102 protein-coding genes and 11 pseudogenes are annotated in these 111,275 nt (G+C 73.3%); 49 read left to right on the top strand and 64 right to left on the bottom strand.

The annotated features are described in order from the left end of the window. The first annotated feature begins 54 nt into the window (after window positions 1-54). The 10 genes from ACE7GA_RS03070 (at window position 55) to terL (ending at window position 11,225) form a co-directional block, all read left to right on the top strand. Complete coding sequence (locus tag ACE7GA_RS03070; RefSeq protein WP_376095446.1) at window positions 55-336, top strand: hypothetical protein; 282 nt, start codon at window positions 55-57, stop codon at window positions 334-336. Between the two features lie 203 nt (window positions 337-539). Then, a complete protein-coding gene (locus tag ACE7GA_RS03065) occupies window positions 540-1,937 on the top strand; it encodes a portal protein (protein ID WP_376095443.1) in 1,398 nt (465 codons plus the stop codon). Further along, on the top strand, window positions 1,934-2,698 hold the full coding sequence (locus ACE7GA_RS03060; RefSeq protein ID WP_376095440.1) for a hypothetical protein: 765 nt from the start codon (window positions 1,934-1,936) through the stop codon (window positions 2,696-2,698). Before ACE7GA_RS03065 ends, ACE7GA_RS03060 begins: the two co-directional genes overlap by 4 nt. A 456-nt stretch (window positions 2,699-3,154) precedes the next feature. Then, on the top strand, window positions 3,155-3,988 hold the full coding sequence (locus tag ACE7GA_RS03055; protein ID WP_376095437.1) for a phage capsid protein: 834 nt from the start codon (window positions 3,155-3,157) through the stop codon (window positions 3,986-3,988). 239 nt (window positions 3,989-4,227) lie between these two features. Continuing rightward, a complete protein-coding gene (locus ACE7GA_RS03050) occupies window positions 4,228-4,782 on the top strand; it encodes a hypothetical protein (RefSeq protein WP_376095435.1) in 555 nt (184 codons plus the stop codon). A 3-nt stretch (window positions 4,783-4,785) separates the two neighbouring features. Continuing rightward, complete coding sequence (locus ACE7GA_RS03045) at window positions 4,786-6,669, top strand: hypothetical protein (protein ID WP_376095432.1); 1,884 nt, start codon at window positions 4,786-4,788, stop codon at window positions 6,667-6,669. After that, the gene (locus ACE7GA_RS03040) at window positions 6,669-7,157 is read left to right on the top strand and encodes a hypothetical protein (protein ID WP_376095429.1); all 489 of its coding nucleotides are present in this window, start codon (window positions 6,669-6,671) and stop codon (window positions 7,155-7,157) included. The genes ACE7GA_RS03045 and ACE7GA_RS03040 overlap by 1 nt, the downstream gene beginning before the upstream one ends. A gap of 69 nt (window positions 7,158-7,226) precedes the next feature. Continuing rightward, a complete protein-coding gene (locus tag ACE7GA_RS03035; RefSeq protein ID WP_376095426.1) occupies window positions 7,227-9,509 on the top strand; it encodes a phage tail fiber protein in 2,283 nt (760 codons plus the stop codon). A gap of 56 nt (window positions 9,510-9,565) precedes the next feature. Continuing rightward, window positions 9,566-9,814 carry a hypothetical protein gene (locus tag ACE7GA_RS03030; protein WP_376095423.1) on the top strand — a complete coding sequence of 83 codons (249 nt, stop codon included), beginning with the start codon at window positions 9,566-9,568 and terminating at the stop codon, window positions 9,812-9,814. Then, entirely contained in the window at window positions 9,795-11,225 is a 1,431-nt protein-coding gene (gene terL, locus ACE7GA_RS03025; RefSeq protein WP_376095420.1) for a phage terminase large subunit, read from the top strand. The genes ACE7GA_RS03030 and terL overlap by 20 nt, the downstream gene beginning before the upstream one ends. 4 nt (window positions 11,226-11,229) lie before the next feature. Here the strand turns inward: terL and ACE7GA_RS03020 are convergent, their stop codons facing one another. After that, the gene (locus ACE7GA_RS03020) at window positions 11,230-11,448 is read right to left on the bottom strand and encodes a hypothetical protein (protein ID WP_376095417.1); all 219 of its coding nucleotides are present in this window, start codon (window positions 11,446-11,448) and stop codon (window positions 11,230-11,232) included. Window positions 11,449-11,717: 269 nt separating this feature from the next. On the opposite strand from ACE7GA_RS03020, the gene ACE7GA_RS03015 reads away from it, so the two are divergent. The 4 genes from ACE7GA_RS03015 (at window position 11,718) to ACE7GA_RS03000 (ending at window position 16,137) form a co-directional block, all read left to right on the top strand. Beyond that, a complete protein-coding gene (locus ACE7GA_RS03015) occupies window positions 11,718-11,870 on the top strand; it encodes a hypothetical protein (protein WP_376095414.1) in 153 nt (50 codons plus the stop codon). A gap of 3 nt (window positions 11,871-11,873) precedes the next feature. Further along, entirely contained in the window at window positions 11,874-12,380 is a 507-nt protein-coding gene (locus tag ACE7GA_RS03010; RefSeq protein WP_376095411.1) for a cell wall hydrolase, read from the top strand. Window positions 12,381-12,443: 63 nt separating this feature from the next. Next, window positions 12,444-15,722, top strand: coding sequence for a PAS domain-containing protein (locus ACE7GA_RS03005; RefSeq protein WP_376095408.1), 3,279 nt, complete (start codon window positions 12,444-12,446; stop codon window positions 15,720-15,722). Continuing rightward, complete coding sequence (locus tag ACE7GA_RS03000; protein ID WP_376095405.1) at window positions 15,715-16,137, top strand: DUF952 domain-containing protein; 423 nt, start codon at window positions 15,715-15,717, stop codon at window positions 16,135-16,137. The genes ACE7GA_RS03005 and ACE7GA_RS03000 overlap by 8 nt, the downstream gene beginning before the upstream one ends. A gap of 29 nt (window positions 16,138-16,166) precedes the next feature. Here the strand turns inward: ACE7GA_RS03000 and ACE7GA_RS02995 are convergent, their stop codons facing one another. Next, on the bottom strand, window positions 16,167-16,985 hold the full coding sequence (locus tag ACE7GA_RS02995; protein ID WP_376095403.1) for a DMT family transporter: 819 nt from the start codon (window positions 16,983-16,985) through the stop codon (window positions 16,167-16,169). 123 nt (window positions 16,986-17,108) lie between these two features. On the opposite strand from ACE7GA_RS02995, the gene clpS reads away from it, so the two are divergent. The 5 genes and pseudogenes from clpS to ACE7GA_RS02970 all read left to right on the top strand — a co-directional run bounded on the left by clpS (window position 17,109) and on the right by ACE7GA_RS02970 (window position 25,488). Beyond that, window positions 17,109-17,414, top strand: coding sequence for an ATP-dependent Clp protease adapter ClpS (gene clpS / locus ACE7GA_RS02990; RefSeq protein ID WP_376095400.1), 306 nt, complete (start codon window positions 17,109-17,111; stop codon window positions 17,412-17,414). 78 nt (window positions 17,415-17,492) lie between these two features. Next, window positions 17,493-18,523 (top strand): annotated as a pseudogene (locus tag ACE7GA_RS02985) (quinone-dependent dihydroorotate dehydrogenase). Between the two features lie 25 nt (window positions 18,524-18,548). Further along, entirely contained in the window at window positions 18,549-18,734 is a 186-nt protein-coding gene (locus tag ACE7GA_RS02980; RefSeq protein WP_376095397.1) for a hypothetical protein, read from the top strand. After that, window positions 18,731-19,408, top strand: coding sequence for an HAD hydrolase-like protein (locus tag ACE7GA_RS02975; protein ID WP_376095394.1), 678 nt, complete (start codon window positions 18,731-18,733; stop codon window positions 19,406-19,408). The genes ACE7GA_RS02980 and ACE7GA_RS02975 overlap by 4 nt, the downstream gene beginning before the upstream one ends. A gap of 116 nt (window positions 19,409-19,524) precedes the next feature. Next, window positions 19,525-25,488 carry a Calx-beta domain-containing protein gene (locus tag ACE7GA_RS02970; RefSeq protein WP_376095391.1) on the top strand — a complete coding sequence of 1,988 codons (5,964 nt, stop codon included), beginning with the start codon at window positions 19,525-19,527 and terminating at the stop codon, window positions 25,486-25,488. A 136-nt stretch (window positions 25,489-25,624) separates the two neighbouring features. Here the strand turns inward: ACE7GA_RS02970 and ACE7GA_RS02965 are convergent, their stop codons facing one another. After that, complete coding sequence (locus ACE7GA_RS02965) at window positions 25,625-26,389, bottom strand: short-chain dehydrogenase/reductase (protein WP_376095388.1); 765 nt, start codon at window positions 26,387-26,389, stop codon at window positions 25,625-25,627. Between the two features lie 4 nt (window positions 26,390-26,393). Then, the gene (locus ACE7GA_RS02960) at window positions 26,394-27,374 is read right to left on the bottom strand and encodes a Bug family tripartite tricarboxylate transporter substrate binding protein (protein ID WP_376095385.1); all 981 of its coding nucleotides are present in this window, start codon (window positions 27,372-27,374) and stop codon (window positions 26,394-26,396) included. 149 nt (window positions 27,375-27,523) lie between these two features. Between ACE7GA_RS02960 and ACE7GA_RS02955 the strand changes: the two genes are divergently transcribed. Further along, the gene (locus ACE7GA_RS02955) at window positions 27,524-28,924 is read left to right on the top strand and encodes a hypothetical protein (RefSeq protein WP_376095382.1); all 1,401 of its coding nucleotides are present in this window, start codon (window positions 27,524-27,526) and stop codon (window positions 28,922-28,924) included. A 10-nt stretch (window positions 28,925-28,934) separates the two neighbouring features. On the opposite strand, the gene ACE7GA_RS02950 is transcribed toward ACE7GA_RS02955, so the two are convergent. Beyond that, window positions 28,935-30,254, bottom strand: a complete 1,320-nt coding sequence (locus ACE7GA_RS02950) for a glycosyl hydrolase 108 family protein (protein ID WP_376095379.1) — start codon at window positions 30,252-30,254, stop codon at window positions 28,935-28,937. 175 nt (window positions 30,255-30,429) lie between these two features. On the opposite strand from ACE7GA_RS02950, the gene ACE7GA_RS02945 reads away from it, so the two are divergent. From ACE7GA_RS02945 to ACE7GA_RS02935, 3 genes are all read left to right on the top strand, one after another. Continuing rightward, window positions 30,430-30,678 (top strand): hypothetical protein, encoded by a 249-nt coding sequence (locus ACE7GA_RS02945; RefSeq protein WP_376095376.1) that lies wholly within the window; start codon window positions 30,430-30,432, stop codon window positions 30,676-30,678. A gap of 137 nt (window positions 30,679-30,815) precedes the next feature. Next, window positions 30,816-31,031, top strand: coding sequence for a hypothetical protein (locus ACE7GA_RS02940; protein ID WP_376095373.1), 216 nt, complete (start codon window positions 30,816-30,818; stop codon window positions 31,029-31,031). Window positions 31,032-31,096: 65 nt separating this feature from the next. Then, entirely contained in the window at window positions 31,097-32,101 is a 1,005-nt protein-coding gene (locus tag ACE7GA_RS02935) for a tripartite tricarboxylate transporter substrate binding protein (protein ID WP_376095370.1), read from the top strand. A 16-nt stretch (window positions 32,102-32,117) separates the two neighbouring features. Here ACE7GA_RS02935 and ACE7GA_RS02930 read toward each other — a convergent pair whose 3' ends face one another. The 3 genes and pseudogenes from ACE7GA_RS02930 to hemF form a co-directional block, all read right to left on the bottom strand. Then, on the bottom strand, window positions 32,118-33,470 hold the full coding sequence (locus ACE7GA_RS02930; RefSeq protein WP_376095367.1) for a S8 family serine peptidase: 1,353 nt from the start codon (window positions 33,468-33,470) through the stop codon (window positions 32,118-32,120). Window positions 33,471-33,472: 2 nt separating this feature from the next. After that, window positions 33,473-34,237: a hypothetical protein gene (locus tag ACE7GA_RS02925; RefSeq protein WP_376095364.1), complete on the bottom strand. Its 765-nt coding sequence runs from the start codon at window positions 34,235-34,237 to the stop codon at window positions 33,473-33,475. Between the two features lie 76 nt (window positions 34,238-34,313). Further along, window positions 34,314-35,239: pseudogene (gene hemF / locus ACE7GA_RS02920) on the bottom strand (oxygen-dependent coproporphyrinogen oxidase). Between the two features lie 215 nt (window positions 35,240-35,454). On the opposite strand from hemF, the gene petA reads away from it, so the two are divergent. From petA to ACE7GA_RS02905, 3 genes are read left to right on the top strand one after another with little or no spacing between them, the layout of a single operon-like run. Beyond that, the gene (gene petA, locus ACE7GA_RS02915; RefSeq protein WP_376095361.1) at window positions 35,455-36,063 is read left to right on the top strand and encodes a ubiquinol-cytochrome c reductase iron-sulfur subunit; all 609 of its coding nucleotides are present in this window, start codon (window positions 35,455-35,457) and stop codon (window positions 36,061-36,063) included. A 10-nt stretch (window positions 36,064-36,073) separates the two neighbouring features. Further along, complete coding sequence (locus tag ACE7GA_RS02910; RefSeq protein ID WP_376095358.1) at window positions 36,074-37,354, top strand: cytochrome bc complex cytochrome b subunit; 1,281 nt, start codon at window positions 36,074-36,076, stop codon at window positions 37,352-37,354. After that, on the top strand, window positions 37,351-38,163 hold the full coding sequence (locus ACE7GA_RS02905; protein ID WP_376095355.1) for a cytochrome c1: 813 nt from the start codon (window positions 37,351-37,353) through the stop codon (window positions 38,161-38,163). Before ACE7GA_RS02910 ends, ACE7GA_RS02905 begins: the two co-directional genes overlap by 4 nt. Before the next feature lie 69 nt (window positions 38,164-38,232). Here the strand turns inward: ACE7GA_RS02905 and ACE7GA_RS02900 are convergent, their stop codons facing one another. Both ACE7GA_RS02900 and ACE7GA_RS02895 read right to left on the bottom strand, forming a co-directional pair. After that, window positions 38,233-40,062: a putative bifunctional diguanylate cyclase/phosphodiesterase gene (locus tag ACE7GA_RS02900; protein WP_376095352.1), complete on the bottom strand. Its 1,830-nt coding sequence runs from the start codon at window positions 40,060-40,062 to the stop codon at window positions 38,233-38,235. A gap of 71 nt (window positions 40,063-40,133) precedes the next feature. Then, window positions 40,134-41,948, bottom strand: coding sequence for a putative bifunctional diguanylate cyclase/phosphodiesterase (locus tag ACE7GA_RS02895; protein WP_376095349.1), 1,815 nt, complete (start codon window positions 41,946-41,948; stop codon window positions 40,134-40,136). 245 nt (window positions 41,949-42,193) lie between these two features. Here ACE7GA_RS02895 and ACE7GA_RS02890 point away from each other — a divergent pair, with 245 nt between their 5' ends. Next, a complete protein-coding gene (locus tag ACE7GA_RS02890) occupies window positions 42,194-43,072 on the top strand; it encodes an S-methyl-5'-thioadenosine phosphorylase (RefSeq protein ID WP_376100073.1) in 879 nt (292 codons plus the stop codon). 16 nt (window positions 43,073-43,088) lie between these two features. Here the strand turns inward: ACE7GA_RS02890 and ACE7GA_RS02885 are convergent, their stop codons facing one another. Both ACE7GA_RS02885 and ACE7GA_RS02880 read right to left on the bottom strand, forming a co-directional pair. Further along, window positions 43,089-43,289: a hypothetical protein gene (locus ACE7GA_RS02885; RefSeq protein ID WP_376095346.1), complete on the bottom strand. Its 201-nt coding sequence runs from the start codon at window positions 43,287-43,289 to the stop codon at window positions 43,089-43,091. 60 nt (window positions 43,290-43,349) lie between these two features. Then, a complete protein-coding gene (locus tag ACE7GA_RS02880; protein WP_376095343.1) occupies window positions 43,350-44,012 on the bottom strand; it encodes a dienelactone hydrolase family protein in 663 nt (220 codons plus the stop codon). A 104-nt stretch (window positions 44,013-44,116) separates the two neighbouring features. Between ACE7GA_RS02880 and ACE7GA_RS02875 the strand changes: the two genes are divergently transcribed. Next, on the top strand, window positions 44,117-44,368 hold the full coding sequence (locus tag ACE7GA_RS02875) for a DUF4169 family protein (RefSeq protein ID WP_376095340.1): 252 nt from the start codon (window positions 44,117-44,119) through the stop codon (window positions 44,366-44,368). Here the strand turns inward: ACE7GA_RS02875 and ACE7GA_RS02870 are convergent. The 3 genes from ACE7GA_RS02870 to ACE7GA_RS02860 all read right to left on the bottom strand — a co-directional run bounded on the left by ACE7GA_RS02870 (window position 44,319) and on the right by ACE7GA_RS02860 (window position 46,189). Beyond that, the gene (locus tag ACE7GA_RS02870) at window positions 44,319-44,738 is read right to left on the bottom strand and encodes a phasin family protein (RefSeq protein WP_376095337.1); all 420 of its coding nucleotides are present in this window, start codon (window positions 44,736-44,738) and stop codon (window positions 44,319-44,321) included. The two genes, ACE7GA_RS02875 and ACE7GA_RS02870, sit on opposite strands and share 50 nt — an antisense overlap. Before the next feature lie 111 nt (window positions 44,739-44,849). Continuing rightward, on the bottom strand, window positions 44,850-45,359 hold the full coding sequence (locus ACE7GA_RS02865) for a hypothetical protein (protein ID WP_376095334.1): 510 nt from the start codon (window positions 45,357-45,359) through the stop codon (window positions 44,850-44,852). Between the two features lie 89 nt (window positions 45,360-45,448). Continuing rightward, entirely contained in the window at window positions 45,449-46,189 is a 741-nt protein-coding gene (locus tag ACE7GA_RS02860; RefSeq protein WP_376095331.1) for a TetR family transcriptional regulator, read from the bottom strand. 290 nt (window positions 46,190-46,479) lie between these two features. Between ACE7GA_RS02860 and ACE7GA_RS02855 the strand changes: the two genes are divergently transcribed. Together ACE7GA_RS02855 and ACE7GA_RS02850 are read left to right on the top strand one after the other, a co-directional pair. Beyond that, window positions 46,480-47,451 (top strand): Bug family tripartite tricarboxylate transporter substrate binding protein, encoded by a 972-nt coding sequence (locus tag ACE7GA_RS02855; protein ID WP_376095328.1) that lies wholly within the window; start codon window positions 46,480-46,482, stop codon window positions 47,449-47,451. A gap of 285 nt (window positions 47,452-47,736) precedes the next feature. Beyond that, a complete protein-coding gene (locus tag ACE7GA_RS02850; RefSeq protein ID WP_376095325.1) occupies window positions 47,737-49,992 on the top strand; it encodes a M48 family metalloprotease in 2,256 nt (751 codons plus the stop codon). A 114-nt stretch (window positions 49,993-50,106) separates the two neighbouring features. Here the strand turns inward: ACE7GA_RS02850 and proC are convergent, their stop codons facing one another. The 7 genes and pseudogenes from proC to ACE7GA_RS02815 all read right to left on the bottom strand — a co-directional run bounded on the left by proC (window position 50,107) and on the right by ACE7GA_RS02815 (window position 55,572). Then, window positions 50,107-50,883, bottom strand: a complete 777-nt coding sequence (gene proC / locus ACE7GA_RS02845) for a pyrroline-5-carboxylate reductase (protein ID WP_376095322.1) — start codon at window positions 50,881-50,883, stop codon at window positions 50,107-50,109. A gap of 40 nt (window positions 50,884-50,923) precedes the next feature. Next, the gene (kdsA, locus tag ACE7GA_RS02840) at window positions 50,924-51,790 is read right to left on the bottom strand and encodes a 3-deoxy-8-phosphooctulonate synthase (protein ID WP_376095319.1); all 867 of its coding nucleotides are present in this window, start codon (window positions 51,788-51,790) and stop codon (window positions 50,924-50,926) included. Then, window positions 51,790-52,800 (bottom strand): SIS domain-containing protein, encoded by a 1,011-nt coding sequence (locus tag ACE7GA_RS02835; RefSeq protein ID WP_376095316.1) that lies wholly within the window; start codon window positions 52,798-52,800, stop codon window positions 51,790-51,792. The genes kdsA and ACE7GA_RS02835 overlap by 1 nt, the downstream gene beginning before the upstream one ends. Beyond that, window positions 52,797-53,438 (bottom strand): histidine phosphatase family protein, encoded by a 642-nt coding sequence (locus ACE7GA_RS02830; protein ID WP_376095313.1) that lies wholly within the window; start codon window positions 53,436-53,438, stop codon window positions 52,797-52,799. Before ACE7GA_RS02830 ends, ACE7GA_RS02835 begins: the two co-directional genes overlap by 4 nt. Continuing rightward, window positions 53,435-54,211 (bottom strand): annotated as a pseudogene (locus tag ACE7GA_RS02825) (3-deoxy-manno-octulosonate cytidylyltransferase); the annotation flags it as partial. The pseudogene ACE7GA_RS02825 and the gene ACE7GA_RS02830, both read right to left, overlap by 4 nt. A 117-nt stretch (window positions 54,212-54,328) precedes the next feature. Continuing rightward, complete coding sequence (locus ACE7GA_RS02820) at window positions 54,329-54,964, bottom strand: DUF4142 domain-containing protein (RefSeq protein WP_376095311.1); 636 nt, start codon at window positions 54,962-54,964, stop codon at window positions 54,329-54,331. Window positions 54,965-55,083: 119 nt separating this feature from the next. Further along, entirely contained in the window at window positions 55,084-55,572 is a 489-nt protein-coding gene (locus tag ACE7GA_RS02815; protein ID WP_376095308.1) for an MmcB family DNA repair protein, read from the bottom strand. 96 nt (window positions 55,573-55,668) lie between these two features. On the opposite strand from ACE7GA_RS02815, the gene ACE7GA_RS02810 reads away from it, so the two are divergent. The 4 genes from ACE7GA_RS02810 (at window position 55,669) to ACE7GA_RS02795 (ending at window position 58,812) form a co-directional block, all read left to right on the top strand. Next, a complete protein-coding gene (locus ACE7GA_RS02810; RefSeq protein WP_376095305.1) occupies window positions 55,669-56,142 on the top strand; it encodes a YcgN family cysteine cluster protein in 474 nt (157 codons plus the stop codon). A 495-nt stretch (window positions 56,143-56,637) separates the two neighbouring features. Continuing rightward, window positions 56,638-57,573: a dihydrodipicolinate synthase family protein gene (locus ACE7GA_RS02805; RefSeq protein WP_376100071.1), complete on the top strand. Its 936-nt coding sequence runs from the start codon at window positions 56,638-56,640 to the stop codon at window positions 57,571-57,573. A gap of 13 nt (window positions 57,574-57,586) precedes the next feature. Further along, entirely contained in the window at window positions 57,587-57,901 is a 315-nt protein-coding gene (locus ACE7GA_RS02800) for a cupin domain-containing protein (protein WP_376095302.1), read from the top strand. 191 nt (window positions 57,902-58,092) lie between these two features. Continuing rightward, a complete protein-coding gene (locus tag ACE7GA_RS02795) occupies window positions 58,093-58,812 on the top strand; it encodes a M48 family metallopeptidase (RefSeq protein WP_376095299.1) in 720 nt (239 codons plus the stop codon). Window position 58,813: 1 nt separating this feature from the next. On the opposite strand, the gene ACE7GA_RS02790 is transcribed toward ACE7GA_RS02795, so the two are convergent. Next, on the bottom strand, window positions 58,814-59,311 hold the full coding sequence (locus ACE7GA_RS02790) for a cupin domain-containing protein (protein WP_376095296.1): 498 nt from the start codon (window positions 59,309-59,311) through the stop codon (window positions 58,814-58,816). 260 nt (window positions 59,312-59,571) lie between these two features. Between ACE7GA_RS02790 and ACE7GA_RS02785 the strand changes: the two genes are divergently transcribed. Continuing rightward, window positions 59,572-60,348, top strand: coding sequence for a hypothetical protein (locus ACE7GA_RS02785; protein WP_376095293.1), 777 nt, complete (start codon window positions 59,572-59,574; stop codon window positions 60,346-60,348). A gap of 24 nt (window positions 60,349-60,372) precedes the next feature. Here the strand turns inward: ACE7GA_RS02785 and ACE7GA_RS02780 are convergent, their stop codons facing one another. The 3 genes from ACE7GA_RS02780 to ACE7GA_RS02770 are packed head-to-tail and all read right to left on the bottom strand — an operon-like array spanning window position 60,373 to window position 63,414. Next, window positions 60,373-61,341 carry a Bug family tripartite tricarboxylate transporter substrate binding protein gene (locus tag ACE7GA_RS02780; RefSeq protein WP_376095290.1) on the bottom strand — a complete coding sequence of 323 codons (969 nt, stop codon included), beginning with the start codon at window positions 61,339-61,341 and terminating at the stop codon, window positions 60,373-60,375. 49 nt (window positions 61,342-61,390) lie between these two features. Next, complete coding sequence (locus ACE7GA_RS02775) at window positions 61,391-62,200, bottom strand: enoyl-CoA hydratase (RefSeq protein ID WP_376095287.1); 810 nt, start codon at window positions 62,198-62,200, stop codon at window positions 61,391-61,393. Further along, window positions 62,200-63,414 carry a CaiB/BaiF CoA transferase family protein gene (locus ACE7GA_RS02770; RefSeq protein ID WP_376095284.1) on the bottom strand — a complete coding sequence of 405 codons (1,215 nt, stop codon included), beginning with the start codon at window positions 63,412-63,414 and terminating at the stop codon, window positions 62,200-62,202. The genes ACE7GA_RS02775 and ACE7GA_RS02770 overlap by 1 nt, the downstream gene beginning before the upstream one ends. 98 nt (window positions 63,415-63,512) lie before the next feature. On the opposite strand from ACE7GA_RS02770, the gene ACE7GA_RS02765 reads away from it, so the two are divergent. After that, complete coding sequence (locus tag ACE7GA_RS02765) at window positions 63,513-64,154, top strand: GntR family transcriptional regulator (RefSeq protein WP_376095281.1); 642 nt, start codon at window positions 63,513-63,515, stop codon at window positions 64,152-64,154. Between the two features lie 286 nt (window positions 64,155-64,440). On the opposite strand, the gene ACE7GA_RS02760 is transcribed toward ACE7GA_RS02765, so the two are convergent. After that, window positions 64,441-65,298 carry a substrate-binding periplasmic protein gene (locus ACE7GA_RS02760; protein WP_376095278.1) on the bottom strand — a complete coding sequence of 286 codons (858 nt, stop codon included), beginning with the start codon at window positions 65,296-65,298 and terminating at the stop codon, window positions 64,441-64,443. Between ACE7GA_RS02760 and ACE7GA_RS02755 the strand changes: the two genes are divergently transcribed. Continuing rightward, window positions 65,285-67,924: a response regulator gene (locus ACE7GA_RS02755; protein ID WP_376095275.1), complete on the top strand. Its 2,640-nt coding sequence runs from the start codon at window positions 65,285-65,287 to the stop codon at window positions 67,922-67,924. The genes ACE7GA_RS02760 and ACE7GA_RS02755 overlap by 14 nt on opposite strands. A 115-nt stretch (window positions 67,925-68,039) precedes the next feature. On the opposite strand, the gene ACE7GA_RS02750 is transcribed toward ACE7GA_RS02755, so the two are convergent. Then, window positions 68,040-68,369 (bottom strand): Hpt domain-containing protein, encoded by a 330-nt coding sequence (locus ACE7GA_RS02750; RefSeq protein ID WP_376095272.1) that lies wholly within the window; start codon window positions 68,367-68,369, stop codon window positions 68,040-68,042. Between the two features lie 122 nt (window positions 68,370-68,491). Here ACE7GA_RS02750 and ACE7GA_RS02745 point away from each other — a divergent pair, with 122 nt between their 5' ends. Then, the gene (locus ACE7GA_RS02745; protein ID WP_376095269.1) at window positions 68,492-68,695 is read left to right on the top strand and encodes a hypothetical protein; all 204 of its coding nucleotides are present in this window, start codon (window positions 68,492-68,494) and stop codon (window positions 68,693-68,695) included. Between the two features lie 19 nt (window positions 68,696-68,714). Here the strand turns inward: ACE7GA_RS02745 and ACE7GA_RS02740 are convergent, their stop codons facing one another. The 6 genes from ACE7GA_RS02740 to ACE7GA_RS02715 form a co-directional block, all read right to left on the bottom strand. After that, the gene (locus tag ACE7GA_RS02740) at window positions 68,715-69,530 is read right to left on the bottom strand and encodes a class I SAM-dependent methyltransferase (protein WP_376095266.1); all 816 of its coding nucleotides are present in this window, start codon (window positions 69,528-69,530) and stop codon (window positions 68,715-68,717) included. Between the two features lie 4 nt (window positions 69,531-69,534). Further along, a complete protein-coding gene (locus ACE7GA_RS02735; RefSeq protein WP_376095263.1) occupies window positions 69,535-70,716 on the bottom strand; it encodes a multidrug effflux MFS transporter in 1,182 nt (393 codons plus the stop codon). Between the two features lie 233 nt (window positions 70,717-70,949). After that, window positions 70,950-71,549, bottom strand: coding sequence for a histidine phosphatase family protein (locus ACE7GA_RS02730; protein ID WP_376095260.1), 600 nt, complete (start codon window positions 71,547-71,549; stop codon window positions 70,950-70,952). Then, window positions 71,546-72,169: a glutathione S-transferase family protein gene (locus ACE7GA_RS02725; RefSeq protein ID WP_376095257.1), complete on the bottom strand. Its 624-nt coding sequence runs from the start codon at window positions 72,167-72,169 to the stop codon at window positions 71,546-71,548. Before ACE7GA_RS02725 ends, ACE7GA_RS02730 begins: the two co-directional genes overlap by 4 nt. Window positions 72,170-72,246: 77 nt before the next feature. After that, window positions 72,247-72,873 (bottom strand): glutathione S-transferase family protein, encoded by a 627-nt coding sequence (locus ACE7GA_RS02720; RefSeq protein ID WP_376095254.1) that lies wholly within the window; start codon window positions 72,871-72,873, stop codon window positions 72,247-72,249. A 115-nt stretch (window positions 72,874-72,988) separates the two neighbouring features. Then, on the bottom strand, window positions 72,989-73,381 hold the full coding sequence (locus tag ACE7GA_RS02715; RefSeq protein ID WP_376095252.1) for a hypothetical protein: 393 nt from the start codon (window positions 73,379-73,381) through the stop codon (window positions 72,989-72,991). Between the two features lie 130 nt (window positions 73,382-73,511). Between ACE7GA_RS02715 and ACE7GA_RS02710 the strand changes: the two genes are divergently transcribed. Beyond that, a complete protein-coding gene (locus ACE7GA_RS02710) occupies window positions 73,512-74,291 on the top strand; it encodes a helix-turn-helix domain-containing protein (protein WP_376095249.1) in 780 nt (259 codons plus the stop codon). 33 nt (window positions 74,292-74,324) lie between these two features. Here ACE7GA_RS02710 and ACE7GA_RS02705 read toward each other — a convergent pair whose 3' ends face one another. The 5 genes from ACE7GA_RS02705 to ACE7GA_RS02685 form a co-directional block, all read right to left on the bottom strand. Continuing rightward, entirely contained in the window at window positions 74,325-74,693 is a 369-nt protein-coding gene (locus ACE7GA_RS02705) for a hypothetical protein (RefSeq protein WP_376095246.1), read from the bottom strand. A gap of 10 nt (window positions 74,694-74,703) precedes the next feature. Further along, complete coding sequence (locus tag ACE7GA_RS02700) at window positions 74,704-75,636, bottom strand: ribose-phosphate pyrophosphokinase (RefSeq protein WP_376095243.1); 933 nt, start codon at window positions 75,634-75,636, stop codon at window positions 74,704-74,706. An 81-nt stretch (window positions 75,637-75,717) separates the two neighbouring features. After that, a complete protein-coding gene (locus tag ACE7GA_RS02695) occupies window positions 75,718-76,308 on the bottom strand; it encodes a Uma2 family endonuclease (RefSeq protein WP_376095240.1) in 591 nt (196 codons plus the stop codon). 56 nt (window positions 76,309-76,364) lie between these two features. Then, entirely contained in the window at window positions 76,365-76,799 is a 435-nt protein-coding gene (locus ACE7GA_RS02690; RefSeq protein WP_376095237.1) for a hypothetical protein, read from the bottom strand. Window positions 76,800-76,803: 4 nt separating this feature from the next. Further along, on the bottom strand, window positions 76,804-77,736 hold the full coding sequence (locus ACE7GA_RS02685; RefSeq protein ID WP_376095234.1) for a hypothetical protein: 933 nt from the start codon (window positions 77,734-77,736) through the stop codon (window positions 76,804-76,806). Between the two features lie 222 nt (window positions 77,737-77,958). On the opposite strand from ACE7GA_RS02685, the gene ACE7GA_RS02680 reads away from it, so the two are divergent. Next, window positions 77,959-78,480, top strand: a complete 522-nt coding sequence (locus ACE7GA_RS02680; RefSeq protein WP_376095231.1) for a phosphonopyruvate decarboxylase — start codon at window positions 77,959-77,961, stop codon at window positions 78,478-78,480. Beyond that, entirely contained in the window at window positions 78,477-79,070 is a 594-nt protein-coding gene (locus ACE7GA_RS02675) for a thiamine pyrophosphate-dependent enzyme (RefSeq protein ID WP_376095228.1), read from the top strand. Before ACE7GA_RS02680 ends, ACE7GA_RS02675 begins: the two co-directional genes overlap by 4 nt. Window positions 79,071-79,215: 145 nt before the next feature. On the opposite strand, the pseudogene ACE7GA_RS02670 reads toward ACE7GA_RS02675, so the two are convergent. From ACE7GA_RS02670 to rfaD, 6 genes and pseudogenes are all read right to left on the bottom strand, one after another. Next, a pseudogene (locus ACE7GA_RS02670) lies at window positions 79,216-79,980 on the bottom strand (polyphenol oxidase family protein). Continuing rightward, window positions 79,977-80,189 (bottom strand): hypothetical protein, encoded by a 213-nt coding sequence (locus ACE7GA_RS02665; RefSeq protein WP_376100594.1) that lies wholly within the window; start codon window positions 80,187-80,189, stop codon window positions 79,977-79,979. Before ACE7GA_RS02665 ends, ACE7GA_RS02670 begins: the two are co-directional and overlap by 4 nt. 48 nt (window positions 80,190-80,237) lie before the next feature. Next, window positions 80,238-80,432, bottom strand: a pseudogene (locus ACE7GA_RS02660) (SAM-dependent methyltransferase); the annotation flags it as partial. 125 nt (window positions 80,433-80,557) lie between these two features. After that, window positions 80,558-80,806: pseudogene (locus ACE7GA_RS02655) on the bottom strand (SAM-dependent methyltransferase); the annotation flags it as partial. 171 nt (window positions 80,807-80,977) lie between these two features. Further along, a complete protein-coding gene (gene lgt, locus ACE7GA_RS02650; protein WP_376095225.1) occupies window positions 80,978-81,781 on the bottom strand; it encodes a prolipoprotein diacylglyceryl transferase in 804 nt (267 codons plus the stop codon). Continuing rightward, a pseudogene (rfaD, locus tag ACE7GA_RS02645) lies at window positions 81,778-82,754 on the bottom strand (ADP-glyceromanno-heptose 6-epimerase). Before rfaD ends, lgt begins: the two are co-directional and overlap by 4 nt. Before the next feature lie 100 nt (window positions 82,755-82,854). On the opposite strand from rfaD, the gene ACE7GA_RS02640 reads away from it, so the two are divergent. The 3 genes from ACE7GA_RS02640 (at window position 82,855) to ACE7GA_RS02630 (ending at window position 85,222) form a co-directional block, all read left to right on the top strand. After that, window positions 82,855-83,298 (top strand): accessory factor UbiK family protein, encoded by a 444-nt coding sequence (locus ACE7GA_RS02640; RefSeq protein WP_376095222.1) that lies wholly within the window; start codon window positions 82,855-82,857, stop codon window positions 83,296-83,298. A gap of 250 nt (window positions 83,299-83,548) precedes the next feature. Beyond that, window positions 83,549-84,052: a YbjN domain-containing protein gene (locus ACE7GA_RS02635; RefSeq protein ID WP_376095219.1), complete on the top strand. Its 504-nt coding sequence runs from the start codon at window positions 83,549-83,551 to the stop codon at window positions 84,050-84,052. Window positions 84,053-84,220: 168 nt separating this feature from the next. After that, window positions 84,221-85,222 (top strand): SDR family NAD(P)-dependent oxidoreductase, encoded by a 1,002-nt coding sequence (locus tag ACE7GA_RS02630; protein WP_376095216.1) that lies wholly within the window; start codon window positions 84,221-84,223, stop codon window positions 85,220-85,222. Between the two features lie 12 nt (window positions 85,223-85,234). Here ACE7GA_RS02630 and ACE7GA_RS02625 read toward each other — a convergent pair. From ACE7GA_RS02625 to ACE7GA_RS02600, 6 genes and pseudogenes are all read right to left on the bottom strand, one after another. Further along, window positions 85,235-86,238 (bottom strand): annotated as a pseudogene (locus tag ACE7GA_RS02625) (capsular biosynthesis protein). Window positions 86,239-86,490: 252 nt separating this feature from the next. Further along, entirely contained in the window at window positions 86,491-87,597 is a 1,107-nt protein-coding gene (locus tag ACE7GA_RS02620) for a hypothetical protein (protein WP_376095213.1), read from the bottom strand. Between the two features lie 133 nt (window positions 87,598-87,730). Next, window positions 87,731-88,855 carry a hypothetical protein gene (locus ACE7GA_RS02615; RefSeq protein WP_376095210.1) on the bottom strand — a complete coding sequence of 375 codons (1,125 nt, stop codon included), beginning with the start codon at window positions 88,853-88,855 and terminating at the stop codon, window positions 87,731-87,733. 124 nt (window positions 88,856-88,979) lie between these two features. Next, window positions 88,980-90,290, bottom strand: a complete 1,311-nt coding sequence (locus ACE7GA_RS02610; protein WP_376095207.1) for an aminotransferase class I/II-fold pyridoxal phosphate-dependent enzyme — start codon at window positions 90,288-90,290, stop codon at window positions 88,980-88,982. Between the two features lie 226 nt (window positions 90,291-90,516). Then, window positions 90,517-91,467: pseudogene (locus ACE7GA_RS02605) on the bottom strand (beta-ketoacyl reductase); the annotation flags it as partial. Then, window positions 91,404-91,676 (bottom strand): hypothetical protein, encoded by a 273-nt coding sequence (locus ACE7GA_RS02600; RefSeq protein ID WP_376100592.1) that lies wholly within the window; start codon window positions 91,674-91,676, stop codon window positions 91,404-91,406. The pseudogene ACE7GA_RS02605 and the gene ACE7GA_RS02600, both read right to left, overlap by 64 nt. Here ACE7GA_RS02600 and ACE7GA_RS02595 point away from each other — a divergent pair. Then, window positions 91,638-91,811: a hypothetical protein gene (locus tag ACE7GA_RS02595; protein WP_376095204.1), complete on the top strand. Its 174-nt coding sequence runs from the start codon at window positions 91,638-91,640 to the stop codon at window positions 91,809-91,811. The genes ACE7GA_RS02600 and ACE7GA_RS02595 overlap by 39 nt on opposite strands. Here the strand turns inward: ACE7GA_RS02595 and ACE7GA_RS02590 are convergent. From ACE7GA_RS02590 to ACE7GA_RS02555, 8 genes and pseudogenes are all read right to left on the bottom strand, one after another. Then, window positions 91,787-92,155, bottom strand: a pseudogene (locus ACE7GA_RS02590) (zinc-binding dehydrogenase); the annotation flags it as partial. The gene ACE7GA_RS02595 and the pseudogene ACE7GA_RS02590 overlap by 25 nt on opposite strands. Further along, complete coding sequence (locus ACE7GA_RS02585; protein WP_376095201.1) at window positions 92,149-93,774, bottom strand: alcohol dehydrogenase catalytic domain-containing protein; 1,626 nt, start codon at window positions 93,772-93,774, stop codon at window positions 92,149-92,151. The gene ACE7GA_RS02585 and the pseudogene ACE7GA_RS02590, both read right to left, overlap by 7 nt. Further along, complete coding sequence (locus ACE7GA_RS02580; protein WP_376095198.1) at window positions 93,696-97,727, bottom strand: beta-ketoacyl synthase N-terminal-like domain-containing protein; 4,032 nt, start codon at window positions 97,725-97,727, stop codon at window positions 93,696-93,698. Before ACE7GA_RS02580 ends, ACE7GA_RS02585 begins: the two co-directional genes overlap by 79 nt. A 5-nt stretch (window positions 97,728-97,732) precedes the next feature. Next, entirely contained in the window at window positions 97,733-98,614 is an 882-nt protein-coding gene (locus ACE7GA_RS02575; RefSeq protein WP_376095195.1) for a glycosyltransferase family 4 protein, read from the bottom strand. Beyond that, a complete protein-coding gene (locus ACE7GA_RS02570; RefSeq protein ID WP_376095192.1) occupies window positions 98,605-99,105 on the bottom strand; it encodes a hypothetical protein in 501 nt (166 codons plus the stop codon). Before ACE7GA_RS02570 ends, ACE7GA_RS02575 begins: the two co-directional genes overlap by 10 nt. Before the next feature lie 151 nt (window positions 99,106-99,256). Next, a complete protein-coding gene (locus ACE7GA_RS02565) occupies window positions 99,257-100,294 on the bottom strand; it encodes a C-terminal binding protein (RefSeq protein ID WP_376095189.1) in 1,038 nt (345 codons plus the stop codon). Window positions 100,295-100,454: 160 nt separating this feature from the next. After that, a complete protein-coding gene (locus ACE7GA_RS02560) occupies window positions 100,455-100,988 on the bottom strand; it encodes a calcium-binding protein (RefSeq protein ID WP_376095186.1) in 534 nt (177 codons plus the stop codon). A 292-nt stretch (window positions 100,989-101,280) separates the two neighbouring features. Next, complete coding sequence (locus tag ACE7GA_RS02555) at window positions 101,281-102,468, bottom strand: 4-hydroxybenzoate 3-monooxygenase (RefSeq protein WP_376095183.1); 1,188 nt, start codon at window positions 102,466-102,468, stop codon at window positions 101,281-101,283. Between the two features lie 92 nt (window positions 102,469-102,560). Here ACE7GA_RS02555 and ACE7GA_RS02550 point away from each other — a divergent pair, with 92 nt between their 5' ends. Continuing rightward, window positions 102,561-103,397 carry a helix-turn-helix domain-containing protein gene (locus ACE7GA_RS02550; protein WP_376095180.1) on the top strand — a complete coding sequence of 279 codons (837 nt, stop codon included), beginning with the start codon at window positions 102,561-102,563 and terminating at the stop codon, window positions 103,395-103,397. A 7-nt stretch (window positions 103,398-103,404) separates the two neighbouring features. On the opposite strand, the gene ACE7GA_RS02545 is transcribed toward ACE7GA_RS02550, so the two are convergent. The 3 genes and pseudogenes from ACE7GA_RS02545 to ACE7GA_RS02535 form a co-directional block, all read right to left on the bottom strand. Beyond that, window positions 103,405-103,923, bottom strand: coding sequence for an RES family NAD+ phosphorylase (locus ACE7GA_RS02545; protein ID WP_376095177.1), 519 nt, complete (start codon window positions 103,921-103,923; stop codon window positions 103,405-103,407). A gap of 10 nt (window positions 103,924-103,933) precedes the next feature. Further along, a complete protein-coding gene (locus ACE7GA_RS02540) occupies window positions 103,934-104,302 on the bottom strand; it encodes an XRE family transcriptional regulator (RefSeq protein WP_376095174.1) in 369 nt (122 codons plus the stop codon). 235 nt (window positions 104,303-104,537) lie between these two features. Next, window positions 104,538-104,726, bottom strand: a pseudogene (locus ACE7GA_RS02535) (MarR family transcriptional regulator); the annotation flags it as partial. 250 nt (window positions 104,727-104,976) lie between these two features. On the opposite strand from ACE7GA_RS02535, the gene ACE7GA_RS02530 reads away from it, so the two are divergent. The 3 genes from ACE7GA_RS02530 to ACE7GA_RS02520 all read left to right on the top strand — a co-directional run bounded on the left by ACE7GA_RS02530 (window position 104,977) and on the right by ACE7GA_RS02520 (window position 107,141). Then, complete coding sequence (locus tag ACE7GA_RS02530; protein WP_376095171.1) at window positions 104,977-105,930, top strand: hydroxymethylglutaryl-CoA lyase; 954 nt, start codon at window positions 104,977-104,979, stop codon at window positions 105,928-105,930. Further along, window positions 105,927-106,721: an enoyl-CoA hydratase/isomerase family protein gene (locus ACE7GA_RS02525; RefSeq protein ID WP_376095168.1), complete on the top strand. Its 795-nt coding sequence runs from the start codon at window positions 105,927-105,929 to the stop codon at window positions 106,719-106,721. Before ACE7GA_RS02530 ends, ACE7GA_RS02525 begins: the two co-directional genes overlap by 4 nt. Window positions 106,722-106,886: 165 nt before the next feature. Then, on the top strand, window positions 106,887-107,141 hold the full coding sequence (locus tag ACE7GA_RS02520) for a GlsB/YeaQ/YmgE family stress response membrane protein (RefSeq protein WP_376095165.1): 255 nt from the start codon (window positions 106,887-106,889) through the stop codon (window positions 107,139-107,141). Window positions 107,142-107,291: 150 nt separating this feature from the next. Here the strand turns inward: ACE7GA_RS02520 and ACE7GA_RS02515 are convergent, their stop codons facing one another. Then, entirely contained in the window at window positions 107,292-109,841 is a 2,550-nt protein-coding gene (locus tag ACE7GA_RS02515) for a DUF2339 domain-containing protein (RefSeq protein ID WP_376095162.1), read from the bottom strand. 493 nt (window positions 109,842-110,334) lie between these two features. Continuing rightward, window positions 110,335-111,177 carry a nitroreductase family protein gene (locus ACE7GA_RS02510; protein WP_376095159.1) on the bottom strand — a complete coding sequence of 281 codons (843 nt, stop codon included), beginning with the start codon at window positions 111,175-111,177 and terminating at the stop codon, window positions 110,335-110,337. Between the last annotated feature and the right edge of the window lie 98 nt (window positions 111,178-111,275).

Here is a 111,275-nt window from a genome sequence, read left to right as displayed (position 1 = left end):
CGCCCGGGCTTTCGCCACTGCTTCGCCGCGCTGCGCGACCCCGGCGGCTGGACGGTGCTGGAACCGCTCTCCGGCCGGCTGATGGTCGCGCGTCTCGATGACGCGAAGCGCGACCTGCCCGGCGCGTGGCGGCGGGCGGGATGCCGCGTCCTCGGCCCCTTCGCGCCGGGGGCGCCGCGTCCTTCCCTTCCCTGGATCACGCCCTTCTCCTGCGTCGCGCTGTGCCGGGCCCTGTTGGGGCCCGACGCGCCCTTCGCAGTGACCCCCTTCGGCCTGTACCGCCATCTCATTCTTGATAAGACAAAGTTCTTGACAAGCGGTAAATATTCATCGTAAGGCTTTCCTCGCCAACGGGCGAATTGCGCCCGGAGGCATCTCCCTTCGCTCCCCCAACTCACGGGCCCGGCGCACCACGCCGGGCCCGTTCCTTTTGGGGCGCCCGTACGGGCCGCGGGGGACCACGCACCGCTTCATCCAAGAGGAGGCCGTCACCGCATGGGTCACGCCCCCATCCCGCGGAACGCAGGGGAACGCCGCGCATGACGCCCGAAGACCTCCTCGCCCGCGTCGAGCGCGCCCTCGACCGGCGCCGCCCCTGGGAATCCGTCTGGCGCGACTGCTACGACCACGCCCTCGCCGCCACGCCCGGCGGCGCCACGCTGCACGACTCCACCGCGGCCGATGCCGCCGAGGGTCTGGCGGCCTCGCTCCTCGCGGAACTCACGCCGCCCTGGTCCCGCTGGTTCGGCCTTGCGCCGGTCGAGGCGGACGCCGATCCGGACCTCGCCGCCTCGCTCGATCGCGCGGCGGACACGCTGCAGGGGCATTTCGACCGGTCCAACCTGTCGCTGGAACTGCATCAGGCCTTCCTCGACCTCGTCATCGCCGGCACGGGCATCCTGCTGGTCGAGGAGGCGCCGCCCGGCGAGACCTCGGCGCTGCGCTTCACCGCGGTCCCGCTGCGCGACGCCGTGCTGGAGGAAGGGCCGTCCGGCCGGCTTGATACCGTGTTCCGCCTGGCGCGGCTGACGCACGCCACGCTCGCCGCGCGATACCCCCGCGCGGACCTGCCTTCCCCACTTGAGAACCCCGACGCGACGTTCCGCGTCGTGGAGGCAACCTGGCCCGACCGTACGGGCACGCGCTTCCTCGCCGTGCTGGACCATGACGGGCGGATGACGATGCTGGCCGAGGGACGCTTCCACGAATCGCCCTTCGTCGCCTTCCGCTGGATGAAGGCACCGGGCGAGACCTATGGCCGCAGCCCCGTCATGAAGGCGCTGCCGGACATCAAGACGGCCAACAAGGTCGTGGAACTCGTCCTGAAGAACGCGTCCATCGCGGCGACGGGCATCTGGCAGGCCGACGACGACGGCGTGCTGAACCCCGCGACGGTCCGGCTGGAACCAGGTGCCATCATCCCGAAGGCCGTCGGCTCCTCCGGCCTCGTGCCGCTGAAGGCGCCGGGGTCCTTCGACGTGTCGCAGCTCGTGCTCTCCGACATGCGTGCGCGCATCCGGTCCGCGCTGCTGGCCGACCGGCTGTCGCTGCCGCGCGACCCGCGGATGACCGCAACGGAAGTGCTGGAACGCAGCGCCGAGACGGCGCGCCTGCTCGGTGCCACATACGGACGCTTGCAGACGGAGCTGCTGACGCCGCTGATCGCGCGGTCCCTCTCCATCCTGCGGCGCCGCGGGGAGGTGCCGGCGATCGAGACGGACGCGCACGCCGCGCGAATCGCCTACCAATCGCCGCTCGCCCGCGTGCAGGGCCGCGCGGATGCCGCGAACACGCTGCTGTTCCTCCAGGCCATCGCCGCGCTCGGCCCGCAGGCCGCAGGGGTCGTGGACCTGCCTGCGGCGGCGCGACATCTCGCCCGCACCCTCGCCGCGCCTGCCGCGATCCTGACCTCGGAAGCCCCAAGGGAGACCGCATGACCGAGAACCTTCTGGAACCCGTATCGGGCGACGCCGGCGCGAACGCACGGCCCGAGGCCACGCCGACCGGCCCAGTCGCACGCCCGGACAGCGTCCCCGAGAAGTTCTGGGACGCCGAGCGCGGCGAGGTCCGGTTGGACGCGTTGCTGAAGTCCTACCGCGAACTGGAGCGCCGGCTTTCCGCCCGCTTCGCGCCGCCCGGCAACGATGCGCCGGAAGAGGACCGCCTCCGCTTCCGCCGCGCCCTCGGCGTACCCGAGGCGCCGGAGGGCTACGCCATCACATGCCGCCATCCCCTCTGCGACGCGGACGGTGAGGTGAACGCGCGCCTGCATGCGGCGGGATTCACGCCGTCGCAGGCGCAGTTGGTCTACGACCTCGCGGCCGAACGCCTCGTCCCGCTCATCGCCGAAACCGCCGCGCATCTCGAGACGGAGCGTGGCCGTGACCGGCTCCGGTCCCAGTTCGGGGGCGAAGAGCGCTTCGCCCGCATCGCGCGGCAGATCGCGGCCTGGGGACGCGCCAACCTGGCCGAGGAAGTCTTCGAGGCGCTTGCCTCCACCCCGGACGGCGTCCTGGCGCTGTACCGCATGATGGAGAAGTCCGAACCCGGCCTGGCCCGCGACGCGGCCCCGCCCGAGGCGCTGGACGAGGCCGCCCTGAGAAAGATGGTCCGCGACCCCCGTTACTGGCGGACCCGCGAGCCCGAATTCATCCGCAGGGTGACGGAGGGGTTCCGCCGCCTCACGGGGACCGCCTGAACCGGTCCTTAAGAATTCGACGCTAACTCACTGAAACCTGACTCGCGAAGACGCGTTCTTCGCACGACCTCCTATGCGACGGGGCGACCGCACTGCATCCCCCCTAGGTCTCCCCGTCGTAGCCGGACCGCATCCCCCCTCATGCGGCCGGCCACGGGGGCGGGTGACGGCTCTACTTCCCCCTGCCGTCGCCCGCCCCCGTCACTTTTTCAGCCCCGCTCGCCCCCGCGAGCGGGGCGTTTTCGTGTCCGGCGCCACGGCGCGCGCCCAGCCCAGAGTTCCGCCGCGACCAACCCGCCCGTGCCACCTCGTCGAGAGGGGGCCGCGGCGGGCGCACGGCGTTCCCCCGCGCCGCCCCCGGCCCTGCCCCGTCCCCGCGACGGGCGCAGGCGAACCGTGCGCGGCGCCCCCCGACCCCCGAGCGAGGCCGCCCCCAGGGCAGGCCGAGGACCCCGCATGTCCAGCAACATCGACGACGCCTTCATCAAGCAGTTCCAGGAGGAGGTGCACGCCGCCTACCAGCGCCAGGGCTCCAAGCTGCGTGCCACCGTGCGGACGAAGACCGGCGTGCGCGGCGCCTCCACCGTCTTCCCCCGCGTCGGGAAGGGCACCGCGGCTGCGAAGGCGCGCAACGGCGCCGTGCCCGTCATGAATCTCGACTACTCAAACGTCGAATGCTTCCTGCAGGACTACTACGCCGGCGAATGGGTGGACCGCCTCGACGAGGTGAAGACGAACGTGGACGAGCGCAACGTCGTCGCCAATGCCGGCGCCTACGCGCTGGGCCGCAAGACGGACGAGCTGATCATCGCCGCCCTCGACACCGGCACGAAGGAGGCGATCGGTACGGCCGCCGGCACGACCGACACGGACGGGCTGACGAAGGGGAAGGTCCTGCTGGCCTTCGAGATGCTCGGCGCCGCCGACGTCCCGGACGACAACGGACGCTTCGCCGTCGTCGGCTGGAAGCAGTGGTCGCAGCTGATGGCCATCCCGGAATTCGCGTCCTCCGACTACGTCGGCACGGACGAATTGCCCTGGAAGGGCACGCAGGCCAAGCGCTGGCTCGGCGCGACGTGGATGCCGCATTCCGGCCTGACGAAGTCGGGCGCGCTGCGCTTCTGCTACTTCTACCACAAGACCGCCGTCGGCCACGCCGTGGCGCAGGAGGTCACGACCGACGTGACCTGGCACGGCGACCGGGCGGCCCACTTCGTCTCGAACATGATGAGCCAGGGCGCGTCGCTGATCGACGATGGCGGCGTCGTGCGCATGCGCGCGGCGGAGTAGCGGCGCGCTGACCCGGGAGGAGGGCTCTGCCCTCCTCCCGGACCCCCTACCCGCTAGGGGACAAGTCCCCTGGCGGATGGAGGTCCGGAGGAAGGCAGAGCCTTCCTCCGGGACAACCCCCGCTATCCCGCGCGGGGGCTGGCGACTGCGTCGCCGCGCCTGTCCGGACGAAGCCCGACGTTCGCGCGTGTCGGCCGCGCCGGTCCCCGCGCCACCATCCCTTCCTGGAGACACCGCCGATGGCGCTGACCGCCCTCGCCCTGTGCACGCGCGCGCTGCTGAAGATCGGCGCCGCGCCCATCACCTCGCTGGAGGACGGCACGGCCGAGGCCGAGGTCGCCGCCAGCCTGTATGCGGGCGCGCGCGACGCGCTGCTGTCCTGCCATCCCTGGTCCTTCGCGACGGGGCAGATGGCGCTGGGGCGGCTGGAAGCCGTACCGCTGTCTGGCTTCGCGAACGCCTTCCAACTGCCGGCGGACCTGCTTCGCGCGGTGTCGGTGGCTCCGCGCGCGGCCTTCCGGATCCAGGAAGGCCGGCTGCTGACCGACGCGTCCGAGGCGACGCTGACCTACGTGTTCCGCCCGGCGGAGGCGGAATGGCCGCCCTCCTTCGCCACCGCCCTCGTCGCGCGGCTGTCGGCGGAGTTCTGCATGCCGCTGACGGAGAGTGCGTCGCGCGCGGAGGCGCTGTACCAGCTTGCGGAGGCGGAGCTGCGCGGCGCCAAGCTGGCGGACGGACAGGGCCAGACGCCGCGCGCGATCACGCATTTCCCGCTCCTCGACGTGCGGGGCTGACGCATGGCAACGATCAAGCGCGCGAAGACCGTCTTCACGGCGGGCGAACTGGCGCCGGAACTGCTGGGCCGCGGCGACGTGGCGGCCTGGGCGGCGGGCGCGCGGCGCCTGCGCAACGTCTTCATCCTGCCGACGGGCGGCGTGCGGCGGCGGCCCGGCCTGCGCCACGTCGCGCCCGTGGAGGCACCGGCCCGGCTGGTTCCCTTCGAGCCGGCCGTCGGCCAGGACATCCTGCTGGTACTGCTGCCCGGCGCGGTGCGCATCTTCCGCGGCGACGTCCCGATCGCGACGCTTCCCGCGCCCTGGACCGCGGCGATGCTGCCGCAGGTCGCGTACACGCAGACCGCCTGGTCCATCCTGCTGCTGCACCCCGCGATGCCGCCGCAACGACTGGTCTGGAGCGGCGGCGATTCCTTCACCATCACGCCCTACGTCTTCACCCGCCGTCCCTACCGCAACTTCGGCGACGGCAACATCGCGATGCAGGCGAGCGCGGCGACCGGCCTCGTCGTCCTCAACACGACCGCGCCCTTCTTCACCATGGCGCACGAGAACGGTCGCATCCGCATCCGCGGCAAGCGCCTGCGGATCGTCAACGTCAACGGCCCGGCGACCGCGACGGCGGAGGTCGAGGACGGACCCGTGCCGACCGATCTCACGACCGACTGGGACGAATGGGCCTTCGGCGACGCCCGGGGTTGGCCGGGCTGCGCCTGCCACCACCAGAACCGCCTCGTGCTGGGCGGCGTGCGGGACTGCCCGCAATTCATCTGGCTGTCGCGCAGCGGGGACCCGCATGACTTCGACTTCGGGGAGGGCCTGGACGACCAGGGGATCAGCTTTCCCGTGGCCGGCGACCGCCTGGACGCAGTGCGAGCGGTCTTCGCGGGTAGGCACCTCCAGGTCTTCACCTCGACCGGGGAATGGATGGTCACGGGCGATCCGCTGACGCCGTCCTCCATCCAGGTCGCGCGCCAGACGCGCGTCGGGTCCATCGCGGACCGGATGGTGCCGCCGCTCGACGTGGACGGAGCGACGATCTTCGCCGCGCGATCGGGACGCGCGGTGCACGAATTCTCCTATACCGACGTCTCCGGCGCCTACCAGGCGGAGGATCTCGGCCTCGTCGCGCGGCACCTCATCAACGCGCCCGCGGCCATGGCCTACGACGCGGCGGGCCGGCTGCTGCACGTCGTCACCGGCGACGGCGCGCTCGCGACGCTCACGCTCTATCGCGCGGAGAACGTGACGGGCTGGACGCGGCAGGAGACGGATGGCGCCTTCCGGGACGTCGTGGAATGCGGCGGCGCGATCTACGCGCTGGTCGAGCGCAACGGCGCCTTCTGGCTCGAGCGCTTCGACGAAACGCTGGCGCTGGATGCGGGAATGTCATCGGTCGCCACGGCCCCGTCGGTCGTCTTCGGCGGCCTGCTGCACCTGGAAAGCCGGGACGTCGCGGTACTGGCCGACGGCGCGCCACGCGGGCTGGCGGCGGTCACGGGCGGGGCGGTGTTGCTGGACGAGCCGGCGACGGTGGTCCAGGCCGGCCTGCCTTTCGCACACCTGGTCGAACCGCTGCCGCCCGACACGCTGCTGCCCGGCGGTACGGCGCGGACGGGGCCGATCCGGCTGGTCGCCGCGACCTTCCGCTTGCTAGCGACGTCGTCCCTCTCGGTGGACCTTGGCCGCGGCGGGCGTCCCGTGCCGCTGCGGCGCCTCGACGCGCCGATGCTGGATGCGCCGCCGCCGTCCTTCACCGGCGACGTGACGCTCCGCGGCCTGGGATGGCGGCGCGACAGCCTCGATCCGCTCTGGCGAGTCGAGGGCGACGCGCCGCTGCCCTTCACCCTGCTTTCCGTGACCACCGAGACGAGGACGACCGACTGATGGCGCAGCTCGCACCCATCGTGACCCTCGCGGCGACGGGCGCCTCGCTCTACGCCGCGAACCAGCAGGCCTCAAAGCAGAAGAAGGTCGCGGCCGAACGCGCCCGCGTACAGGACGCGAACGCCGTCATCCAGGCGGACAACCAGGCGGCGCAGGTAGCGCAGCAGAACGCGGTGCTCGCGGCGCAGCAGAACGCCGAGAACGCGGGGCGCCAGCGCAACCTGGCCCGCACCATCGCCGCCGCCCGGGCGCGGCTCGGCGCCTCGGGAATCGACCCGGACGAGGGATCGGCGGCCGCCGTCGCGAAGGGCCTCCGGGCCGCTACGGCCGAGGCGCAGTCGCTGGACGACACGACCTACGCCGCGCGGGTCTCGCGCGGGCGGCAGTCGCTGCTCTCGCCCGACCTGTCGCTACAGCCCTCGATGATCCGCGCCTACGCGGATGCGGGACGCAGCGTCGCTTCCGGGCTTCGATCGCTCCTCGACTGACATCCCCCTGCGCGCCTTCGCGCAGCTCTCCCTACGCGCCCTCGCGCGACCCCATCACAGGAGAACCCGATGGCCGAGCACATCCGCATCGGCGACGTCGCGCCGCGCGTGCACTACGTCGCGAATGGCGCGCAGGCCGCCTTCACCTACCCGTTCCCCGTCTTCACGCCCGCGGACATCGAAGTCCGGGTGGATGGCCTGTTCCAGGCCTCCGGCTACGCCGTCTCGGGCGCCGGTTCCTCGGATGGTGGCTTGGTCACCTTCGCCGCGCCGCCGGCCAGCGGCGCGAAAGTGGTCATCCGTCGTCGCCTGAGGATCGAGCGGACGACGGACTACCAGCCCAACGGCGTCCTGCGCGCGAACACCCTGAACGATGAACTGGACCGCCACGTCGCCGCCTTGCAGGAACTGCGGGAGGAGGGCGCCGCCGCGCTGCGGCAGGACCCCGGCGAGACCGGCGGCAGCCTGACGATCCCGCTGCGTCCCGCGCGCGCCAACCGCCTGCTCGGCTTCGACTCGAACGGCGACGTCACGACCTTCGGGCGCGGGGAGGCGACGCTGTCCGCGCCGTTCCCCGGCGGCGTGCCGCGCACGGTGGAGGACAAGCTGTCCGAACGGCTGTCGGCGCGCGACTTCGGCGCGACGGGCAACGGCGTGGCGGATGACGGCCCGGCGCTGCAGGCCGCGATGAACGCGGCGGCCTCCGCCGGCAAGCACCTTGAGATCGGGGAGGGCAGCTTCCGGACGACGGTCGCGCTCACGCTGCCGGGCGGCGCGGCGGGGCTGACGATGCGCGGCGCGATCCTCTACGCCGGACCGGCGGGTCAGGCGGCACTGACGATCGGCGACGGTGGCGCCACCCGGAATGCCGCGAAGCTATACCAGGGTCTCCGCATCCTTCGCGCCACGATCTCCGACTGGAGCAATGAGGCGGATATCGGCCTCGTTCTGCGAAACCTCGACTCTTCGATCGCCGAGATCCGTCAGGTCGAGGGCTTCACGATCGGCATCCGCACCCTCGGCGTGGAGCGGGGCTTCGAGGACAGCGTGCTGCATCTCGGCCGCATCGTGAACAACCGGATCGGGCTGGACGTGCGGACGCAGACCGCAGCGGCCTGGAACACCTCCGTCCGCTACTACGGCGGGCATTTCGCGAACGCCTCCTCGCTCCACCCGACGCTCGACCGCTACGGCATCCGCTTCTCGGCCGAACCGGGTGCCTACGTCGCGCATAACCGCCACGTCTTCGACGGCCCGGCCTTCGAGCTGCAGTCCCGCGACCGCCCGATCCTCGGCATTCCCTTCCTCATCGAGGTCAATTCCCGCTCGGTCATCGCGCGCAACCTGCGGATGGAAGGCTGCGACCCCTTCGTCGCGCACCACACCGCTGGTGCGCAGGACCACGTCTACGAGGTTGCCTGGGCGAGCCAGGGCTACGGCGTCTCGATCTCCTACGCGGCGACCGCGACGCGGGTGGGCGGCGTCGTCCGGGCGCTGCACCAGGCCGCGGCGCACCGGGAGGCCACGCGGACGCTCGTGGAGATCCCGAACCTCCGAGCCGCGGCGATCCGCTGGAACGGGACGGAGACGGGCTTCGAGAAGCTCGCCTGCCTTTCGACCAACGTGTCGGGGACGCCGACGGTCCTGCAGCACTTCACCTTCGCCGCGCTCGACTCCTTCGTCCTGACGGATCGCGGCGTGGTGCTGACCGGCGGGCGGGGCCTCGGCTTCGTCGTGGATACCCGCAGATGCAAGGAGTTCGCGCTTGCGGTGGACGCGGATTCCCCGCGCCTCGTCGTTCAGTGCTTCGGCACGGGCGGCGCGCTGCTGACGGACGCCGCCGGCACCATGGTGCAGGCCTCCGGCATGTCGCTGTCCTACGCGGCGGGGCCGCGCTGGTGGCAGGGCAATGCGGACAGCGACGATACGAACCTGACGCGCTTGCAGGTCGTGCGGGTGGCGCCGGAAGTGCAGACCGCGATCATCGGCGTCGCACGCCTGAGCGAGGACTACGAGGTCCGGGCCATGCGCCTGGCCTGCGACCCGTCGCAGGCGCCGGCGGTGCTCTACGGCACGCCGGAAGTGCCGGTCGGCATGCGCGAACTGAAGGCGGAGGTGGCCTGGGACCCGCCCTCGATCGCGGCAGGCGGCTCGGCGCAGGTGAACGTCGCCTGCCCCGGCGTGCGCCCGGGCGACTTCGTGCAGGCGGCGTTCTCCCTGTCCACGTCGGGCTGCGCCTTTCTGGCGCAGGTCGGGGCGCAGGACGTGGTGACGGTCACCTGCTGGAACCGCAGCGGCGGGGCGGTCGACCTTGGCCCCGGCACGGTCCGCGTGCGGGCGCTCAAGACGTGAGGCGCCCGAAGCAGGTCGGCGGCGCACCTCTGTCGAGGGAGGCGGCGGACGCGGCCATGCGACAGATCATGAAGGGCTACGTCGACTTCCTCGCGGGCGCGCCCGTACAGACCGAGGACCCGAAGGCCTTCGCCGCGCACCACGCGGCAGGCCGCGCCTGCCTCAACCACGTGCAGCAGTTGCGGGACATGATGGCGGGCGGCGACGCGTCGCAGGCCGAGTTCGACGAGACGCTGCGGCGCGCGCAGGACGCCATGAACGCCGACATTCGGGAGGATTCCGACGATGGCGGCGACGACACCTGACTTCCTGCAGTTCGTCTATGCCTGGAACATCCGCGCGAACCTGCCGACGCCCGCGCCGCACCGCCGCATCGCGCGCTGGCTGATGCAGCGGGACGCGGCGGGGGACCGGCGCCTGCTGCTGATGGCCTTCCGCGGCTGCGGCAAGTCCACGCTCGTCGGCCTCTGGTGCGCCTGGCGACTGGCGCGGGTGCCGGAGACGCGGATCCTCGTGCTCGCGGCCGACCACACGCTGGCGTCGCGCATGGTGGCGCAGGTGCGGCGGATCGTCGCCCGGCACCCGTTCTGCCGCCACCTCCTCGGCGGTGACGAGACCTGGGCGGCAGACCGCTTCACCGTCATGCGCGAGGGCGCGATCCGGGAGCCGTCGGTGCTGGGCCAGGGCATCGGCGGCAACGTCACGGGGTCGCGCGCCGAGATGATCGTCTGCGACGACGTCGAGGTCGCGGGCAATTGCGACACGCCGGCGAAGCGGGAAGCGTTGCGCGAGGCGCTGTCGGAATGCGAGTTCATCCTCGTCCCCGGCGGCACCACGCTCTACGTCGGCACGCCGCATTGCGCTGAAAGCCTCTATGCCCCGGCCGACACCCCGGGCGCCTTCCTGCACGGCTACCGGCGCTTCCGGTTGCCGCTGCTGGACGCGGAGGGCAACTCGGCCTGGCCGGACCGCTTCGATGCCGCGCGGATCGCGGAGGTCCGGGATTCCGTGGGCCCGCTGCGCTTTGCCCGGCAGATGATGCTGGAACTGGCGGAGGAGAGCGCCGCGCGGCTCGATCCGTCGCTGCTCATCCGCTACGCGGAGGACACGGAGTACGCCGAGAGCGGCGGGCGTCCCGTCCTGTCGCTCCTCGGCCGGCGCCTGGTCTCGGGCGGCGGCTTCTGGGACCCGGCCTACGGACGGCCGGGGGCCGGCGATTCCTCCGTCCTCGCCTGTACCTACACGGACGCGGAGGGGAACCACTTCCTCCACCGTCTCGCGTACCTGACGCACGAGCCGGGCGGCACGCCGGACCCCGCGACGCAGCAGTGCCGGGAGGTCGCGCGCATCGCCCGCGACCTTCTGCTGCCGGTGGTGCGCGTCGAGACGAACGGGATCGGGCGGTTCCTGCCGGCGCTGCTGCGGCAGGAACTGGCCAGGGCCGGGGTGCCCTGTTCGGTCGTCGAGGTGAACAGCCACCGCGCGAAGGCCGACCGCATCCTCCGCGCGCTGGACCCCGTGCTGAACGCCCGGCGCCTTCACGCGCGGGACGACGTCTTCCGCACGCCCTTCGCGCGGGAGATGGCGGAATGGGTGCCGGGCAAGGCCGGCGCGCGCGACGACGCGCTGGACGCCGTCGCCGGCTGCATCAACGCCGAACCCGTGCGCCTGCCCGGCGCCCCGCCCGCCCCGCGGACAGCGGGCTGGCGGGGATGAGGGCTCAGGCCGCCCGCCTCAGGACCTCCGCCGCATGGCGGGCCGCACCCTCGGACGTGAGGGAGAAGCGGTCCGGCGCGCTCTCGCAGACCCAGCCCATCCCGGCCATGCGCCGCAGACAGGCCTCGTCCGGCAGGCCGGCGGGACGCGTGCCGCCGGCCGTCAGGAACAGGCGGTGCAGCGCCGCACGGCAGCAGGTCTCGAGGTAGGGCTCGTTCCACATCGCTCCCCCAGGGTGGGGGCGCGGCCACCACCGATCAACCCGGAGGACCCCATGCAGTCCATCCCCCTCGACCCCCAGGTGATCGCGGGCCTCGTGCAGGCCCCGATCCTCGCGTTCCTGGCCTGGATGCTCCACAACCTGAAGCGCGGCCTGATCATCTCCCACGCCGATACCTTCGCGCCCGGCGACCGGGGGAGGCCGCGCGCAGCGGCGCCGACCGCGCCGCGCTGGAGCGCACGCGCGAGGACCTGGCGGAGTTCAAGCTGGAGGTGGCGCGGACCTACGTCCCGCTCTCCCTCATCCGCGACGTGGACAGCCGCCTGACGGCGCAGCTGCTGCGCATCGAGCAGAAGCTGGACGAGGCCACCCGCGCCGCCCACTCCACCGCCGCGCAGGTGCGCGTGCTGACCGAGGACCGCTGACCCATGACCGATGTCGAAACGATCGCGCGCACCCTCTATGCGGAGGCCGCGCACCGGCCGGTGCGGGCGATCGAGGCGCTGGCGGCGCTGGCCGTCAACCGCGCCCGGGCGGCGCTGCCCCGTCCCGTGCGGATCGCCGGTGCCGCGCCCTTCGCGCCGGGCGGCCACGCGCGGCTGCCTGAGCCCGGCGCGCGGGAGGTCGCGGCGGCCGCGCGCGATCCCTTCGCCTTTCCCTGCCGCAACCCGCGCCACCCCGCCCATGCGCGTCTGGAGGGGCCGGGCGCCGATCCGGGGATGGCGATCTGCCGGCGGGTCGCGGCGCGTGCGGCCTCCAGCGCGCTCCCCGACCTGACGGGCGGCGCGACCCATTGGCATGACATCGCGACGCTGCCGGCCTGGGCGGTCGGCCAGGCCGCGACGGCGGAGATCGGCGGCCTGGTCTTCTACCGGCCGGACGCCGCCGCCCCGCCCCTCCCCGCCGCCCGTCCCGCGCTGGTCGCGGTCGCGTGAGCGCACGCTGCGTTGGGCGGCGGGCGTTGTCATCGTAACCTGAAGCAGCACCGGAGCCCGACCTTGCCGCGCGACGACGCGACGATCCCGACCGAGCCGCACGGCATGGCCGCGCGCGTCGCCGCCTTCGACTGGGCCGCGACGCCGCTCGGGCCGATGGCGGAATGGCCGGCCTCGCTCCGCATCGCGGCGGACCTGGTGCTCTCTGCCGCCTCCCCGGCGTTGCTCGCCTGGGGGGAGGAGTTCATCGTCCTCCACAACGACCATTACCTGCCGATCCTCGGGACGGAGCGGGAGGCGCTGGGGCGACCGTTCCTGGACGTCTGGTCCGAGGTGCGGGAGGAGGTCGAACCGGTCCTCCGCCGCGCGCGGGAGGGACACGCGGTGCGCTTCGTGGAGGCGCCCTTCATCCTGCGGCGCGGCGCGGCGACGGAAGAGCGCTGGTTCAACTACACCTTTTCCCCGGTCCGCCGGACGGGTGGCCAGGCCGGCGGCGTCCTGCTGCTGATCGTCGAGTCCACCAACGCCGTCCTCGCGGTGCGGCGCCGCGACGCGCTGATCGCGCTCGGCGACGCGTTGCGCGGGCTGGAGGACCCGGCGGAGATCGCCGCCCGCGGCGCGAAGGTGCTGGGCGAGACGCTGCGCGTCCCGCGCGCGGGATACGGCACGCTGGACGAGACAGGGGACCGCCTGACGGTCGCGCGCGACTGGCACGCAGCGGAAATCCCCTCGGCGGCCGGCGTCTGGGACGCTTCCGCGTTCTGGCCCGGCTTCGCGGCGGAGTTGCGGCGGGGAGAGCCCTCGGCCGTCGCCGACGTCGCGACGGACCCGCGCACGGCGGCGCAGCACGGGGCCTTCGCGGCCGTGCAGATCGCTGCCTGCTTCCACGCGCCGGTGCTGCGGGACGGGCGGCTCGCCGCGCTCGTCTTCCTGCACGATACGGGCCCGCGCGCCTGGACGGACTCGGAGATCGTCTTCGCGCGCGACGTGGCGGGCCGCCTGGCCGCGGCGACCGAGCGCGCCGAGGCGCTTGCGGCGTTGCGCGAGAGCGAGGACCATCACCGCCACGCCGTGGAGCTCCAGCCGCAGACGAGCTGGACGGCACGGCCGGACGGGCAGCTCGACCGCGTCAGCCACCGCTGGATGGAATGGACCGGCACGACCGGTCTTGGCAGCACATGGGCCGAAGGGCTGCACCCTGACGACGCCGCGCGCACCTTCGAGGTGTGGTCGCGGTCGGTCGGGACCGGCGAGACCTACGACATCCACCACCGCATGAAGATGCGCGACGGCAGTTTCCGCTGGGCGCATTCCCGCGCCTATCCGCGGCGGGACGCGGCCGGCGCCATCGTGAGGTGGTACGGCGTGACGGAGGACGTGCACGACCGCTTCCTGGCGCAGGAGGCGCTGCGGACGAGCGAGGCGCGGTTCCGCGCGATCGTGACGGGTCCCGAGGCGATCGTCTGGCGGGCCGAGCCGGACGGCGCGATCGCCGAGGCGCCGGGCTGGGAGGTGCTGACCGGGCAGACGCCCGAGCGATACCGCGGCGCGGGCTGGCTCGACGCGGTCCACCCGGACGACGTGCCGCCCACGATCGCCGTCTGGGCCGGGGCGCTCGGGACGGGCGATCCGGTGAACGTGGACTACCGCGTCCGGACCCGCGGCGGCGGCTGGCGCTGGATGCACGCCTACGGCGTCACGGTGCGGGACGATGCGGGTCGCGTCATCGAATGGGTCGGCACCGTGACGGACGTGCAGGACCGCCGGACCGCCGAGGAGGAGCGGGCGGCCAGCGAGGCGCGGCTGCGGGACCTGAACGCGACGCTCGAGGCACGCGTGGCCGAGCGGACGGCGGAGCGCGACCGGCTCTGGCGGATCTCGCGCGACCTGTTCGTCGTGCTCGGCGCGGACGGGGTCGTGCGGGCGGTGAACCCGGCGGTGCGCGCGATCCTCGGCTACGAGCCGGAGGAGTGGATCGGGAAGCACTACTCCACGCTCGTCGTCCAGGACGACCACGCCGCGAGCGAGGCGGCGCGCGAGGCGGCCCTGCGCGGCCCGCTCGACCCCTTCGAGAACCGCTACCGGCACCGCGACGGATCGGTGCGCCGGATCTCCTGGGTGGCCGCGCCGGAGGGCGACCTGATCGTCGCGACGGGCCGCGACGTGACGGCGGAGCGCGCCGTGGATGCCGCCTTGCTGGACGCGCAGGAACAGTTGCGGCAGGCGCAGAAGATGGAGGCGGTGGGCCAGTTGACGGGCGGCATCGCGCACGACTTCAACAACATGCTGGCGGTCGTCATGGGCGGGCTGGCGCTGATGCGGCGCCGGCTGGAGCGCGGCGAGACCGACGTGATGCGCTACGTCGATGCGGCGATGGAGGGGGCGGGTCGCGCGGCGGCGCTGACGCAGCGGCTGCTCGCCTTCTCCCGTCAGCAGTCACTCTCGCCGTCGCCGCTGGAGGTCAACGCACTGGTGGCCGGGATGTCGGAACTGCTGGGGCGCACGCTGGGCGAGCGCATCCGGGTCGAGACGAACCTCGCGCCAGACCTCGCGCCCGTGCACGCGGACCGGGTGCAGCTGGAGAGCACGCTGCTGAACCTCTCGGTCAATGCGCGCGACGCGATGCCGGACGGCGGGACGCTGACGATCGGCACGGCGAACGTGCGGATCACCCCGGCCCAGGCGCGGCGGATCGAGGTCTCGCCGGGCGACTACGTCCGGATCACCGTGGGCGACACGGGCACGGGCATGGCGCCGGAGGTCGCGGCGCGCGCCTTCGACCCGTTCTTCACGACGAAGGGCGTGGGGAAAGGGACGGGGCTCGGGCTGAGCCAGGTCTTCGGCTTCGTGCGGCAATCCGGCGGGCACGTCGCGATCGGCTCGGCGCCGGGGAAGGGGACGACGATCACGATCGTCCTGCCGCGCCACGCGGGCGCGGCCCCCGTTGCGGCGCAATCGGCGCAGGCCGCGGCGGATGGCGCGCGCGGCGAAACCGTCCTGGTGGTCGAGGATGAGGAGCGGGTGCGGGCGCTGGCCGTCGAATCGCTCCGCGACCTCGGCTACCGCGTGCTGGAGGCGGCGAGCGCGGAGGAGGCGCTGCCGATCATCGAGGGGCCGGAGCCCATCGCGCTGCTCTTCACCGACGTCATCATGCCCGGCATGGGCGGGCCGCGCCTGGCCGAGATCGCGGCGGCGCGGCGTCCGGGCCTGAGGGTCCTGTTCGCGACGGGCTTCGCGGAGGGCGGCGTGCCCGCGGGCGCCCCGGTGCTGGTGAAGCCCTTCACGCTGGACGTCCTGGCGGCCCGCCTGCGCGCCGTGCTGGATGCGGGGCGCGATGGCTGACCCGATCGTCCACAAGCTGATGACCGGCGCGGAGTGGCGCGCGATGCGCGACGACGGCCTGCACCGCGGCGGCGAGCACGACCGGCGCGACGGCTACATCCACCTCTCGACGACCGCGCAGGTGCGGGAGAGCGCGGCGAAGCACCGTACCGGGGAGAGCGACCTGTGGCTGGTCTGCCTGGACGCGGCCGCGCTGGGCGCCGCGCTTCGGTGGGAGGCGGCCTCGGGTGGGAAACGGCCGGGGCTGTTCCCCCACCTCTACGGCGACATGCCGCTGGCGGCGGTGCGGGGGCGTTCCCGCTGCCGCTGGACGGGGAAGGGCGGCATCGTTTCCCGGGGTGGGTGCCGTGAGGGTGGCCGACCGGGTCCGATGACCGGCGGTCAGGACCCTGGGCGGTCCGCCACGCGCCGGTGACCCGTGCCGTCACGCCCGGCGCTGCGCCATCACCCCGGCGAAGACCACCACGACCGCTCCCGCCCAGGTCCAGGCGGAGGGCCAGGGCCCCAGACCGCGACGTCCGCCAGCACCGCCCAGACGAGGGCGGAGAACTCCAGCGGCGCCAGTTGCCCCGCCGAGGCGTGGCGGAAGGCGCTGGCGAGCGCGATCGTCGCGGCCCCCGCGAACAGGCCGTTGGCCGCGAGTGCGAGCCAGTCCCACCCCGCCGGATGCACCCATTCCACCGCCGCCCAGGGCGCGAGCACGGCCAGCGCCGGCGCGGAGGACCAGAGGATGAGGCGCCCCATTCCCGGCTCGTCGCGCAGGGCGCGGTTGAGGACGAGGACGAGGGCGTGGGCCAGGGTGCCCATCAGCGCCCAGGCATAGGCACCCCAGGAGCCTCCGCCCGACAGGCCGGGCCAGAGGGCGAGAAGGACGCCCCCGAACCCCACCGTGCACCAGAGCCAGGCGGAGCGCGGCACCGGTTCGTGCAGCAGCACGCGGAACAGCGCCAGCAGCAGGAAGGGCGCGGTGAAGTAGACGAGATAACCCTCGGCCAGTGGCAGGGTTCGGAGCGCGAGGAAGAAACCGGTCCCCGACCCCACCATGCAGGTCGCGCGGGCCAGTTGCAGCCAGGGGTGGCGCGTGCGCATCCCGGCGCCGAGGCCCTGCCGCGCCGCGCTGACGCCCAGCAGCAGCCCGAGCAGCACGGCGTAGCGCAGCGCGAGCACCTGCGACACGTGGTACTGCCCGGCGAGAAGCTTGGAATTGGCGTCGAGCACGGCGAAGAGGCCGAGCGCGGCGATCAGCAGCAGCGGGCCGCGCAACCGGACTTCCCCCAAGGATCCCCGCGGCGGGGATGGCCCGGCGGGCGGTTCGCGTCAACGCGGGGCGAGGGTGGCTGCAAGGTCCGGCCGTCCCGCCCATATGCCGGCGGCGGGGGTGGGCCCATGACGGACATCAAGACGGTTCAGCGCACCGAGGAGGCGGTCAAGACCGCCCGTCCGAAGATGCACAAGGTGATCCTGCTGAACGACGACTACACGCCGCGTCGCTTCGTCGTGCGCGTCCTGAAGGCGGAGTTCCGGATGCCGGAATCGGTGGCGGACCGGGTGATGCTGACGGCGCACCAGCGCGGCGCCTGCGTCGTCGCGGTCTTCACGAAGGAGATCGCGGAGGAGAAGGCGACCCGCGCGACCGACATGGCCCGCGCCGAGGGCTATCCCCTCATGTTCACGACCGAACCTGAGGAGTAGGGGCCGTAGCAGTAGCGGTTCGCCCCGGCCTGAGGCAGAAGGCCGGCCGTGCCGCACCCCGCCATCTCCTCCGCCCTCATGCCGCTTATGCGCGGGCTGGACCCGGAACGGGCGCACGACCTGTCGCTGCGCGCCCTTGGCTGGGGGCTGGCCGGGCGGGACGCCGGCGTCGACGACCCGGTCCTCGCGACGGAGGTGCTGGGGCTGCGCTTCCGCAACCCGGTCGGCCTCGCGGCCGGCTTCGACAAGAGCGCGGTCGCCGTCCTGCCCCTCATGCGGCTGGGCTTCGGCTTCGTGGAGGCGGGCACCGCGACGCCCCGCCCGCAGGAGGGCAACCCCCGTCCCCGCCTGTTCCGGCTCTCCGAGGATCGCGCGGTGATCAACCGCATGGGCATGAACAACGGCGGCCTGGATGCCTTCGCGGCGCGGCTGGCGGCGCTGTCGCGGCCGCTGCCGGCCGTGCTCGGCGCGAATGTCGGCATCAACAAGGACGGCGCGGACCCCGAGCGCGACTACCCCGCGCTGTATGCCGGCGTCGCCGACCATGCCGATTACGTCGCGGTGAACGTGTCGTCCCCGAACACGCCGGGCCTGCGCGACCTGCAGGGGGAGACGCGGCTGGCCGCGATCCTCGACGCGGTCATGGCGGCGCGCGCGGCCCTGACGCGGCAGCCGCCCGTCCTCGTGAAGGTCGCGCCCGACCTGGCGGAGGACGCGGTGGAGATGCTCGTCGAGACCTGCGCCGCGCGCGGCGTCGCCGGTCTCATCGTGTCCAACACCACGGTCGCGCGCCCCGGGACGCTGCGCTCGCGCACCGTGCCGAGACGGGCGGGCTGTCCGGGCCGCCGCTCTTCGCAGCATCCACGGAGATGCTGCGGCGGACGTACCGGATGACGCGCGGCCGGCTCGTCCTGGTCGGCTGCGGCGGGGTGGACTCGGCGGAGACGGCCTATGCCAAGATCAAGGCCGGCGCCTCGCTCGTGCAGTTGTACGCGGCCTTCGCCTATGGCGGGCCCGCCCTGATCCCCCGGATCCGCGACGGGCTGGCGGCGCTGCTGCGGCGGGACGGGGTCGCGCGCCTGTCGGACGCCGTGGGCGTCGAAGCGTGATGGCGCGCGAAGCGCTCCCCGCCTGATGCGCATCCTCGACGACGTGCGGGAACTCGCGGCGCGCTACCGCGGCTTCGTGCTGGACATCTGGGGCGTGGTGCATGACGGCCGCGCCGCCTTCCCCGGCGTGATCGAGGCCCTGACCGAACTCCGCACCCGCGGCGCACGGATCGTCTTCCTGACGAACGCGCCGCGCCGCGCGCGGCGGTGATCGAGGGGCAGCTCGCGGGCTTCGGGATCGGGCGCGACCTCTACGACGCGGTGGTGTCGAGCGGCGAGACGACCTGGACGCTGTTGCGCGACCGCACCCACCCCTTCGTCCGCGACCTCGGTCCGCGCGCGGCGCGGATCGGGCCGGCGCGGGACCTGCTGGGGCTGGAGGAGCTGGGCTTCACCGCCGATGCGACGCCGGAGAAGGCGGACTGGGTCCTGAACATCGGCCCCGACCCCGCGCTGGGCGGGGAGGCGGTCGCACCCTACGAGCCCTTGCTGGAGCGCCTTCTGGCGCGCGACCTGCCCATGGTCTGCGTGAACCCCGACCGCGCGGTGGTCGCGGGCGGGCGGCGGCTGATCTGCGCCGGCGCCCTGTCAGAATGGTACGCGGCCCGGGGCGGGCGGGTGCTGGACGTCGGCAAGCCGCTACCGCTGGCCTACGCGCCGGTCCTGGAGGCGTTGGGCCTGCCGTTGCGGGACGTCGTCGCGATCGGGGACTCGCCCCACACGGATCTGGCGGGCGCGCAGGCCGCGGGGCTCGACGCGGTCTGGGCGCTGGGCGGATTGTCGGCGGAGGAGGGGCTGGACCGGGCGTCGCCCGAGGCGCTGGCGGCGCGGGCGGAGGTGGAGGGGGTCAGGCCGGTGGCGGCGCTGCGGGGCCTGGTATGGTGAAGCGTTGATGACATTTTCGCCTGCGGAACGACATCGGTTGGCTTCAACCGGGAGTTGATGGACGGGCTGCTCACCGTGCTGTGAGGTGGCGCGCATTTTCGATTCCGGAACGACCCATGCCCCTCCTGACTGGCAGCTCCAACAACGACACCCTTACGGGCGGGTCGGACGACGACACGATCCAGGGGCTGGGTGGGGGTGACAGCCTGGTGGGCGGGTTCGGGTCGGACAGCCTGGAGGGGGGCGCCGGGTTCGACACGCTGTACGGGGGCCTGGGCAACGACACGCTGCTCGGGGGCGACGACGCGGACTACCTCTCCGGCGAGGCGGGGAACGACGTGCTGGAGGGGGGCGCGAACGGGTTCGGCTCCGACTTCCTCGACGGCGGGGTGGGCGACGACACGCTGCGGGGCGGGGACGGGGCGGACCAGATCTCGGACAGCCAGGGCCTGAACGTGATGGAGGGGGGCGAGGGGGCGGACACGCTCTCCGGCGTCTTCTCGACGGCCTCGGGCGGCGTGGGCAACGACGTCATCACCTACAGCAGCTTCGTCACCACCACCGCCGCGACGGCGACGATGGACGGGGGCGAGGGGGCGGACACGCTCGTGCCCGGGGCGACGACGGGCGGCTTCGTCGTGACGACGGGGGCGGGGGCGGACACAGTGCGGGCGCCGGGCTCCTTCAGCCCGACCTTCATCTCCGGCCCGTTCGGGGGCAGCTACACCAACCCCGGCGCGATCGTGGTGACGGACTTCACCCCCGGGGCGGGCGGGGACCGGCTGGACTTCACGCAGCTGCTGACGAACGCGATCAGCTCGGGCTACGACGGCACGAACCCGTTCGGCGCGGTCGGCTTCCTGCGCCTGCGCCAGGACGGGGCGGACGCCCTCATCGAGTGGGACAACAACGGCGCGGCCGGTGCCAACAACGCCAACTCCAGCAGCCCGGGCTTCATCCCGCTCTTCCGCCTCAGCGCCGCCGCCGCCGCCTCCCTCACGAGCGAGAACCTCGGCTTCGCGCCGATCATCGCCCTCGGGGGCGGGGGCAGCGGAGCGATCACCGGTACCTCGGGCAACGACACGATCACCCCGTCCCTCGTCTCCTCCGGCGTGACGGGCGGACCGCCTGGCACCGGGGCTGACAGCATCTCCGGCTTCGGCGGCCAAGACAGTCTTGCCGGCGGGGACGGGAACGACACCCTCCTGGGTGGCGACGGGAACGACACGCTGGACGGCGGCCTGGGCAACGACAGCCTGAACGGCGGTCTCGGAGAGGACCGGTTCAGCGGTTCGGCCGGCTTCGACACGATTGTCGGCGGCGACCTGAACGGAAACGTCCTCGACTACACGAACCTCGGTCAGGCGCTGAGCGTCACCTGGACGACGGCGCAGAACGGAACGACGGGCAACACCGTCGTGAAGGGCGGCGGACTCGGGACGGACATCTTCCAGGATGTCCGTGGCATCTCTGGCTCGTCGCTCGCCGACACGCTAACGGTCGCCTTCTCGCAGCAGGTCTTCCCGTTCCTCTTTCTGTACGGCGGCGGTGGCGCCGACACCATCAACGGCAACAACATCACGAACGTTTTTGCCGACTACGCGTCCAGCAACGCCGCTCTCACGGTCAACGCCGACCTTTCCGCGAATACCGCGACGTGGAACGGCTCGACGGACGTCCTGCAGAACGTCCGTTCGATCCGCGGGTCCCTCGGGAACGACACCCTCTCGGGCAACGCGGCCGACAACTACTTCATGCCCTTCGGTGGCAGCGATACCATCTCCGGCCTCGCCGGCTTCGACCAGATCTACCTGCTCGACCGGGGCACCGCCGTCGTCACCCACACTGCCGTCGGCACGGGCACGATGTCGGTCTCCTACTACGACGGGACGACTGGCACGATCAGCTTCTCCGGCATCGAGGGAATCTACACGGGCAACGGCGTGGACAGCCTCACGGGTTCGGACGGCGACGACCGGCTCGGCCCGGCGGGCGGTAACGACCGCGTGGATGGCGGCCTGGGCTTCGACTACGTCAGCTACCGCTACACGACGGGCTCGCAGCCGATCGTCGGCGGCGTGGTGGTGAACCTCCAGACCGGCTTCGCCACGGACAACTACGGCGGCACGGATACGCTGATCTCGATCGAGGGCGCCCTCGGCACCAACCTCAGCGACGACCTCACCGGCACGACCAACAGCGGCACGAGCCGCTCCCTGCTCCGCGGCTATGAGGGCGCGGACACGATACGGGCCGCGACGACCGGAACGCTCATCACGGCCGACTACCAGGACGGCTCGACCGGCGGCATCACCGCGAACCTGACCAACGCCGCCGACCGCTTCGTGATGGACGGGTTCGGTTCGAAGGACATCCTCGTCAACGTCACCTCCGTCCGCGGCTCCGATGGCAACGACACGATGCTCGGCGGCGATGTCGGGGAGCGCTTCGACGGCGACGACGGCAACGACAGCCTTTCCGGCGGCGGCGGCGCCGACCGGCTCCAGGGCCAGGCGGGGAACGACACTCTCCTGGGCGGTTCTGGCAACGACACGCTGGAACCGGGCGCCGGCACCAATCTGGTGGATGGCGGGACCGGCTTCGACACGATGGTCTCGGGCGATATCGGGACCGTGAACGTCGCCTTCTCCGGCCCCGGCGCCGGCACCATGACGGTGAACCTGACGGCCGGCGGCACGGCCGTCACGACCTTCTCGAACATCGAGTATATCGTCGGCAGCAACGGCGCCGACACCTATGTCGGCGGATCCGGCGACGACTACTTCGCCCCCCTCGGCGGCAACGATGTGGGGCTGGATGGCGGCGCCGGGTTCGACTGGCTCACCTACCGCTACGAAACCCCCGTGCCCATCGCGGGCGTCGTCGTGAACTTCGCCACGGGCACGACGAGCGACGGCCTCGGCGGCAGCGATACCTTCATGAACTTCGAGGCCGTGTCAGGCACCCGCCTCAACGACGACCTGACCGGCGCGGTGCTCGGCGGCGTCGGCGTGCGCCTTCGCGGCAATGAGGGGGCGGACACCATTCGCGGCGTGGCGGGCGATGCCACGATCACCGCCGACTACCGCAACGGATCCGAGCCGGGCACGCAGGGGATCGTCGCGGACCTGTCCGATGCCGCGAACCTGACGGTCGTGGACACCTACGGCGACACCGACCGGCTCTTCAACATCCGCAGCATCTCCGGCTCGGACTTCGGCGACTCGATGCGCGGCGGGGCGGAGGGCGAGCGGTTCACGGGCCTGCTCGGCGACGACACGCTCTCCGGCGGCGGCGGGGACGATACCCTGGCCGGCGGCGCCGGGTCCGACAGCCTGACGGGCGGCGCGGGGGCCGACACCTTCGTCATCGACGCGATGTCCGACATCGGGCCGGCCGACGTCATCACCGATTTCGGCGCCGGCGACCGGCTCGACCTTTCGGCGCTGGCCGGCAGTTTCGTCGGGAGCGCGCCCTTCACCGCGGGCAACGGGGCGCAGATCGCGTTCCGCAACGTGACCGTGGGCGACGCCGCCGTGACGCAGGTGCAGTTCGACACGGACGGCAATGGCAGTCCGGACGCGCTGTTCACGCTCGCCGGGACGCTCTTGCTCGCCGAGACGGCGCCGGGCTCGAAGATCCTGCAGGCCCAGGCGGCGTCGGCCGTCCTCTCGATCGCGGCGACCTCCGCCGACAAGGCCGAGGGCCAGTCCGGCAGCGCCGCCTTCACCTTCACGGTCACGCGCACGGGCGACGCTTCCGGCGCCGCGAGCGCCGGCTGGGCGGTGACGGGGGGCGGCGCGAATCCCGCGGCGGCAGCGGACTTCACGGGCGGGGCGCTGCCCTCCGGCACGGTGTCCTTCGCGGCGGGCGAGACGAGCAAGGTCATCACGGTCAACGTGGCAGGCGATGCGGCAGTGGAGGCGAACGAGGGCTTCACCGTCACGCTCTCCGCCCCGACCGGCGGCGCGACGCTCGGCACGGCGGCCGCGACCGGCACCATCCGGAACGATGATGCGACGGTCTCCATCGCCGCGCTCTCGGCGGACAAGAACGAGGGCAATGCGGGAACCACGCCCTTCACCTTCACCGTCACGCGCGCCGGCGATACGCTCGGCGCGGCCACCGTCGGCTGGGCGGTGACGGGATCGGGGGCGACCGCCGCTTCCGGCAGCGACTTCGCGGGCGGCGCACTGCCCACGGGCACGGTGAGTTTCGCGGCGGGCGAGACGACGGCGACGGTGACGGTCAACGTCGCCGGCGACACGACGGGCGAGGCGAATGAGGGCTTCACCGTCACACTGTCCGCGCCCTCGGCCGGCATGACGATTGGCACCGCCACGGCTTCCGGCGTCATCCGCAACGACGACGCGCTCGTCTCCACCGTGCCGACCGGCGGCGCGGACAGCCTGACCGGGACGGAGGGGCCGGACACGATCGACGCCCTGGCCGGCAACGACACGGTGCTCGGCCTGGGCGGCGCGGACAGCCTGTCCGGCGGCAACGGCGACGACAGCGTCGTCGGCGGGGAGGGGGCCGACACGCTCCTCGGCAGCTTCGGCAACGACCGGCTGGAGGGCGGGGCGGGGAACGACAGCCTCGACGGCGGGATCGGCGACGACACGATGGCCGGCGGCACAGGGGATGATACCTACCTCGTCAACGCCGTCGGCGACGTCGTGTCGGAGGAGGGGGGCGACGGCAGCGATACCGTCGTCTCGGCGATCACGTTCACCCTCGGCGCGGGCTTCGAGAACCTCACCTTCCTCGGCAATGCCGGCACGGGCGGGACGGGCAACGCGGCGGCGAACCGCATCAGCGCCACGGCGGCGACGGGCGGCAAGCTGCTCTCGGGCCTGGTGGGGAACGACACCCTCCTCGGGGGCGCGGGCAACGACACGCTCGACGGCGGGACGGGGGTGGACAGCCTCGTCGGCGGCGCCGGGAACGACCTCTACCGGGTGGACGTCGCGGGCGACGTGGTCGTGGAGGCCGCGGGCGGCGGGGTGGACACCATCGAGACGGGGCTGACCACCTCCCTCGCGGCGCTGGCGGAGGTCGAGAACCTGGCGCTGATCGGCACCGCGCGGGTCAACGGCACGGGCAACGGGCTGGCCAACGCGATCACCGGCAACGCGAACGTCAACATCCTCGACGGCGGCGCGGGGGCCGACGTGCTGGACGGCGGGGCCGGGGCCGATCGCCTCACCGGCGGCACGGGCACGGACACCTACTTCGTGGACAATGCCGCGGACCAGGTGGTCGAGCTCGCGACTGACCTCGACATCGACCTCGTCTATGCGTCGGTCTCCTACGCGCTCGGCAACACGGCGGTGGAGCGGCTGATCCTCACGGGGGCGGCGCTCGACGGCACGGGCAGCAACGGCGACAACCGCCTGACCGGCAACGGCCTGGGCAACCGCCTGACGGGGCTGGGGGGCAACGACACGCTCGACGGAGGGCTCGGCGCCGACACGATGGAGGGCGGCACGGGCAACGACCTCTACATCGTGGACGACGCGGGCGACGTAGTGAGCGAGGCCGGCGGCAACGGCGCGACGGACACGATCGTCGCCTCCGTGTCCTACGCCATGGCCGACGGCGTCGAGATCATGACGCTCACCGGCACCCTGGACCTGATCGGTACCGGCAACGGCGGCAACAACCGTATCACCGGGAATGACGGGGACAACCTGCTGGAGGGCCTGTCCGGCGGCGACCAGCTGACGGGGGGCGGCGGGGACGACACCCTCGTCGGCGGCCTCGGGGTGGACCGGCTCAACGGCGGGCTCGGGGCGGACGCCTTCCGCTACGGATCTGTGGCGGAGGGGGCGACGCCATCTCTGGCTTCATCCACGGCAGCGACCGCATCGAGGTCTCGGCCTCGGGCTTCGGGGGCGGACTGGCCGTGGGCGCGCTCACGGCGGGCCAGTTCGTCGCGAACGCCACGGGCCTCGCCGCGGCCGGCACGGGGCAGTTCGTCTACGAGACCGATGCGCTCAAGCTCTGGTGGGACGCGGACGGCACCGGCGCCGGGGCGCGCGTCCTCATCGCCACCTTCCAGGGCAACCCAGGACTGACCGCCTCCGACCTCGCCGTCATCGCGTGACGGGGGAGCGGGGCGAGGCGCGGCCGCCGACAGGGCGGGCGCTGCCTCGACCTGGCCTGGTCGCCGTCCGAACCGATGCGGGCTGGGCGCGGCCCCGCGGCCGCTTCTCAGCCCGCTCCGCCGTCGATCGTAAGGATCGTGCCGGAGGTGTAGCCGGAGCGCGGCGAGGCGAGGAAGGCGACGGCGGCACCGATCTCCTCCGGCGTCGCGGGGCGGCCGAAGGGCATGGAGGCCGAGAGTTCCCGCCAGCGCTCCGCGTCGCCGAGCGTCTCGGCGGCGCGGGCGCGGGACAGCATTTCGTGCCGCTCCGTCGCGACGGGTCCCGGGTTGATCCCGACGACGCGCAGGCCATCCTTCGGCGCCGCGCGTCCGAGCGCGCGCGTGAAGGCCATCAGCGCGGCATTGCCGGTGGCGCCGGTGACATAGTCCGGCGGGAAGCGCTCGCCGGCCGCGCCGATGACGTTCACCACGACGCCCGAGCGGCGCAGCGCCATGCCGGGGTAGAGGGCGCGCGTCAGGCGGATGAAGCCGTGGACTTTCAGGTCCCAGGCGCGCCGCCAGGTCTCGTCGTCCACGGCCAGCAGGTTGCCCGGCGGGATGGCGCCGGCGTTGTTGACGAGGATGTCCGGCGCGCCCGCGGCCCCCGCAAGGCCGCGGACCGCGTCGTTCGTGGACAGGTCGGCGGCGTGGGTCGCGACCGCGACGTTCCAGCGCGACCGGATGGAGGCAGCCGCCGCGTCCAGCGCCGCGGGGTCGCGCGCGGCGAGGAGGAGGTCGCAGCCCTCCTCCGCCAATGTGCGGGCGGCGGCGAGGCCGATGCCCCTGGAGCCGCCGGTGACGAGGGCGCGGGCGCCGCGCAGGCCGAGCTCCATGACCTCAGTCCGCCCGTGCGCCGCTGATCCGCACGGCGTCCTGCCACATCTGCCGTTCGCCCCGTCCCCGCGTGACGGCGTCCTCCGGCGTGGACCACAGGACCTTCGCGCCGGCCTGCAGGAAGCGCTGCTGCGTGCGGGCATCCGCCGCGATCTCGCGCAGCGCGCCGCTCATCCGGTCCACGATCGGGCGTGGCGTCGCGGCAGGGGCGACGAAGGCGGCCCAGGAGGTCACGACGAAGTCGGGCACGCCTGCCTCGGCCATGGTCGGGATGTCCGGCAGGGTCGGCCAGCGCTCGGCGCCGGTCACGGCCAAGGCGCGCATCCGTCCCTCCTGCACCACAGGCACGTAGGACGCCAGGTTGTCGATCGCGAAGGTCACGTCGCCCGAGAGCATCGCGGGGATGGTCTGCGCCGCACCGCGGAAGGGGACGTGCGTGCCGTCGATGCCCAGGCGGGAGCAGAACAGCGCGCCGGACAGGTGCGGCGTGGTGCCGACGCCCGGGGAGCCGTAGGAGATCCCGTTCGGCCGCGCCTTCGCCCAGGCCGTGAACTCCGCCAGCGTGCGCGCCGGCACGTGCTGGGAGGAGACGACGGCGACGTTCGGCAGTTCCCAGGTCAGCGCCGCGGGCACGAAGTCGCGGTCGATGTCCCAGGGCATGCGGGAATAGAGGTACTGGTTGATCGAGAAGTGCCCGATCGTCGCGGCGGCCCAGGTGTAGCCGTCGGGCGCGGCCTTCGCGACGGCGTCCATCCCGATGTTGCCGCCGGCGCCCGGGCGGTTCTCCACGACGAAGGTCTGGCCCAGGCGCTGCCCCAGTTGCTCGCACAGGATGCGGGAGAGCACGTCGGTGGAGCCCGCCGGCGGGTAGGGGATGATCATCCGCACCGGACGGTCGGGCCATGCGCCTTGGGCCAGCGACAGGCCCGGGCGGGCCAGGGCTGCGGCGGTCCCCAGCGCGGCCAGGTGACGTCGTGCGATCATCCGGTGTCCTCCCGTTTCGTTGCGGGCAGGGTAGGGGCGGGCGGCGCGCCGGGCCAGGGGCGTGCGCCGCGGGACGTGACCGGAGCCGGCGTTGACCCGGGCTGCCTGCGCACGTTTCCGGGAACTCTGACCACGCGGATCGCCTGCCCTTGTCCCTGCCCTGGATCCAGCGCGCGCCCGGCGCGCCCTACTTCGTCACCGAAACCGGCGAGCCCTGGACCCCCATCGGCCAGAACGATTCGATCTCCTGGGTGGAACTGACGCCGCTTTTCCGCCGCCGCGACGTGCCGGCGGTGGAGCGGCACCTGCGCTGGCTGGTGGACCACGGCGTGACGGTGCTGCGCCTCATGCTGGAATACGCGCAGGTCCGGCACCGCTACATCGAGAAGCCGGTCGGCCGCTTCGTGCCGAACGTGGTGGCGATGTGGGACGATCTCTTCGCGCTCTGCGAGCGCGTGGGGATGCGCATGCTGCTGACGCCCTTCGACACCTTCTTCACCTGGACGCATTTCCGCCACCACCCCTACGCGCGGGAGAATGGCGGCCCCTGCGAATCCCCTCGCACCCTGCTGACCTGTCCCGAGACGCGGGAGAGGGTGAAGGCGCGCCTGGCCTTCGCGACGGAGCGCTGGGGCGGTTCGGGCGCACTCTTCGCCTGGGACATCTGGAACGAGATGCACCCGGCCCATGCGGGCGACGACCCGTCGGAGTTCGAGCCGTTCATCGACGACGTCGGCGGCTTCCTGCGTGAGACGGAGATGCGGCTGCACGGGCGTGCGCATCCGCAATGCGTCTCGATCTTCGGGCCGCAACTGGAATGGCAGCCCGCGACCGTTGACCCGATCTTCCGCCACCCCGCGCTCGACTTCGCGTCGAGCCATTTCTACGAGCACGGGACGATCGACGACCCGCGCGACACCGTCGCCGCAGCGGTCTCCGTCGGGCGGCTGACCCGGGAGGCGCTGGCGCATATCACGGATGGGCGGCCCTTCTTCGACAGCGAGCACGGGCCGATCCACCGCTTCAAGGACAAGCGACGCCCGCTGCCCGAGGCCTTCGACGACGAATACTTCCGCCACATCGCCTGGGCGCACCTGGCCTCCGGCGGCGCGGGCGGCGGGATGCGCTGGCCGAACCGCACGCCGCACGTGCTGACCGCGGGGATGCGGCGGGCGCAGAAGGCGATGGCGGACTTCCTGCCCCTGATTGACTGGCCGTCATTCCGGCGCGTGAACCTGAACGAGGAGGTGCGGGTGGACGATCGCTCCGTCGCGCCCTTCGCTTCCGGCGATGCGTCGCAGGCCGTCGCCTTCCTCCTGCGGCGGGACCTGCGGCCGGACGGGCGGGTGGATTCCTCACGCCGGTCGGAGGTGGCGTTGGGCATCCCGGGCCTCGCGCCGGGGTCCTACCGCGTGACCCTGTGGGACGCCGCTGAGGGGCGCGAGGCCGGATGCAGGGACGTTCGCGTGGGCGCCGATGGCCGGGCCGAACTCCTCCTGCCGATCGGGACGAGCCTGGCCCTCGCCCTGCGCCGGACCCGGCCGGCGTGACGGCCCGGCCTCAGTCGCCGGCCAACATCCGCGTGGCCAGGTCGCGGACGGCGAGGGTGCGCGCCGTCCAGCCGTTGCCGAAGACGTCGAAGTTGTCGAGGCTGCGGTAGTAGGCGAGGCGCCGGTCCGCGAAGCGGCCGATCAGGTCCTTCGCGTCGCAGGTGCGGACCGCGGCCAGCGTGATGGGCCCCACGGACCCGTCCTGGTCCACGTGCACGAGCTCCTGCAGCATCCGGATGGCCGTCCGCACGCCCGCGTTCACCGCGAAGTCGAAGGTCATGAGGTTCACGCCCGCGGGCAGGTTGTCGCAATCCGCGGCCTTCCAGTACTTCGCCCGGTAAATCTCCTTCGCGTCGGCCTGGGTCAGCGCGCGGATCTGGGCCTCGGTCACCTGCTCCGGCGGGACCTCGTGGAAGTCGGCGTAGGTGCGCAGCGTGATGCCGAAGTTGGTCGGACCGCCCCGGTCGCGGGGATGGTTCGCGAAGCCGCCCTCCTTTTCGAGGATCGTGGCGACGCAGCGGTCGAAGTCGCCGCCTGCTGGCCGGACGGCGGCTGGGACCGGCGCGGGCGCCACGGCGGCGGGCGCGTTCGCGGCCGTATTCGCGGCCGTACCCGCAGCCGTGTTCGCCACCTGCTTCATTCCCGCGATGGCGGCCTCGGTCTGCCGCGACTGGCCCTCGATCGCGGCCTGGGCCTGCTGTGCCTGCGCCTCCTGCGCCCGCAGGACGACCGCGTCCTTGTTGCGCGAACCCTGCGAGGAGCCGATCCAGAAGTTCACGACGGCCGTGAAGGCTGCGACGAGCGAGCCGACGACGATGTTGAGGAGCTCTCGAGCCGGGCTGCCCACGGCGAGGGTCCCGGTGGCCAGCACGATCAGGGTGACGAAGAAGCCGACGGTCACGATGACCGAGACGACCGGCGCGCCCCAGGCAAGCGCGCTGCCGGAGGAGGCGAGGTCGCGCATCGTCCCGCGCGCGTCCCGCAGGTCGTTCAGCCGCCTGCCGAGCTCGGCGAGTTCCGCCTGCCGCCGCCTCTCCCCCTCGTCGAAGCGCGCGTTGAGCGTCGCGAGCTCGACTTGGCGGCGCTTCTCCTCCGCGTCCAGGCGCGCGCGTTCCCCTTCCAAGCCGATCTCCGTCAGGCGGGCACGCAGCGTCGCGGCGAGGTTCGGATCGGCCTCCAGCTTGCGGCGTGCCGCAGCCTCGTCATCCGTGCCGGTGACCTCCCGGACCGCGTTGGTGACGGACGTGGCGACAGTGCCCGCGCGATCGCCCGCGACGGCCCGGATGATGTCCGGGATCAGCGATGCCGCGAGGAGGACGAGCGGATGCATGGGGCCTCTCCCGAATGGCCGACGGGCCATCACGCAGGCAATCGTAGGCACGGCCCCGCGGTGCTTCGTCCCGAAATTATTCCGAAACCGTGGTGTGGCCGTTCCTTGAGGTCGCCCCCGTCCCCCCAACAGGCTCGCCTCCCAGGCGGAGCGACCCTATGAACCTCTTCGAGACATGATCGGCCTGCTGCTCGCCGCGGCGCTGTTCTCCTTGCTCGCCGCGCGGATCCGCGTGCCATGCCCCGCGCTGCTGGCGCTGGCCGGGACCGCCATCGCCTTGATCCCCGGCGTGCCGGCCGTTACGCCGGGTCCTGCGCTGTTCGTCGCGCGGGTGCTGCTGACGCGGCCTGCGACGCCTCCCCGCGCGACCAGCGGGACAACAGCGCGCGCGTGGCGACGCACGCCCTCGTCGCCGTCGGGATGACGGTCGCGGCACGGGACGGCGCGCCCCCGGCCTGACCGGCGCGCGGCGCCGCATCGCCTCCTCCGCGGTGTGGGAGGTCGCAGTCTTCGTGCTCGACGCGCTGGCCTTCCTGCTGATCGGGCTGCCTGCTGATCGGGTTGCAGGCGCGCGACACCGTCGGGCGCCTGGACGGGGCCTGGGGAATCGTCGTTCTCCTGACCATCGGGACCTGCGTCGCCGTGATCGCGAGGCGCGTGGCCTGGGCGGTAGCTGGCAACGCTGGCTATCGCCTACGGGTGACGCGGCACGGGCCGCCGGTCGCGCGGGGGCGGCGCATCCTCGGGCCGACCCTCGCGGGCGGTCTTCCGCCGTGACCTTCGTCTCCGTATCGTAGGGGAAATGGCGGGCGGGTGCCGTCCGCGAGGGGAGAAGCGTTTAAATGATCACCCGTCGTCGCCTCGCGGCCGCCGCCGCGGCTCAGCCGGTCCTGGCCGCCGTCGCGGCTCAGCCGATCCTGGTCGCCGCGACCCTTCCGCTCGCCGCACCCGCGATCGCGCAGGAGAACTTCCCGAGCCGGCCGGTGCAGGTGATCATCCCCTATCCGCCGGGGAACGCGATCGACCTGCTGGTGCGCGTGCTCGCGGCGGCGATGCAGCCGCATCTAGGCCAGACCGTCGTCGTGCTGAACCGGGAAGGGGCGGCGGCCGCTGTCGGGTCCTCGGCCGCCGCGCGGGCGACGCCGGATGGCTACACCCTGCTTTTCGCGCCGGCGCTCGTTGCCTCGGTGCTCCCCGTGGCGCAGTCCACGTCCGGGCTGCGAACCGACTCCTTCCGGCCGATCTGCCAGGTGTTCAACAACTCCATGGCGCTCGTCGTGAAGCCGGACAGCCCGATCCGGGACCTTCGGACCCTGCAGGCGATGGCGAAGGAGCGGCCGGGGCGCCTGACCTACGGCACGCTCGGCGTCACCTCGATCCCGCACCTCGCGATGGTGCAATGGCTCCAGGCTGCGGGCGTCGAGATGGAGCACGTGCCCTACCGCGCCGACGCGCAGGTGATGACGGAGGTGCAGACCGGGCGGATCGACGTCGGCTCGATCGTGCTGGGCTCGGCGGCCGGGCGGAACGACATGCGGATCCTGACGAACTTCGACGCGCAGCGGCACCCCGACTTCCCCGACGCGCCGACGGCGATCGAGCAGGGCTTCGAGGTCGCGCCGGCCTCCTTCGGCGGGCTGATGGCCCCGGCCAATACCCCGCCCGACCGGATCGCCCGGATCGAGGCGGCCTGTACCGCGGCCGCGGCGGGCGAGTCCTACCGCGAGGCCGCGCGGCGGGGATCGCAGCCCGCCAACTTCTTCCTCGACCGGCCGGCCTTCGAGCGTCGGCTGCAGGAGGACATCGCGGTGAAGGCGCGGCTGCTGCAGGGGATGGTGTTGAACTGAGGGCCGCGTCGCCGCGTCAGCGCCCGAGCTTCGGGCGAGCGACCGTCGCGGCGGCCCAGGCGCGCGCCTCGTCGTAGAGCCGCTCGCCCGGCCGCCGGGCGATCGCCTCGTCGTAGAGGGTCAGCGCCTCCTCACCCAGGGCCTTCGCCTTGCGGAGCAGGGTGGTCGCGAGGTTCGCGGCGGCGTGCGGGTCCTCCGGCGCGATTCGCCGCCCGATGCGCAGCAGCCGTTCCGCCACGTCGGCGCTGCCGCGGAGGTGGAAGGCCAGCCCTGCATTGATGAACAGGCTGCGCCCGAAGAGGGAGCAACCGACGCACCAATGGTCGGACCCCTCCAGCGCGGCAAGGTGGGGGAAGGCGTTCACCGCCGTGGCGAACAACGCGAGCATTTCCTGCGCCGCGACCCGGTGAAGCCCCGGCTCCCCGTGGTCGACCTGCAGCAGCGACGTGGCGGTACCGCCGAGCCGTGCCGCGCGCACCATGCCCGGCAGGGCCTCGGCATCTAGCCCGAGGAGGGCGGCGCCGGCGGCGAGCGGGGCGGCGAAGCTGCTGCCCAGCACGTCCTCCGGCTGCATCAGCGACAGGTCCATGTGCGGCGTCTGCGAGTAGGACGGCTCGGTCAGTTCCGCCGTTTCCCCGCCCTCCGATCCCGGCGCGCGGCGCACGCGCTTGAAGCCGACGGCGACGACGCCTTCGGCGATCGCGGGGCAGGCGGTGCAGGCCGCGTCGTTGCCGGCCGCGGCGACGACGATCCGGCCGCCGCCGGCCGCCCGCTCGGCCGGCCGACACAGGCAGGCGGCGGGCAGCGGGCAGGCCTTGGGACGCAGCGTCTGCGCCCCCGCATTGGCCCGGAGGTCCTGGAGAAAGCCGAGCGGGTCCTCCGCCGCGGGGCTGAGCGGGATGGGGGTTTCGGTCAGCACCTCCTCGAACGGGACGGGCATGCCGAGGCTGAGGCACGCCACCGCGGCATCGGAGGCCGAGACGCGATCGAGGGCCGCGCGGACCGCACGGGGGTCGGGGCGCCCGCGCACCGTCACCTCGTAGAGGTCGAGTTCCGCGTCAGGCGCGGCGGTGAGGATGAGGAGGGCGACCGCGGTGCCGTGCGCCGTCGGCTCGCCCGCGCGCGCGGCCTGCCGGACCGCGCCGCCCGCCGCCGCCGCGAGGCGGGGCACGTCCAGGTCGAAGGCGGTGTCGATCACCGCTGCGCGCCGGCCCCGGCCGGTCAGGCCCCGGCGATGCGCCTCGGCCACCGTCTCCCAGAATTCGCCGCTCCGGGGAAACCGCCAGTCGTGGCGGTCGGCGTCGTAGCCGGCCATCAGGGCGTCCGCGGCCGTCGCGCCCTCTAGCCGGAGCCGGGCGGCGCGGGGCACCGTCAGTCCTCGACCTCAAAGGGCGAGAGCTCCCGGTAGGGAAGTTCCGGCTCCGCCGGTTCGTCACCCGCGTCGGCCCCGAACATCCCGGGACCGCCGACCGGTGCGGGCGGCTTCGGGCGGCCGAAGATCCCGGTCTCCGCCTTGTAGAGCACGAGGGCGACGGGGTGCGGCTTCTTCCCGTGTTGCAGCCGCATAGCGAAGGTCGCGGCGGATGAGGCGCCGAAGGCGACGGAGGCATCGGCCACGTCGAGCGCGCTGAGGGCGCTCGCCTTGCCCGAGACCTTCACCTCCCCGCCGTCGCTCTCTGCCAGGGCAAAGCCGGCCCGCTCCGCCGCGATGACCTCGGTGACGAGAACCGTGTCCTCCGTCCAGGGCTTCGACAGCCAGGGCAGGGCGGAGAGCACGGTCGCCAGATTGTCCATCCGCGTCGCCGTGAGGTCGCGGGCGCTGTAGACGACGGCGCCGCTGCGCTCGAACCGGAGCGAGCCCTCGACCGCGAGGGACGGGTCCGGTTTCGCCGCGACGCCGGCGCTCGCGCGGAAGGAGACGCCGACCGAGAAGCGTTGGGGAGCCTCGATCCGGTTGTGGCGGAGGGCGGGGCGCGGCACCCGGGGCAGGTCGGTCACGTGGCCCTGGCGGGTGAAGACCCCATCGTGCAGCACGCCCCAATCGCCCGGCACTACGGCGGTACCGGGCTGCCAGACCGGATGGTAGCTCAGGTGCTGCCGGAACTGCCGGCCGTAGAGCTTGACGAGGGAAGCCATGCGGCACGCTCCGGCCGGGGATGCCGGGAGGAGAGGGGATTCCGCACCCCCGGGGCAAGCCGTTTCCGCGCGGGGCTCAGGGCCAACGCACCTCAGGCGGCATGGACATGAGGATGGCCTCCACGTTCCCGCCGGTCCGCAGCCCGAACAGGGTCCCGCGGTCGTGGAGGAGGTTGAACTCCACGTAGCGGCCGCGGCGGATGAGCTGGGCCTCCCGCTCCTCGGCCGTCCAGGGCTCGGCCATGCGGCGGCGGATGATGGCGGGGTAGGAGGAGAGGAAGGCCTCGCCGACGTCGCGGGTGAGGGCGAAGTGGTCGGGAAGGCGGGATTCGTCCGCGTCCTCGCGCCCCAGCCAGTCGTAGAAGATGCCGCCGAGGCCGCGGGGCTCCCCCCGGTGCGGCAGGAAGAAGTACTCGTCGCACCACTGCTTGAAGCGGGGGTAGTAGGCGGCGTCGTGCCGGTCGCAGGCCGCGCGGAAGGCAGCGTGGAAGGAGGCGGCGTCCTCCAGGGCTTCCGCGCTGTCCGGGAACATGGGCGTCAGGTCGCCGCCGCCGCCGAACCAGGCGCGGGACGTCACGATGAAGCGGGTGTTCATGTGCGCCGCCGGCACCCGGGGGGAGCGCATGTGGGCGACGAGGGAGACGCCCGTCGCGATGAAGCGCGGGTCCGCGTCGGCCCCGGGGATCTGGCGCCGGAACTCCGGCGAGAACTCGCCATGGACGGTCGAGACGTTCACGCCGACCTTCTCGAAGACGCGGCCCTTCATGACGGACATGACGCCGCCGCCGCCCTCCGGCCGGTCCCAGGGGGTGCGGATGAAGCGGCCCGGGGGAGGTCGGCGTGCGGGCCGGTGGGCGGCAGGTCCTCGATCGCCTCGAAGGCGGCGCAGAGGCGGTCGCGAAGCCCCTCGAACCAGGCGCGGGCCGGGGTGGCGAGCGGGTGAGACGCCGGGTCCTTCGCGGCGGAGGCGAAGGTCGCAGCCGCTTCTGACAGATCGTTCATTTCGCCGTATTCCTTTCGGTCGCCGCGCCGCAACAAAACGGGGGCGCGGGCCGTTGCCACCCTTCGTTTCAGCCCCTTATAAGCCGCGCGCACCGCTCCCGGCAGCGCCCCGCGCAAGGTTTCGCGCGGCTGCGACGCAGACGGGGCATCCGGACGCGCATGTGGCTTGCCCCCGACGACCTCCGGGCGGCCGCCGAAATGGGACGACGAACCGCATGGCCGACGTGCTGGCGAACGCGCCGAAGACGAGCCCCTCCGAACCCGGTCCCCGCACGGCGGACCCCGTGGGGACGCAGGTGCATGACGGACCGCCGCGCCGCGACTTCCTGAAGCTGGCGACCGGGTCCTTCGCGGCCGTGGGCGTCGCCGTCGTCGCATGGCCCTTCATCAGCTCGATGAACCCGAGCGCCGACGTGCTCGCCCTGTCCACCGCCGACGTGGACCTGGCGCCGATCGAGGTCGGGCAGGCCATCACCATCATGTGGCGCGGCAAGCCCGTCTTCGTCCGCCGCCGCACGCCCGAGGAGATCCAGCAGGCCAAGGCCGTGAACCTGGCCGAGCTGCGCGATCCCGCCCCGGACGATGCCCGCCATAAACCGGGCAAGGACGAATGGCTGATCGTGCTCGGCGTCTGCACCCACCTGGGCTGCGTGCCGCTGGGCCAGAAGCCGACGGATTCGCGCGGCGACTACGGCGGCTATTTCTGCCCCTGCCACGGCAGCCACTACGACACGGCGGCGCGGATCCGGAAGGGTCCCGCGCCGCTGAACCTTGCGATTCCCGATTACACCTTCACCTCCGACACCAAGATTCGCGTCGGCTGAGGAGAGGACCATGCCCGAAGGGCTGCACGACTCGGACGTCAAGAACCCGGTGCTCCGCTGGGTGGACCAGCGCCTGCCCGTCATTTCCATGATCCAGCGGGAGTATGGGACGTTCCCGACCCCGCGGAACTTCAACTACTTCTGGAACTTCGGCGCGCTGGCGATGATCACGCTAGCGATCATGATCGCGACCGGCATCTTCCTTTCGATGCAGTATGTCGCGAACACGAGCCTCGCCTTCGATTCCGTCGAGCGCATCATGCGCGACGTGAATTACGGCTGGCTGCTGCGCTACGTTCACATGAACGGCGCCAGCATGTTCTTCATCGTCATCTACATCCACATCTGGCGCGGGCTTCATTACGGGTCCTACAAGACTCCGCGCGAGCTGCTTTGGATGTTCGGCGTCCTCATCTTCCTGCTGATGATGGCAACCGCGTTCCTGGGCTACACCCTGCCCTGGGGCCAGATGTCCTTCTGGGGCGCCACCGTCATCACCAATCTGTTCTCGGCCGTGCCGATCGTGGGCGACCACATCGTGACTTGGCTCTGGGGCGGCTTCTCCGTGGATAACCCCACGCTGAACCGCTTCTTCTCGCTGCACTACCTCCTGCCCTTCGTGATCACCGGCGTCGTGTTCCTGCACATCGCCGCGCTGCATATCACCGGGTCCAACAACCCGCTGGGCATCGAGCCGAAGGGACCGCAGGACACGATCCCCTTCCACCCCTACTACACGATCAAGGATTCGGTCGGGATCGTGGTGTACTTCATCGTCTTCGCGATCCTCGTGTTCTTCATGCCGAACTACCTCGGCCATCCGGACAACTACATCCCGGCCAACCCGTTGGTGACGCCCGCGCACATCGTTCCGGAATGGTACTTCCTGCCGTTCTACGCGGTCCTCCGTGCGGTGCCGGACAAGCTCGGCGGCGTGGCGATGATGGGCGGGGCCATCCTCATCCTCTTCGTGCTGCCCTGGCTGGACCAGTCGCCGGTGCGCTCCATGCGGTTCCGGCCGATCGCCAAGTGGTTCTTCTATCTCTGGACGGTGAACTTCTTTGTCCTGATGTGGGTCGGCGGGAAGCCGGCGGAGGCGCACTACGTCCTGATCGCGCGCGTCGCGACCGCCTACTACTTCGCCTACTTCCTGGTGATCCTGCCGGCGCTGGCGAAGCTGGAGCGGCCGTTGCCGCTGCCGACCTCCATCGCCCAGTCCGTCCTCAAGCGGGTCCGGGGCGGTGGTCCGCTGCCGGCGCCCGCCGCCGCCAAGCCCATGGATAAGGCATGAGCCCCGTGACGATCATGCCCCGCTTCCTGATGGGCGCGGCACTCGCCGCCGTGCTGGCCCTTACCCCGGCGGCCGCCCGCGCGGCCGGCGAGGCCGTGAACATCCCGAACCACGACTTCTCCTTCGACGGGATCTTCGGGACCTTCGACCGGGCCAGCGCCCAGCGCGGGTTCGCCGTCTACAAGGCCATTTGCTCGAACTGCCATTCCATGCGGCAGTTGTCCTACCGGCATCTGCGCAGCCTCGGCCTGACGGAGGCGCAGGTGAACGCCCTCGCCTCGCAGTTCGAGGTGCAGGACGGTCCCAACGACAACGGCGAGATGTTCACCCGCCCGGCCCGTGCGTCCGACCACTTCCGTCGGCCCTTCGCGAACGACGCGGCGGCGCGCGCGGCGAACAACGGTGCGCTGCCGCCCGACCTCTCCGTCATCGTCAAGGCGCGTGAGGGCGGGGCCGACTACGTCCGCGCCCTGCTCCTCGGCTACGAGGACCCGCCGGAGGGCGTTACCGTCCAGCCCGGCATGAACTACAACAAGTACTTCCCCGGCCATCAGATCGCGATGGCCGCCCCGATCGCGGCCGATGACCAGGTCGAGTACACCGACGGGACGCCCGCGACCGTCGCCCAGATGGCGACGGACATCACCACCTTCCTTTCCTGGGCCGCGGAGCCGGAGCTCGAGGCGCGGCGTGCCATGGGCGTCCGGATGATCATCTTCCTGACCATCCTCGGCGGCCTGGTCTATGCGGTGAAGAAGAAGGTCTGGGCCAATATCGGGCAGCACCAGGGCCTCGGCGACGGGGGCTGACGCCTCCCACCCGGCGGCTTGCGACCGGCGCCCGGTCCCGATGGAAGATCGGGGCCGGGCGTTCGCGTTTCAGGCCGCGTTTCGGGCGGCGGCCAGCGTCGGCGGGCGTAGCGTGTTCCGCAGCACCCCTTCCGCGGCCGAGCAGGCTGCGGGCAGCGTCTCCCAGGTTACGGGCCGCGACAGGAAATAGCCCTGCACCCGCGTGACGCCGGCGCGGGCGACGTGTCGCAACTGCTCCGGAGTCTCGACACCCTCCGCAACCGACTCCATGGATAGGGCGCCGGCCATGCCTGTTACCGCCTGGACCAGGGCGTCGGCGCGCGGGTCCGTGCCGCAGCCCTCCACCAGTACCCGGTCCAGCTTGACCTTCGCGAAGGGGTAGAGGCGGGCACGGGCCAGCGTGCCGTGCCCCCCGCCGAAATCATCCAGGGCGACCCCGACGCCAAGCCGCCCCAGGGCCAGCACGGTGCCGAGAGCCGCGTCGTCGTCGCCGGCGAGGGAGGACTCCGTCATCTCGACGATCAGCCGCTCCCCCGGTAGGGCATGCGTCTCCAGGCAAGCGGCGACGTGCGGGGCGAAGCCCGGATCGCAGAAGGTGCTGGCGCCTGCGTTCACGGCGACTGAGACCCGCTGACCGGGCTCCGCCATCAGGCGGCAGGCTTCGCCGGTCACCCAGCGGTCCAGGGCGCCGGCGTAGCCCAGCCGTTCGATCACCGGGAGGAACTCGCCGGGGGTCAGCACCTCCCCGTCCTCCAGCCGCCATCGGACCAGCGCCTCGACGGAGCAGACGCGTCCGCCCCGGAGGTCGAGGATCGGCTGGAAAACCAGATGGAACGGCACGACCCCGCCGGGCGCGAAGGCCGCGTGGACCCGCGCTTCGATCCCCGCCCGCCCGATGCTGCCCGCGGCCTGCGCGCGCTCCGCCGCCCGGGTGAGTCCGCGTCCCGCGCGCTTGGCGGCCGCCAGGGCGGCATCCGCCCTATGAAGCAGCGCCGCGGCATCCGGCCCGTGCCAAGGGGTCGCGGCGTAGCCGATGGACGTCCGCAGCGTGACCGTCGAGCCGTTGATGGCGAAGGGCCGCGCCAGGACCTCGTGGATCCGCGCGGCCAGGCGGTCCGCCGTGTCGAGGTCGCCGATCCCCGACGCCAGCACCGCGAATTCGTCGCCCGAGAGTCGGAACACGCGGTCCGTCGGCCGCGTCGCCATGCGCAGACGCTGCGCGACCTCCGCGAGCGCGCGGTCGCCGCCGGCATGGCCGAAGGCGTCGTTGATCGCCCCGAACCGGTCGAGGTCAAGGAGGAGCATGGACCGTCGCGGGACGGCCTGCGCCAGGGCGGCATCGAGCGCCGCGCGGTTGCCGATGCCGGTCAGCGGGTCGGTCATCGCCGCCGTCGCGAGCGTGCGGCGGGCCCGGCGCAGGGTCAGGGCGGCGACCACCCCGCGCGCGAGGTCGCGCAGGCGCTCGACATGCGCCGGCGAGGGCTCGCGCGGGTGGCGGTCCACGACGTGGAGCGTGCCGAGAGCGTTGCCCCCTTCCGTCACCAGGGGAATGCCGGCGAAGAAGCGGATGCCCTGCGGGCCCGTGACGAGCGGGTTGTCGGCGAAGCGCGGATCGGCCGTCGCGTCGGGGACGACCAGCGCCTCCGACGGCCGGAGGATCGCGTGGGCGCAGAAGGCGGCCGCGCGCGGCAGTTCCGTCCAGGGCGTCCCGACGGCGCCGCGGAGGACGATGCGTGTGCGATCCACGAAGGACACCGCGGCGGCCGGCGTGCCGAGCAACGCCGCGGCTGCCCGCGCATGGCCAGCGAAGACTTCCTCCGCCGGGCCGTCGAGCAGGTCGAGTTCGTCGAGTTCCGCTAGGCGGCGGGACTCGTCCTTCGGCAGCGGCGCAGGGGGCATGGGCGGTTCCGGCTGACCGCCCCTTATCCCCTCCCGATGCTAAGGATTCTTGAATCCCCCGGCCGCGATCCTCACGCCGCCAGGGCGAGAGCGGGCATGCCCAGCACGCGGCGCGCGATCGCCGACGCCCCGGCCATCGCGGCGGGCAGGTCCGCCAGTGGCACCGCCGGGGATAGCAGGTGACCCTGCGCGAGCATCACGCGCCGCTCCGCCAGCAGCCGCAGCTGCGCCTCGTTCTCGACCCCCTCCGCGACGGCCTCGATGTCGAGCGCCTCGGCGACGCTCCCGACCGCCTCGACCAGCGTCGCCGAGCGCGAGTCGACCTCGCAGCCGTCCACGAGCGACCGGTCGAGCTTCACGCGGGCGAAGGGGAAGCGCCGCATGCGCGCAAGGGTGCCGTGGCCGCCGCCGAAGTCGTCGAGACAGACGCGGACCCCCGCCGCCGCCAGTTCCGCGACCTGCGCCAACGCCTCCACCGCGTCGCCGGCGAGCGCCGATTCGGTCATCTCGATCATCAGCCGGTCGCCGGGCAACTGGTGCATGGCGAGCCGGGACAGCACCGACGCAGCGAAGCCCGGGACGCCGAAGCTCGCCGCGGAGACGTTCACCGCCACGGCGATCCCCGGCAGCACCGCCGCGGCGCGGCAGGCCTCCCCGACCGCCCAGCGATCCAGCGCGCCGGAATATCCGAGGCTCTCGATCAGGGGCAGCACGTCGGCGGGTGCGACGGCCTGCCCGTCGCAGGTCCAGCGCAGCAGCGCCTCCACCGAGGTGACGCGCGCGTCGCCGAGTGCGGCGATGGGCTGGAACCAGAGCTGGAAGGGGACCTCCGCGCCGGGCGCGAAGGCGGCGTGCAGGGCTGCCTCCAGCGCTTGCCGCCCGATGCCCGGCCCGGCTGAGAGCGCCTCGGCGGAGCGGGTCACGCCGCGCCCCGCGCGCTTGGCGGCGTAGAGCGCGGCATCCGCCCGTTCCAGGAGGACGGCGCCGTCCGGCGCGCCCGCCACGCGGACCGCGTGGCCGATCGAGGTGCGGAGCGGCACCGGCGTCCCGCCGAGCGAGAAGGGCCGCGCGAGCGCCGCGTGGATTCCGCCCGCGACGCGGTCCGCGACCGCCGGGTCCCGGACGCCGCGCACCATCGCGCAGAACTCGTCGCCGCCGAGGCGGAACAGCAGGTCCTCCGGCCGCGTCGCGGCACGCAGGCGGGCCGCGACCTCGACCAGCGCCCCGTCGCCGCCGCCATGGCCGAAGGTGTCGTTGATCGACTTGAAGCGGTCGAGGTCGAACATCAGCATCGCGTAGTCCGGGCCCGCCGTCTCCAGGGCATGGGCCAGCGCCTTGCGGTTGCTGAGGCCCGTGAGCGGGTCCGTCAGGGCGGCCATGGACACCTGTCGCAGGGCGCGCCGCAGGGCGACCGCGGCCGAAACGCCTCGCGCCAGGTCGCGCAGCCTTTCCTGCGCGCGGGGCAGCACCTGCCGGGGCTGGCGATCGATCACGCAGAGCGCGCCGATGGCGTGGCCCTTCTCCGTCATCACCGGCGCGCCGGCGTAGAACCGGATCCCCGGATCCCCCGTTACCAGCGCGTTGTCGGCGAAGCGCGGGTCGTCCGCCGCGTCCGCGACGACCATCACCTCGTCCGGGCGCAGGATCGCGTGAGCGCAGAAGGACAGGTCGCGCGACGTGCCGCGCACCGCGAGTCCCTGGATCGACTTGAAGTACTGCCTGTCGGCATCCACGAGCGAGACGGCGGCGATGGGTGCGTCGAACAGCTCGGCCGCGACGCGGGTGAAGCTGTCGAAGAGGTCTTCCTCCGCCGTGTCGAGGAGGCCGAGTTCGTGCAGGTCGGCGAGGCGGGCGGCTTCGTCGACCGGGAGGGGTGCGGCGGGCATGAGTCTTCCTTGGGCCGCGGCACTCTGGGCGCATCCCCACCAACGATCCATGAAGGAAGGGTCACGGATCGTCAGGAACCGTAGGGGAGGCGGCTGGCGCCGGGGGCGCTTCGCGGCTACCTCGACGGCGCGCGGCGTCCCGGCCACCCCCGGGTGGCCCTGTGCGCCATCCGAGACGCGGGATCCGCCGAGGGTCCCGCCGCAACCGCCGCGGAGGTCCCGTGTCCCAACCCAGCCCGTCGGAAATGGTCACCCCGGTCATCGGCCTCATCGGCGGGTCCGGCCTCTACGACATCGAGGGGCTGGAGGGCCGGGAGTGGCGCCGCGTCGCGAGCCCCTGGGGCGAGCCGTCCGACGAGCTGCTCTTCGGCACGCTTGCCGGCGTGCGCTGCGTCTTCCTGCCCCGGCACGGGCGGGGGCACCGGATCCCGCCCTCCGAACTGAACTACCGCGCCAACATCGACGTGCTGAAGCGCGCGGGCTGCACCGACGTGCTGTCGCTCTCGGCCGTGGGGTCGCTCAACGGTGACCTGCCGCCGGGAACCTTCGTCATCCCCGACCAGTTCATCGACCGCACCTTCGCGCGCAAGAAGTCCTTCTTCGAGAGCGGCTGCGTCGCCCACGTGTCCATGGCCCACCCGCTCTGCCCGCGCCTCGGCGACGCGCTGGAGGCGGGGTGCCGCGACCTCGGCCTGAAGCACCACCGCGGCGGCACCTACCTCGTGATGGAGGGGCCGCAATTCTCGACGAAGGCCGAGAGCGAGCTGTACCGCGCCTGGGGCTGCGACGTGATCGGCATGACGAACATGCCGGAGGCCAAGTTGGCCCGCGAAGCCGAGCTCTGCTACGCGACCGTCGCCATGGTCACGGATTTCGACTGCTGGCACCCCGACCACGACCACGTGACGGTCGAGGCCGTCGTGCGGGTGCTGCTGGCGAATGCGGAGAATGCGAAGAACCTGGTGCGGGCCGTGGTGCCCGCGGTCGGCGCGCCGCGCGGCCCCTGCCCCGCGGGCTGTGACCGCGCGCTGGACGCGGCGATCGTAACGCAGCCGCCCTATCGGGACCCGGCTCTGGTGGCGAAGCTCGACGCGGTGGCGGGGCGGGTGCTCGGCGGCGCCTGAGCCGGCCGCCGCGGGCTCAGGTGTACTTGCGCGCCGAGTCCGTGTTCCAGCCGCGCTGACGCCGCTTCACGCCCACGACGACGGCGACCGCCGCGACGACCACCAGAAGCAGGATCGCGACGATCGGGCGGACCGGATAGGAGTCCGGGAAGGAGTAGGGCAGGAGCGCCATCAGCGCGAGCATGACGGCGAGGTTCGCGATGAGCACGACGGGCATGTCGGGGCCTCCTTCGCCAAGCGTATTACAGGGTTTCCGGCCTCGCGGCGACTCGCGTCCTCATCCCAGGTGACGGGCGAGGAAGGCGAGCGCACGACCCTCCGCCAGCGCCGTGGCGTCTGGGTCGTAGCTGCCCCGGTCCTCGCAGGCGAAGCCGTGGCCGGCGCCGGGATAGACGAAGACCTCGACCCCGGGCTGCGCCGCGCGGAAGGCGTCCACGTCTGACAAGGGGATGGACGCGTCGGTCTCCCCGAAATGCATCTGGACGGGGCAGCGCGGGGCTTCGTGCCGGGTCCCCGCCACGCCCCCGCCGTAGTACCCGACGGCCGCGCGGAACGACCCCGACCGGGTCGCCCCCCACCACGCCACGGTCCCGCCCCAACAATAGCCGATGATCCCCCGCGCGGCGGAGGCGGGAAGGGCGGCGGCCGCGGCCTCCACGTCCGCCATGACGCCGGCATCGGGGACCTTGCCCCGCAGTTCCCGCCCGCGCGCCACGTCCTCCGCGGCGTAATTCAGTTCCACCCCGCGCTCGACGCGGTCGAAGAGGGCGGGGACGATCACCGCGTAGCCCTGCGCCGCCACGTGGTCGGCCAGGCGCCGCATGTGGCGGTTCACCCCGAAGATCTCCTGGATCATGACGAGGGAGCGTGGCGCGTCGTCCGGCCCCGCGCACCAGGCGGAAAGGCGGTGGCCGTCGGCGGCGGTGAGTTCGACCTGCATGGGATTCCTCGATCGATGTGCCGGCCCACGGACCGCCGCGACGCGGGGGCGCTTCCCGGCCGCCGGGCGGAGACGCCAGGCGGTCACCGGCCTATGCTGCGGGGATGGCCGAGATCGTCAACCCGAACATCGTGAGCCTGGGGCGCGCCCGGAAGGCCCGCGCCCGCGCGGAGAAGGAAGCGCAGGCCGCGGCGAACCGCGCGGCCCATGGCCGGACGAAGGACCAGCGGGCGCGCGACGCGGCGGAGGAGGCAAGGCGCCGCGCCTTGCTCGACGGGGCGCGGCTGGAGGATGACGCGCCGGGCGTCAGCCCTTCTTCACCATCATCGTCCCGACCTCGTCCATCGCCTCCTTGAAGCGCTGGTTCAGGAGGGACAGCGCCTCGGAGTTCGACTTCTGGATGAGGTCGGCCAGTTCGCGCATGTTGGCCACCGCACGCTCGTAGGCGGTCTTCATCATCTCGGCCTGGCGCGCGGCGGAATCCTTCGGGTCGGTCGCAGTGCCGGCGATGCGGACGGCGTCCGTCATCTCCGTCATGGACTGCTGCAGGATTTCCATATGCCGGCGCGCGATGGCCTGTGCGCCTTCCAGCGCGACGCGGTTGGCGGCCGACAGGGCCTCGAGGTTCCGGCGCTGCGCCGCGGCGAGGGCGTCGAGGTCGAGGCCGGGGACCCGCATCTCCGCAAACATGCGGAACGGATCGGGGAAGCTGTTGCGGTCGGACATGGGGGAAGGTCTCCGCGGGGGCTGGGGGACGCGCGGGGGATATGACGGGCCGGGCGGGGTCGCGGCAAGCGGTCAACGGCGCCCCCGCCCTCGTCGGCGCCGAAGATGGGTTCAAGTACCGGAGGACACCCCTGGCATCTGCTTCCGCACGCGTCGGACCGTCGAATAGACGAACGTTGCTGCGAGGGTGAGGAGCGCGCCGGCGACGAGCAGGACGGGCACCCTGCCGTCCCGGAAGCCGAAGCGCGCAAGCCCCAGGCAGCCCATCCCCAGGAGAAGAAGTGCCGCAATCAGGATGACGAAGGCGCCCCGCGCCGCGCCCCGCGGATCGGCCGCAACCCTCCGCTCCATCGGCGTGGGGCCACGCCAGAGCGAGGCGGAAACACGCCGTCCTCGACCCATCTGCAAACGGTTCGCCCACCAGAAGGACCCGACCAGGACCAGGACGCCGCCGATGAGCCAAGCGGAACTGCCGCGGAGTGCCAGCGCGCCTAATGCGAAACCCACGAGCGTGCCAGGAAGTACGACCAGTGGTGCGTACGCATTCCAGCGGAGGTATCGGGCGCGCGAAGCGTCGTCGGGCAATTCCCAAACGAGCGGCAGGGGACCGTAGGGGCGCACGAGCCACCGTCCTTGCCCGGCCGGCGAAGGCTGAAAGGCATCCTCGATGCGCCCTTGTTCCACTCACGCCTCTCCAGCGCGCCGGGCTGTCAGGCTGGGGGACGAATTGCCGTCTCCGGTCCCTCTCCCGGGCTTTCCGGGCCGAGCGCGTCAGGCGGATTGTCAGGCACTGGGCTCGCGTCGTCCATGAGAGGCGCATCAGCCACGCTGGTTGCACCGGATGGCACCGCCGGAACCTCCCCCGCATCCAGCCGCAGCGTCCGCGCCACCTTGTCCGCCCGGTCCAGCGCCCGGTCCAGCGCGGCCATGGTGGAGCCGAGGTCTACCGAATCGTCCCCCGCCCAGGTCCGCGACACGTCGAGCCACACGCCGGCCAGCCCGTGCACCCGCAGCACGCCCGCGGGTCCGCCGGTCGGCACGCCCGCCCCCTCCAGCGTCCAGGCCATGGAGGCGAGGAGGATGGGGGAGAGCGCGAGGGCCGAGATCGGGTCGCGCATCAGATCGCGCTGCAGGCGCAGGATGCCCTCCCGGTGCGGCGCCAGGGCGTCGAAGCGCCGCATGAGCAGGTCGAAGAGGCGGTCGCGGACGGGCGTCGTGCCGTCCGGGTCGGGCACCGTGCCGTCCAGCACGAAGCGGTCCACGGCGCGGGCATGGGCGCGCAGAAGGTCCACCGGAGTCGCGTAGCGGGCGCGGAGCTCGGAGAGGGATTCGCCGGACTCCGCGGCGACCCGCGCGAAGGTCGTCCCGTGCCAGCCGTGGCGGGCCACCACGGCCCAGAGCGCATCGAGGAGCGTGGGGGAGGGATCGGCCGCGGCGGTCGGATCTTGCATGGCCGACACATGGCACGGGGCGCGGCGCGATCAACTCGCGGCCGGCGGGGCCGCCGCGTGCGGGAGGGCGCCGCCCGTGGGGCAGGGGGAGTGCCGCCGGCTGCGCGGGTGCCGGTGACGGCGAAGCCCGACCGGGCCTCAGGGCGTCGGCAGGGTGGGGGGATGGGGCGGGTCCCCGCCGAACCGGTTGCGGCGCCGCATGCCGGCCGGGGGGAGACACTCCCGCAGGCGCCCCGGTTCATCCCCGTCCACACCTGGCATACCCTGCCGCCGCTTTCGGAGGTCCCGCCTTGCCCACGCGTCGCCACGTCCTCACCGCCACGCTCGCCGCGCCATCGGTCGTCGGGGCTGCCCGCGCGCAAGGGACCGGCGGGCCGATCCGCCTCGTCATCCCCTTCGCGACGGGCGGCTCCACCGACGTCATCGGGCGGATGGTCGCGGACGAGATGTCGCGCCGCCTCGGGCAGCCCGTGGTGCCGGAAAACCGGCCGGGGGCCGGCGCGACGCTCGGCACGGGGCTGGTCGCGCGCGCCGCGCCGGATGGGACGACGCTGCTGCTCTCCACCATCTCGGGACTGGCGATCGGGCACACGCTCTACCGCGACCGCATCCAGTGGGACGCGGACCGGGATTTCGCCCATGTCGCGATGCTCTTCGGCACGCCCTACGTGCTCGCGGTGAACCCGGCCTTCCCGGCGCGGACGCTCGAGGAACTCGTTGCCGAGTCGCGGCGGCGGCCGGGCGGGCTGGACTACGCGACCTCCGGCATCGGGTCCGTGCCGCACCTGCTGGGGCTGCGCCTCGCCCAGGCGACGGGGGCGAACCTGACCCACGTGCCTTATCGCGGCGGGTCGCAGGCCGCGACGGACGTGGTCGCGGGCGTCGTGCCCGCCCTGCTGGACGGGCTGGCGGCGACGGCGCCGCTGATGAAGGCGGCGTCCGTCCGGCCGCTCGCCATGTCCTCCGCCGAGCGGGTGCCGGAGTTCCCGGAGGTCCCGACCTTCGCCGAATCCGGCGTCCCCGGCGCGACGGCCGATGGCTGGGCGGGCATCGCGGCCCCCGCCGGCACGCCGCGTCCCGTGCTGGAACGCCTGGCCGAGGCGGTGCGCGGTGCCCTCCAGACCCCCGCGATCCAGCGGCGCCTCGCGGAGACGGCGACGGGCCCCGGCGACAGGTTCCTCGACGACATGCAGGCTTACGTCCGGGCGGAGGTCGCGGCCTGGGCGCCGGTGGTCGCGCAGTCCGGCGCGCGGCCGGAATAGCCGGCCGGGGGCCGGCCTCACGCACGGCGTCGCGCGGGACGGGGTAGCCGCGGTGCCGGTCGCGCAAGCCTCTCGTGCCCGGCCCGCCTCCTCCGTGACCGTCTGGTCCCGCGGGCCCGTCCAGCGGGCCAACGCAGCGGACTCATCTCCCCCGGGCGAAGTTCCCGGGCCGGGCCCGTGGGCGCGCCGGGGGGCCATGTTGCGTTTCACCCGTCGCGGGCGCCCATTTCGGGCCGATGACCGGGTCTTCCGACGGGGCCGGTTGCGGCGCGGCGGGCCCGCCAGGTGGCACGTCGGCATGCCGAAAAGCGTGAGCCAGGGCGTCAACGCGCGGCCCAGCCCCGCGTTCTCCCGCACGCCCGGACCGAGCGACGGAGGACCCCCATTTCCGACACCCCGTTACGCCGCGGGCGAGAGGTCCTGCGGCTCCTCGCCGCCACCATTCTCCTGCCGCTCGTCCTCGTCGCCCTGGGCCTCTGGGAGGTCCGGCGCGGGGCGTCGGATCTGGCGACCGCGGAGATCCACCACGCCCGCACGGCGAAGGCCGTCGCGGCGCTCGAGGCACGCGCGGGCACCCGGCCGGGATCTGACCCGGGCACGTCCTTCACCCGGAACGGGCAGAACTACGCCGGCCCGCTGGCCCTGACGGAGGCGCGCAAGGAACTCGACGACGCGGCGAACAACGTCACGCTCGCACGGGTGCGGCGCACCGTCCCGCCTTTCGTCGTGTTCCCAGCCGCGGCGGTCGCGGTGCTGTCCCTCCTCGTGCTGGTGACAGGCGCGGTGCTGGCCCGGCGCGGGCGGCGGTCGCGCGATGCGCTGGTGCGCGGCTTCTCCCTCGTCCGCCGCGCGCTGCCGCCGGTGCTCGGCGCGCAGGTCGTGCTGGCGGCGACCGCGGCCGTGGCGGCGACGGGGTTCGAGGCCTCCGCCATCCTCTTCGGGCAGCTGCAATCCGGCGGGGAGATCAAGCTCCTGTTCCTCGCGCTGGTCATCATGGGCGTCAGCGTCTTCGTCGCGGGCAGCGCCGTCCTCGGCTTGCGCCGGGCCCTCGCTGCCTTCGAGCCAGACCCGCTGCCGATCGAGGGCCGGGTCCTGTCGCGGGAGGACGCGCCGGGCCTCTGGGCGCGGCTGGACCGGATCGCCGAACGCCTCGGCGCGCTGCGCCCGGACAACGTCGTGGCGGGGCTGACGGGCGGCTTCTTCGTCGCCTCCGGCCCGAAGGTGCTGGAACCCGGCGGGGGCGCGATCGCGGGACGCACCCTCTACGTCCCGCTGCCGATGCTCGCGCTCCTGCGGGAGGACGAGGCGGAGGCGGTGCTCGCGCACGAACTCGCGCACTTCTCCGGGGAGGACACGGAATACTCGCTCCGCTTCCTGCCGATCTATGCGGGCGTCGGGCGGTCGCTCGATGCGCTGGCGGAGGCGGGCGGGGGGGACGGGTCGGGCTCGATCCTCCTGCGTCCTGCCCTGCAGCTCGGGACCTACGTGCTCGACGGCTTCCACCGCGCGGTCCGGCACTGGAGCCGGGAGCGGGAGTTCGCGGCGGATCGCGCGGGGGCGGAGGTCGCCTCCCCCGACGCGGCGGCGCGCGCGCTGCTGCGCACGCCCGCGGCCGCGCCGGTCGTGGGGGCGACGCTGCGGCGGGCGGCGGAGGCGCCGGACGCCGCTCCGGCCAATCTCGTCGCCGCGACGCTGGAAGCCGCTCGTGCCGGCCTTGACGACCCGTCCCGCCACCTGGAGGAGACGCAGCCGCACCCGACCGACACGCACCCGCCGACGCGGACGCGGCTGGCGGCCCTGGGGCGGGATGCAGACGCCGCGCTACTCGCGGCGGCATCCGCGCCGGCGGAGCCTGGCCTCCGCGCCTTCCTCGCCGACCCCGACGCGGCCGGCCGCGCGGCGACGGAGGACTTCCTCACCCTCGTCCGCCGCCACGAAGCGGAGATGCGCGGGGAGCTGGAGGCGGCCGTCGCAGCGGTCGAGGGTGGGGAGCGGTCCCTCCAGGAACACACCCGACCCGGCGCGATCCTCCTCGGCGTGATGGGGGTCTTCTTCGGCGCGATGGGAGTTGGCCTGGGCTTCGTCGCGGGCGTCGACGCCGAGCCGGAGGTCGCCTGGGGGCTGGCCGCCTTCGGGATCGTCGGCGGGCTGCTGCTTCTTTGGCTGGCGTTCGTGGTCTGGCAGCGGGGGGATGCCCCCTACGCGGTGCTGCGGGCGGATTCGATCGCCATCGCCGGGCTTTCCGCGCCGATCACCTGGGATTCCGTGATGGACGTGGAGCTGGCGGCAATGGGGCAGCGGGTGACGACGACGCTGCACCTGCTTCCCGGCGCGACGCTGCCGGAGCGCACCGGCGGGCCGCGCCGGGCGAAGGTGGACCGGAAGCGGCGGACGGTAATCCTTTCCGCCGGCCTGCCGAAGGGGATGAAGGTGCCCGAATACGCCGAGCTGATCGGCAGTTACCGCCGTGCCGTGATGGCGCGTCGCGTGCTGCAGCAGGGCGCCGACCGCGGCGCGTCAGTCTGGGTCGAGGGTGGCTGAGCGGCGCGGCCGGAACCTGTCCCGGGCCGGCCGCCGTTGTCATCCGCGTTTGCCGGTCGTCGCTCGAGAACCGTCCCCGGCGCTTCTTGCGTTCCAACCCTTCGCGGACTCAGCCTACCCCGCGAGTTCGCGCGAACGCGCCGTCGCCGCCGCGATCGCGTGCGAGACGAGCGCGGGCCAGGCTGCATCGGCCATCAGCACGTTCAGCGCCTGCTCCGTCGTGCCCTTGGGGGAGGTGACGTTCCTCCGCAGCACCGCCGCGTCTTCCGCCGACGAACCGATCAGCGCGCCGGAGCCGGCGACGGTCGCGCGGGCCATGCGGCGGGCGAGGTCGGCGGGGATGCCCTGCTCGACCGCCGCCTTCTCCAGCAATTCGGCGAGCAGGAAGACATAGGCCGGGCCGCCGCCGGAGACCGCGGTGACGGCGTCCAAGTGGCTTTCCGCGTCGGTCCAGGCGACCTCGCCGGTGGCGGCGAGGAGCGAATCCGCCAACGCCCTCTGATCCGAGGACACGCCGCGGCCGGCGGTCGCGACGGTGAAGCCCTGGCGGATGGCGGCCGGCGTGTTCGGCATGGCGCGCACGACGGCCGCGGAGCCGCCGAGCAGCGCGGCGATGCCCGAGGCCGTCTTGCCGGCCATGATCGAGACAAAGACGGCGCCACCCTGCGGCCCGCTCGCGAAGCGGGCATAGGCGGGGATGGTGGTCGCGGCCTCCTGCGGCTTGATCGCGAGGACAACGGCCGCCGGCACGAAGCCATCCGGCAGTGCCCGGGCGTCGGAGATGACCTCCACGCGGTTCGCGAAAGCCTCAGCCGCGGCCTTCGCTGGCTCGACGACCACGGCCCGCAGGATGCCGCGCGCCAGCCAGCCGGAAAGCAGCGCGCCGCCCATCTTGCCGCAGCCGACGAGAAGGACGGGGGAAGGGGATCGCTCACGAGGGGTCGCCCGCCAGTTGCCGCTTGCTCAACGCGTCGAGCGCGATGAGGTCGGCGGCCAGGCGTTCAAAGTCGCGCAGCGGGACCATGTTGGGGCCGTCCGACGGCGCGCGGTCGGGGTCCGGATGTGTCTCGATGAACAGCGCGGCGACGCCGACGGCGACGGCCGCACGTGCCAGGGTCGGGACGAATTCCCGCTGCCCGCCGGAGGCGCCGCCGAGGCCGCCGGGCTGCTGCACCGAATGCGTGGCGTCGAACACGACCGGCGCACCCATCCGCGCCATGATCGGCAGGCCGCGGAAGTCGGAGACGAGGGTGTTGTAGCCGAAGGAGGTCCCGCGCTCGGTCAGCAGCACGCGCGGGTTGCCGGCGGCGGTGATCTTCTCCGCGACGTTGGCCATGTCCCAGGGTGCGAGGAACTGGCCCTTCTTGACGTTGACGACGCGCCCCGTGACGGCGGCCGCGATCAGAAGGTCGGTCTGGCGGCAGAGGAAGGCGGGGATCTGCAGCACGTCCACGGCCTCCGCGACGGGCGCGCACTGCCCGGCGTCGTGCACGTCGGTCAGCGTCGGCAGGCCGAGTGTCTCGCGGATCTCGGCAAAGACGGGGAGGGCGGCGGAGAGGCCCATGCCGCGGGCGGCGCGGGCGCTCGTGCGGTTCGCCTTGTCGAAGGAGGTCTTGTAGATCAGCCCGACGCCGAGGCGGGTGGCGATCTCCTTCAGTGCCCCCGCCGTTTCCAGCGCGTGGGCGCGGCTCTCCATCTGGCAGGGGCCGGCGATGAGGGCGACGGGGAGGGCGTTGCCGATGCGCACGCCGCCGACCTCGACGACGGGATCAGGGCGCAGCGAAGTCGGCGCGTCCATCACGCGACCCCCGCGCGCAGCAGGTCGTGGATGTGGAGGATGCCGACGGCGCGCCCCTCCTCCGTCACGAACAGCACGGTGACCTTCGATTCGTTCATGATCGCCAGCGCCTCGGCCGCCGTCATGCCCGGCGGGACGGTCAGGGGATTGCGCGTCATCACCTCGACGACGCGCGTGGCTGCGAGGTCGCGGCCGAGGGCGCGGCGGAGGTCGCCGTCGGTGACGATGCCGACGAGGCGGCCATCCCCCTCCACGACGCCCGTCGTGCCGAAGCGGCGGGAGGTCATCTCGATCACCGCCTCGCGCAGCGCGGCATCCGGGGCGACGCGCGGCACCTCGGCCGCCGGGTGCATCAGGTCGGCGACGGTGCGCAGCTGCGACCCCAGCTTGCCGCCCGGGTGCACGGCGCGGAAATCGGCGGTGGAGAAGCCGCGGGCGCGCAGCAGCGCCATCGCCAATGCATCGCCGAGCACCAACTGCATCGTCGTGGAGGTCGTCGGCGCCAGGCCGTTGGGGCAGGCCTCTTCCGCGACCGGCAGCACCAGCGCGACGTCGGCGGTGCGGGCGAGGGTGCTGTCGGCGCGCGAGGTGATGCCGAGCAGGGGAATGCGGAAGCGCTTGGCGTAGGCGACGAGGTCGGACAGTTCCCGCGTCTCGCCGGACCAGGAGAGGGCGAGCACCGCGTCACCGGGCGCGATCATCCCGAGGTCGCCGTGGCTTGCCTCGGCCGGGTGGACGTAGTGGGCGGGGGCGCCGGTCGAGGCGAGGGTCGCCGCGATCTTCCGCGCGATATGTCCCGACTTGCCCATGCCCGTCAGGATGATGCGGCCGGAGACGGCCAGCAGCGCGTCCACGGCGCGGGCGAAGGGCTCGCCGAGGCCGTTCCGCAGCGCAGCCTCCAGCGCGCGGAGGCCGGCAGCCTCCACGGCGAGGGTGCGGAGGGCTTCGGTGCGGTGGTCCTCCGCCGTGGCCTGGGCGCCGGCGGGGCGGGTGTTCGTGAGGGCGTTCACGTCGAAGGAACTCCGGTGGGGGCGCTGCCGGTGGCGGGCAGCCGCTCATCCCAGGCGGCGATGTGCCAGCCCCCTCCCGTCCGGCGCAAGCGGCAGAGGGCGCCGGTCCGGACCTTCCCCTCCCCCGCCGTCGGCGAGCCCTCGATCAGGCGGCGTACCAGGCGGAGGATGCCGTTGCTCGTCACGGCGAGGGTGGGGGAGGGGGCGTCGGCCGCCTCATCCAGGAAGGCGCCGATGCGGGACAGGACGGCGGCCTCGCCCTCTCCCCAGCCGGCGGCGGCGGGCCATTCCAGGCGGCGTTCCCAGGCTCCCAGCGCATCGCGGCCGTGGCGGGCGGTGATCTCGGCGTCGGTCAGGCCCTCCCACGTCCCGTAGTCCAGTTCCCGCAGGCGGTCGTCGAGGATGATGGTCCCGCCCAGCCGGTCCGCGAGGATCGCGGCGAACTGCCGCGTCCGCGCCAGCGGTCCGGCGACGATCCGGGCGGGGCGGAGGCCCTCGGCCGCCAGGGCCTCGGCCAGGCGCGCGGCCTGGGCGCGGCCTTCCGCGACGAGCGGAAGGTCGGTCCGCGCGCCGACCCGCAGCGCGGGCTGGCCGGGGTCGAAGGTGTTGCCGTGGCGGGCGAGGAGGAGATCGGTCACGCCGCGACGCGCCCCGTGCCGTCCCAGCGGTCGAGCAACTCGCCCTCCGCCTCGATCAGCGCCTCGCAGCGGCGCAGGTCGCCCTCCGTATCCACGCCCCAATGCGTGCGTCCCCGATAGTCCACCTCGACCACGCGGACCGGAATGCCGTGTTCCAAGGCGCGGAGCTGTTCGAGGCTTTCGGCCCGTTCCAGCAGGCCGATGGGAAGGTCCACCAACTGCCGCAGCACCTCGGGGCGGTAGCCGTAGAGGCCGATGTGGCGCAGGACCGGCACGTCCTCTGCGCCTGCACGGCGGAAGGGGATGAGCGACTTCGAGAAGTAGAGCGCGTCGCCGTTGCGCGCCGTGACGACGGTGGTGCCCCCGACCTCGCCGGCGGCCTTGGCGGCGGCCAGGCGTGCCAGGGCCTCGGGGGACATCCGGACGGCCGGCGTGACCATGCGCACCGTGGGGTCGCGCGCGGCGTCCAGCATGGCGGCGATGACCCAGGGTGGGGTGAGGACGGCGTCGCCTTGCAGGTTCAGGACGAAGTCCGGCGCGTCGGGACGATTCGCAAGCACGGCCGCGGCGCGTTCCGTGCCGTTGCGGATCGCGGGGTCGGTCAGGACGGATTCGGCGCCGATGTCCCGCGCGAAGGCGGCGATCCGCTCGTCATCCGTCGCGACCACGACCTGCGCGCCGGCACCGGCCCCCGCCCGCGCCAGAGCCCAGACGCGTTGCAGCATCGGGACGCCGTGCACGGGCGCGAGCGGCTTGCCGGGAAAGCGCGTGGAACCCCAGCGCGCGCGGGATGACGATCAGGACGGGCATCGCCGCCTGTTTGGCGCGGGACCGACCGTGACTTCAAGGCATGGGCCCGCGGCGGCTGGTCGCCGCCGCGGGCCGTCTGGTCAGCGCCGGTTCTGCTCTGCGGTCGAGGACCCCATCGCGTTGCCGCGCGGCATCTGCTGCGCCGTCGGCGACTGCGCCATGCCGAGCATCGTGCTGATCAGGATCAGGTGCTCGCGGATCTGGCCGTTGGCGAGCGTCGCGATGATCTTGTCCGGCGCCGGCGCGTTCTGCGCGGCCATCATCGCGCTCGTCAGGTTCAGCAGTTCCTGGTGGCCGTCATGCTGTCCCTGCAGGAACATGCGATCGAACTCGTCGCCGGCCTGGGCCTGCTGCAGGCGGTTCATCATCTCCCGCTTCTCGCCCGAGAAGTTGGGCTGCTGCATCTGGTGGCCGGCCAGGCGCATGGATTCCGCGATGCCCTCCTGCTCGATCACCTCGAACTGGGCGAAGCGCTTGGCGTCGGGGTGACGCGCCTTCTCCGCGCCGATCCGCGCGGTCATGAGGGAGAAGGTGCCGGCCTCATGCGTGAGGGTGCGCAGGCGATCGGCATCCATCCCCTGCAAGTTGGCCGGCGGGGTCGCCGCGTTGGGCGTGGCGGAGGTCGAGGCCCCGGAAGGCTGAGGTTGGGCGCGGAGCGCGACGGGGACGGCGGCCGCGGCGACGAGGCCGAAGGCGAGGCGGCGGTGGATGATCATGGCGTTTTCTCTCCGGGCAAACGGCCGCACGGGATGGCCATGCGGCAGTGGCCGAGAAGAACGGTCGGGATTCCGCCCGGTTTGGCCTGGGCGGGAGCGGCCGGATCAGGGGGCGCCGGTCATTCTACGAGCGAGGCGGCCCGCATCTCCCGCAATCCTTCCGGGTCCGACATCCACGCCAGACGTTCCGCCGCCAGCACGGCGTAGCGGTGGAGCAACGACTTGCGCCGGGCCGCAGCCAGCGGGCGGTGCGGCGCGTCGCGGACCATCACCGCCTCGTACCCGTCGGAGACGAAGAGGCCGACCTCGTCGGGGATCAGGTCCTGCGGGAAGTCGCAGTCCACGGCGAAGTAGAGGCGGTCGCACCAGGGCAGGTAGTCCTCCCACTTCGCGTCGGAGAGATAGTCGCGGGCGCAGGACTTGATCTCGACCGCGAAGAGGCAGCCTTCGGGCGTCAGGGCCATCACGTCGAGACGCCGCCCGCAGGGGATGGGCATCTCGTGCAGCGGCGCCCAGCGGCGCGTGAAGCAGGCGCGCGCGACGGCGCGGTGAAGCCCGGCCGTGCGTTCGGGCACGGTGAGGTTCAGGGTGGGAAGGTCCAGCGGCATCGCCGTGATTCGTCCGCCGTCGCGAAAAGCAGGTCAAGCGCGGGCGATGGCGGCACGGTGGGTGACGCGGCGTGCCGGAAGGGCCATCTTCGCCCCGTGCCCGACCAACCGTTCTGGAAGACGAAGCCGCTCGACGCGATGTCGCGCGCGGAGTGGGAATCGCTCTGCGACGGCTGCGGCCGCTGCTGCCTGCACAAGATCCGCGACGAGGACACGGAGGAGCTGCACTTCACGAACGTTGCCTGCCGGCTGCTGGACACGGCGACCTGCCGCTGCCGGGACTACGCGAGCCGCAAGCGGATCGTGCCGGACTGCGTGCGGCTGACGCCGAAGCTCGTCGCGGGGCTGGACTGGCTGCCGCCCTCCTGCGGCTACGTGCTGGTGGCGCAGGGGCGGGATCTGCCGGACTGGCACCCGCTGGTCAGCGGCGATCCGGACAGCGTGCACCGCGCCGGCGCCAGCGTGGCCGGGCGTGCCGTCCCGGAGCGGGAGGCGGACGACCTGGAAGACCATGTCGTCGCCTGGCCCGGCCGCTTCCCGCGGGCACGGAAGAGCGCTGCGGGAGGGTAAGGCGGCCCATCCGCGACGCACACGACGCGTCGCCGGTGGCGGGTACGGCGTTCCGACCATAGGGTCCCGGTCCGCAGACGGACACCGCAGCCATGGGCGAGTTCACCGAGGACGATATGCGCCGTGACAAGCCCCGCTGGTACTGGGGTCCCGCCCGCCGGGAGCAGTGGCGCGAGGCGAAGCGGCGCGGCCACCGCGGCATCCGCCGCGCGGGGACGGATCGGGCCGACGGTGGGGATTCGGCAACGGCCGGCAGCGGCTGGAACGATGGCGGGTCCACCGCGGGCGCCGCAACGGGGGCCGCCGTCGGCGCTTGTGCGGAGAGCGGATCGCAAACGGCCTCGGACTCCGCTTCTTGCTCCTCCGACGCGGGCGGAGGCGGGTCGGACGGCGGGTCTTCCTCGTCCGACTGACGGTCTCCCGGTAGCCCGGGGCTGACCCGGGCCCCGATCCGGCCTACCCTGCCGCGCCAAGAACCGGAGACGGGTGGACCTGATGGAAGCGCTCTACGGCGGCGTCAACGCCGCCCTCCTCACCGCCATGCACGCGGATCTCTCCCCCGACCACGGGCGCACGGCGGCGCATGCGCGCTGGCTGCTGGACAATGGCTGCAACGGCCTCGGCGTTCTCGGCACGACGGGCGAGGCCAATTCCTTCGGCATGACCGAGCGGCGCGAGATCCTGGAGAACCTCGTCCGCAACGGCATCCCCGCGCGGAAGATGATGCCGGGCACGGGGGCGACGAACCTGGCCGACAGCGTGGAGCTGACGAAGCACGCGCGCGACCTGGGCTGCCCCGGCGTGCTGATGCTGCCGCCCTTCTACTACAAGAACCCGAGCGATGACGGCCTCTTCGCCTACTTCTCCGAGGTCATTCACCGCGTCGGCGGCGGGGTGAAGGTGTATCTGTACCACTTCCCCGCGCAGTCCGCGGTGCCGCTGTCGGTGTCGCTGCTGTCGCGGCTGCTCGACGCCTTCCCCGACGTGGTGAAGGGCGTGAAGGACAGCACGGGCGACCTCGCCAGCGCGCAGGCCTTCATCGAAGCGCTCGCGCGGCGGGGCTTCGAGGTCTATCCGGGCGGCGACAACCTGCTCCAGAAGACGTTGGCCATGGGCGGCGCGGGCTGCATCACCGCGGCGTCCAACCTCTGCGCCCGGTTCTCCCGCATCGTGTACGACAAGCGCACGGGGCCGGAGGCCGACGCGGCGCAGGCCATCGTGGACAAGTGCCGCGCGGCCGCATCGTCGGTCCCGCTGATCCCCGGCCTCCGCGAAGTGCTGGCGCGCGCGTCGGGCGACGATGCGTGGCGGCATATCCGCCCGCCCAACATGCCGCTGAGCGCGGCGCAGGCCGACAGCGTCTGGGCCGCCTGGGATGCCGCCGGCGCGCTGCCGCTGCCGGGCCTGGGTCTCGCCCGGGCCGCCGAATAAGGGCGGCCAAAGCATGTCGGAACCCCTGCGCTGCCGCATCCCCGCGACCGCGACGGTGCAGGCGGACGACGCCACGATGCGCGTGACGCGCTGGGACTTCCCGCCCGGCGCGGAGACGGGCTGGCACCGCCACGGCTGGGCCTACCTCGTCGTGCCGGTGACCGACGGCACAATGACGCTGGAGGAACCGGGCGGCGCGACGCGCAAGGCGTCCATCGCCGCAGGCGTGTCCTACACCCGTGCGCCGGGCGTCGAGCACAACGTGGTCAACACGGGCGAGGCAGCGTTTTCCTTCGTCGAGATCGAGTTCAAGGCGCATCCCGGATGAAGCCTTCCGCGCGCGTCACGAAAGCCGAACGCGCGCGTCATCCGTTGCGCGCGCGCAGCGTCGGAATGCGCGTGCGCAACGTCTTCAAGCAGTTGATCCTGAACCTGTTTCCGCCATCCGCGACCACCCCAGGAACCCCCGAAAAGATCAAGCCGTTGAAGCGCGGTGCCCGTCCGGGGCATCTTGGCGACATGGAACAGAACGTGACCGAAAGCGTCCCGCTGCGGGCCCATCCCCTGGCCCTGCCGACGCCTACGCCGGTGCGATGGAACCGCTCGGCACGCGCGCGCCGCGTGTCGCTGCGCATCGACCCGCGCGCGGGGGAGGTCGTGGTGACGCTGCCCATGCGGTCCGGCCGCCGCGCGGGACTGCAGCTGCTGACCACCCATGCGGCCTGGGTGAAGGAACGCCTGGCGTCGCTTGCACCGGCCGTGCCGCTCTCGCCGGGGCAGGAGGTAAATCTCGGCGGCCTGCCGCACGTCATCCGTCACGACCCCGCGCTGCGCGGGCCCGCGACGCTGGCGCCCGGCGCCATCCTCGTGGGCGGTGATGGGGAGTTCGTCGCGCGCCGCGTGGCCGACTTCCTGCGTGCCGAAGGGCGCCGGCGGATCTGCGAGCGTGTCGCGGTGCACGCGGCCCGGCTCGGCGTGAAAGCCAAGCGCATCACGTTGAAGGACACGCGGTCCCGCTGGGGCTCCTGCGCGCCCGACGGGTCGCTCGCCTTCTCCTGGCGGCTGGTGATGGCGCCGGACTGGGTGCTGGACTACGTCGTGGCGCATGAGGTCGCGCACCTGCGCGAGCTGAATCACTCCGCGCGGTTCTGGACCCTTGTCACCGCGCTGACGCCGGATCGCGACGCCGCGCAGGAATGGCTGCGGAAGAACGGGCCGGCGTTGCTGCGCGTCGGGTAGGTCAGGGCGCCTTGTGGATGGGGTCCACCCAGGGGACCTCCTCCGGCTTCTCCACCGGCTCGATGTCGAGGTTGACCACCACCGCCTCGTTGTCCGACCGCACCAGCACGCACTCCAGCGTCTCGTCGGTGGAGGCGTTGATCTCCTGGTGCGGGACGTAGGGCGGCACGTAGATGAAGTCGCCGGGCCCTGCCTCCGCGACGAATTCCAGTTTCTCGCCCCAGCGCATCCGCGCTCGTCCGCGGACGACGTAGATCACGCTCTCCAGCGCGCCGTGGTGGTGTGCGCCGGTCTTGGCATTGGGGTGGATGCTGACGGTGCCCGCCCAGATCTTCTGCGCACCGACGCGGGCGAGGTTGATCGCGGCGGCCCGGTTCATCCCCGGCGTCTGGGCCGTGTTGGTGTCGAGGCTGCCCGCCAGGATCACCCGCACGCCCGTATTCTTCCAGCCGTCGTCCGGGGCGTGCAGTTCGTGCTTGTCGTGCCCGTCATGCGGCATGGTGTCACCTCGCGAGAGACGCGGCATTGTCGGCCCGCGCTGTCGCGGGTCCAGATGGGGCGGGCGGCCCGTTGCGACCAGTAGCCCAGCCGGTTCGCTCCGGCGTGCCCCTGCCCGGCTCCGATCCGGATCGGGTCTGCGGGGGTTAGCGGGCCGCGTCACCATCGAGCGCGAAGTGCGCGATGCAGGCCCTACCGAAATGGTTTGACGCCACGCCTGCGCCGGCGCGACCGTGCCGCTTCGCGTGGGGGCAGGCGGTCATGCTGAGCTTCAAGGACTGTACCAACATCCGGATCGCGGGTGACGAGTATACGTCGGGCTTCCTCGGGCTGCATTGGCTGCCCTCCGCCGGCGCGGCCGCGAACCAGAGTCGGTACGAGGCCGACGTGATCGCCGGCCTGAACCGGCTGATGAAGACCTTCACGGGATGGGCCGTCATCAACGAAGTCTTCTGGAACCGGCCACGCGTGATGTGGATCATGCCCTATCATCCCACGCCGGCGACGGGCCCGTTCAATGCCACGGCGGGTGCGACGGACCTGGCCGCGGCGACGATGAAGGACACCACGGCCCTGGACGGAAAGGGCGCCCTGCCGAAGGCCGGGCAGGCGCGTACGATCGGAACGGGCGCGGGAAGCGACACGATCATCAGCTTCACCCCGGGCGTCTTCACGGCGAAGCCCGGCAATCCAACGGGGCCGGGCACGTCCGGCGATGAGATCCTGCTGCACGAGATGGTGCACGGCATCCGCCAGATGATGGGGCGCTCCGTGCGCGAGGCCGTGGCGGGGAACCCGGGCATGGACAACTACGAGGAGTTCGTCGCGATCCTCGTCACGAACATCTTCCGCTCGGAAAGCGGACAAACCCAGATGCGGCAGGACCACCACGGCTTCGTCGCGCTGTCCGGTGCGGCGGCGAACCCCGCCACGTTCAAGGCGACCTACTCCGCCTACCTCTCCTACATGGCGACCGAGCAGCCGCGCCTGTGCCAGAACCTGCGGCAGGTCACCTGCGCCTTCAATCCGCTGATCTGACGTCCCTCCACTCCGCGAGGACCGTCAATCCGGCCTCGCCCCCGTCGCGCGCACGATCGGCGCCCACTTCACCGTCTCCTCCCGAATGAAGCGGGCGAGGTCGTCGGGGGTGGAAGGCGTGACCTCGACACCCTGGGACTCCAGGTTCCGGCTGATCCCCGGATCATTCAGCGTCTCGCGCAACGCGGCGTTCATGCGCTCCACGATGGGTTGCGCCAGGCCCTTCGGACCGAGCATGGCGTACCAGTTCGCGACCTCGTAGCCCGGCAGGGTTTCGGCAACTGTCGGCGTGTCGCGCAGGAAAGGCAGGCGGCGCGCGGTCGGCACCGCCAGCAGCCGCAGCCGCCCGGATTCCACCTGCGGCAATGCGGTCGGCGCGGTGGAGAAGGCGTAGTCCACCTTCGCGCCGATCAGGTCGGTCATCAGCGGCCCGCCGCCGCGATAGGGCACGTGCACCGTCCTCACGCCGGCCAGCTGGTCCAGCAGCGCCCCCGCCAGGTGCCCCGCGCCGCCAATGCCCGAGGAGCCGTAGGTGATCGTCTCCGGCGCCGCGCGCGCGGCCGCGATCAGGTCGGCCGTGCTGCGCCAGGGCCGTGCGGAGGGAACGACGAGCACGTTCAGCACATTGCCCGCCATGCCCACGGGCGTCAGGTCAGCCTGCGGGTCGAAGGGCAGGGAGGGGTAGAGGGTCGGGTTGATCGCCAGCGCGCCGATCGTGCCCATGAGGAAGGTTGTCCCGTCAGCCGGCGCGCGCACCACCGTTTCCGTCGCGAGGTTCCCGCCGGCGCCGGGCCGGTTATCGATGATGATGGGCTGGCCGAGCGACGCCGACAGCTTGGGCTGCAGCACGCGCGTGAAGATGTCGGTGGACCCGCCCGCGGCGAAGCCGACGACGACGCGGATCGGGCGGCTGGGCCAGGCTTCCTGCGCTGTGGCGGCGCGCAGCGCGGGCAGGGCCAGGGTGGCGCCGGCAAGGGTTCGGCGTCGGATCATCGTTCGCTCCCGTTCGGTCGGCCACCCCTCTGGCGGGGGAGGTCCGGGTTCAGCGGCCCTGGAAGGCCGGCTTGCGCTTTTCCATGAAGGCGCGGCGGCCCTCGACGTAGTCTTCGCTTGCGAAGCAGCCGCGCACGGACGCGTCGCAGGCCGCTTCATCCGGGTCGGGCCTCAGCGACTCACCGACGATGAACTTGACGCTCGCGACGGTCAGCGGCGCGTTGCCGGCGATGGTTTGCGCCATCTCCAGCGCGGCGTCCTCCAGCCCGTCATCGGGCAGGACGCGGTTGACGAAGCCCATCTCGCGCGCCTCGGTCGCGGTGAAGCGTCGGGCCGTGAAGAACATCTCCTTCGCGAAGGACGGGCCGACGAGTTGCACGAGCCGCCGGATGCCCTCCAGCGGGTAGCCCAGTCCGAGCTTTGCCGCGGGGATGCCGAAGGACGCGCCCTCGTTGCACAGGCGGATGTCGCAGCAAGCGGCAAGGCCCGCGCCACCGCCGATGCAGTGGCCGCGGATGACCGCGATCACTGGCTTCGGGAAGGCGGCAAGGGCGTCGTACACGCGCTTCGTCTGCGCCTGGTAGGCGTCCACGGCCTCCTTGCTGCCGCGCTCGCTCTCGAACTTCGAGATGTCGGCGCCGGAGACGAAGGCCTTGCCGCCCGCGCCGGTCACCATCAGCACGCGCACGGCCGGGTCGGCGGCGAACTCGGCCAGGATCTTCTCCGCCGCGACCCACATCTCCATCGAGACGGCGTTGTGCCGTTCCGGGTTGTTGAAGGTCATCCAGGCCACGCCGTCCTCGATGCGGGCGAGCATCTTGTCCGTGCCGTACGGCGCGGCGGGCAGGGCGTCGGTCATCAGATCACCTTGGCGGCGCGGAGGTGCGCGATCTCGTCGTCGGGGTACCCGGCCTCGCGCAGGATCGCGTCGGTGTGCTCGCCGATGTCGGGCGGGTGGGTCGCGATGGCGCTGGGGGTGCGCGACAAGGTCATGGGTTGCGCGACGTAGGCCTGGGCGCGATCCCCGTCGTCCAGCGTCGCGGCGATGCCGAGGTGTTGCACCTGCAGGTCCTCGAAGACCTCGCGGATATTGTTGATCGGGCCGCAGGGGACGCCGGCGGCGTTCAGGCGCTCGACCCAATTCGCGCTGGTGTCCGTTGCGATCCGCTCCTCGATGAGGGCATTGAGCGCGTCGCGGTTCTGCGACCGGTCCTCGGTGCCCTTGAAGCGCGGGTCCTCGACCCATTCGGGGCGCCCGACGGCCTTCGCGAAACGGGCCCAGATGGCGTTGCCGGACGCCGCGATGTTGATGTGCCCGTCGCGCGTCTTGAAGACCCCGGTGGGGATCGAGGTCGGGTGGTTGTTGCCGGCCTGCTTCGCGACCTCGCCGGCCTGGAGCCAGCGGCTGGCCTGGAAGTCCAGCATGAAGACCTGCGCCTGGATGAGCGAGGTCTGCACCCACTGGCCCCTGCCCGAGACCTCCCGCTCCAGCAGCGCGACCATGATGCCCTGCGCCGCGAAGATGCCGGCGCAAAGGTCCGCGACGGGGATGCCGACGCGTACGGGACCCTGGCCCGGCAGGCCGGTGATGGACATGAGCCCGCCCATGCCCTGCGCGATCTGGTCGAAGCCCGGCCGCCCCGCATAGGGCCCGTCCTGCCCGAAGCCGGAGATCGAGGCATAGACGATGCGCGGGTTCACCGCGCTCAGCGCCTCGTAGTCAATGCCCAGGCGGTGCTTCACGTCGGGGCGGAAGTTCTCGACGACGACGTCGGTGTCCTGAGCGAGGCGCTTGAGGATCGCGACGCCTTCCGGCGACTTCAGGTTCAGCGTCAGGCCGCGCTTGTTGCGGTGCAGGTTCTGGAAGTCGGGACCGAGGCGCGGGCCGCCCATTGGGTCGCCCTCGTCCAGGCCCGCGGGCATCTCGATCTTGATGACCTGCGCGCCCCAGTCGGCCAGTTGCCGCACGCAGGTCGGTCCCGAGCGGACCCGCGTCAGGTCGAGAACCTTGAAGCGCGACAGCGCCGTGGACGACACGGCGGCCACGCGTGGGGACGGAGCGATCTGGTCCATGCGGCGCAGCGTGGCCGCGGGGCCAGCAACCTGTCAACAGGCTGTTGACACCCGGGGCGCCGGCGTGATCGCCTGCCCGGATGGACGGTCCCCCGCCCGTGTCGTTGACCGAACGCGCCCGCGCGGAGGTGGAGCGCCTGATCCTCGATGGCGCCCTGAGCCCGGGAGAGCGCCTGAACGAGGTGGCGCTGGCGGCCCGCCTCGGCCTGTCCCGCGGCCCGCTGCGGGAGGCTCTTCGCGCGCTGGAGCGGGATGGGCTCGTCGCGCCGGGCCCGGCCGGCCAGGGCACGACGGTGCGCCGGATGGAGGCGGAGGACCTCGCCGAGAACTACGACATGCGCGCCCTCCTCCAGGGCTTCACCTGCGCGCGGCTGGCCGGGGCGGTCACGCCGCGCGACCTCTCCGACCTGCGCGTGCGCGTCGCGGTGATGGAGCAGGCGATCGGGGCGGGTGATGCCGACGCCTACTACGCCGCCAACATCGCCTTCCACGACGCGATGCTCGTCGCGGCGCGGCACCGGCGGTCCGCCGCGATCTACCGCGGCCTGCTGAAGGAGACGCACCTCACCCGGATGCGCGTGCTGCGCAACGCGGCGAACATGAGGGAGAGCAACGCGGAACATGCGGCGATGCTCGACGCGATCGCGGCGGGCTATGTGGTGCGGGCGCGGGCGATGGGGGAAGCCCATGTCGCCGGCGGGCGCCGCCGCTGGCTGGATGCGTTGTCGCGCGGGACGTAGCGTCGCGGGACGTAGCGTCGCGGGACAACGGGGGAGGAACGGGACTGACGGCGATCACGCGCCGGGCCGCCCTGGCGATGCCGCCGGCCCTCGCCGCGCCCGCGGTGCGGGCACAGTCCGACTGGCCCAACCGCCCGGTCCGCACGGCGTCGTCGCCCGCCTCAACGCCGCCTTCAACGACGCTATCGAGGCTTCGGACGTCGCGGAGCGCCCGACCGGGCACTGCCCCGCCTGATCCTCACCGTGGATCCCGCCCGGCTCTACGGGTGTGGGGAGACAGCCGGCGTCATGGCATGAGGTTCCCGGTCAGGCCCCATCGCTGCGCCGACCGCGCCATGGTCCCGTCGGAGCGGACGGTGCCGAGGAAGGCATTGACCTCGGCCAGCCAGCCGCCCTCCCCTCGGGGCACGGCCATCGCGTAGAGCACCTCCCGCGCCCCGCGCGGGGCGTCGATCACGCGCCAGGCATTGTCGTCCCGCATGTGCCGGCTGCCGGCGAAGTCCGTGACGAGCGCGTCGGCGCGGCCCGAGGCTACTTCCTGCTCCGGCGCCAGGGGCGGGCGGGTGACGAGGAGTTCCGCCGCCCGAAGGTTGTCGCGCAGCATTTCCTCGGCGACCGAGCCCGGCTGGACCGCGATGACGATCCCGCCCCGGTCGAGTTCGTTCCAGGACCGCACGCGCGCCGTGCCGCCGGCCGTCACCACGGTCAGCGGGCCGGTGAGATAGGGCTTGGCGAAGGCCACCCGTTCGGCCCGCGCCGGCGTGACGGCGACGCCGCCGATCGCGATGTCGCAGCGCCCCTCCTCCAGCCCGACGAGGACGAGGTCGGACGGCGCCTCGACGAACCGTGCCCGGACCTCGAGCCGGGCGGCCAAGGCGCGGCCCAGATCGGTGTCCAGCCCTTCCAGCTCCCCATTCCGCGGGTTGCGCCAGCCCAGGCCGAGCAGGTCCCGGGAGGTGCAGACGAGCAGCTCGCCGCGCGCGCGCACGACGGAGACCCGGTCGGACCGCGGCGGGGCGGGCGCCGGCTGGGGCACGGCCGCGCTCGGCCGCGGCGGCCGTGCCTGCCCCGGCCCGCCCTGGGCCGCGGCCGGCGATGCACCCTCGCCAAGCAGGGCCAGGAACGCGAAGATGGCCGCCGTCAACGACCTGGACATGGAACAGGACCCCTCACGACTCCGCCGGATACTCGGCCTCCCGACGGCCCAGCCGGCGACCCCGCGCCCCTGGCGGCTCTTCGCCGCCATGACGGTGATCGTCGGCCTGTGTCTCGCGGGCGTCTATGCCATCCTCTTCGACCGCGGTCAGCGGGAAGCGGCGAACGAGGCGGAACGGCTGACCGTCGGCGTGACCGCGGCCATCGCGGACCAGCTGGCCCGTGCCCTGCAGACCGTGGACTTCGTCCTGCAGGACATGGGCGACCGCGCGAACGAGCAGGACCAGGCCGCGGCCATCCGGGCGCTGGCCGGGCGAATCCGGGACGTTCCGCAATTGCGGGCTGTGCTGCTCGTGGATGGCAACGGCACGGTGACCCAGGCGACGGTGGACACGCTACGCGGCCTGTCCGTCGCCGACCGCGACTGGTTCCGGGTGCTGCGCCTCGGCGGCCCGTCGCTGCGGCTGGGCTCGCCGGAGGCCGGGCGTTTCCTCGGCGGCTCCGCCTCGCTGCAGGCCCGGGCCATCCAGGCGGCGGGGATCTGGTCCATCCCGCTCGCGCGCGGGCTCCGCACCCCGCGCGGGGATTTCTCGGGCGCGGCGGTCGCGCTGCTGAACCCGGACTACCTCGTCTCCATCGGCCGGCGCCATGCCGAGGCCTTCGGCGTCAGCGTGCGGATCCACTCCGCCTCAGGCCTCCTCCTCGCGCGATCCGACGGCAGCACGGCCGGCATCGCGGAGGCCAACCCGACGGCCTGGCTGTTCCGCGACTTCCTGCCGCGGCGCGAAAGCGGGACCTATGCCGGCCGCGACCAGGACGGGCAGGACGTCTTCGCGGCCTTCATCACCATCCGCCAGGGCCCGTTGGTGATCGAGGCGGTGCGCCGCCGCGCCGCGGCCTTCGAGGGCGTGGAGCGCCTGGGCACCCTCCTCATCGCCGGCGGCGTCGCGATCGGCGGGCTGATCTTCACGGCCATGTGGCTGATGTCCCGCCAGGCCGCGGCGCTGAAGGACCAGGGCGACGCGCTGGCGGCGCGGGAGCGCGAGGCCCGCGCCGCGACGCGGGCGAAGGAGGAATTCCTGGCGGCGATGAGCCACGAGATCCGCACGCCGCTGAACGGTGTCATCGGCATGACCGGGTTGCTGCTCGATACGCAGATGGACCCGATCCAGAAGCGCTACGCAGAGACGATCCAGGGCTCCGCCGAGCACCTGCTGATGGTGCTGAACGACATCCTGGACTTCAGCAAGCTCGAGGCGGGGATGATCGAGCACGAGCACATCGCCTTCGAGATGGAGGAGGAGATCGCGACGATCGTCGAGCTCTTCGCCTCGCGCGCCATGCAGAAAGACGTGGAACTCGTGGTGTCGCTGCCGCCCGAGCTGCCGCGCCGCGTCGTCGGCGATCCCGGGCGCTTCCGGCAGATCCTGTTCAACCTCGTCGGCAACGCAATCAAGTTTACTGAGAGCGGCTGGATCGATGTCTCCATCCAGACGCAGCCGATGGAGGAGGAGCCGGGGGCCGTCCGCCTGACCTGCTCCGTCGCGGATACGGGGATTGGCCTCGATCCCACGAAGATCCCGATCCTGTTCGAGCGCTTCACCCAAGCCGATGCCTCGATCTCCCGCAAGTATGGCGGCACGGGCCTCGGCCTCGCCATCTGTCGCAAGCTCGCGGAGCAGATGGGGGGCGGGATCGAGGCGACGCCGCGCCGGGGCGGCGGCTCCGTCTTCCGCTTCTGGATCGTCGTCGGCGAGGACGGGGAGCCGCTGCCGGAGGTTGCCCCCCTCACCGGCCAACGGGTCCTGGTCGTCGATGGCCTGGCGATCGCGCGGGAGAACCTCGTCCGCCGGCTCGGCGCCGCCGGGGCCACCGCGGTGGCCGCGGAAAACGGGGCGGCGGCGCTCACGGCGCTTCGCCTCGCGGCGCGGCGGGGCGTCACCTTCGGTACCGTACTCCTCGATTCCACGCTTCCGGACATGGCGGGCACGGACCTCGCGGCGGCGATCCGGCGGGAGCCGTCGGCGGGGCAGCCGGCGATCGTGCTCTGCGTCGGCAGCGCCGGCGCGCAACAGCCGGTGCCGCCCGGCCTCGTGGACGCGATCCTCCTCAAGCCCGTGCTGCCGAGACGGCTCGTCGAGGCAGTACAGCTCGCCCTCGCGCCGCCCGCGCCGGTCCAGCCTTCCGCGCCGCCGCCGGTCCCGGTCCGGGCGGCGTCCTCCGTCGCGCGGCGAAACGTGCTGCTGGTGGAGGACAACGCGACGAACCAGGTGCTCATGCGCGCCCTGCTCGGCCGGATGGAGCTGGAGGTGACGGTCGCCGGCAACGGCGCCGAGGCCGTCGCCGCGGCGAAGGCGATGGTCTTCGACGCGATCCTGATGGACCTGCAGATGCCCGTCATGGACGGGCTGGAAGCCACCCGCGAGATCCGCCGCGCCGGCCTGAATCGCCGCACCCGGATCGTCGGCCTGACCGCCGCCGTGGGGCCGCAGTTCGAGCGGCAGTGCCGCGAGGCCGGGATGAACGACTACCTGCCGAAACCGGTCCAGCGGGAGCAGTTGGCGCGGGCGTTGGAGGTGACGCCCCTGGCCGTGGCGGCAGCCGGCGGAGCCTGAGCCGGGATTCAGGCCGACCGTCGTCCGCATGGACGGGGTGAGGTCGTTGCTTGGCGGCCGGTTTCGCAGATGGCAGCAAGTCCGCGCCGCGCGGATCCGCCCTCGGTTCGGGCGATCAGGCGCTGAGCGCCGCCAGCTCCGTCAGCGCCGCCCGCGCTTCCGCCCCGATGTCGCGGAGCCGCTGGGCCGGTGGCATGACGTCGTCGTAGCGCATCGCCTCGCGCGCCAGGGCCTCCAGCCGCTTGGCCCCGATGGACCCGGCCGCGCCGGCCAGGCCATGCGCCGCGCGACGGTAGCCGTCCTCATTCGAGACCTTCGCCGCTTCCACCATCTCCCGCACGAGCCGGGCCAGGTCCTGCTCGAAAGTCCTGACGATCGAGACGAAGACGTCGTGGGGGAGGTCGGCGGCCAGGGATCGGGCCACCTCGGGGTCGAGGGCGCTCACGGCGGATCTGGAGTGACAGAGGCGCAACGGCGGGTCAACGGACGGGCGGGCGCGTGACGTGACTTCCCGCCCCGGTGTAGGTTCCGCGCCACCGGACCGCCCCGCGGTGGAGAGATCGGACCATGCGATGGGCTTTCGTCGTCCTGCTTCCCGTCACGCTGCTGGCGTGCCGCGACCCCGGGCCCGGCGAGAGGGCGGGCCGCGCCGTGGACCGCGCCGCGACTCGGACGGGGGAGGCCGTGGGGGGCGCCGCCCGCAACACGGGGTCGGCGCTGGGACGGGCGGGGAACTGGGTCGGCGACCGCGTGGACCCGGATCGCCGCTGACCGCCGTCCGTGACCCCCGTCAGCCCCGCGGCTTCTCGGCGCGGAGCGAGTAGGACAGCGGCATGCGCGGCATGCCCTCGGGCAGCCGGTACAGCCCGTCCCCGCCATCCCGCATCATCGGGACGTGCGACCAGGGCAGCGCCTCGTGCTCCCGGAACGACGTCAGGCGCAGCCCGGCACCGAGCAGGCCCCCGATGACCTCGGACAACGGGTGGTCCCAGGAATGATGTTCGGTGTTGCGCAGCGGCGTGGGGTCGCCCGTGTAGGTCCGCGTCTCCTGCGTGACGACCGGCCGGTCGGGCGCGGTGCGCCAGTCGTAGTGCGGCGTCAGGCGCCCGTCCTCCTCGGCGAGGGTGACGAAGGACGGGTGCTGCTCCGCCAGGAACAGCGCCCCGCCCGGCGCGAGGAGGGAGGCGACGACCGCCGCCCAGCGGGCCATGTCGGGCAGCCAGGGCAACGCACCCCAGGTGACGAAGACCAGGTCGAAGGCGCCGTCCAGCGCCGCGCGGGCGTCATGCACGTCGGCCTGCACGAATTCCGCGTCCACGCCGCATTCCGCGGCCAGCACGCGCGCCGCGGCGATTGCCTCGCCGGAAAAATCGAGGCCGACCGCGCGGGCGCCGCGCCGGGCCAGGCCGATCGTGTCCGTGCCGATGTGGCATTGCAGGTGCACGACGCGGAGCCCGGCGACGTCGCCGAGACCCTCCGCCTCGATCATCGTCAGCGGGTCGCGCCCGGCACGCAACGCATCCAGGCGGTAGAAGCCCGTGGCGTCGCGCCGGTGGATCACGGCGCGCTCGTCCCAGGCGCGGCGGTTGGCCTCGATCTCTTCCATGCCGCTACAGGTAGCGCCGCGCCCGCGCCAACGCGAGCAGGCCGATGACGCCGCAGGCGAACATCGTGATGGCGGTCGGCACGCCCGTGCCTTCCTCCAGCGCACCGGTGACGACGGTCAGCGCGGCCCCCGTCCCCATCTGCAAGGCGCCGAGCAGGCCGGAGGCCGTCCCCGCCCGTTCCGGCCGGACGGAGACCGCGGCCGCGACGGAGTTCGGCAGGCTCATCCCGTTGCCGACCGCGACGATCATCATCGGGCCGAAGAGCATGGTGAGTCCCCATTCCCGCGGCGCGGGCACGAAGCCCTTCACCAACGCCATGACCGCGGCGCCGACCGAGATTACGATCAGGCCGAGCGAGAGCATCCGCGCGACGCCGAGGCGCGTGGAGAACCGCCCGGCGATCCAGGACCCCAGGGCGAAGGTCGCGGAGATCGCGAGGAAGCCGACCGCATAATCAGCCGGCGCGTTTCCCATCCGGTCCGACACCAGGGGCGCGCCGGCGAGGAAGCAGAAGAACACCGCATTCGCCACGCAGCCGACGAAGGCGATCCAGCGGAAGGATTCGAGGCGCAGCAGCGACCCGTAGGCCTCTGCCATCCCGACGATCCCGGGCAGCGGCTGCGGCACGGCCAGCGTCTCCCGCAGCGACCGCCAGGCCGCGAACAGCACCGGGATCCCAGCGAGCGCGCAGGCCAGCATCAGCACGCGCCACCCCAGCCACGCTTCCAGGAAGGCGCCCATGGACGGGGACAGCATCGGAGCGACGGTCATGCCGAGGATGACGTAGCCGAGGCGCGACGCGGCCTCCTCGCGCGGCCAGACGTCGCGGATGATCGCGCGTCCCAGCACCATCCCGGAGCACGCCCCCGCCGCCTGCGCCACGCGCGCCGCGACGAGCCAGCCCGCCGACGGGGCCAGCGCCGCGAGGACGGAGGACAGGATGAACAGCGCGAGCGCCCAGAGCAGCACGGGCCTTCGCCCGAACCGGTCGGAGAGCGGCCCATAGAGCAACTGCCCCAGCGCGACGCCGACGAGGTAGAGCGTCAGCGTCAACTGCGCGACGCCGTAGGAAACGCCGAGGTCCCGCGCCATCTGCGGCAGCACGGGCACGACAATCTGCATCGTGAAGGGCCCGAGCCCGGTCATGACGACGAGGAGCCAGAGGGCCGGCGGCGTGCCCCGCATGTCGCGCCGCGCCGCGGGGGCGCCCCCGGGGGCTGATACGTGTCGTCGCGCGGTGCCATGGGAAGCGCGGACCCTAAGCCCCCGAAGCGTCCCCGGCCACCCCGGCGCGGAACCACGCCGGCCCGTCCTGCGCACGGTCCCGTGAGGCGCGGCGCTTCCGTCCTGCTGGGCGTTCCGGCGGGTCGCACGCTGAGGGGCCACGTGCCGTCGGGCACCGGCCCCGCCGATCCGCGCTATTCCGGCGGCAGCTCCGCCGCCGTGAAGCGCCAACCACCCCCGACCGGCTCCACCCAGAGCGGCAGGGCGTTGGGCGTGCGCACATTCGCCTCCATGCCCGCCGCGGCGCGGAACCCGCGCCAGAGCGCGCCGTGTGCGACGACGAGCACCGTGCCCTCCCCCGCCGTCGCACGGTTGATGGCGGTGACGGCGCGGGCGCGGAGATGCGCGAAGGGCTCCGCACCCTCCGGCGTGGACACCCCGGCGATCCAGTCGTCGAACCATCCGGACATCGGCTGGCCCTCCTGCACGCCGAAAGCGCATTCCTGGAGTTCGGGGTCGAGCGTCACGGGCAGGCCGAGCCGCGCCGCGACGGTCTCCGCCGTCACCCGCGCGCGGGTCAGGGTGCTGGAATGGATGCGCGCGATCCCGCGCCCCTCCAGCGCGCCCGCCGCGCGCTCCGCCTGCATCAGCCCCACCGCGTTCAGCGGGATATCCACCTGCCCCTGGGACAGCATCCGCGCGTTCCAGTCCGTCTCCCCGTGCCGCAGGAACCAAAAGGGCACGGGGTTGATCGCCGGCTCGTGCAGCGGCCGGGTGAGGAAATCCGCCGTCACGCGGAGGGTGCTTGCAAGGCGGCGCGGCGGGCGTCCTCGGCCTTCTCCTCGTCGAGCGCGCGGACCGTGCCGGGATGCCGCGCGACCTTGTCGGACACGCGCACCACCCCCGCATATTCCGACACGTCCACCTTCAGGAATCCGCAGAACCGCACGAGCGTCCAGAGGAACACGTCGGCGGCCCGGACCGCATCCCCTGGCGTTCCCTGCACGAGAGAGGTGCCGTCGCCGATCAGGCCCTCCGCGATCCGCATCGCAGCCAGGATCCGCTTCGGCGCGGCGGCTCGCAGCGCCGCCCCCGCCGCCTCGTCCCCGCCCGCCATGCGCGCGCCGGCGAAGGCGGGGAAGAAGATCGCGGGCATGGTGAAGTGGCACCACGCCAGTTGCTCGAAGGCCCGCAGGCGCTCGATCCCGCCGGCGGGGAACAGCGTGGAACCCGGCGTCATCTCGTGCAGCGCCAGCGCGATCGCCGGGATTTCCGTCAGCGCCGCGCCGTCCGCGAACTGCAGGACGGGCACCTGGCCCTTCGGGTTCATCGCCCGGTATTCCGGCGTCTTCGTGTCACCGGCCCGCAGCGAGACCCAGTGCGGCTCGACCGGCGCACCGATGATGCGGGACATCACGAACGGGATGGACCCGCTCGTTCCCGTCGAGGTCCAGAGGGTCGCGCCCGTGGCGCGCGGAGAGGATGCGCTGCTCACGCCGGCAGACCTTCCTGCTGCAACGCGCGCTGCACGGCCGGGCGCGCCAGCATACGCTCGAAATGCGCCTGGATGCGCGGCGGCACAGGCTCACCCACGCGCCTGATCTGCCAGTACTCCACGAAGAACAGCGCGGCGTCGGCGATGGAGTAGCCGGACTTCAGCCACCAGTCCCCGCCGGCCCAGAGCCGGTCCACCACGCCGAAATACTTCTGCGCGTTCTCCCGCGCGACCTTCACGGCGTGCGGGTGGTCCTCCTCCCGCGCGACGAAGTTCCCGGGGCGGAACTGGCGGGTGAAGGCGTGCGGGTGGACGGTGCCGGTGATGTAGTCCACCGCCTCCGCCGCGCGCGCGACGCCCCAGGCGCCCTCGTGGATCAGCCCCGCTTCGGGATTCGACAGGCCGAGGTAGAGCGCGATCGCCGTGAACTCCGTCAGCACCGCGCCGCCATCCTCCGGGTCGAAGGTCGGCACCTTCGCCTTCGGGTTCACCCCCTGGAACGCCGGCTTGTGCTGCGCCCCGTCCTTCAGCGCTACGGGGGAGAGCTCGTAGGGCTTCCCGATCTCCTCCAGGATCACGTGGATTCCGAGCGAACACGCGCCGGGGGAGTAGTAGAGCTTCATCGGGTATCCTCTCGCCGCCGAAGGGCGGCGGAAGGTGGCCGGAAACGGCCCCGCGGTGAAGCCCGGGGGCGTCCGGGCGGGCCGGCGCGCGGTACCGGCCCGCCCGGCGGAAGGGTCACGCCGCCCGCAGCGCCGCCGGCGCGCGCAGGGCAGCCCATTCCGTCGCGGCGAAGCCCGCCACCAGCGCGGCCTGGCCCAGCACGAAGGCCGTGCCGAGCGCGTTCGGCGCGATCCAGCCCAGCGCGAAGAGGGCGATGCTCTCGATGACCCAGAGCGCCCCGAAGGCGATGACGCCGAGCACCACGCGGCGCGAAGGCTCGGCCTGGGTCCCAAGCCAGGCCACGAAGGCCGCGAAGGGCAGCAGCACGGCACCGACGCCGCGCAGCAGGCCGACGGGCAGCGCCATCAGGTCACCGAGCGGCCCGGCCGCGGCCAGCAGCAGCACGCCGAAGCCCGTGCAGGCCGCAGCGTCCAGCAGCAGCACGCGGCGCAGGAGGGGAAGGTTCATCACGTGTCGTTCCATCCGTTGGGGACCGGCGGGATGGCCGGCGGGGCGAACCCTGGCCCGGCCCGCCGCCGCGAATCCATGACCTCCGGGGTCATGGAAGCGCGGGCGGCTTCCCCGCATCCTCCACCGCATGGCGACGCGCACCCCCAGCATCGGCGACCACCTCCGCGACTGGCGGACGAAGCGGCGCCTGTCCCAGATGGACCTCGCGCTGGAGGCGGAAATCTCCACCCGCCACCTCTCCTGCATCGAGACGGGACGCGCGGCGCCTTCGCGGGAGATGGTGCTGCGGCTGGCCGAATACCTCGAAGTGCCGCTGCGCGAGCGGAACCTCTGGCTCCAGGCCGCGGGCTTCGCGCCGGTCTTCGCGGAACGCCCGCTCGACGACCCGGCGATGCGCCCGGCGCGGGAGGCGGTGGAAGCCGTGCTGAACGCCCACGCGCCCTACCCCGCGCTGGCGGTGGACCGGCATTGGAACCTCGTCGCCGCCAACGCCGCGGTCGCGCCGCTGATGGAGGGCGCGGATCCCGCGCTGCTCGCCCCACCGGTCAACGTCATGCGGCTGGCGCTCCACCCGCGCGGCCTCGCGCCGCGCATCGTGAACCTCGGACAGCTGCGCGGGCACCTGCTGGCGCGCCTTGCGCGGCAGGCGACGATGTCGGGGGACGCCGTGCTCGCGGAGCTGCTTCGCGAGCTGCGCGGCTATCCCGCACCACCCTCCTCGCATGACGGCACGGACCCGCTGGCGATCCCCTTTCGCCTGCGCGTCGGCGGAGCCGAGCTGTCCTTCCTGACGACAACGATGATCTTCGGCACGGCGGCCGAGGTCACGCTCTCCGAGCTGACGGTCGAGACCTTCTTCCCGATGGACGAGGCCACCGCCGCGGCACTCCGCGGCGCCGGGCGCTGACGTCCCGGCCGCCGCATCCGACCCGGCGAGGCCTCAGCCCTTCGCGGCCTTCCCCCGCGCTTCGTTCAGCGCATCCGCGAGCTGCGCGACAGCGTCCTTCCTGCAATGGCTGCCGAGCCACCCCAGGCCGGGGTGGAACAGCCCGAGCAACACGTCGCCCGAACCGTCCCCTTCCTCCTGCAGCCGCGTCTGCATGCCGTCCGCGGTGAGGACGCGGGACAGTTCCTGCGGCGCATAGGCGTCCCGCGCAGGTTGCATCCCCGTGCGACCGGCGATCAGCGCGCGGATCAGCATGTCCACCTGATCCGCCGTCAGCTCGAAGGACCCGGGGACGGTCGGGGTCACGGTCACGCGCGTCCGGTCCGGGGACATGGCGAAGTTCAGCGGCGGGTTCTCGGGCACGGCGGCGTCCTCAGTCGAAGAGCGTGGAGACGGAGGATTCCTCGCTGATCCGCCGCATCGCCTCGGCCAGCAGCGGCGCGATCGTCAACTGGCGGATATTGGAGGACACGCGCACCGCCTCCGTCGCCTGGATGGAGTCGGTCGTGACCATCGTCTCGATCTTCGCCGCGCCGATGCGCGCGACGGCGCCGCCCGAGAGCACGCCGTGCGTGACGTAGACGCTGGCGGAATGCGCGCCGTTCTTCAGCAGCGCGTCCGCCGCGTTGCAGAGCGTGCCGCCCGAATCCACGATGTCGTCGACGAGGATGCAGTCGCGTCCCTCCACGTCGCCGATGACGTTCATCACCTCCGACACGCCGGCACGCGGACGGCGCTTGTCGATGATCGCGAGGTCCGTGTGCAGCCGCGTCGCGATCGCCCGCGCGCGGACCACGCCGCCGACGTCGGGGGAGACGACCATCAGGTCACGCCCCTTGAACCGTTCCCCGATGTCGCGCGCGAAGAGCGGCGCGGCGAAGAGGTTGTCCACGGGAATGTCGAAGAAGCCCTGGATCTGCCCGGCATGCAGGTCCATCGTCAGCACGCGGTTGGCGCCGGCTTCGGTAATGAGGTTGGCGACGAGCTTCGCGGAGATCGGCGTCCGCGACCCCGACTTCCGGTCCTGCCGCGCGTAGCCGAAATAGGGGATGACCGCCGTGATGCGCCGCGCGCTGGCGCGCCGCAGCGCGTCCAGCATAATCAGCAGCTCCATCAGGTTGTCGTTCGCGGGGTAGGACGTGGACTGCACGACGAAGACGTCCTCGCCGCGCACGTTCTCATGGATCTCGACGAAGATCTCCATGTCCGCGAAGCGGCGGACGGAGGCCTGGGTCAACGGCAGGTTCAGGACCGCGGCCACCGCCTCGGCGAGGGGGCGGTTGGAGTTGCAGGCGATGATCTTCATGGAAGTCTGGGCGGCGTCCCGGGGGCGGCGGGGGGATAGCAACCACCCCCCGCGCTGTCCATCGCACCCCCGGCCCGGGTGTCAGCCCAGGACGTCGTCCACCGCGATGCGCAGGCCCGGCAAGGCCTCGGGCTCCAGCACCTCGCCCCGGCCCATGCGCAGGGTGGAGCGCCACGCCTCGCCCTGCGGTCCGCGATGAACCTCCACGATTCCCTCGGGAAGGCTGACGATCCAGACCTCCGCGATGCCTTGGCTCGCGAAGAGGGGGAGTTCCACGGTCCGGTCGGTGCGCAAGGTGCTGTCCGCGACCTCGACGAGCAGCAGCACATCCCCCGGCCCGGGATGCGAGCCGCGGTAGCGGTCCTCGCGCGGCCTGAGCAGCATCAGGTCCGGTTGCAACTCACTCTCTCCCGACAGGCGGAGCGGGCCCTGCACCCGCACGATTGCCCGGCGCGCCAGCCCGGCCCGCACGGCCTCGGCCAGGCTGTCCACCGTCGCCCCGTGCGCGCTCCCGATCGGCGCCATGTCCAGGATCTCCCCTTCGATCAGCTCGACGCGATCGTCGGGGCCGAGGATCCCCACCTCCGCCATGCGGTAATATGCGGCCACGTCCAGCTTGTGCCGCCGCAGCCCCGTCTCGCGCTCCAGCAGTCCGGGCCGGTCACCGCCCATCGCCGCCTCCTTCCGCCGTAGGGAGCATAGCATCCCCGCGCGCCGGAAGCCCAACGTCAACGCCCCGGCAGGGCTGCCGGCACTTCCTCCGCCTCCGCGGTATCAGCGTGGACGGCCTCCCGGATGATCCGCTCCGTCACCTCGGCAAGGTGCGCGCGCAGCACGCCCTCCAGTTCGGTGAACTCCGGCCACAGCACCGTCTCCGCGAAGCCCTTCGGCACGCGCAGCATCACGGTCGCGCGCTTCTGCCGGGGATAGCGGTAGGGGCGCAGCCCGTAGCGCCGGCACAGCGCGACGAAGAGGCGCGCAGCCCAGGGGTCGGGGAGGGAGAAGGCCATCTCCACCGGCGGATCGCGCCGCGCGGCCTCGGCCAGCCGGGCGCGAACCCTCTCCAGCGCGGCTTCGGCGGCGTCGCGCTCTCCGGGCGTGGCCGCGCCGGCGATCAGGGCCTCGATCTTCCGAAGCCGGTCCCGGAGGGAGCCCTCGGCCACCCGATCAGTTCCGCGGCGGTGCTGCGGCGGCCGCCGGCTCCCGCGGGCGCGACTCCCGCCGCCGCGCCGCCTCCTCGCCCAGACCGCCGGCATTCGCGATGATGTCGCGCACGGCCGCGCTGGCTTCCTGCGCGACGACATAGGCGACGTCGCCCCAGAGGCCGCGCAGCGTACCCGGCGGCACCTCGTTCAGCTGCACGGCACGCCCCAGGTCGGCCCCGTCCCGCCGCGTGACGGTCCAGACGATCTCCACCCGCTGCTGGCCGTTCGGCGCGGGCGCCATCGTGACCTCGCCGGAGAGTCCGAAGGCGGCGCCCTCCGCGCCGTCCTGCACGACGAGGCCGCGCCCCGGCAGCATTTCCCGCATGCGCGCGGCGAGCGACGTGTTCCCGTCCCCGGGCGCCCCGCGAACGCCCGCGAACCGAACCCGCGGCGGCCCGCCGGACCCGTTGAAGGGCACGGTCACAGAGGCCGCCCGCGCCGCTTCCCCGCGCCCCAGCAGCGCCACCACCGCCGGCGCGTCGCGCGCCGCGACCTCCCGCAGGGTCGCGGGGGCCGAGGCCGCCCAGGCCGGCAGCGGCACCGGCCGTCCGCGCGCCTGGCCCATCGGCCGGTCCTCCGCGTCGCGGATGACGTAGGAGGGGACGACGCTCGCCCCCTCCCGGTCCGCCGTCACGGTCAGGCGCCAGTCCAGTGGCGCCGGCGGGCCCGCCACCGCCGGAACGTCGGACGCGTCCAGCGCCTCCGCCAGCGCCACCGCGAAGTCCGTGGAGGCCGCGTCGGGCAGCAGCGCCGCGTCCGGCGCGGGCACCGCGATCCGGTAGGCCGGCGGCGCCGCCAGCCGTCGCGCCTGGAGCCCTGGATTGCCCCGGAAGGGCTGCGGCAGGTCCCCGCAGCCCGCGAGCAGCGCGAGCGCGACGAGAAGGAGTGCGCGCATCAGCCGATCACGCAGGAGACGAGGAGCGTGATGAGGGCCAGCAGGACGAAGATGAAGAGGTAGGGCATCGCCCCGCCTTATCGCGACCGGAGCGCCCTGGCGCCAGGGGAAGCGAGGCGGGGCTCGCCGGGGCGCGCTCCCTCGGTCCACGGTTGGCGGACCCCGGCTGGCGCCCCCGTCCCGCAGCCGACATGATCAACCGGTACGGCCGGGGGAGGATTCGTGACGGCGCAGCCCGAGTGGCAGGAGGCCCTGTTCCTGCGCCTGCTGGAGGCGGGCATCCGCCAGGTCGCCTACGTCCCCGATGCCGGCCACGCCCACCTGATCCGCCGCGCCCACGCCGCGCCGGAGATGTCGGCCTACCCCCTGACGACGGAGGAGGAGGGCATCGCCGCCTGCTGCGGCGCCTGGCTCGGCGGGCAGCGTGCGGTGCTGCTGCTGCAGTCCAGTGGCGTCGGCAACTGCGTCAACATGCTCAGCCTCGTCGCGTCCTGCCGCTTCCCGCTGCTGGCGCTGGTGACGATGCGGGGCGAATGGGCCGAGTTCAACCCGTGGCAGGTCCCCATGGGCCGCGCCACGCCCGCCACGCTCGAACTGATGGGCGTCAGCACCCGCCGGGCCGACACCGCCGCCGGGGTCGTGACGGAAGTCGAAGCGGCGCTGGACGACGCCTTCACCTCGGAACAGGCCGTCGCGGTGCTGCTGGGCCAGCGCCTGATCGGCCGGAAGCGGTGGGTGAAATGAGCGGCACCGAAACGAGCCTCGACCGGCGCGAGGTCGTGCGCCGCATCGTCGCGGACCGCGGCGACGACCTTGCCGTCATCACCGGCCTCGGCTCGCCGGCCTACGACCTTGCCGCGGCGGGCGACCACCCGCTGGACTTCCCGCTCTGGGGCGCGATGGGCGGCGCGGCGATGATGGGGCTGGGCTTGGCCCTCGCGCGGCCCGACCTCCGCGTCCTCGTGCTGACAGGTGACGGGGAACAGCTGATGGGCCTCGGCGCCCTCGCGACGATCGGGGCGCAGCGGCCGGCCAATCTCTCGATCGCCGTGCTCGACAACGGCCTGTTCGGCGAGACGGGCGGGCAGGCGAGCCATACCGCCCTCGGCACCGACCTCGCCGCCGTCGCCCGCGCCTGCGGCTTCGCCTGGGCCCGTGAGGTTCGCGACGAGGCCGCGCTGGAGGAGGCCATCCCCCTCCTGCGCTGCGGAGACGGCCCGGGCCTCGCCGCGATCCGCGTGGCCGCCGGCGAACTCCCGCGCGTGCTGCCGGGGCGGGACGGCGTGGCGGCGAAGATCCGCTTCCGCCGCGCTCTCGGCCTGGAACCGATGTAGCGGCACGAACCGCCGGAGTGACCTCCGGGACCCGGTCCGGCGCTCAGTGAAGCACGCCGGTCCGCGAGCGGAGCCCCATCCCGCGCCACGCCCGATACAGCCGCGCGCCGCTGTCCCTTGCCTGCTTGCAAACCCGGCCCGCCGGTCAGCCCGGCAGTGCGATGACCGAAATCTGGTGCCCGATCGGCCCCGCTCCGCGGGTCGTCCGCCGCCGGTGCGAAAAGAACCGCGTCTCCTCGACCAGCGTGTCGTTCGGCAGCGCCCCGGCGCACGCAAGCCCCAACCGGCGCAGGCGCTCCACGATCAGCCCGGCCATGTCGAACTGCCAGCGATCCTCCCGCGCCCCCGGCGCGAGCCACCGCCCGCCCTCCGGCTCCACCGCCAGCAATTCCGCCCGCAGGTCCGGCCCGACTTCGTAGGAGGGCTGCCGGATGCAGGGCCCCAGCACCGCCGCGATCCGATCCCGCCGCGCGCCCAGCCCTTCCATCGCGTCGACCGTCGCCTCGACCACTCCCGCGATCGCCCCCGCCACCCCGCGTGGCAGGCCCCGACGACGCCGGCCTCCGCATCCGCGAAGAGCACGGGACCGCAATCCGCGGTGATGATGCCCAGCGCGATCCCCGGCCGGTCCGTCACGATCGTCGGACGCGCCCCTGTCCCGGCGGGATCGGCGCCGTCGCGACCGCGACCGCCACGCCGTGCACCTGATGCAGACCCGACAGCGAGGCAGGATCCAGCCCCAGCGCCCGCGCGGCCCGCGCCCGGTTCTCCAGCACCGCCCCCGGTCATCCTTGCCGGACAGGGAACAATTCAGCGTCGCGAAGCCGCCGGAGGACACGCCGCCGTTGCGGGTGAAGAATCCGTGCGGCAGCCCGCGGAGGGCGTCGTGCGTCAGGAAGTCGGCGGTCATGCGGCCTCGAAGCCCGGCGGGGTGGGCAGCCGCGGGTCGCACAGGAGGAGCGCCTTGAACAGCGTCCCCATCGCCTCCGGCGCCGTCAGCCGCATCGCCGCGGCCAGGTGCCGACGCCCCCGTCCCGCATCGGCCGCCGCCAGCGCCGCGGCGCGCGCATGGATCCCCAGCCGCGCGAGGAACATCCCCTGCGGGAGCGGCCCGTGCACCGCGGCGCCTGCCCCGCGCGCCGCCTCGGCCAGCGCGCCGAAATCAACATGCGCCGTCAGGTCCGCCGTGCCCGGTTCCGACAGTGGGTCGGCCGGTGCGCCGCCCCGGATGGCCTGGAGGCTCTCGCCCGGCCCCGACCGCGCGGGACCGTAATCCAGGAACAGCGCGGCACCGCCGCTCCGCGCCACGCGGGCCGCGAACGACGTCGCGATCGCCCGCGCGGCTTCGTTGACCTCGACCACCGCGCCTTCCGACGCGTCCGGCAGGGCAGGGGGGCCTCAACCGGCCGCTCGACGAAGGCGCCGCCCTCGACCCAACGCTCCGCCCAGTCGGCACCACGCCGGACGAACTGCCGGATCGGCAAGGCATCCAGGAACTCGTTCGCCAGCAGGATCAGCGGCCCGCCCGGCAACCCTTCCAATTCGTCCTGCCAGGTCGCGTCGGGCACCGCCTCCGCCTGCCGCGCGCGCAGCACCGGCGAGGTCTCGACGAGGTGCACCCGGGCCGCCTCCGCGAAGGCCGGGATCACCCCCGCGACCGCCCGCCGCGCGTCGGCCATGAGTGTCCCTCGCCCCGGCCCCAGCTCCGCCAGCACCACGGGATCGGGCGACCCCATCAGCGTCCAGGTCACCGCCGCCCAGAGGCCGAGGCATTCCCCGAAGACCTGACTGATCTCCGGCGAAGTCGTGAAGTCCCGACCCAGCGGATCCCGCGCCGCGTAGTAGGCGGCATTGGCCCGCGCCATGAAGCGGTCGAGCCGTTCCGCCCCGCCCACGGAGCGCAGCCGTCAGGCCACGGCCGGCACGCGACGCGCCCGCGCCATCAGCCATGCCCCGACGATGACCATCGGCACCGACAGCAACTGCCCCATCGTCGCCCCGGCGAAGAGGAAGCCGAGATGCGCGTCGGGCTGCCGGAAGAACTCCCCGACGATCCGCGCGACGCCGTAGCCCGCGAGGAAGGCGCCGGACACGAACCCGGGCCGCGCGCGGATCGCGTCATTGCGGATCAGCACCTGGAGGATGACGAACAGCACGACGCCTTCGAGCATGAACTGGTACAATTGCGACGGATGCCGCGGCTCAGGCCCCGCATGCGGGAAGACCATCGCCCAGGGCACGTCGCTCGGCCGCCCCCACAATTCCCCGTTCACGAAGTTCGCGAGGCGACCGAGGCCGAGCCCGATCGGCACCACGCTCGTGATCCGGTCCGCGAAGGGAAGGGGCGGGATGCGGTTGCGCCACGCGAACCAGAAGATCGCGACGATCACGCCGAGCGCGCCGCCGTGGAACGACATCCCTCCCTGCCAGAGATAGAGCGCCTCCCACGGCGCGGTCCACAGGATGTCGGGCCGGTAGAACAGGATGTAGCCAAGCCGCCCGCCCAGCACGACGCCGAGGGTCGCCCAGGTGACGAAGTCGTCCACCTGCACGGGCGTGGCGGCCACCGGCGGCCGCGGCGCGAGCCGCCGCGCGACCTGCCACGCCAGGACGATACCGACGATGTAGGCCAGCGCGTACCAGCGGACCTGGAAGGGCCCGATCGCCACGGCGACGGGGTCGATGGCGGGGAAGGCGATGGCAGGGATCATGCGTCGGTTCCTTCCTCGCGCAGCCAGCGGACGTAGGACGCCACGCCGTCCTCCAGCCCCGTCGGCGGTCGGTCGAAGCCCAGCGCCCGCAGCCGTTCCATCCGCGCCTCCGTGAAGTACTGGTACTTGCCGCGGAGGTCGGTGGGCATCGGCACGAACTCGATGGCCGGCGGCTGCTGGATGGCCGCGTAGATCGCGCGCGTCAGGTCCGCGAAGGACCGCGCCGTGCCCGTGCCGAGGTTGTAGATCCCGGAGGGCCGCCCTTCCTCCGCCAGCCAGAGCATCGCGGCGACGCAGTCGTCCACGTGCACGAAGTCCCGCCGCTGCCCGCCATCCGGATAATCCGGATGGTCGGACGCGAAGAGCGTCGCCGCCTCTCCCCGCGCGACCTGCCGCCACTTGTGCAGCACGACGCTCGCCATGCGCCCCTTGTGTGCCTCCCGCGGGCCGTAGACGTTGAAGAACTTCAGCCCCGCCCAGCGCGGCGGCGCCGCCTGTCCCAGGCCGAGCATCTGCACGATCCGCCGGTCCGTCGCGTGCTTCGACCAGCCGTAGAGGTTCAGCGGCCGCAGCCGTGCCAGCGCGCGCGGATCGTCGGCATCCTCGAAGCCCAGCGCCCCGTCGCCGTAGGTCGCCGCGGACGAAGCATAGACGAACGGCACCCGTCGCGCCGCGCACCAGTCCCAAAGCCGCAGCGTCAGGTTCAGGTTGCTTCCCGCGACGAGGTCGCCATCCGTCACCGTCGTCGCCGACACGGCACCGAGGTGGAACACCGCCTCCACCCCCGCGCGCCGTCGAGCCAGCGCGGCAGGTCGTCCGGCGGGACGATTCCCGCGACCACCGCCCCCTGCAGGTTCCGCCACTTCGGCCCGTCGCGCAGCCGGTCGCAGACCGTCACCTCCGCCCCCCGGTCGGTGAGCGCGTGGACGAGGTTCGACCCGATGAAGCCGGCGCCGCCGGTGACGAGGAACATGGCGGGGCGCCTTACCCGAAGGGCCGCCGGGGGAAACCGCGCCCCCGTTCCCTTCGCCCCACCGCGTCGCCATATCCCCTCCCGGACACGGAGGAATCCCATGCGCGAGGACGGCACGAGCGGGCCCGGCAACCCGGGCGGCGGTACGGGCGGCAGCGGCGGCCCCGGTGGCTTCGGGGGCGGCTTCGGGAGCGGCTTCGGGGCGCGCGGCAAGTTCTTCGACGACCTGGCCGGTGTCGCCAGCGGGGCCTTCTCGGTCGTCGCCGGCCTTCGCGCCGAGATGGAGGCCATGGTCCGCGCCCAGACCGAGGCGATGATCTCCCGCCTCGAACTCGTCCGGCGCGAGGAGCTGGACGCCGCCCTCGAGGTCGCCCGTCGGGCGCGGGAGGAGGTCGAGACCCTCGCCGCCCGCGTTGCCGCCCTAGAGGCGGCGCGCACGGCCCCGATGGATGCCACCGCATACCGGCGCGACGACACGAGCGGCGGGTCCGGCGGGAACACCGCGGACAGCGGCTCCGGCGGCGCCGAGGGCAGCTCGGCCTGATCATCAGGCAGCGCCCGGCCCGCTGCGCCTGTCGCGCCGGGCCGTAGCCGGATGTCGGGTGGCCGGCCGGGCATGCGGCCCGCCTCCGCCCCAACTCGTCCACGGCATTCTGCGCTCCGGACGGCGCCGCCTGGCATCCCCCGCCCTTGTCGGCGCGTTCCGCAACGCAGTATCAATCCCTTGGGGTCGCGGCCGCCGATTCGCCCCACATCTCGGCGGCCCGCCCCTGCCCGGAACAGGAGGTGTCGCGATGTCCGCCACTCTCACCGTCAGCCGGGACCGCTCCCCGAACCCGCTCGACATCGTCGAGCAGATCGTCGCCTCGAACGACTGGATCTTTGACCGGCGCTCATCCTCCGAGATGGCGGCGGAGGCTCCGGGCAAGTGGTGCGACTACGGCCTGCACTTCGCCTGGTCGCACGAGATCAGCGCCCTGCACTTCACCTGCGCCTTCGACATGAAGGTCCCGCCCGACGCCCGCTCCAAGCTGCACGAACTCCTCACCATCGCGAATGAGCGCCTCTGGATCGGTCATTTCGGCCTCGACGAGGAGGACGGCACCCCCGTCTTCCGCCACGCCGTCCTCCTCCGTGGCGCCCGCGGCGCCTCGGTCGAGAGCCTGGAAGACCTCGTGGACATCGCGATCACGGAATGCGAGCGCTTCTTCCCCGCCTTCCAATTCGTCCTCTGGGGCGGCAAGGCGCCGGCGGACGCGATCGCCGCGGCCATGCTGGACTGCGCCGGGGAGGCCTGATCGTCGCCGTGGCGGGGGCGGGGGCGGGGACGGGGGCGGGGGCGTCGGCGTCCGGCGGCCCCGTTCCGCCCCCGGCAAACTGCCCTAAACCCCGGCCGACCGCCGGAGTGCCCGACATGACGACACGACCGGGCCGCCGCGCCACCCCGCACCCTCAAGCCTGACCCGATGCGCGTCCTCGTCACCGGCTCGGCCGGCTTCGTCGGCTTCCACGTCGCGCGCCGCCTGCTCGCCGAAGGACACACCGTCGCCGGCGTGGACTCGATGGTTCCCTACTACGACGTCGCGCTGAAGCAGGGGCGGCACGCCGTACTCTCCGCCAGCGCCTCCTTCCGGGCCCACGTCCTCGACATCGCCGACAACGACGCCCTGACCCGCGTGATCGAGGATGCGCGGCCGGAGGTCGTCATCCACCTCGCCGCCCAGGCCGGCGTCCGCTACTCGCTGGAACACCCGGAGAGCTACCTGCGGTCCAACGTCGTCGGCACCTTCAACCTGCTCGAACTCTGCCGGAAGCACCCGGTGCGCCACCTGCTGATGGCGTCAACCTCCTCGGCCTACGGGGCCAGCACGGAGATGCCCTTCGTCGAGACGCAGCGGGCCGACGCGCCGCTGACGATCTACGCCGCGACGAAGCGCGCGACGGAGCTCATGGCGCATTCCACCGCGCATCTGTGGAAACAGCCCATCACCGCCTTCCGCTTCTTCACGGTCTACGGCCCCTGGGGCCGCCCGGACATGGCGCTGTTCCGCTTCGTCAAGGCCGCGCTCGAAGGCCAGCCGATCGAGGTCTACGGTCACGGCAAGCAAACCCGCGACTTCACCTACGTGGACGACCTGGTCGAAGCGATCATCCGCCTGATCCCTGCCGTGCCGGAAGTCGGGCAACCGTCCTGCGAGGGCGATTCCCTCTCTCCTGTCGCGCCCTACCGCCTCGTCAACATCGGCGCCGGCACCCCGATCGGCCTGATGGATTTCGTGGACGCCGTGGAACGCGCCGTCGGCCGCCCGATCGAGAAGCGGATGCTCGACATGCAGCCGGGCGACGTCCCCGCGACCTGGGCCGACGCGACGCTGCTGGAAGCGCTCACGGGCTACCGCCCCGCCACGCCGGTGGCCGAGGGCGTCGCGCGCTTCGTCGCGTGGTACCGGGATTACTACCGCGCCTGACCCGGTGCCGCGTCAGGCGCCCGGGGCGACCATCGGCCGGTTCACCATTCCCTGGTCCAGCCGCTCCACCGCCGCGGCCACCGCCACGTCCAGCCCGGGCCGCGCATAGTAGACCCCGCGGATCAGCACGCAGCCTGCCAGCGCGCGGAGGAAGGCGTCCCGCAGCGCCGGATCGGCCGCCCGCGGCTCGGTCCAGAACCGGTCGAGACCGTCCTCATGCGTCAGCCCGGGAACCCGGTAGATCGCGTCGCCGAGCGCCAGGGCCGGCACCCCGTCCGCGATTGCCCGCAGCCCGACCGTGCTGTTCACCGTGACGACGCCGACCACCCGCTCCGTCAGGTCGCGCAGCGCTCCACCGCCGAGGTAGTGCACCCGGTCCGGCACCCCCGCGCGCTGCGCGATGGCCCGCACGCGCGCACCCCAGCGCTTCAGGCCGGGGTCGAGCGGATGCGCCTTCACCAGCAGCCGCGATCCGGCGGCGCGTGCGCGGCGAAGCTCTCCACCGTTTCGCGGATCGGCGTGTCCATGTCGCGGTAGGGCGAATAGGCGCGGATGGAATAATCCGTCTCCATCTGCATCGCGAAGAGGAAAAGCCGCCCGCCCGCGCCGACCGCGCGCGCGACCTCCGCCTCCCCGCGCCGGTTCTCGCGCCCCCGCAGCAGCAGCCTGGACCCGATGCCGGCGTAGTAGAGCAGCGGGTGATGCACGTTGTGCCGCCGGTTCGGCCAAGCGAAGGGCACGAGGCCCGCCACGTGATAGGCGACGTCCCAGGCCGCCATGTTGCGGAAGGAATCCGTGAAGCGCGGCGAGAGGTCCAACGCCGGCAGACCCTCGGCAAGCGCCATGATCGCTGCGGGATCGCGCGGGAAGACGCTGTCGCGGTTCATGCCGTCCCGCTCGAGCGTGATCCAGTCCGGGCGCAGGTAGCCGAAGTCGGTCACGGTCACCGCGATGCCCCGCGCCTTCGCCGCCGCGATCGCCGCCTTGTGCAGCGGCCGCTGCTCCCCGAGCAGCACGAGGTCGGTGACCCCGTGCTCGTCGAGCACGCGCGACACGAAGCGCGGCCACTCGTCCGCCGCTTCGCGGAAATTCGTCACGCGCCCCGGCCCGCCGCGCCAGAGGAACCAGTCCCCCAGGTTCAGGTTGATCCGATGCACCGCATGCCCACGCGCGGCGAGTCCCGCCGCGACCTCGCGGAGGAAGGGAGAGATCGGTCCCTGAAGGAAAAGGAAGCGGCGCGTCGTCACCGGGATCCGTTCGGCCTGCGCTCACGCGAGGCGCCTGGCCGGACCGGCATGGCTCGAAGGTCGGCCCCGGTCAACCCGCGCCCGGGCCGCGCCCGGGTCGCGACTGGGCCGCAGACTTGCACGCGGGCATGCCGCCGTCCGCGTCCCAGCGACGCCCCGTCCCGCGCCGACGCCCCGTCCCGCGCCGACGCCCCGTCCCGCGCCGACGCCCCGTCCCGCGCCGACGCCCCGTCCCGCGCCGACGCATTGGGCGCGACCGCCCACGCCACCGTCCAGCCGGTCCGCGCCCGCATCGCCGTCAAGCGTGTCGTCGCCGATCCCCGCGAACAGCGTGTCGTTGCCGTCCCCGCCGCGCAGGATCCCGTCCAGCGAGCCGCGTCGGCCGCTGAACACGTCGTTGCCCCCACCCAGGAGCACGTCGCCCCAGATGCTGCCGGAGTTGAGCACCCGGTCGACGCCGGCGGACCCTGCGACCGCCGTGCCGACGCCGGCGATCTCCCCGGCGTTGCGCAGGGTCATGCCGGCCGTCCCCGCCGCGCTGGCGTCCACCGCCGCCGCGGCCGCGCTGTTCGAGCGGATCTCCCCGCCGTCCAGGTTGATCACGGTCGCCGTCGCGTTCTCCAGCACCAACCCGTCCGTGCCCGTGCCCGTGCCCGTGATCGTGCCGTGGTTCAGGATGACGTTCGGGCCGGTCCCGTCGAGCAACTTCACCGCGGCAAAGCGGCTGGCCACGACCAGGCCGTCATTCTCGATCCGGCCGCCACCGCAGTCCGTACCCCAGATGCCGCCCCCGCCGCTGACGGTCCCGAGGTTCTGGACGACGTTCCCGGTCCCGCCCACGACGACGGACACGTAGTCGCGGTTCGCGAAGGTCGCGCCTTCCGCCCCGATCGTCACGTTATGGTCGCCGACGCTGCCGACATCATCCGCCTCGAGGACGATGGCGTTGACCTCCTGCGAGAGCACGGTGCCCTCGACCTGCACCGTGAGGGAGCGGGACGACTGGCCATACACCGTCGGCACGAGGAAGCCGTAGTAGAGTGTCGCGTCGTCGCCGATGAAGGCGCTGTTCCCGTCCGTCGCAAGGCTGACGTAGGTGGCGGTGTCGGTCAGGATGACGTCCGGCATGGCGGCTTCCTTGCACCGTTTCCCGGGCACCGGCTGCCCGGCCGGCGGGGAACGTCGCCCGGCCTCGCGCCGCGGGTCCAAGAGATACCGGCGGCGCCGTGCAGGCCTGCGCGCGGCCGGGAGGCAGGGGCCGCTACGGCCGCAGCGGCATGCCCCACAGCCGCCACCGACCCGTCACCGGCGCCGGCAGCCGCGCCATGGTCTGCAGCATCGGCCCGTTGTCCTCGAGGATCCACGACACCTCGACCCGGTCCCAGCCCCGCCGTTCCGCGTGGCCGATGCCTGCCGACAGCAGCGCCGCCGTGGCCATGGCCGAGACCGGCGTGCCCCGCCAGGCCCGTCGGACGCCGAGCATCGGCACGCGCGCCGTGCGCCCGCCGCCCAGCAGCAGCCGCGGGACGCGCCAGGGGCCCGCGCCCGCCTCCGCCCCCTCGTCGAGGTTCGGGACGAGGGAGAGCACGCCGACCGCCTCGCCCCGCCATTCGGCCAGGAACACGCGCCCGGACAGGAGCAGCGGGGTCAGCAGCCGCCGCATGACCGCCGCCTCCGCCTCGGTGACGGGCATCGCGCCCCAGTTGGCGCCCCAGGCGTCGTTGTAGAGGTCGCGCAGCAGCGCGACCTCCTCGCCCATCCGGAACACGCGCATCGCCCGCACCGACAGGTCCCGCGCGCCGTCCCACCGGGCCAGCACCGCCGCGAAGCGGGCGCGGTGCCGCTGCTCCGCGACCGTCAGCGTGCAGGCCAGCACGTCCCTTTCCCGCGCGAGACCCGCCGCGTCGAGCATACCCGGGAGCCAGCCCGGGTTCCGCGGCATGCGCAGCATGGCGGGAACGCCCTCCGCCGAGCACTCCACCCGCGCCCCGACCTCATGGTTGATCGAGAAGGACAGGGGACCGCGCAGCCGCGCCGCGCCGCGCGCCCGCAGCCAGGCCGCCGCCGCGTCCAGCAGAGCATGGAGCACGCCGGGATCCTCCTCCAGCGCCAGGAATCCGAAATGCCCCACGCCCCGCGCGATAGCCGCGTCGCGCGGCATCGCGGCTGCGATCCGGCCGACGACGCGCCCGCCGCGTTCCGCCACGAAGCGCGCGAGGTGCCATTCCGCCAGCGCGGGGTTCCAGCGCGGGTCGAAGACGAGGCGCGCCTCCCCCGGCAGCGCCACCGCCCAGCCTGCCGCCTCCCCGCCGAGCGCCGCGGGCAGCCCACCGAAGGCAGCCGCGTCGGCCGAGGTCGCCACGGCCCGGACGGAGGCCGCCGTCATGCTGGGGACGTCGAGAACAGATCGCGGTCCCGGGGCGGTTTCGTCCCCGGTGGGTGGGTCCGCGAAGGCAAAGCCCTTCCGAAGACCACCTGCCCGACACCGGCAGACCCCGGCCGAACCCTCGTCACCCCAGCGCTTCGGCCGGCGTGACGCCCTCGGCGATCGATGCGACCGTCGCCGCGGCCTCGTCCAGCGCCGCTGGCTCGTGGGTGGAGGAGAGGAAGAACCGAAGCCGCGCCGCGCGTTCCGGCACCGCGGGGAAGGTGATCGGCTGGACGTTGATGCCGCGCTCGAACAGCGCGGCCGAGAGCCGGCCCGCGCGCACGGAGGATCCCGTCATGACCGGCACGATCGCGTGGCCGGCGGAATGCCCCGTGTCCAGCCCGCGTGCCCGCAGCGCGTCGAGGAAGCGGCGCGTGTTCGACCGCAGCCGCGCCACGCGCCAGGGCTCCGCGTGCAGGATGTGAAGGGCTTCGAGGGCCGAGGCCGCGAGCACGGGCGGCAGTCCGACGGAATAGACGAAGCCCGGCGCCGTATGCCGCAGCCAGTCGATCAGGACGCGCCGCCCCGCGACGTAGCCGCCGCAGGCCGCGAGGGTCTTGGACAGCGTACCCATCCAGATGTCCACGGCATCCGGCGGCACGCCCTGTTCCTCCGAGATGCCGCGCCCCGTCCGGCCGAGCACGCCGATGGAATGCGCCTCGTCGACCATGAGCCAGGCATCGTGCCGCCGCGCCATCGCGACGAAGCGGGCGAGGTCCGGCACGTCCCCGTCCATGGAATAGTGACCCTCGATGAGGATCAGCGCCCGTCCCGCGGATCGCCGCGCCGCGGCCAGCTCGCGCTCGGCGGCTTCGGCATCGTTGTGCGGAAAGGGGATGCGCCGCGCGCCGGACAGCCGCGCGCCTTCCACGCAGGAATTGTGGATCGCGGCGTCATGCAGGATCACGTCGCGCGGTCCCATCAGGTGCCCGATGACCGTGACGTTCGTCGCGTGGCCCGAGACGAAGGCCAGCGCCTCCTCCGTGCCGTAGTGGTCGGCGATGGCGCGTTCCAGTTCGCCGTGGACCGGCCGCTCGCCCGACACGATCCGCGACGCGGAGGCCGAGACGCCATACCGCTCGATCGCGGCCTGTGCGGCCGCCAGCACGCGCGGGTCGGCGTTGAGACCGAGGTAGTTGTACGATGCGAAGTTCACGTATTCCGCGTTGCCGATCCGCGTGGTGCCGGCCGCCGCGCCCTCGTGCGGGCGGAAGAAGGGGTTGGGCAGGTCCAGCGCGCCCATCGCGTCCCGCACCAGTGCGTAGTCGCGCACCGCCGGCAGGGTCGAGAAGGAGCGTGCATCCGCCCCCTCCTCCTCCTGCCGCGCGCGGCGCTTGGCCAGGCGCTGCAGCAGGGCCTGGCGCGCGATGGCGGACAATCCGGAGCCCGTCACTCCGCCGCCTCCGTTGGCGCGCCGGGGGCGCGGCCGAGGCGAGATCCTCCGCCTCCGCGAGGGACGCGGGCGGCTCCATGTCAGGCTCTCCGGCTTCCGCCGAAGCATCCGGCGGCGCACCCCCGGAACCGGCCGGGGCGGCGGGTTCGAAGTGCTCGATGAGCGTGCCGAGCGCCGCCTCGCCGGTGCCGCCGCGCAGCCCATCCAGCATCCGCGTCGCGAGCGCGCCCACCGTGAGGTCGTCCGTCACCGCGGTCAGCGGGACGGTCGCGCCGAGCCGCGCCTCCAGCGCCCCGCGCAGCTCCAGCGCGCCGAGGCTGTCGAGCCCGATGCGCGCAAGGGACGCGTCGGCTGCGATCGCCTCCGGCGCCAGCCGCAGGATGCGTCCCAGCTCCTCCGCCCCGATCCGCACGAGCAGGGCGTGTGCCTCCGCCTCGGGCAGCGTGGCGATCATGGCGCGCAGTTCCGCCGCGTCCGTCGCCGTCTCCTCGACGCGGCCATCGGCCAGGACGGCCGCGAAGGCGGGCTCGCGCAGCACCGGCAGGGCCGAGCCCGCGCGCCGCCACGACACGCGCGCGACGGAGGCCACCGGCAGCCCGGACCGCAGCAGCGCGGGCAGGGCGTCGAGCGCCTCCGCCGCCGGCATCGGCTCTACGCCCAGGCGCCGCGCGAGCGCCGCCGCGACCTCGGACTCCCGCGCCAGGATGCCCGCATCCGCGATCGGCCCCCAGCCCACCGCGAGCGCCGGACGGCCCGCCGCCTGGCGCCGCCGCGCGATCGCCTCGAGCGCCGCGTTCGCCGCGACGTAGTTGGCCTGCCCCGGATTCCCGAAGGCGGTCGTCGCCGAGGAGAAGAGGAGAAACAGCGAGACCGGATCGCCCGCCGTCAGCCGATCGAGGTTTTCCGCCGCCGTCAGCTTCGGCGCGAGCACGCGCGCGAAGCGCCCCGCATCCATCGCGGTCGCCGCGCCGTCGTCGTAGATCGTCGCGGCGTGCACGATGCCGGCGATCGGTCCTTCCCGCCGCAGGGCCGCGAGCACGGTCGCGAGCGAGTCGGCGTCGGCGGCATCCACCGCGTGCACGGAAGTCCGCGCGCCGAGCGCGCCGAGCGCGGTCAGGGCCGCCTCGATCCCTGGCGTCGCCGCGCCGCGCCGCGACAGCAGCGCGATCCGCGGCACCCCCGTGCGGCGAGCCACTTCGCGGCCTCCAGCCCGAAGCCCGAGGTTCCGCCGGTGACGAGGACCGTTCCCCTCGGCGGCGCCCATTCCTTCGCGGGCCGCTCCCTGGCGGCCGCGCCGCCCGCGGCGGTGGGTTCATCCCGCGGCGGGATGATGACGATCTTGCCGATATGCCCGCTGGCCTGGAGCAGCCGGAAGGCGCCTTCCACCTCCTCCGCCCCGCGCCGCGCGTGGGGCAGGGGCAGCGGTCGCCCGTCGCCAGGCGGCCCCGGATCGAGTCCAGCAGCCGCGCCGCCTCGGCGGGGCGGGCGCGCGGCAGCCCGTCCACGTCCACGCCGAAGTAGGTGACGTTGCGCCGGAACGGCCGCACGGCGATCCGCCGGTCCTCCGCGTAGTCGCGCTTGCCGAGCTCCACGAAGCGCCCGAAGGGCCGCACCAACGCGAGCGTCCGCTCCATCGCTTCACCCGCGAGGGAATTCAGCGCGACGTCCACCCCGTCCGGCCAATGCGCCCGCAGCGCGTCGTCGAAGCCGGGGTCGCGGCTGTCGAGGACGAGGTCGGCGCCGGCCATGCGCAGGAAGGCGCGCTTGGCCTCCGTCCCCGCCGTCGCCGCGACGATCGCGCCGGCGGCCTTCGCGACCTGCAGGGCCGCCAGCCCGACGCCGCCCGCGCCGCCATGGATCAGCACGCGCTCCCCGGCCCGAGCCGCGCCAGGGTCTCCAGCGAATAGACCGCGGTGAGGAAGGCCACGGGGATCGTGGCGGCGGCGGCGAAGGACAGGCCTTCCGGGATGGGCGAGATCGCCTCGGCGCGCGTGACCGTCCGCGTCGCCAGCGCCCGCGGCGCGAAGCCGAAGACCCGCGCGCCGGGGCGGAAGGGCGTACCGGCTGCGGCTTCCTCCACCACGCCGGCGAACTCCATGCCGAGGCCAGGACCCGCGAAACCGTCGCGCAGCGTCTCCTCTGGCAGGAGGCCCTGCGCCCACATCAGGTCGCGGAAGTTCAGGCCCGCTGCCTCCACCCGCACCCGCACCTCGCCCGGCCCGGGCGGGGGCAGGTCCGGCAGCGGCTCCCAGCCGAGATGGCCGATCCCGATGGACCCGTGCAGCGACAGCCGCGATGCCCCGGGCACGGGCGGCGCCAGGCCCGCGACGAGGCGCGGCACGCGGCAGGCGCCCAGGCCAAGCACGCGCTCCGCCTCGTCGCCCTTCGGCGTAAAGAGCGAGGGCAGCAGCCGGGCCGCGGCCCGCCGCGGCGTCAGCGCCGCATCGACGAGCACGCGCCGCGTCGGCAGGTCCGGCATCTCGTTGGCGAGCACCCGCCCGAGGCCACGCACCGCCTCCGCGGCCGCCGCGGCCGCGTCGCCCTGCGCGACGATCACCAGCCGTTCCGCCACGCCGCGCGCCGCCTCGGCGAGCCGTGCGATCCCGGCGAGCGTCGTCGGCAGCGCGGCGGGGGAGGGGGCGGCCAGGGCCAGCACCGGCACCCCACGCAGCGTCTTCGGCGCGATCCCCGCCGCATCCTCCAGCCGCGCGACGTCCGTGGCGGTCCCGCGCCCGCGAAGCAGGTCCGACAGGGCTGCCGCGAGCGGCGCCGCGCCGGCATCGGCGACCAGCACCGCGCGCGGCGGAACGGGCTCCGCCGTCCCCGGCGTCCCCGCATGGCGCGCCGCCAGCATCAACGCGGGCCAGGGGCCCGAATCCAGCGCCAGGGCCTGAATCGCGGTCCAGCCATCCGCCGCCAGCGCCTCGCGCCAGGCGCCGGCGCCCGGCGGCGCCTCGCCACCCGCGGCGAATTCCATCACCCGCCCCGGCAGCGCCTCGACCAGCAGCAGCGTCCCGCCCTCGGCCAGCGCGGGTAGCAGCCCCGGCAGGATCGCGGTCCCCAACCCGGCCCGCGTCGCGGGAAGCAGTCCGACCACGAGGTCCGCGACGAAGGGCGGCGCCCCGGCTCCGGCCGGATTCCAGTCCAGCGGGACCGGCTCGACCGATCCACCGAGGGCCGCGCCGTGCCCCCCGCCGGGCCGCGCGTGCAGCACGCGGCGCCCGGACCGCGCCAGCGCGACCGCCAGATGCCGGGCGAGCGCCGGCCCGCCGAAATCCAGCACGCGCAGGGGCCGCTCGGCCGGCCAGCCCGCCGCAACCGTCCCGGCGGCATCGGCCAGGACCTGGGCGAGGCGCTCCAGCCCACCCGTCTCCTCCGGCAGCGGCGGCGGCTCCGCCGCGCCGGTCAGGACCGCCGGCAGCCGCTCCGCCGCGAGCGCCAGCCAGGCGAGGTCGCGCGCCAGGCCCGGCTGTTCCTCGAGCACGGATTGCCAGATGGCATCGGGCGGCGGCAGGTCGCCCGCCGGACGCAGCCGGTAGGCCGCGCCCTCCGCCTCGGCCAGCCCGTCCTCCTCCAGCCCACGCAGGAGGCCGGCGGCATGGGTGGTCGAGGGTACCACGCGCCCGCCCGGCGCGCCGGCGAAGGCGCCCGCGGCCACCGCCGTCGCGAAACCTTCCAGGAGCAGCGCGGCCTCGGAGATGTCGAGCGCGTCATCGCGCGCCTCGGCCGCCGCGATCGCCGGCGCCAGCGCCGCCTCGGGCGGGGGAGGGAAGGGTCCACCGCCGGCACGTCTTCCAGCCGGAAGACCGCGGGCCGCTCCTCCTCCCGCCGCGCGACGCGCGCCCGGGTGAACCAGGCCCCTTCGACCGTGGCGGCGACGCGTCCGCCGGCGTCCAGGAGCGTGATCGTCGCCTCCGCCCCGCGCGGGGCCTCGCCCCCCGCGGTGCCCATCCCGTGCGTCACGCGCAGCCGTGCCGAGACCGCCGGTCCCGCGCCGCGGCGCAGCACGAGGCGCTCGAAGCGCGTAGGAACCGGCGCCTCGCCGGGCGGCCAGGCCTCGCCGCGCCCGATGCCGCCGACGACCAGGGCGAGCAGCGCCTGGAGCGCCGCGTCGAGCCGCACGGGGTGGATGTGGAACCCGGCATCGGGCGGCGCGGCCTCTGGCAGCAGGAGGGTCGCCACGGCCTCGCCCCCGCGCCCGACCGAGACCTCCCCCAGCCCGCGGAAGGCTGGCCCGTAGTCCAGGCCCGCCCGTGCCGCGATGGCCAGCACCTCCGCCGCCGGCACGATGCCGTCCTCGACGAAGCCTTCCCCAATGAAGCCTTTCCCGGCGACGCCGGTCGGCACCGCGCCGAGGGCGGCCGGCGTCGCCGACCGGACCAGGCCGCGGGCGTGGAGCGTCCAGCCTTCGCCGGAGAGGCGGCGCCGCGCCTCGATCCGGAAGGTCCCGTCATCCGCCAGCCGGCAGCGCGTCTCCGTCGCCGGCGCCTCGGCCGGGACGGGGAGGGGGCGCAGGATCTGGAAGGCCGAGACCTCCAGCGCCGGCGCATCCGGGAAACGGTGCGCCGCCGCGGCCAGCGCCATCTCGACCATGCCGGCCGCCGGCATCACGGCCTCGCCGCCGAGCCGATGGTCCGCGAGCCAGGGCAGCAGCGCCGTGTCGACCATCCGCCGCCAGGTCGGAGCGTGGCGCAGATCCCCCTCCGCATCGCGCCGGAAGCCGAGCAGCGGGTGGTCGAGGACCGGGTCGTGCAGCCGCGCCGCCTCCGGCGTGACGGGGAGCCAGTGCCGCACGCGATGGAAGGCCGTCGGCGGCAGGCCGCGCGGCAGCGCCGGCCCCGCGAAGGCCGCGCCGGACCGCGGATCGGCGCCGGCCAGGATCAGCCGGTCCGCGACCGCTGGGATCGGGTCGCCCGCCGGGTCCCGCTTCGACAGTGAGGGCAGGATGACCGAGGCGGCCTCGCCCCCGCGCAGCGTCTCCCGCAGGTAGGATTGCAGGATCGCGCTCGGCCCGATCTCCACGACGATCCCGGCCTGCGGCGCGGCGGCGAGGGCGGCCTCGGCGAAGCGCACGGGTTCCCGCAGGTTCCGCCACCAATACGACGCGTCGGCCGAAGGCAGTAGCTCCCCGGTGACGGAGGATACGATGGGCACCCGCGCCGCCGCATGCGGCAGCCCGTCGAGCGCGGCCAGGAGGTCTTCCCGCACCGCCTCCATCGCCGCGGAGTGGAAGGCGTAATCCAGGTCGAGTTCGATGCAGACGAGGCGCCGCCCCTCCGCCGCCGCGACCAGGCGACGGATCGCCGCCGCCGGCCCCGCGATCGTGACGGCGCGCGGCGCGTTGTGGGCCGCGACCTCCAGCCCCGGCCCGCATTCGGCGAGCAGCGGCAGCGCTTCCTCCGCCGGCAGGTTCAGCGCGGCCATGCGCCCGCGCCCCCGCGTCCGCGCCTGCACGGCGGAGCGTGCGACGACGAGGCGCGAAGCGGCCTCCGCGTCCAGGATGCCCGCGGCCAGCGCCGTCGCCGCCTCCCCGACCGAATGGCCGTAGACGATGTCGGGACGGAGCCCCTCCGCCTCGAGCGCTGCGACGATCCCCGCCTGTACGGCGAAGAGCGCGGGCTGCGCGACCTCCGTCGCCACCAGCGCCTCGGCCGTCAGCCCCTCCTCCAGCGCCCGCAGGACGGACCAGCCGAGACGGGGCGCGAGGTGGGCGTCCACCGCCTCCACCCCCGCCCGGAAGGCCGGGTTCCGCAGCGCCTCCCGCGCCATGCCCGGGTATTGCGACCCATTGCCGGAGAAGGCGAAGGCGACGCCACCCCGCGCGCCCGCATGCCCTGTCGCCGCCGCCTCCACCGCCGCGGCGAGCGACGCGCCATCCGCCCCGCGCGCGACGATCCGGTGCGGCAGCAGGTCGCGGTGCCGGGCATTGCCCCGCAGCAGCACCGGCACGGCCCGCGCCGGCATCGCCCGCAGCCGCCCCGCCCAGTCCCCGGCGAGGGAGGCGAGCGCCTCCGCCGACGACGCCGAGATCACCAGCGGTGGCATCCCAGGCCCCGCCGGCAGCCGCCGCCGCGGCGCCCGTGGCGCGCGCCCGAGCAGCACCGAGGCATTCGTCCCGCCGAAGCCGAAGGAATTGACCCCGACGACCGAGGCGCCCTTGGCCAGGGGCTCCGACTCCGTCGCCACCCGCAGGTTCAGCGCGGCGAAGTCGATCCGCGGGTTCGGCCGCTCGCAATGGATAGAGGGGGGCACGACCCCGTTCTCCAGCACCAGCAGCGCCTTGATCAGCCCCGCCATGCCCGAGGCCGGCTCGAGGTGCCCGACATTGGACTTGGCCGAACCGATCGGCAGCGGCGCCTCGCGTCCCGCACCGAAGACGGCGCCGATCGCGGTCGCCTCCACGGGGTCGCCGACCGCCGTTCCCGTGCCATGCGCCTCGAAGTAGCCGAGCCGCTCGGGCGTGACCCCTGCCTCAGAGGCGACGCGGCGCATCAGCGCGGCCTGCGCCCGGGGATTGGGCAGCGACAGCCCGATCGAACGCCCGACCGCGTTCACCCCGGCCGCGAGGATCACCCCGCGCACCGCATCCCCGTCGCGCAGCGCGGCGTCGAGCGGCTTGAGGATCACCGCCCCCGCACCCTCCGCCCGCACGTAGCCGTCCGCCTCGGCCGAGAAGGGTCGGCAGCGCCCCGTCGGCGACAGCATCGAGGCCTTGGAGAAGCCGGCGAAGGCATAGGGCGAGAGCAGCAGCTGCACGCCCGCGACCACCGCCGCCTCCGCCCGGCCGGCCCGCAGCGCATCCACCGCGAGGGACAGCGCGACGAGCGCGGAGGAGCAGGCCGTGTCCACCGTCTGCGCCATGCCCCGGAGGTCGAAGGCGTTCGTGATACGGTTGGCGAGGATCGAGAGCGTGTTCCCCGTCATGAAGTAGCGGTCCGCGCCCGATGGGTCGGAGAGGCGGAGCTCCCCGTAATCCGTCGAGGAGCCGCCGACGAAGACCGCGACCTCCCGCCCCGCGAGCGACGCGTGCGGCCAGCCCGAATCGTCGAAGGCGCCGGCGACCACCTCGAGCAGGATGCGCTGCTGCGGGTCGGCCTCAGCCGCCTCCCGGGGGGACATCCCGAAATGCCTGGCGTCGAACAGCGACACGTCGCCGAGGTGCCCGGCCGCGAAGGTATAGGAGCGCCCCGGCTCCCCCTTGCGGGGATGCTGGAACCAGGCCTGGGAGAAGCGTTCGGCCGGGAGGACGGAGACCGCGTCCCGCCCATCCCGCAGCAGGTCCCAGTAGGCGTCGAGGTCCGGCGCGCCGGGAAGCCGGCAGGCCGCGCCGACCACCGCGACCGGCGCTGCGGCGGGGCGGCCCGCGCGGGATCCGCCGGCGGCGCGCCGGCCGCGCGGCCGCCCGTCGGCAGCCGATGGACGAACGGCCCCGTCCAACGCGGTCAGCCGCGCGGGGAGGGCGGGCCGCCCACGATGCCGCCGGCGCCGGCCAGGCGCGGCATGTCCCAGCCGCCGCTCGCGGAGAGCGCCGCCTCGCCCGGGGCGAGGCTGCCGAGCAGGCGGTCCACCGTCGCGAAGTGATCCCCCCAGTCCGGCGAGGTCCAGCGCGTCATCCGGGCGAGCTGCGCCGCGCGGCCGGGACTCTCCGGTCCCGCGTAGTCGAGGATCGCCCGCCGCCACGCCGCCCCGTCGAGTGGATCGAGGTAGTCGGGGGCGTCGCCCCCCACCTCCCGCAGCGCCGGCAGGTCGGAGCAGATCGCGGGGACGCCGAGCTTCAGCGCCTCCCCGAGCGGCAGCCCGTAGCCTTCGGCGAAGGAAGGGAAGAGCAGCGCCCGCGCCCCGCGCAGCACCGACCACGCCTCCCGATCCGGTACCTGGCCGAGCTCCGTCACCGTACCCTGCGTCGTCCCGCAGCGTTCGAGCAGGTCGAGGACGTTCTCGTTCTCCCACCCCCGCTTGCCGATGACGACGAGCCGTGGCGCGCGGCTGCCCATCCGCGCCGTCAGGTCGCGCCAGAGGTGGAGGAGCAGCAGGTGGTTCTTCCGCGGCTCGATGGTGCCGAGGACGACGAAGTAGGGATCGAGCGGCAGCGCCGGCGCCGGCGCCTTCGGCGCGTCGATGCCGAGCGGCGCCACGACCACCCGCGGCGGCACGGCCCGCGCCGCCACGTGCGGCGCCAGCGCCCGCGCCGTGTGGCGGGAGTTGACGATGATCGCGTCCGCGAGGGCTGCCGTGTTCGCGATCCGCTTCAGGTGCCGGTCGGCGTGGCCGGGCCGCGCGAATTCCGGGTGCTCCACCGGGATCAGGTCGTGGATCAGGGGCACGAAGGCGCAGCCGGCCTTCCGCAGGCCGTAGATCGGACCGGCGCGGTCGAGGGCGCGGTGCGAGACGAGGAGGAAAACCTTCGGGCCCGTCGCGTTCCGCGACGCCGGCCGAGCACGAGCTGCCCGAAGCCCGAGGCGCTGCGGAGCATCAGCCCGCGCGCCAGGCGCCGGGCGCGCTGCAGGGCCGGACCGTCGCGACCCTTGTCCCAGGCTTCCGTCAGCGCTTCGACGAAGCGCTGCACGCCGACCCGCGGCAGGGCCGCGAAGGGGCCGCCAAGCACCTGTCCGGCGAAGGTGCACTCCTCCTCGGGCAGCGAGAGCCAGCGGCGGGCATAGGCCATCTCGACGCGGTCGATGCCCGAGGGAGCGCCGTGGTTCGCGGCGCTGATCAGGCGCGACACGTCGAGCAGCACGTGCGGGCGCGGCCCCGCCGCGGTCGGGACCGACGGCGCGATCACGTCGCCCAGCAGCATGTCGAACGCGCTCGCCACCTGCCTGATCCCCCACCGCTCACGATCTGTTTACCGATAACCGTCCTTGGCCGCGAGGACGGAAGGCAAGTTTCCGCTTCGGCAACGACGTCCTGGCGGTCACGGCTGCGTGAGGAAGGGCGCTCCGGGCGGGGTGCCGGCATGGGATCCGTCATTCCGCCCCGGGCGGAATGACGTTCGTCGCCAGACCCGCCACCAGCACGTCCCGCATCGTCTCCGCGCTTTTCAGCCGAATGTCGGACCACGCTTCGGGCGTGTGGAAGGCGGAATGCGGGGTGATCGCCAGCCGCCCGCGCAGCCACGGCTCCCGTGCCCGATACGCCGCGAGCAACGGGTGTGCCGGTTCCGGCGGCGGTTCCTCCGGCAGCACGTCCAGGCCTGCCCCCGCCACTGCCCCGTCCCGCAGGCAAGCGTGCAGCGCATCGAGATCCAGCACCGGGCCGCGGGCGGTGTTCACAACGACCGACCCCGCCGGCATCGACCGGAGCAACCGGTCGTCCACCAGCCCCCGCGTCCCGCGCGTCAGCGGCACGTGGATGGACAGGGTATCCGCGACGGAGAAGAGGTCCTCTATCTGCCGCGCCCGCTCGATCCCGAGTGCCCGGTCCACCCCGTTCGGCAGGAAGGGGTCGTGGAAGACGACGCGCCAGCCGAAGGCCTTGGCCCTGAGCGCCACTGCCGTGCCGATCCGCCCGAGGCCGAGAACCCCGAACACCCGGGTCTGGGGGCGCTGGATCAGCGGGTGGTCGAGGTAGGCCCAGGGGGCCGGCGCTTCGCCCCGCGACGCATCCCCGCGCTGGAGGTCGTGGTGCAGGATGATCCCGCGGCGAAGCGACAGGGCGAGGGCGATCGCGTGGTCCGCCACCTCCATCGTCCCGTAATCCGGGACGTTGCAGACCTTGATCCCGCGGGCGTCGAGGGCGGGCCGGTCCAGCCTGTCATAGCCCACGCCCATCCGCACGACGACCTTCAGCCGCGGGAAGCGGGCGACCTGATCGGCGGGAAGCCAGTGCCGAAAGACGAAGAGCCCGTCCGTTTCGGCGCAGACCTCGTCAGGCACCTCGTGGATGCCGCCCTTGGCGCTGCCTTGCAGGACCCGGACGGTCGGGCCGAGGACCCGCTCCTCCAGCGCCGCATCGGGATACATGCCCTCCGGCTCCAGCACGGTGAGCCGGTTAGCCTTTGGCATGCGCGATCCCCCGTTCCCCACGCGGGCCATCCTGTGGGCCAGGAAGGACCCGGGCAACCCGCGGAACAGTCGCGTCGGTCACGCAACGAACGCAGGTCGCTGAATAATCTTCCAGACCTCGGCTGGCCGCACCTTCGTCAGAGCAGCAGGCCGGCCGCGCTCACGGCCGACACGCCCCGCAGCAGGATGGCGACATCGGCCGCCTGGTCCGCATCGCCGTCCACGAGCAGGAGCGAGTCCGGCCCGACCGTGCGGAAACGGGCGGAGAAGCCCCGTTCCCCGCGAAGGGTCCGTCACCGACCCAGGCCACCCCGAAAGCGGTGAGATCGATCCGGTCGCCCTCCGCGCCGTCGAAATCCAGCACGGTGTCGCGGTCGGCGGAGGGGCCGTCCTCCGCCGTGAATACGAAGTGGTCCGCGCCGTCGCCGCCCGTCAGAAAATCCCGCCCCGCGCCGCCCGTCAGGACGTCGTCGGCCGCCCCGCCGAACAGGTCGTCGCGCTCGGCACCGCCCAGCAGGACGTCGTCGCCATCGTCCCCGGCGAGCCGGTTCCGCCCGGCGCCACCGGTCGCCGTGTCCGCCCAGCCGCCGCCGTCGAGCCGCATCCCCGTGCCGCCTGCGAAGAAGATGTCGCCCAGCGCCGAGCCGAGGATGCGCTCGATGCCGCGCTGTCCAGCCCGTGGCGGCGGCCCCATCCTGCCATGCTGGACGGTCCGGACGAGAGCAGAACGATCGCCGGGCCCAAGCCGGGCAGGCCAGTCAGGAGCCGCCCCCTGCGGGCGCTTCACTGCGGTTGCAGGCTCGGCTCGTCCGCACGTGCGCTCGACCCGTCCACCATCTCGCCCCGATCGGGCAACGACGGTTCCGTCCGGCGCCCGGGACCGATCCGCCAATGCAGTCAGGATGCCTTGCTTCGTCGCGTCCGTGCGGACCGAGCCTGGGCGCCACCCGGGGGAGCCTTGTCCTCCGGGCCGGACGGCGAACCGGTCAGGTCGCCGCGTCGAAAGGCAGCCCCACGTAGTTCTCCGCGATCGCGGTCTGCGCGACGCGCGACGACGCGACGTAGTCCAGGTCAGCCATGTGGATCCGCTGCTCGAACGGCGTCTCGCCGTCGTCACGGTGCAGCATCGTCGTCATGTACCAGGAGAACCGTTCGGCTTTCCAGATGCGGCGCAGGGCCGTCGTGGGATAGGCGTCCAGGAGTTCCGTCGAATTGCCCCGATACGCCGCGACGAGCGCGCGCGACAGCACGAGTACGTCCGCGACGGCCAGGTTCAGCCCCTTCGCGCCCGTTGGCGGCACGATGTGGGCCGCGTCGCCTGCGAGGAACAGCCGGCCGTGCCGCATCGTCTCGCAGACGAAGGAGCGCAGCGGGATGATCCCGCGCTGGAAGATCTCGCCTTCCGTCAGCGACCAGCCGTCGGTCGCGAGGCGCTCGTGCAGCGTGTCCCAGATGCGCCGGTCCGGCCAGTTCGCGAGGTCGTCGCGCGGGTCGCACTGCACGTACATCCGCTGGATCGTTTCGGTCCGGGTGGAGGCCAGCGCGAAGCCGTCCTCGTGCCGCGCGTAGATCAGTTCGTGCCAGGCCACGGGTGCATGGGCGAGAATGCCGAGCCAGCCGAAGGGATAGACCTTCTGGAATTCCCGCCGGACTGATTCCGGGATCGAGCGCCGGCCCGGACCGTGGAACCCATCGGAGCCGATGACCCAGTCGCAGTCCAGCCGGTCCTCCGTCTCCCCGTTCTGACGCCAAGTGACGTACGGCGCGTCGCCGTCGGCGCCGTGGATCGCGGTGTCGCGTACGCCGAAGACGATCCCCTCGGGCCGCTGCGCCAGCCAGGCCGCGATGAGGTCGCGCAGCACCTCGTGCTGCGGCCAGACGGTGACGCGCTTGCCCTCCGTCAGCCCCTCGATGTCCAGGTGGAAGCGCTGCCGTTCGTATTGCAGCGTGATCCCGGTGTGGACGTGGGCCTCCGCCTGCATCCGCCCGCCGCAGCCGAGTTCCACCAGCAGGTCCGCGACCCATTGCTCCAGCACGCCGGCGCGGATGGTGCCCTCCACCTCCTCGCGCGAGCGGCTCTCCAGGATGACGCTCTCCACCCCCTCCCGGTGCAGCAGGTGGGCGAGGAACAGCCCCGCGGGCCCCGCGCCGACGATCCCGACCTGCGTCCGCATGGCACTTTTCCTCCGGCCCCGATCGCCGCATATGCGGTCCTGGCCGGAACCGCGAATGGACGAACCCGCCGGCTTCCGGCACTTTTCCGCCGATGGACCCCGTCCCCCGCTTCCGCCTCTACGGCGAGGACGGCGCGGCCCCCGAGGCCCGCTTCCTCCATCTCGAGACCATCCCCGCCCGCAGCGCCCCGAACGCCTGGCGCATCGCCCCGCACCGCCACCCTGCCGGCGGGCAGGTCCTGCTGCTGACCCGCGGCGGCGGCCGCCTCACCGCGGACGGCGCGATGCAGGCGATGGCCGCCCCCGTCCTCCTCCTCATCCCGCCCGCGGTGGTCCACGGCTTCGACTTCGCCCCCGCGACCGACGGTTGGGTGCTGACTGCGGGCGAACGCCTGCTGGCCGAGGCCGCCGAACCCCTGCCGCTGGCGGATGCCCCGCGACTGCTCCCGCTCGCCCGCCCCGCCGCGCGCGACGCCGCCCGCCTGTTCCGGGCGCTGGCGGCGGAATACGCGGGCGATGCCCCGGGCCGCGACGCCGCCCTCCTGGCGCTCCTTCGCCTCCTCCTCATCCTCGTCTCGCGCCAGGGCACGCCGCCCGCCGCCGCACCCTCGGGCGACGCCGCCCTCCTCGCCCGCTTCCGCACGCTGGTCGAGCGCTGGTACCGCGAGCACCGTCCGCTGCCCGACTACCTCCGCGCCCTCGGCACGACGGAGAAGCGCCTCGCCACGGCCTGCCGCGCCGCGACGGGTCGGTCGCCCAAGTCCCTCATCCACGCCCGCCTGATAGCGGAGGCCGAGCGCAGCCTGGCGTACACCGCCCGCCCCGTGTCGCAGGTCGCCTACGCGCTGGGCTTCCGGGACGCCGCCTACTTCTCCCGCTTCTACCGCCGCCACGCCGGCGTCGCGCCGCGGGCGGCGCGCGGCCGATGACGGGGCGTCAGGACCAGGACCGCCCGTCCCGCGGCAGCCGCCCGAGATCGTCCACGACGATGACCCGATGCGGCGGGGCATCGCCCCAGCGCCAGAACACGGCGTTGCGGTCGGCAGGGCCCGCCCCCGGCGCGAAACTCGGCACGACAACGCCGGCGACGCCGCGCCCGATCAGCCGGCGCGCCACCGCCCAGGTCGGCGGGTCCATTCCATCGGCGACGAGGTCGCGCCACGGCGCCGCGAGGTCGGCCGCGTCCATGTCCGCTTCCGCCAGTCCAGCCGCCGTCGTCAGGTCGAGGACGTCCGCGCAGTCCACGTCGTAGGCGCAGACAAGCGCCGGCTGGACCTTGACCGTGAAACCCTGCTGCGCCTCGCGCCACGCCGTCTCCAGCAGAAACGACGCGTAGAGCGCCGGCACGCCGCGCGGGTTGAACCGGCCGCCGTGCAGGGCCGCACCCTCGCCCGAGATGGGTGCGAAGGACCAGCGAGGGTCGTGTGCGCGGAAAACCCGGCTACGAAGCCTCACCGGCGCGGGATCACGCGTACCCGCCGTCGGCGACGGCCTCGAGGTAGTCCCTCACGGCTCCGGCCTTGCCCTCCCGCACCAGCGCCTCGGCCGTCCGGTCCCCGAAGCCCGGCAGGCCCTGCGACCGGTACCAGGCATAGGCCATCAGCATGGACCCGCCGAACCAGGGCCGCACCCGGTTCAGGATCTCCACCATCTCCCGCAGCCGCTGCTGCGTCCGTGGGGCCTGGGCACGGGCCGATTTGCTGACCGCGTCGCGGGGCAGGCCGAGCGTGCCCGCGATGTCGGCCCGCGTCGTCCGCAGCACCGCGCTGAGCCGGTCCACGGAAATCCCGCCATTCGGTCCCGCCAGTTCCTGGAGCGCCGCGACGTCGGACATGCCTTGCCTCACCAGATGCCCCGTTCCGGGTCAAGATATGGGGCATGCGACGGCTCAGCCAAGCCCGCTCACCCCCAGGATCCCGGCTCCCCCGCCGCCGAGCCTCGGCCAGCAGGCGCCGCAGCGCCCCGTCCAGCACGGCGCGTTCCTCCTCGGTCAGCACGGCCCGGAACGCATCGTCCCGCGCCCGCGCCGCCGCCATCAGCCTCTCCGTCAGCCGCCGCCCCGCGGCCGACGGCCGCAGCCTTACCTCCCGCCCGTCCCGCTCCCCCGCGGAGCGCAGCACCAGCCCCCGCGCGACCAGGGCCGAGACGGTCCGGCTGACCTGCCCCTTGTCCAGCCCCGCCTGCGCCGACAGGTCCCGGAGCGCCATCGGGGCGAAGTCCCGCAGCAGCGCGAGGGTGCGCCACTCCGCCAGCGTCACCCCGAACTCCGCCGCGTAGCGCCGCGCCGCACTGCGCGAGAGCGCATTCGCCAGGCGATGCACGCGGTAGGACAGCAGGTCGCGGATCGTGCGCGGATCACCACCACCCTCGCCCTGCCCCTCGGAGGACGCCGGGGCATCGCGTGACCTCTTCCCCGTGATGATCGCCTCCGCGTCCCGCCGCGCCGGCCGTTTCGTTGACCGCGGGGCGCCCGATGGTTAACCGGGTCAACCATTCCCGCAGCGCGGCGTGACCGCCAAGGGGCCGGACCGCTTGCCCGACGTCATCCTCTGCGAATGCTTCGCCCGCGACGGGTTGCAGCATGAGCCAGCCCTCATCCCGGCCGCCGACAAGGCCGCGATGCTCGTACGCATCGCCGATGCCGGCTTCCGGCGCATCGAAATCACTTCCTTCTCCCACCCGAAGCACGTCCCGCAATTCGCCGATGCCGATGCGGTGCTCGCCGCCGTTCCGCCGCGCCCCGGCGTGCTGTTCAAGGCGACCTGCCCCAACCCCGCCGCCGTGCGCCGGGCGCTGGCCGCCCGCGACTCGGGTCGCGGCCCGGAGGAAATCTCCTTCCTCGTCTCCGCCAGCGAAGGCCACACCGCCAAGAACCTCCGTCGCACGCGCGCGGAGCAATGGGCAAACGTCGAGGAGATGGCCGCCCTCGCGTCCCACGCCTTCGTCACCGTCGGCACCATCTCCGTCGCCTTCGACTGCCCCTTCGATGGTCCGACGCCGGAGGAGACGGTACTTTCCGATGCGCGCCGCTTCGCATCCCTCGGCGTCACGCGCATCGCGATCGGAGACACCATCGGCAGCGCGACGCCGCCGCGCGTGCGCTCCCTCACGTCCCGCCTGCGCGACGCGCTGCCACAGGCCACCTTCATCGCGCATTTCCACGACAGCCGCGGCACGGGCCTCGCGAACGCCGTCGCGGCGCTCGACGCCGGCATCACCCATTTCGATACGTCGCTCGGCGGCACCGGCGGCCATCCTGCCGGCATCGCCTATGGCGAGGGCTTCACGGGCAATGTCTGCACGGAGGACTTCGCGACCCTCCTGCTCGCCATGGGCCGGGACACCGGTCTCGACCTCGCCCGCGTCTTGGAAGCCGGCCGCGCGGCGGAAGCGCTGCTCGGCCGCCCGCTCCACTCTCGCGCGCTGCGCATGAAGGGATACGCCCCGATGGTCGAAGCATGAACGACGAAAACCCTCTGCTGGTCACGCGCGAAGGTGGCGTCGTCACCGCCACCCTGAACCGCCCGCACCGCCGCAACGCGATGAGCGAGGGCCTCGTCGCCGCCCTGGACACCCTGCTGGCCGGGCTCCGCGACGACCGCAGCGCGCGCATCCTGATCCTCGCCGGTGCCGGCGGCCATTTCTGCGCCGGCCTCGACCTGACCGAAGTCGGCGCCCCCGGCACGCCGGAGCAACGCCTCGCCGCCCAACTCGAACGCAACCGCCGCACCGGCGCCCGCTTCGCCGCGGTCGCCGCCCTCCCGCAGGTCGTCATCGCGCGGATCGAGGGCAGCGCCTTCGCGGGCGGCCTGGGCTTCGTCTGCGCCGCCGACATCGCCCTCGCCTCTGCCGACGCCCGCTTCGCCGCCCCTGAGGCCCGCCGCGGCCTCGTCGCCGCACAGATCCTGCCGTGGATCCTGCGCAGGACCGGCCGCTCCCACGCGGCGCGCATGGTGCTGCAAGGCAACGTGATGGACGCCGCCGAGGCCGCCCGCATCGGCCTCGTCCACGAAACCCTTGCCGACGCCGCCGCCCTCGACGCCCGCGTCGCGCAGACCGTCGCCGACGTCCTGCAGGGCGCCCCCGGCGCGCTCGCCGAGACGAAGGCCATGCTCGCCGCCCTCGGCGCGGCGGTGCCGGAGGGCTACGCCGAGGCGGGCGCCCAGGCCTTCGCGCGCTGCGCCGCCTCCGGCGAGGCCGACGAAGGCATCGCCGCCTTCAAGGCGAAGCGCCCGCCGCGCTGGGCGGCGTGACGCTCGGGCGTATGTGCTTCGGAGGAAGGCAGTGCCTTCCTTCGGGGCCACTCGGCGCCACCACCCGAGGGACGCGCCCGGCCGTCACGCCGCACGCGCGAAAGTGCCTGCAACCCGACCGCCCCCGTCCGCGCTTGCGGAGAAACCCTAGCGGAGTGCGGGATCATGGGCATCATCTGGACGATCATCATCGGCTTCCTCGCGGGAATCGTCGCGAAGTTCCTCATGCCGGGGCGTGATCCCGGCGGCTTCATCATCACGACGCTGCTCGGCATCATCGGCGCGGTCGTCGCGACCTATCTTGGCCAAGCGGTCGGATGGTACCGCGCGGGTGAGGGAGCGGGATTCATCGGCGCCGTCGTCGGCGCTGTGATCGTGCTGTTCGTCTACCGGATGGTCGCGGGCCGCCGCACCGTCTGATCCTCGGCGCCGGGCGACACGCCCGGCGTTTCCGCCGCCAGCCCGGCGGCGAGGAACAGCCGTAAAGCGCCGCACGAGCCGTGCGGCGCTCTTCGTCGTTTGCCACTCCGGCCGGCGCCGTGTCCGCGCCGCGCTCCTCGATAGGTGCGCTCATGCAGCGGGCCCCGCCGCGGTGGCCGGGGCAGGCGGTACGACGACGAAGCGCCGGTACACCCGCCCCAGCGCGATGAGGGCGAGCCCCAGGCCGAGGAAGCTGACCACGCGCCACAGCCCAGTCAGCTCGGACATGTCCACCAGGAAGACCTTGCCGACCGTCAGCCCCAGCACCGCGAGGGCCGCGAGGCGCGGCGCCTTCGCCCGTTCCTTGATGCCCACCGCCAGCAGCGCCGCCCCGAAGGCCAGCCAGGCCCCGGAATAGGCCCAGAGCTCCGCGTTCCCGACCGGCTCCAGGGCCAGCGACATCTCCACGGGGTGGAAACGGTGGCGCACCGTCAGCGTCACCCAGGCGAAGAGCGCGACGAGCCCGTAAAGCCCGAGCACCGGCCGCAAGGGGGACTTGGCGGACAGCGATGCCGACCGTGCCGCGAACAACGCCAGCACCGCCGGCAGCGCGTAGGCCAGCGCCATCTCGTTGAAGACCGGCGCGCCGAACAGCACCTCGTCCGTCGCGAAGGCCGGGTTGTCCAGGATCGCGCCGGTGCCGGACAGCACGCCCGCGACCGCGTAGCCGCGCCAGGCCAGCCCGATCACCGGCCGCCCGCCGGCCCGCGCGTCGAGCCACCGCAGCCCGGTTGCCAGCAGCCACAGGGCAAGAACGTCCAGCGCCACTTCCCGGAAGGTGAAGGCCGCGTCCTTCAGGTCTCCGCCCGTCAGCGCGTGCCGGATCAGCAGCAGCGCCAGCGCGCCGAGGAAGGCACAGGCCCCGGCTTCCAGCACCGCGACCGTCGCATCGTCCCGCCGCCGGCGGAACAGCACCGCCGCGACCGCGAAGCCGATCGCCGGCACCCCGTAGGCCGCGAGGATCCCGTTCAGCACCGGAGTATCGCCGAGCGCGTAGTCCAGCACGAACGGGTTCAGCAGCAGGCGCACGATCACCACCCCGGCGACCGCCAGCGCCACGCGCCGCAGGGCCGACAGGTCCGCCCGCGCCTCGATCCAGGCGAGCGGCGGCAGCAGCAGGGCGACGGCCAGCGTCAGCCACTGGTCCGACAGCACCATGGCGGCGCCGAGCGACAGCGCCGCGACCGCCCCGGCCGCATGCGCGCCCGCGCGCCGCAAGGCGACGTCGACCGGGGATGCCGGAGTGTCCGCGGCTTGCCCCGCGGGAGCCACGGCGTCGTCGTCGGCGTCGACCGGCACGCGTGCGGCGTCGCCGCCCGGCACCGCCGCACCGCGGGCCCGTGCCGCCAGCGTCGCCGCCCCGACAAGGCCCGCTGCAAGCGCCAGCGCCGTGAAGGCCCAGCCGATGTCCTGCGCGAAGCCCCGAACCCGGGCATAGGCAATGAGGAGCGTCAGGACCGGCACGGCGGCGACCAGCCCGGCCCAGCGGACGGGATGCGCGCCCCGCCGCTCGCCCCAAAGCCCGAGCGCCGCGTGCAGCAAGGCAAGCGCCAGCGCCGCCCCGAGGAAGGGCCGCAGCGCCTCCGCCGCCTCGATCCCGAGAAGATGGGGCCCGGTCGGCAACACTGCGATCACCGCGCCTTCCGCCGTCACCGCCTCGCCGCCGGGCGTCCAGTCCGGCACGAACCAGATCAGCAGCGCGACCAGCCCCGCCGCGGCCGCGACCCAGGGCAGGTGGTCCAGCCGTGGCTCGCGCAGCCCCTTCCACCCCGTGACCGGCGTCAGCAGCAGCAGCCCCGCGACGGGCGCCAGCCCGCTCGTCCAGGGCACCAGCGCCAGCCCGGCCGCGGCCATGGCGGCCACCGGCACCCAGGCCAGCCGCCGCCCGATCGGCCCGTCCAGCGCCGCCCCCGGCAGCAGCGCGAGGTGCACCAGCACCACCGCCGGCACGAAGAGCGCGGGTGCCCAGAGATCCGCCGTACCGCCCGCGAGCACCCCGCCCGCGACGACCCAGCCCGCCGCCGCGACCGTCGCGCACCATCCCAGCCAGACCGCCCCGACCTGCCGCACGACGAACAGCGCGGCCACCGTCGCCGCAAGGAGGTAGGCGAAGAGGCCGGGCAGGGACGGATCGGCCGTCTCGACCAGTGCCGGCGTCGCATAGGCCCCGACGAGGCCCACGGCCGCGACCAGCGGCCCGAAGACGAGCGCCAGCGCCAGTCCCGCGACCGCCGCGGCGGCCAGCATCACGAAGCCGATGATCGGCGGCACCAGCCCGTAGAGCACCGCCGCCCCGTAGGCCGCCCCGAACAGCACGGCGACGCCGCCCGCCGCCAGCGCCGCCGGGGTCTGGTCGGGCCAGGAGCGCGGCGCCGCGGACGCGGTGACGTCCGCCTCGCCCGCGGCACCGGGCATCGGCGCCGCATCGCCGGCTTCCGGCGCGGCCTCGCCCGCGGGCGTTACCGGACGTCGCCGCATCCACTCCGCCGCCGCGACGAGGGCGAAGCCGAGCACCGCCGCCGCCACGCAGCGCTCCACGGGCCCGATCCACCCCTGCTCCAGCGCCGTCCGGACGAGGAAGACGCCGGCCAGCAGGATCGCGACCGCGCCGAGCCAGACGCCCCAGCGCTGCGTCAGCAACTCCTCGAACCCCGGCCGCGCCGGGGTGGGGGGGGGCCGGCTCGCGCGCCGGCCGTTCCGCGCCGAGCAGTTCCGGCTCGGGCATCGGCGCGACGGCCGGTGCGTCCGCCGGGCGGTCCCACGGCCGCGCGGCCGTGCCGATCGGCTGCCCGGACGTCGAGGGCACCGCCGCCGGGTCGGCCGGCTGCCCCGGCAAGGCTGCCTCGCCCAGCGGCGCGGCCGTCGTGGACGCCGGCGGCGCGAAGGGCGAGACGGGCACCGCCACCCGCACCCCCGCCGCAGCCAGTTCGGCCCGCAGCGCCGCGATCTCGCGCCGCGCCCGCCGCGCATTCAGCCAGCCGAGCACCCCCATCCACCAGCCCACGCCGAGGCCGAAGAGCAGCAGCACGCCGAGGCCGAGAAGATCATCCATCAGGGGCACCGTTCGCCCGGGCCGCCCCGGACCGTCAACGCGGCGACGGTCACGTCCGTCTCATCGCCGCGCCCCGTCCGATCAGTCCAGGCAGAAGCCGCGCCGCCGGACGTAGGCCCCGAACCCCGCACGCTCGGGCCGCGCGTATTGCCGCGTCACGTCCTCCGACCAGCCATAGGGCTCGGCGGTGCCGAAGGCCGCGACGTTCCGCTGCGAAGGGAAGGGCTTGCCCGCGATCCTGCGCGCGTCGGCGTCCGCGACGTGTTCCGGCAGGGCGGAGTCATCGAAACGGTCGCGGTGCAGCGTCGCGGCCAGGGGCAGCCGCGGGTTGATCGGCGCCACGCGCTCCGGCCAGCCCATCGCCAGCCCCGCATAGGGGAAGACGTGCGCCGGCAGCCCCAACGCCTCCGACACGGCCTCCGCGTCGTTGCGGAACTGGCTGATGGGGCAGGTCCCCAGCCCCGAAGCCTCCGCCGCCACGACGAGCCAACCCAGCAGCACCGCCGCATCCGTCGCCGCGTTGAAGAAGGCGTCGAGCTGGTCGTTCGCGAAGGGATGCCCGCGCATCTCGTGCAGCCGCCGCTGCCGCCGGTTGTTGCCGAGGACCATCAGCAGCACCGGCGCCCGCGGCAGCCAGTCCACCGAAGGCACCAGCGCCTCCAGCCGTCGCCGCTGCGCCACGTCCTCCACCCACACCAGGTCGCGCTGCTGCAGGTCGCTCTTGCTCGGCGCGCAGAAGGCCGCCGCGACGACGGTCTCGACCAGCGCCGCCGCGACCGGGTCGGGGCGGAAGGCCCGGCAAGAGCGGTGATCCGCCATGCCTTCCAGCACGCCGCGTCCGGGCAGGTCAGGGGGCGGCCGCGGCGCCTCCCCGAAACGCCGCGCGAGTCGCGCGTGCAGGTCGTCCGTCGGGGTCGCGTCCATGGGCCGCGACCTTGCCACCGGGTTCCCCATCGGGCCACCCAGCGGCGCTGTCCCCGGCTCCCGCCGACGCACACGCTTTTGCACAACTCCGTCGCGCG

Source organism: Roseomonas sp. CCTCC AB2023176 (assembly GCF_042259275.1).
Lineage (GTDB): Bacteria > Pseudomonadota > Alphaproteobacteria > Acetobacterales > Acetobacteraceae > Roseomonas.
The sequence above is the reverse complement of the archived record's forward strand: the minus strand, read 5'-3'. Positions and strand labels throughout refer to the sequence as shown.

Excerpts from the sequence above, each read along its gene's own strand:
- ACE7GA_RS02735 (WP_376095263.1), bottom strand. The coding sequence starts at position 70,716 with ATGCGGGGCACGCCGCCGGCCCTCTGGCTCCTCGTCGTCATGACCGGG.
- ACE7GA_RS03035 (WP_376095426.1), top strand. The coding sequence starts at position 7,227 with ATGGCCGAGCACATCCGCATCGGCGACGTCGCGCCGCGCGTGCACTAC.
- lgt (WP_376095225.1), bottom strand. The coding sequence starts at position 81,781 with ATGATCCCTGCCATCGCCTTCCCCGCCATCGACCCCGTCGCCGTGGCG.
- ACE7GA_RS02555 (WP_376095183.1), bottom strand. The coding sequence starts at position 102,468 with ATGCGGACGCAGGTCGGGATCGTCGGCGCGGGGCCCGCGGGGCTGTTC.
- ACE7GA_RS03040 (WP_376095429.1), top strand. The coding sequence starts at position 6,669 with ATGGCGCAGCTCGCACCCATCGTGACCCTCGCGGCGACGGGCGCCTCG.
- ACE7GA_RS03010 (WP_376095411.1), top strand. The coding sequence starts at position 11,874 with ATGACCGATGTCGAAACGATCGCGCGCACCCTCTATGCGGAGGCCGCG.
- ACE7GA_RS02770 (WP_376095284.1), bottom strand. The coding sequence starts at position 63,414 with ATGGACCAGATCGCTCCGTCCCCACGCGTGGCCGCCGTGTCGTCCACG.
- ACE7GA_RS02935 (WP_376095370.1), top strand. The coding sequence starts at position 31,097 with ATGATCACCCGTCGTCGCCTCGCGGCCGCCGCCGCGGCTCAGCCGGTC.
- ACE7GA_RS02910 (WP_376095358.1), top strand. The coding sequence starts at position 36,074 with ATGCCCGAAGGGCTGCACGACTCGGACGTCAAGAACCCGGTGCTCCGC.
- ACE7GA_RS02880 (WP_376095343.1), bottom strand. The coding sequence starts at position 44,012 with ATGCAGGTCGAACTCACCGCCGCCGACGGCCACCGCCTTTCCGCCTGG.
- ACE7GA_RS02895 (WP_376095349.1), bottom strand. The coding sequence starts at position 41,948 with ATGCCCGCCGCACCCCTCCCGGTCGACGAAGCCGCCCGCCTCGCCGAC.
- ACE7GA_RS03045 (WP_376095432.1), top strand. The coding sequence starts at position 4,786 with ATGGCAACGATCAAGCGCGCGAAGACCGTCTTCACGGCGGGCGAACTG.
- proC (WP_376095322.1), bottom strand. The coding sequence starts at position 50,883 with ATGGGCGGCGCGCTGCTTTCCGGCTGGCTGGCGCGCGGCATCCTGCGG.
- ACE7GA_RS02630 (WP_376095216.1), top strand. The coding sequence starts at position 84,221 with ATGCGCGTCCTCGTCACCGGCTCGGCCGGCTTCGTCGGCTTCCACGTC.
- ACE7GA_RS02710 (WP_376095249.1), top strand. The coding sequence starts at position 73,512 with ATGGCGACGCGCACCCCCAGCATCGGCGACCACCTCCGCGACTGGCGG.
- ACE7GA_RS02740 (WP_376095266.1), bottom strand. The coding sequence starts at position 69,530 with ATGGAAGAGATCGAGGCCAACCGCCGCGCCTGGGACGAGCGCGCCGTG.
- clpS (WP_376095400.1), top strand. The coding sequence starts at position 17,109 with ATGACGGACATCAAGACGGTTCAGCGCACCGAGGAGGCGGTCAAGACC.
- ACE7GA_RS02615 (WP_376095210.1), bottom strand. The coding sequence starts at position 88,855 with ATGACGGCGGCCTCCGTCCGGGCCGTGGCGACCTCGGCCGACGCGGCT.
- ACE7GA_RS03060 (WP_376095440.1), top strand. The coding sequence starts at position 1,934 with ATGACCGAGAACCTTCTGGAACCCGTATCGGGCGACGCCGGCGCGAAC.
- kdsA (WP_376095319.1), bottom strand. The coding sequence starts at position 51,790 with ATGGACGCGCCGACTTCGCTGCGCCCTGATCCCGTCGTCGAGGTCGGC.
- ACE7GA_RS02715 (WP_376095252.1), bottom strand. The coding sequence starts at position 73,381 with ATGAACCTTCCCCTCCTGCGCCGCGTGCTGCTGCTGGACGCTGCGGCC.
- ACE7GA_RS02790 (WP_376095296.1), bottom strand. The coding sequence starts at position 59,311 with ATGCCGCATGACGGGCACGACAAGCACGAACTGCACGCCCCGGACGAC.
- ACE7GA_RS02870 (WP_376095337.1), bottom strand. The coding sequence starts at position 44,738 with ATGTCCGACCGCAACAGCTTCCCCGATCCGTTCCGCATGTTTGCGGAG.
- ACE7GA_RS02700 (WP_376095243.1), bottom strand. The coding sequence starts at position 75,636 with ATGAAGATCATCGCCTGCAACTCCAACCGCCCCCTCGCCGAGGCGGTG.
- ACE7GA_RS02965 (WP_376095388.1), bottom strand. The coding sequence starts at position 26,389 with ATGGAGCTCGGCCTGCGCGGCGCCCGCGCCCTCGTCACCGGCGGCTCC.
- ACE7GA_RS02720 (WP_376095254.1), bottom strand. The coding sequence starts at position 72,873 with ATGAAGCTCTACTACTCCCCCGGCGCGTGTTCGCTCGGAATCCACGTG.
- ACE7GA_RS02970 (WP_376095391.1), top strand. The coding sequence starts at position 19,525 with ATGCCCCTCCTGACTGGCAGCTCCAACAACGACACCCTTACGGGCGGG.
- ACE7GA_RS02960 (WP_376095385.1), bottom strand. The coding sequence starts at position 27,374 with ATGATCGCACGACGTCACCTGGCCGCGCTGGGGACCGCCGCAGCCCTG.
- ACE7GA_RS02635 (WP_376095219.1), top strand. The coding sequence starts at position 83,549 with ATGTCCGCCACTCTCACCGTCAGCCGGGACCGCTCCCCGAACCCGCTC.
- ACE7GA_RS02795 (WP_376095299.1), top strand. The coding sequence starts at position 58,093 with ATGGAACAGAACGTGACCGAAAGCGTCCCGCTGCGGGCCCATCCCCTG.
- ACE7GA_RS02640 (WP_376095222.1), top strand. The coding sequence starts at position 82,855 with ATGCGCGAGGACGGCACGAGCGGGCCCGGCAACCCGGGCGGCGGTACG.
- ACE7GA_RS02595 (WP_376095204.1), top strand. The coding sequence starts at position 91,638 with ATGCCCGCTGGCCTGGAGCAGCCGGAAGGCGCCTTCCACCTCCTCCGC.
- ACE7GA_RS02805 (WP_376100071.1), top strand. The coding sequence starts at position 56,638 with ATGGAAGCGCTCTACGGCGGCGTCAACGCCGCCCTCCTCACCGCCATG.
- ACE7GA_RS02815 (WP_376095308.1), bottom strand. The coding sequence starts at position 55,572 with ATGCCGCTGGACCTTCCCACCCTGAACCTCACCGTGCCCGAACGCACG.
- petA (WP_376095361.1), top strand. The coding sequence starts at position 35,455 with ATGGCCGACGTGCTGGCGAACGCGCCGAAGACGAGCCCCTCCGAACCC.
- ACE7GA_RS02620 (WP_376095213.1), bottom strand. The coding sequence starts at position 87,597 with ATGCCGGACGTCATCCTGACCGACACCGCCACCTACGTCAGCCTTGCG.
- ACE7GA_RS02675 (WP_376095228.1), top strand. The coding sequence starts at position 78,477 with ATGAGCGGCACCGAAACGAGCCTCGACCGGCGCGAGGTCGTGCGCCGC.
- ACE7GA_RS02775 (WP_376095287.1), bottom strand. The coding sequence starts at position 62,200 with ATGACCGACGCCCTGCCCGCCGCGCCGTACGGCACGGACAAGATGCTC.
- ACE7GA_RS03055 (WP_376095437.1), top strand. The coding sequence starts at position 3,155 with ATGTCCAGCAACATCGACGACGCCTTCATCAAGCAGTTCCAGGAGGAG.
- ACE7GA_RS02565 (WP_376095189.1), bottom strand. The coding sequence starts at position 100,294 with ATGCCAAAGGCTAACCGGCTCACCGTGCTGGAGCCGGAGGGCATGTAT.
- ACE7GA_RS03020 (WP_376095417.1), bottom strand. The coding sequence starts at position 11,448 with ATGTGGAACGAGCCCTACCTCGAGACCTGCTGCCGTGCGGCGCTGCAC.
- ACE7GA_RS02510 (WP_376095159.1), bottom strand. The coding sequence starts at position 111,177 with ATGGACGCGACCCCGACGGACGACCTGCACGCGCGACTCGCGCGGCGT.
- ACE7GA_RS02540 (WP_376095174.1), bottom strand. The coding sequence starts at position 104,302 with ATGTCCGACGTCGCGGCGCTCCAGGAACTGGCGGGACCGAATGGCGGG.
- ACE7GA_RS02945 (WP_376095376.1), top strand. The coding sequence starts at position 30,430 with ATGATCGGCCTGCTGCTCGCCGCGGCGCTGTTCTCCTTGCTCGCCGCG.
- terL (WP_376095420.1), top strand. The coding sequence starts at position 9,795 with ATGGCGGCGACGACACCTGACTTCCTGCAGTTCGTCTATGCCTGGAAC.
- ACE7GA_RS02755 (WP_376095275.1), top strand. The coding sequence starts at position 65,285 with ATGGCCGCCGTCAACGACCTGGACATGGAACAGGACCCCTCACGACTC.
- ACE7GA_RS02950 (WP_376095379.1), bottom strand. The coding sequence starts at position 30,254 with ATGCATCCGCTCGTCCTCCTCGCGGCATCGCTGATCCCGGACATCATC.
- ACE7GA_RS02550 (WP_376095180.1), top strand. The coding sequence starts at position 102,561 with ATGGACCCCGTCCCCCGCTTCCGCCTCTACGGCGAGGACGGCGCGGCC.
- ACE7GA_RS02685 (WP_376095234.1), bottom strand. The coding sequence starts at position 77,736 with ATGCGCGCACTCCTTCTCGTCGCGCTCGCGCTGCTCGCGGGCTGCGGG.
- ACE7GA_RS02980 (WP_376095397.1), top strand. The coding sequence starts at position 18,549 with ATGCGCATCCTCGACGACGTGCGGGAACTCGCGGCGCGCTACCGCGGC.
- ACE7GA_RS02695 (WP_376095240.1), bottom strand. The coding sequence starts at position 76,308 with ATGGGCGGTGACCGGCCCGGACTGCTGGAGCGCGAGACGGGGCTGCGG.
- ACE7GA_RS02875 (WP_376095340.1), top strand. The coding sequence starts at position 44,117 with ATGGCCGAGATCGTCAACCCGAACATCGTGAGCCTGGGGCGCGCCCGG.
- ACE7GA_RS03065 (WP_376095443.1), top strand. The coding sequence starts at position 540 with ATGACGCCCGAAGACCTCCTCGCCCGCGTCGAGCGCGCCCTCGACCGG.
- ACE7GA_RS02780 (WP_376095290.1), bottom strand. The coding sequence starts at position 61,341 with ATGATCCGACGCCGAACCCTTGCCGGCGCCACCCTGGCCCTGCCCGCG.
- ACE7GA_RS02725 (WP_376095257.1), bottom strand. The coding sequence starts at position 72,169 with ATGTCCCGCATCATCGGTGCGCCGGTCGAGCCGCACTGGGTCTCGCTG.
- ACE7GA_RS02820 (WP_376095311.1), bottom strand. The coding sequence starts at position 54,964 with ATGATCATCCACCGCCGCCTCGCCTTCGGCCTCGTCGCCGCGGCCGCC.
- ACE7GA_RS02900 (WP_376095352.1), bottom strand. The coding sequence starts at position 40,062 with ATGCCCCCTGCGCCGCTGCCGAAGGACGAGTCCCGCCGCCTAGCGGAA.
- ACE7GA_RS02745 (WP_376095269.1), top strand. The coding sequence starts at position 68,492 with ATGCGATGGGCTTTCGTCGTCCTGCTTCCCGTCACGCTGCTGGCGTGC.
- ACE7GA_RS02885 (WP_376095346.1), bottom strand. The coding sequence starts at position 43,289 with ATGCCCGTCGTGCTCATCGCGAACCTCGCCGTCATGCTCGCGCTGATG.
- ACE7GA_RS03050 (WP_376095435.1), top strand. The coding sequence starts at position 4,228 with ATGGCGCTGACCGCCCTCGCCCTGTGCACGCGCGCGCTGCTGAAGATC.
- ACE7GA_RS02890 (WP_376100073.1), top strand. The coding sequence starts at position 42,194 with ATGGTCACCCCGGTCATCGGCCTCATCGGCGGGTCCGGCCTCTACGAC.
- ACE7GA_RS03000 (WP_376095405.1), top strand. The coding sequence starts at position 15,715 with ATGGCTGACCCGATCGTCCACAAGCTGATGACCGGCGCGGAGTGGCGC.
- ACE7GA_RS02525 (WP_376095168.1), top strand. The coding sequence starts at position 105,927 with ATGAACGACGAAAACCCTCTGCTGGTCACGCGCGAAGGTGGCGTCGTC.
- ACE7GA_RS02905 (WP_376095355.1), top strand. The coding sequence starts at position 37,351 with ATGAGCCCCGTGACGATCATGCCCCGCTTCCTGATGGGCGCGGCACTC.
- ACE7GA_RS02560 (WP_376095186.1), bottom strand. The coding sequence starts at position 100,988 with ATGGGGCCGCCGCCACGGGCTGGACAGCGCGGCATCGAGCGCATCCTC.
- ACE7GA_RS02520 (WP_376095165.1), top strand. The coding sequence starts at position 106,887 with ATGGGCATCATCTGGACGATCATCATCGGCTTCCTCGCGGGAATCGTC.
- ACE7GA_RS02785 (WP_376095293.1), top strand. The coding sequence starts at position 59,572 with ATGCTGAGCTTCAAGGACTGTACCAACATCCGGATCGCGGGTGACGAG.
- ACE7GA_RS03030 (WP_376095423.1), top strand. The coding sequence starts at position 9,566 with ATGCGACAGATCATGAAGGGCTACGTCGACTTCCTCGCGGGCGCGCCC.
- ACE7GA_RS02800 (WP_376095302.1), top strand. The coding sequence starts at position 57,587 with ATGTCGGAACCCCTGCGCTGCCGCATCCCCGCGACCGCGACGGTGCAG.
- ACE7GA_RS02860 (WP_376095331.1), bottom strand. The coding sequence starts at position 46,189 with ATGCAAGATCCGACCGCCGCGGCCGATCCCTCCCCCACGCTCCTCGAT.
- ACE7GA_RS02925 (WP_376095364.1), bottom strand. The coding sequence starts at position 34,237 with ATGGCTTCCCTCGTCAAGCTCTACGGCCGGCAGTTCCGGCAGCACCTG.